This is a genomic window from Nitrospirota bacterium (genome assembly GCA_016219645.1).
Taxonomy (GTDB): domain Bacteria; phylum Nitrospirota; class Nitrospiria; order Nitrospirales; family Nitrospiraceae; genus Palsa-1315.
Genome location: JACRLR010000010.1, coordinates 57,525 through 168,205 on the forward strand (window position 1 = coordinate 57,525; position 110,681 = coordinate 168,205).

General features: G+C 55.3%; 103 protein-coding genes, 3 tRNA genes and 1 pseudogene (1 of these 107 only partly in view). 46 read left to right on the forward strand and 61 right to left on the reverse strand.

The window, feature by feature from the left end; translation table 11 throughout:
* A protein-coding gene (locus tag HZB34_02510; protein MBI5314824.1) for a hypothetical protein crosses the window boundary here: on the reverse strand, positions 1–1,305 show its 5' portion. It extends 39 nt beyond the left edge of the window; the window shows 1,305 of its 1,344 coding nt (coding positions 1–1,305); the start codon lies at positions 1,303–1,305; the stop codon falls past the left edge of the window.
* 256 nt (positions 1,306–1,561) lie between these two features.
* Here HZB34_02510 and HZB34_02515 point away from each other — a divergent pair, with 256 nt between their 5' ends.
* From HZB34_02515 to HZB34_02530, 4 genes are all read left to right on the forward strand, one after another.
* Complete coding sequence (locus tag HZB34_02515) at positions 1,562–1,864, forward strand: hypothetical protein (GenBank protein ID MBI5314825.1); 303 nt, start codon at positions 1,562–1,564, stop codon at positions 1,862–1,864.
* A gap of 94 nt (positions 1,865–1,958) precedes the next feature.
* Positions 1,959–2,288: an HNH nuclease family protein gene (locus HZB34_02520; protein ID MBI5314826.1), complete on the forward strand. Its 330-nt coding sequence runs from the start codon at positions 1,959–1,961 to the stop codon at positions 2,286–2,288.
* Positions 2,289–2,299: 11 nt separating this feature from the next.
* Complete coding sequence (locus tag HZB34_02525) at positions 2,300–2,860, forward strand: YaeQ family protein (GenBank protein MBI5314827.1); 561 nt, start codon at positions 2,300–2,302, stop codon at positions 2,858–2,860.
* A 133-nt stretch (positions 2,861–2,993) separates the two neighbouring features.
* Positions 2,994–3,170 carry a hypothetical protein gene (locus HZB34_02530; GenBank protein MBI5314828.1) on the forward strand — a complete coding sequence of 59 codons (177 nt, stop codon included), beginning with the start codon at positions 2,994–2,996 and terminating at the stop codon, positions 3,168–3,170.
* 98 nt (positions 3,171–3,268) lie between these two features.
* On the opposite strand, the gene HZB34_02535 is transcribed toward HZB34_02530, so the two are convergent.
* A complete protein-coding gene (locus HZB34_02535) occupies positions 3,269–3,430 on the reverse strand; it encodes a hypothetical protein (protein ID MBI5314829.1) in 162 nt (53 codons plus the stop codon).
* A gap of 388 nt (positions 3,431–3,818) precedes the next feature.
* Between HZB34_02535 and HZB34_02540 the strand changes: the two genes are divergently transcribed.
* Positions 3,819–5,846: a hypothetical protein gene (locus HZB34_02540; GenBank protein ID MBI5314830.1), complete on the forward strand. Its 2,028-nt coding sequence runs from the start codon at positions 3,819–3,821 to the stop codon at positions 5,844–5,846.
* Positions 5,847–5,885: 39 nt separating this feature from the next.
* On the opposite strand, the gene HZB34_02545 is transcribed toward HZB34_02540, so the two are convergent.
* Together HZB34_02545 and HZB34_02550 are read right to left on the reverse strand one after the other, a co-directional pair.
* Positions 5,886–7,142 (reverse strand): methyltransferase domain-containing protein, encoded by a 1,257-nt coding sequence (locus HZB34_02545; protein ID MBI5314831.1) that lies wholly within the window; start codon positions 7,140–7,142, stop codon positions 5,886–5,888.
* A 10-nt stretch (positions 7,143–7,152) separates the two neighbouring features.
* Positions 7,153–8,517: a glutamate-5-semialdehyde dehydrogenase gene (locus tag HZB34_02550; GenBank protein MBI5314832.1), complete on the reverse strand. Its 1,365-nt coding sequence runs from the start codon at positions 8,515–8,517 to the stop codon at positions 7,153–7,155.
* Positions 8,518–8,921: 404 nt separating this feature from the next.
* On the opposite strand from HZB34_02550, the gene HZB34_02555 reads away from it, so the two are divergent.
* The 5 genes from HZB34_02555 (at position 8,922) to zwf (ending at position 13,558) form a co-directional block, all read left to right on the forward strand.
* A complete protein-coding gene (locus HZB34_02555) occupies positions 8,922–9,953 on the forward strand; it encodes an aminotransferase class I/II-fold pyridoxal phosphate-dependent enzyme (GenBank protein MBI5314833.1) in 1,032 nt (343 codons plus the stop codon).
* 59 nt (positions 9,954–10,012) lie between these two features.
* Positions 10,013–10,240: a hypothetical protein gene (locus HZB34_02560; protein ID MBI5314834.1), complete on the forward strand. Its 228-nt coding sequence runs from the start codon at positions 10,013–10,015 to the stop codon at positions 10,238–10,240.
* Position 10,241: 1 nt separating this feature from the next.
* On the forward strand, positions 10,242–11,027 hold the full coding sequence (locus HZB34_02565; GenBank protein ID MBI5314835.1) for a hypothetical protein: 786 nt from the start codon (positions 10,242–10,244) through the stop codon (positions 11,025–11,027).
* Between the two features lie 78 nt (positions 11,028–11,105).
* Positions 11,106–11,999 (forward strand): decarboxylating 6-phosphogluconate dehydrogenase, encoded by an 894-nt coding sequence (gnd, locus tag HZB34_02570; GenBank protein MBI5314836.1) that lies wholly within the window; start codon positions 11,106–11,108, stop codon positions 11,997–11,999.
* 14 nt (positions 12,000–12,013) lie between these two features.
* A complete protein-coding gene (zwf, locus tag HZB34_02575) occupies positions 12,014–13,558 on the forward strand; it encodes a glucose-6-phosphate dehydrogenase (protein ID MBI5314837.1) in 1,545 nt (514 codons plus the stop codon).
* Positions 13,559–13,567: 9 nt separating this feature from the next.
* On the opposite strand, the gene HZB34_02580 is transcribed toward zwf, so the two are convergent.
* On the reverse strand, positions 13,568–13,882 hold the full coding sequence (locus tag HZB34_02580; GenBank protein MBI5314838.1) for a thiol reductase thioredoxin: 315 nt from the start codon (positions 13,880–13,882) through the stop codon (positions 13,568–13,570).
* A 2-nt stretch (positions 13,883–13,884) separates the two neighbouring features.
* Positions 13,885–14,514, reverse strand: coding sequence for a hypothetical protein (locus HZB34_02585; protein MBI5314839.1), 630 nt, complete (start codon positions 14,512–14,514; stop codon positions 13,885–13,887).
* 161 nt (positions 14,515–14,675) lie between these two features.
* Here HZB34_02585 and HZB34_02590 point away from each other — a divergent pair, with 161 nt between their 5' ends.
* From HZB34_02590 to HZB34_02600, 3 genes are all read left to right on the forward strand, one after another.
* Positions 14,676–16,517, forward strand: a complete 1,842-nt coding sequence (locus HZB34_02590; GenBank protein MBI5314840.1) for a HEAT repeat domain-containing protein — start codon at positions 14,676–14,678, stop codon at positions 16,515–16,517.
* A 16-nt stretch (positions 16,518–16,533) separates the two neighbouring features.
* Positions 16,534–18,132 (forward strand): HD-GYP domain-containing protein, encoded by a 1,599-nt coding sequence (locus HZB34_02595; protein MBI5314841.1) that lies wholly within the window; start codon positions 16,534–16,536, stop codon positions 18,130–18,132.
* Between the two features lie 104 nt (positions 18,133–18,236).
* Positions 18,237–18,800 carry an OmpH family outer membrane protein gene (locus tag HZB34_02600; GenBank protein MBI5314842.1) on the forward strand — a complete coding sequence of 188 codons (564 nt, stop codon included), beginning with the start codon at positions 18,237–18,239 and terminating at the stop codon, positions 18,798–18,800.
* A 138-nt stretch (positions 18,801–18,938) separates the two neighbouring features.
* Here HZB34_02600 and HZB34_02605 read toward each other — a convergent pair whose 3' ends face one another.
* Positions 18,939–19,307 carry a sulfurtransferase gene (locus HZB34_02605; protein ID MBI5314843.1) on the reverse strand — a complete coding sequence of 123 codons (369 nt, stop codon included), beginning with the start codon at positions 19,305–19,307 and terminating at the stop codon, positions 18,939–18,941.
* 265 nt (positions 19,308–19,572) lie between these two features.
* A complete protein-coding gene (locus HZB34_02610) occupies positions 19,573–20,586 on the reverse strand; it encodes a PA0069 family radical SAM protein (protein MBI5314844.1) in 1,014 nt (337 codons plus the stop codon).
* Between the two features lie 136 nt (positions 20,587–20,722).
* Here HZB34_02610 and serS point away from each other — a divergent pair, with 136 nt between their 5' ends.
* The 6 genes from serS (at position 20,723) to HZB34_02640 (ending at position 26,690) form a co-directional block, all read left to right on the forward strand.
* Positions 20,723–22,009, forward strand: a complete 1,287-nt coding sequence (serS, locus tag HZB34_02615; protein ID MBI5314845.1) for a serine--tRNA ligase — start codon at positions 20,723–20,725, stop codon at positions 22,007–22,009.
* Positions 22,010–22,078: 69 nt separating this feature from the next.
* A tRNA-Ser gene (locus tag HZB34_02620) sits at positions 22,079–22,168 on the forward strand.
* 680 nt (positions 22,169–22,848) lie between these two features.
* On the forward strand, positions 22,849–23,025 hold the full coding sequence (locus HZB34_02625; GenBank protein MBI5314846.1) for a hypothetical protein: 177 nt from the start codon (positions 22,849–22,851) through the stop codon (positions 23,023–23,025).
* A gap of 177 nt (positions 23,026–23,202) precedes the next feature.
* Positions 23,203–23,295, forward strand: a tRNA-Ser gene (locus tag HZB34_02630).
* 180 nt (positions 23,296–23,475) lie between these two features.
* Positions 23,476–23,551, forward strand: a tRNA-Phe gene (locus HZB34_02635).
* A gap of 688 nt (positions 23,552–24,239) precedes the next feature.
* A complete protein-coding gene (locus HZB34_02640; protein ID MBI5314847.1) occupies positions 24,240–26,690 on the forward strand; it encodes a hypothetical protein in 2,451 nt (816 codons plus the stop codon).
* Positions 26,691–26,770: 80 nt separating this feature from the next.
* Here HZB34_02640 and HZB34_02645 read toward each other — a convergent pair whose 3' ends face one another.
* A complete protein-coding gene (locus HZB34_02645; protein ID MBI5314848.1) occupies positions 26,771–27,577 on the reverse strand; it encodes an RNA methyltransferase in 807 nt (268 codons plus the stop codon).
* Between the two features lie 165 nt (positions 27,578–27,742).
* Positions 27,743–28,084 (reverse strand): hypothetical protein, encoded by a 342-nt coding sequence (locus tag HZB34_02650; GenBank protein ID MBI5314849.1) that lies wholly within the window; start codon positions 28,082–28,084, stop codon positions 27,743–27,745.
* A gap of 172 nt (positions 28,085–28,256) precedes the next feature.
* On the opposite strand from HZB34_02650, the gene HZB34_02655 reads away from it, so the two are divergent.
* The gene (locus HZB34_02655; GenBank protein ID MBI5314850.1) at positions 28,257–28,718 is read left to right on the forward strand and encodes a helix-turn-helix domain-containing protein; all 462 of its coding nucleotides are present in this window, start codon (positions 28,257–28,259) and stop codon (positions 28,716–28,718) included.
* 189 nt (positions 28,719–28,907) lie between these two features.
* Here the strand turns inward: HZB34_02655 and HZB34_02660 are convergent, their stop codons facing one another.
* On the reverse strand, positions 28,908–30,101 hold the full coding sequence (locus HZB34_02660; GenBank protein MBI5314851.1) for a class I SAM-dependent rRNA methyltransferase: 1,194 nt from the start codon (positions 30,099–30,101) through the stop codon (positions 28,908–28,910).
* 144 nt (positions 30,102–30,245) lie between these two features.
* Between HZB34_02660 and HZB34_02665 the strand changes: the two genes are divergently transcribed.
* The 5 genes from HZB34_02665 (at position 30,246) to HZB34_02685 (ending at position 36,335) form a co-directional block, all read left to right on the forward strand.
* Positions 30,246–31,901 carry an alpha-keto acid decarboxylase family protein gene (locus HZB34_02665; GenBank protein MBI5314852.1) on the forward strand — a complete coding sequence of 552 codons (1,656 nt, stop codon included), beginning with the start codon at positions 30,246–30,248 and terminating at the stop codon, positions 31,899–31,901.
* Between the two features lie 312 nt (positions 31,902–32,213).
* Positions 32,214–33,458 carry a glycosyl transferase gene (locus tag HZB34_02670; GenBank protein ID MBI5314853.1) on the forward strand — a complete coding sequence of 415 codons (1,245 nt, stop codon included), beginning with the start codon at positions 32,214–32,216 and terminating at the stop codon, positions 33,456–33,458.
* Complete coding sequence (locus HZB34_02675) at positions 33,455–34,789, forward strand: glycosyltransferase (protein ID MBI5314854.1); 1,335 nt, start codon at positions 33,455–33,457, stop codon at positions 34,787–34,789. Before HZB34_02670 ends, HZB34_02675 begins: the two co-directional genes overlap by 4 nt.
* Complete coding sequence (locus HZB34_02680) at positions 34,782–35,489, forward strand: hypothetical protein (protein MBI5314855.1); 708 nt, start codon at positions 34,782–34,784, stop codon at positions 35,487–35,489. The genes HZB34_02675 and HZB34_02680 overlap by 8 nt, the downstream gene beginning before the upstream one ends.
* A gap of 12 nt (positions 35,490–35,501) precedes the next feature.
* Positions 35,502–36,335 (forward strand): HAD-IIB family hydrolase, encoded by an 834-nt coding sequence (locus HZB34_02685; GenBank protein MBI5314856.1) that lies wholly within the window; start codon positions 35,502–35,504, stop codon positions 36,333–36,335.
* A gap of 159 nt (positions 36,336–36,494) precedes the next feature.
* On the opposite strand, the gene HZB34_02690 is transcribed toward HZB34_02685, so the two are convergent.
* The 6 genes from HZB34_02690 to HZB34_02715 are packed head-to-tail and all read right to left on the reverse strand — an operon-like array spanning position 36,495 to position 41,127.
* Positions 36,495–36,938 carry a type II toxin-antitoxin system VapC family toxin gene (locus HZB34_02690; GenBank protein MBI5314857.1) on the reverse strand — a complete coding sequence of 148 codons (444 nt, stop codon included), beginning with the start codon at positions 36,936–36,938 and terminating at the stop codon, positions 36,495–36,497.
* A 4-nt stretch (positions 36,939–36,942) separates the two neighbouring features.
* Entirely contained in the window at positions 36,943–37,221 is a 279-nt protein-coding gene (locus tag HZB34_02695) for a hypothetical protein (protein MBI5314858.1), read from the reverse strand.
* Positions 37,222–37,239: 18 nt separating this feature from the next.
* A complete protein-coding gene (locus HZB34_02700) occupies positions 37,240–38,409 on the reverse strand; it encodes an LPP20 family lipoprotein (GenBank protein ID MBI5314859.1) in 1,170 nt (389 codons plus the stop codon).
* Entirely contained in the window at positions 38,406–39,884 is a 1,479-nt protein-coding gene (locus tag HZB34_02705) for a hypothetical protein (GenBank protein MBI5314860.1), read from the reverse strand. Before HZB34_02705 ends, HZB34_02700 begins: the two co-directional genes overlap by 4 nt.
* Positions 39,885–39,899: 15 nt before the next feature.
* On the reverse strand, positions 39,900–40,502 hold the full coding sequence (locus HZB34_02710) for a penicillin-binding protein activator LpoB (GenBank protein MBI5314861.1): 603 nt from the start codon (positions 40,500–40,502) through the stop codon (positions 39,900–39,902).
* Between the two features lie 58 nt (positions 40,503–40,560).
* On the reverse strand, positions 40,561–41,127 hold the full coding sequence (locus HZB34_02715; protein MBI5314862.1) for an LPP20 family lipoprotein: 567 nt from the start codon (positions 41,125–41,127) through the stop codon (positions 40,561–40,563).
* A 319-nt stretch (positions 41,128–41,446) separates the two neighbouring features.
* On the opposite strand from HZB34_02715, the gene HZB34_02720 reads away from it, so the two are divergent.
* Complete coding sequence (locus tag HZB34_02720) at positions 41,447–41,617, forward strand: hypothetical protein (protein MBI5314863.1); 171 nt, start codon at positions 41,447–41,449, stop codon at positions 41,615–41,617.
* A 132-nt stretch (positions 41,618–41,749) separates the two neighbouring features.
* Here the strand turns inward: HZB34_02720 and HZB34_02725 are convergent, their stop codons facing one another.
* On the reverse strand, positions 41,750–43,144 hold the full coding sequence (locus HZB34_02725) for a tetratricopeptide repeat protein (GenBank protein ID MBI5314864.1): 1,395 nt from the start codon (positions 43,142–43,144) through the stop codon (positions 41,750–41,752).
* 145 nt (positions 43,145–43,289) lie between these two features.
* Between HZB34_02725 and acs the strand changes: the two genes are divergently transcribed.
* The 3 genes from acs to HZB34_02740 all read left to right on the forward strand — a co-directional run bounded on the left by acs (position 43,290) and on the right by HZB34_02740 (position 46,286).
* Positions 43,290–45,176 carry an acetate--CoA ligase gene (acs, locus tag HZB34_02730; protein ID MBI5314865.1) on the forward strand — a complete coding sequence of 629 codons (1,887 nt, stop codon included), beginning with the start codon at positions 43,290–43,292 and terminating at the stop codon, positions 45,174–45,176.
* 71 nt (positions 45,177–45,247) lie between these two features.
* Positions 45,248–45,727, forward strand: a complete 480-nt coding sequence (locus tag HZB34_02735; protein ID MBI5314866.1) for an IPT/TIG domain-containing protein — start codon at positions 45,248–45,250, stop codon at positions 45,725–45,727.
* A 334-nt stretch (positions 45,728–46,061) separates the two neighbouring features.
* Positions 46,062–46,286: a hypothetical protein gene (locus HZB34_02740; protein ID MBI5314867.1), complete on the forward strand. Its 225-nt coding sequence runs from the start codon at positions 46,062–46,064 to the stop codon at positions 46,284–46,286.
* A 19-nt stretch (positions 46,287–46,305) separates the two neighbouring features.
* Here HZB34_02740 and HZB34_02745 read toward each other — a convergent pair whose 3' ends face one another.
* A complete protein-coding gene (locus HZB34_02745) occupies positions 46,306–46,833 on the reverse strand; it encodes a pyridoxamine 5'-phosphate oxidase family protein (protein ID MBI5314868.1) in 528 nt (175 codons plus the stop codon).
* 556 nt (positions 46,834–47,389) lie between these two features.
* A complete protein-coding gene (locus HZB34_02750) occupies positions 47,390–47,647 on the reverse strand; it encodes a hypothetical protein (GenBank protein ID MBI5314869.1) in 258 nt (85 codons plus the stop codon).
* A 287-nt stretch (positions 47,648–47,934) separates the two neighbouring features.
* Between HZB34_02750 and aepX the strand changes: the two genes are divergently transcribed.
* Positions 47,935–49,569, forward strand: a complete 1,635-nt coding sequence (aepX, locus tag HZB34_02755; GenBank protein MBI5314870.1) for a phosphoenolpyruvate mutase — start codon at positions 47,935–47,937, stop codon at positions 49,567–49,569.
* Between the two features lie 118 nt (positions 49,570–49,687).
* On the opposite strand, the gene HZB34_02760 is transcribed toward aepX, so the two are convergent.
* On the reverse strand, positions 49,688–50,869 hold the full coding sequence (locus HZB34_02760) for a hypothetical protein (GenBank protein ID MBI5314871.1): 1,182 nt from the start codon (positions 50,867–50,869) through the stop codon (positions 49,688–49,690).
* Between the two features lie 365 nt (positions 50,870–51,234).
* Here HZB34_02760 and HZB34_02765 point away from each other — a divergent pair, with 365 nt between their 5' ends.
* From HZB34_02765 to HZB34_02775, 3 genes are all read left to right on the forward strand, one after another.
* Complete coding sequence (locus tag HZB34_02765; GenBank protein MBI5314872.1) at positions 51,235–51,927, forward strand: TIM44-like domain-containing protein; 693 nt, start codon at positions 51,235–51,237, stop codon at positions 51,925–51,927.
* A gap of 593 nt (positions 51,928–52,520) precedes the next feature.
* Entirely contained in the window at positions 52,521–53,297 is a 777-nt protein-coding gene (locus HZB34_02770; GenBank protein ID MBI5314873.1) for a hypothetical protein, read from the forward strand.
* Entirely contained in the window at positions 53,298–53,804 is a 507-nt protein-coding gene (locus tag HZB34_02775; GenBank protein ID MBI5314874.1) for a hypothetical protein, read from the forward strand. It begins immediately after the preceding gene.
* A 356-nt stretch (positions 53,805–54,160) separates the two neighbouring features.
* On the opposite strand, the gene HZB34_02780 is transcribed toward HZB34_02775, so the two are convergent.
* The 5 genes from HZB34_02780 to HZB34_02800 form a co-directional block, all read right to left on the reverse strand.
* The gene (locus tag HZB34_02780) at positions 54,161–54,871 is read right to left on the reverse strand and encodes a TPM domain-containing protein (GenBank protein ID MBI5314875.1); all 711 of its coding nucleotides are present in this window, start codon (positions 54,869–54,871) and stop codon (positions 54,161–54,163) included.
* A gap of 23 nt (positions 54,872–54,894) precedes the next feature.
* A complete protein-coding gene (locus HZB34_02785) occupies positions 54,895–55,644 on the reverse strand; it encodes a hypothetical protein (GenBank protein MBI5314876.1) in 750 nt (249 codons plus the stop codon).
* A 12-nt stretch (positions 55,645–55,656) separates the two neighbouring features.
* Positions 55,657–56,931 carry an FAD-dependent monooxygenase gene (locus HZB34_02790; GenBank protein MBI5314877.1) on the reverse strand — a complete coding sequence of 425 codons (1,275 nt, stop codon included), beginning with the start codon at positions 56,929–56,931 and terminating at the stop codon, positions 55,657–55,659.
* Positions 56,932–57,049: 118 nt separating this feature from the next.
* Positions 57,050–57,547, reverse strand: a complete 498-nt coding sequence (locus tag HZB34_02795) for a phospholipase D family protein (GenBank protein MBI5314878.1) — start codon at positions 57,545–57,547, stop codon at positions 57,050–57,052.
* A 64-nt stretch (positions 57,548–57,611) separates the two neighbouring features.
* Positions 57,612–57,989: a hypothetical protein gene (locus tag HZB34_02800; GenBank protein ID MBI5314879.1), complete on the reverse strand. Its 378-nt coding sequence runs from the start codon at positions 57,987–57,989 to the stop codon at positions 57,612–57,614.
* Positions 57,990–58,189: 200 nt separating this feature from the next.
* Here HZB34_02800 and HZB34_02805 point away from each other — a divergent pair, with 200 nt between their 5' ends.
* The 4 genes from HZB34_02805 (at position 58,190) to HZB34_02820 (ending at position 63,862) form a co-directional block, all read left to right on the forward strand.
* Positions 58,190–58,870 (forward strand): DUF3386 family protein, encoded by a 681-nt coding sequence (locus HZB34_02805; protein ID MBI5314880.1) that lies wholly within the window; start codon positions 58,190–58,192, stop codon positions 58,868–58,870.
* 2 nt (positions 58,871–58,872) lie between these two features.
* A complete protein-coding gene (locus HZB34_02810) occupies positions 58,873–59,304 on the forward strand; it encodes a DUF5069 domain-containing protein (protein ID MBI5314881.1) in 432 nt (143 codons plus the stop codon).
* Between the two features lie 432 nt (positions 59,305–59,736).
* Positions 59,737–61,020, forward strand: a complete 1,284-nt coding sequence (locus HZB34_02815) for a DUF2130 domain-containing protein (GenBank protein ID MBI5314882.1) — start codon at positions 59,737–59,739, stop codon at positions 61,018–61,020.
* Positions 61,021–61,405: 385 nt separating this feature from the next.
* The gene (locus tag HZB34_02820) at positions 61,406–63,862 is read left to right on the forward strand and encodes an AAA family ATPase (GenBank protein ID MBI5314883.1); all 2,457 of its coding nucleotides are present in this window, start codon (positions 61,406–61,408) and stop codon (positions 63,860–63,862) included.
* A gap of 173 nt (positions 63,863–64,035) precedes the next feature.
* On the opposite strand, the gene HZB34_02825 is transcribed toward HZB34_02820, so the two are convergent.
* The 25 genes and pseudogenes from HZB34_02825 to HZB34_02945 form a co-directional block, all read right to left on the reverse strand.
* The gene (locus HZB34_02825; GenBank protein ID MBI5314884.1) at positions 64,036–64,542 is read right to left on the reverse strand and encodes an ORF6N domain-containing protein; all 507 of its coding nucleotides are present in this window, start codon (positions 64,540–64,542) and stop codon (positions 64,036–64,038) included.
* Between the two features lie 616 nt (positions 64,543–65,158).
* Entirely contained in the window at positions 65,159–65,479 is a 321-nt protein-coding gene (locus HZB34_02830) for a cupin domain-containing protein (protein MBI5314885.1), read from the reverse strand.
* Between the two features lie 11 nt (positions 65,480–65,490).
* Entirely contained in the window at positions 65,491–66,390 is a 900-nt protein-coding gene (locus HZB34_02835; GenBank protein MBI5314886.1) for a CoB--CoM heterodisulfide reductase iron-sulfur subunit B family protein, read from the reverse strand.
* An 85-nt stretch (positions 66,391–66,475) separates the two neighbouring features.
* The gene (locus HZB34_02840) at positions 66,476–66,820 is read right to left on the reverse strand and encodes a PilZ domain-containing protein (protein ID MBI5314887.1); all 345 of its coding nucleotides are present in this window, start codon (positions 66,818–66,820) and stop codon (positions 66,476–66,478) included.
* A gap of 29 nt (positions 66,821–66,849) precedes the next feature.
* Positions 66,850–67,230: pseudogene (locus tag HZB34_02845) on the reverse strand (RtcB family protein).
* Between the two features lie 164 nt (positions 67,231–67,394).
* Positions 67,395–68,372 carry a succinate dehydrogenase iron-sulfur subunit gene (gene sdhB, locus HZB34_02850; GenBank protein MBI5314888.1) on the reverse strand — a complete coding sequence of 326 codons (978 nt, stop codon included), beginning with the start codon at positions 68,370–68,372 and terminating at the stop codon, positions 67,395–67,397.
* A gap of 80 nt (positions 68,373–68,452) precedes the next feature.
* A complete protein-coding gene (locus HZB34_02855; protein MBI5314889.1) occupies positions 68,453–69,598 on the reverse strand; it encodes an aminopeptidase P family protein in 1,146 nt (381 codons plus the stop codon).
* Positions 69,599–69,638: 40 nt separating this feature from the next.
* The gene (locus HZB34_02860; GenBank protein MBI5314890.1) at positions 69,639–72,995 is read right to left on the reverse strand and encodes an AsmA-like C-terminal domain-containing protein; all 3,357 of its coding nucleotides are present in this window, start codon (positions 72,993–72,995) and stop codon (positions 69,639–69,641) included.
* A gap of 261 nt (positions 72,996–73,256) precedes the next feature.
* Positions 73,257–74,003 carry a hypothetical protein gene (locus HZB34_02865; GenBank protein ID MBI5314891.1) on the reverse strand — a complete coding sequence of 249 codons (747 nt, stop codon included), beginning with the start codon at positions 74,001–74,003 and terminating at the stop codon, positions 73,257–73,259.
* A gap of 22 nt (positions 74,004–74,025) precedes the next feature.
* Positions 74,026–74,535: a peptidylprolyl isomerase gene (locus tag HZB34_02870; protein MBI5314892.1), complete on the reverse strand. Its 510-nt coding sequence runs from the start codon at positions 74,533–74,535 to the stop codon at positions 74,026–74,028.
* Positions 74,536–74,553: 18 nt separating this feature from the next.
* Positions 74,554–75,468, reverse strand: a complete 915-nt coding sequence (locus HZB34_02875; protein ID MBI5314893.1) for a hypothetical protein — start codon at positions 75,466–75,468, stop codon at positions 74,554–74,556.
* A 358-nt stretch (positions 75,469–75,826) separates the two neighbouring features.
* Entirely contained in the window at positions 75,827–76,600 is a 774-nt protein-coding gene (tatC, locus tag HZB34_02880; GenBank protein MBI5314894.1) for a twin-arginine translocase subunit TatC, read from the reverse strand.
* 48 nt (positions 76,601–76,648) lie between these two features.
* On the reverse strand, positions 76,649–76,891 hold the full coding sequence (locus HZB34_02885) for a YdcH family protein (protein ID MBI5314895.1): 243 nt from the start codon (positions 76,889–76,891) through the stop codon (positions 76,649–76,651).
* 22 nt (positions 76,892–76,913) lie between these two features.
* Positions 76,914–77,450, reverse strand: coding sequence for a ribosomal protein S18-alanine N-acetyltransferase (gene rimI, locus HZB34_02890; protein MBI5314896.1), 537 nt, complete (start codon positions 77,448–77,450; stop codon positions 76,914–76,916).
* A 61-nt stretch (positions 77,451–77,511) separates the two neighbouring features.
* Positions 77,512–78,282, reverse strand: a complete 771-nt coding sequence (gene tsaB, locus HZB34_02895) for a tRNA (adenosine(37)-N6)-threonylcarbamoyltransferase complex dimerization subunit type 1 TsaB (protein MBI5314897.1) — start codon at positions 78,280–78,282, stop codon at positions 77,512–77,514.
* Positions 78,283–78,445: 163 nt separating this feature from the next.
* On the reverse strand, positions 78,446–79,315 hold the full coding sequence (locus HZB34_02900; GenBank protein MBI5314898.1) for a hypothetical protein: 870 nt from the start codon (positions 79,313–79,315) through the stop codon (positions 78,446–78,448).
* Positions 79,299–80,660 (reverse strand): DNA repair protein RadA, encoded by a 1,362-nt coding sequence (gene radA, locus HZB34_02905; protein MBI5314899.1) that lies wholly within the window; start codon positions 80,658–80,660, stop codon positions 79,299–79,301. Before radA ends, HZB34_02900 begins: the two co-directional genes overlap by 17 nt.
* A gap of 385 nt (positions 80,661–81,045) precedes the next feature.
* Entirely contained in the window at positions 81,046–81,369 is a 324-nt protein-coding gene (locus tag HZB34_02910) for a hypothetical protein (protein ID MBI5314900.1), read from the reverse strand.
* Between the two features lies 1 nt (position 81,370).
* The gene (locus HZB34_02915) at positions 81,371–81,649 is read right to left on the reverse strand and encodes a toxin (protein ID MBI5314901.1); all 279 of its coding nucleotides are present in this window, start codon (positions 81,647–81,649) and stop codon (positions 81,371–81,373) included.
* A 484-nt stretch (positions 81,650–82,133) separates the two neighbouring features.
* The gene (locus HZB34_02920; GenBank protein ID MBI5314902.1) at positions 82,134–82,997 is read right to left on the reverse strand and encodes a hypothetical protein; all 864 of its coding nucleotides are present in this window, start codon (positions 82,995–82,997) and stop codon (positions 82,134–82,136) included.
* A 328-nt stretch (positions 82,998–83,325) separates the two neighbouring features.
* Positions 83,326–83,793, reverse strand: coding sequence for a thioredoxin-dependent thiol peroxidase (bcp, locus tag HZB34_02925; GenBank protein ID MBI5314903.1), 468 nt, complete (start codon positions 83,791–83,793; stop codon positions 83,326–83,328).
* Positions 83,794–83,825: 32 nt separating this feature from the next.
* Positions 83,826–84,308 (reverse strand): tetratricopeptide repeat protein, encoded by a 483-nt coding sequence (locus HZB34_02930; GenBank protein ID MBI5314904.1) that lies wholly within the window; start codon positions 84,306–84,308, stop codon positions 83,826–83,828.
* Entirely contained in the window at positions 84,295–84,570 is a 276-nt protein-coding gene (locus tag HZB34_02935) for a DUF507 family protein (GenBank protein MBI5314905.1), read from the reverse strand. Before HZB34_02935 ends, HZB34_02930 begins: the two co-directional genes overlap by 14 nt.
* A gap of 91 nt (positions 84,571–84,661) precedes the next feature.
* Positions 84,662–84,943, reverse strand: a complete 282-nt coding sequence (locus HZB34_02940) for a DUF507 family protein (GenBank protein ID MBI5314906.1) — start codon at positions 84,941–84,943, stop codon at positions 84,662–84,664.
* A 207-nt stretch (positions 84,944–85,150) separates the two neighbouring features.
* Entirely contained in the window at positions 85,151–85,534 is a 384-nt protein-coding gene (locus HZB34_02945) for a hypothetical protein (GenBank protein ID MBI5314907.1), read from the reverse strand.
* A 105-nt stretch (positions 85,535–85,639) separates the two neighbouring features.
* On the opposite strand from HZB34_02945, the gene HZB34_02950 reads away from it, so the two are divergent.
* The 8 genes from HZB34_02950 to HZB34_02985 all read left to right on the forward strand — a co-directional run bounded on the left by HZB34_02950 (position 85,640) and on the right by HZB34_02985 (position 97,966).
* Positions 85,640–86,446: a ribonuclease H-like domain-containing protein gene (locus HZB34_02950; protein ID MBI5314908.1), complete on the forward strand. Its 807-nt coding sequence runs from the start codon at positions 85,640–85,642 to the stop codon at positions 86,444–86,446.
* Positions 86,443–87,207 (forward strand): serine/threonine-protein phosphatase, encoded by a 765-nt coding sequence (locus tag HZB34_02955; protein ID MBI5314909.1) that lies wholly within the window; start codon positions 86,443–86,445, stop codon positions 87,205–87,207. The genes HZB34_02950 and HZB34_02955 overlap by 4 nt, the downstream gene beginning before the upstream one ends.
* 125 nt (positions 87,208–87,332) lie before the next feature.
* Positions 87,333–88,202: a nuclear transport factor 2 family protein gene (locus HZB34_02960; GenBank protein ID MBI5314910.1), complete on the forward strand. Its 870-nt coding sequence runs from the start codon at positions 87,333–87,335 to the stop codon at positions 88,200–88,202.
* 74 nt (positions 88,203–88,276) lie between these two features.
* Positions 88,277–89,281 carry a hypothetical protein gene (locus HZB34_02965; protein MBI5314911.1) on the forward strand — a complete coding sequence of 335 codons (1,005 nt, stop codon included), beginning with the start codon at positions 88,277–88,279 and terminating at the stop codon, positions 89,279–89,281.
* Positions 89,282–89,589: 308 nt separating this feature from the next.
* Positions 89,590–93,780, forward strand: coding sequence for a PilZ domain-containing protein (locus HZB34_02970; GenBank protein MBI5314912.1), 4,191 nt, complete (start codon positions 89,590–89,592; stop codon positions 93,778–93,780).
* A 172-nt stretch (positions 93,781–93,952) separates the two neighbouring features.
* Entirely contained in the window at positions 93,953–95,170 is a 1,218-nt protein-coding gene (locus HZB34_02975) for a hypothetical protein (GenBank protein MBI5314913.1), read from the forward strand.
* 25 nt (positions 95,171–95,195) lie between these two features.
* Positions 95,196–96,611, forward strand: coding sequence for a sigma-54-dependent Fis family transcriptional regulator (locus HZB34_02980; GenBank protein ID MBI5314914.1), 1,416 nt, complete (start codon positions 95,196–95,198; stop codon positions 96,609–96,611).
* 203 nt (positions 96,612–96,814) lie between these two features.
* Positions 96,815–97,966, forward strand: coding sequence for a response regulator (locus HZB34_02985; GenBank protein ID MBI5314915.1), 1,152 nt, complete (start codon positions 96,815–96,817; stop codon positions 97,964–97,966).
* Positions 97,967–98,004: 38 nt separating this feature from the next.
* Here HZB34_02985 and recN read toward each other — a convergent pair whose 3' ends face one another.
* From recN to moaC, 9 genes are all read right to left on the reverse strand, one after another.
* Positions 98,005–99,696, reverse strand: coding sequence for a DNA repair protein RecN (gene recN / locus HZB34_02990; GenBank protein ID MBI5314916.1), 1,692 nt, complete (start codon positions 99,694–99,696; stop codon positions 98,005–98,007).
* A 21-nt stretch (positions 99,697–99,717) separates the two neighbouring features.
* Complete coding sequence (trxA, locus tag HZB34_02995) at positions 99,718–100,065, reverse strand: thioredoxin (GenBank protein MBI5314917.1); 348 nt, start codon at positions 100,063–100,065, stop codon at positions 99,718–99,720.
* Positions 100,066–100,293: 228 nt separating this feature from the next.
* Positions 100,294–102,792 carry an LPS-assembly protein LptD gene (locus tag HZB34_03000; GenBank protein MBI5314918.1) on the reverse strand — a complete coding sequence of 833 codons (2,499 nt, stop codon included), beginning with the start codon at positions 102,790–102,792 and terminating at the stop codon, positions 100,294–100,296.
* Positions 102,761–104,056, reverse strand: coding sequence for a bifunctional folylpolyglutamate synthase/dihydrofolate synthase (locus HZB34_03005; GenBank protein ID MBI5314919.1), 1,296 nt, complete (start codon positions 104,054–104,056; stop codon positions 102,761–102,763). Before HZB34_03005 ends, HZB34_03000 begins: the two co-directional genes overlap by 32 nt.
* Before the next feature lie 235 nt (positions 104,057–104,291).
* A complete protein-coding gene (locus HZB34_03010; GenBank protein ID MBI5314920.1) occupies positions 104,292–105,128 on the reverse strand; it encodes an acetyl-CoA carboxylase carboxyltransferase subunit beta in 837 nt (278 codons plus the stop codon).
* 287 nt (positions 105,129–105,415) lie between these two features.
* The gene (locus HZB34_03015) at positions 105,416–106,123 is read right to left on the reverse strand and encodes an urease accessory protein UreH (protein ID MBI5314921.1); all 708 of its coding nucleotides are present in this window, start codon (positions 106,121–106,123) and stop codon (positions 105,416–105,418) included.
* Positions 106,124–106,371: 248 nt separating this feature from the next.
* Positions 106,372–107,424: a GTP 3',8-cyclase MoaA gene (gene moaA / locus HZB34_03020; protein ID MBI5314922.1), complete on the reverse strand. Its 1,053-nt coding sequence runs from the start codon at positions 107,422–107,424 to the stop codon at positions 106,372–106,374.
* Positions 107,425–107,480: 56 nt separating this feature from the next.
* Complete coding sequence (locus tag HZB34_03025) at positions 107,481–108,179, reverse strand: molybdenum cofactor biosynthesis protein MoaE (GenBank protein MBI5314923.1); 699 nt, start codon at positions 108,177–108,179, stop codon at positions 107,481–107,483.
* Between the two features lie 87 nt (positions 108,180–108,266).
* On the reverse strand, positions 108,267–108,758 hold the full coding sequence (gene moaC / locus HZB34_03030; protein ID MBI5314924.1) for a cyclic pyranopterin monophosphate synthase MoaC: 492 nt from the start codon (positions 108,756–108,758) through the stop codon (positions 108,267–108,269).
* A gap of 996 nt (positions 108,759–109,754) precedes the next feature.
* On the opposite strand from moaC, the gene HZB34_03035 reads away from it, so the two are divergent.
* Complete coding sequence (locus HZB34_03035) at positions 109,755–110,291, forward strand: hypothetical protein (GenBank protein ID MBI5314925.1); 537 nt, start codon at positions 109,755–109,757, stop codon at positions 110,289–110,291.
* Positions 110,292–110,558: 267 nt separating this feature from the next.
* Here HZB34_03035 and HZB34_03040 read toward each other — a convergent pair.
* On the reverse strand, positions 110,559–110,681 hold a 123-nt coding region (locus HZB34_03040), incomplete at its 5' end, for an IS30 family transposase (protein MBI5314926.1).

Genomic DNA, 110,681 nt, shown 5'->3' on the forward strand with positions numbered 1-110,681 from the left:
TTCGATCAAGAAGTCCTGCCCTCCGAACGACTGATCATTATGCGAGTAACTGTAGGTCAGGCCTAAAAAGGTCTGGGGCGTGACCCGATAGTTCAGCCCCCCAGTGCCGCCCCACGCCGTATAGGAGAACCCCGTGCTCCCCGCCCCGATCTGGTCGCCCCACCCCACGTTGACGCCGGCCACCCCGAAGAGTTCCGGCAGCGGGGTCTGCTGCACCAGGTTCAGCGACACCACCTGGGTGCGCAGCGTGGCGCTCTGGAATTGATACGACGGCGTCACCCCGATGTTATAGGCGGCCGTCAGCGTGGTCGTCCGGTCATTCCAGAGCAGGGCCACATTCCCCACCGGCGCCACCGTGGTTGCCGACGACGCCCCCGTCGTGAGGCTCGGATCGACCGCCAGGGCTCCGGCCGCCGTCGTCAGGGTGACATTGGGCGTAAAGCGGCGCACCCACCCGAGAGTTCCCCCATTGGTGCGGAAGCTGCCCAGCGACCCATAGGAATAGTCCGCCCCCACGAAGTTCACACTCACCGTATCATGCCGCGACAGGTCCAGCGCGAGCCCGGCCGTGTACGTCTGGTAATCCGTATCCAGCAGCCGCCCCGGTTGCTGCGCTTCGGAATTCCCAAATTTAATAAACCCGTTCGTGTAGGCTCCGGTCAGGTTGAGCACCGCCGTGAGCGGCGCCGTGAGATTGACATTGAACATATTGGTTTGCGTATTGACTCGGCCCAGTTGATACCCCCGTACAAATGGATTGGCCCCTTCCCCCGACAAGTCCCCTGTCAGGAAGGCTGGCGGCTGCGGGGTATAGCTATAGGTATTGGAGGCGCGTACGTGCGCCCCCTCCCACACCCGATTCGCCAACCGGCTCACATCCAGCAGCCCGCCCACCCGGGTGCCGACATAACTGAGATCCGGATTCTTGGCGTAATATTCCCCCACCGCACTGGCCATCGCCTCCACCGTCCCGAGGCTCCCAGCATAGACCCCACGGACCTGCGGGATCGTGGTCGTCACCCAATCCTCCTTGCTCAGGCCCGGCGTACTCCGCCCATTGGGCGTAAAGAGCACATTGCTGTCGTACCGTTGCCCCACTAAAATCGAGGGGATCACGCGAAACCCCTCCGTCACCTGTACCCCCGCCCCCGGCTCGGTCGCGCCGCCAAAGGCGGTCCCGGGAATCTGCCCTACCCCGCCTCCTAGGCCACCCCCGGCGCCTCCAATCATTTGCGCCTGGCTGACGGCCACCACCCCGAGCACACTCACCAGGACTATTCCTGCTAGAAACTTAAGAAATTGCATCCTGTTCCTCACCTATGGCAGCACGATGACATTGTCGGAACCTCGCCGAAGACATCACCAAGCTAACTACTTACTTCGGGGTTGTCACGTTACTTGTGTATTTTTGCGGAGGGGTACGTGTTGGAGGTTAGAGGTTTGAGGCCTGCAGTTTCCGGAACGCCTCCAGCCTCTAACCTCCAACGCTCTGCTCGTTCACGTCTATCAAGATCGAGGTGGACCCTGTTATATTGATGTAACACCCAATTCGAGGTTTCCGATGGATATGCTGATGATCGTGTTTCGGACTTCACTACAAGAACGTGTACACGAGTTATTGAAGGAGTGCGGGGTCAAGGCCTATACCGAACTTCCCAAAGCAGCCGGGATAGGGCTATCAGGAACGACTGAGGGGCAATGGTTCTCCGCAGGGGAGAACAGCGTGATTCTTGTCTCGCTGGAATCAGCTCAACGTGACAAGGTTGGCAACGCGGTCAAGGCCTGGTGTGCAGAGGCTCAGCACTCAGGTTGGGACAAACCAGCCATTAGAATGTTCTTTTGGCCCTGCACACAGCTCATATAGGGGAAGGTTAAGGCTGAGGCTAAGGTTGAGCAAACAAGAACCTGTCGACGCTTAACCTTAACCTCAACCTAAGCCTTCTTGATTCGAGGCTCGCATGGCACGACGCACCCAGGCTCAGCTGCAACAGTCCTACCGTGAACAGGCCCTCAAGATATTCCCTTGGATCTGCGCGCATTGCGGGCGTGAATTTGAAGGTAAGAAGCTGAGCCAACTCACAGTCCATCACAAAGACCATAACCACGACAACAATCCACCAGACGGGAGCAACTGGGAATTGCTCTGTCTCTACTGCCACGACAATGAGCACCAGAGGAATCAGTTGCCTGATCCTTCCGGTGAGGCCCTGATGGGCCGACATCAAGACCGACCTTCAACCTTTTCTCCCTTTGCCCATCTGGCAGACTTCATGAAACGGAAGACCTAGCGATCCCCTTCATGGCTTCAAACGCCACCATTTGCAAAGCGACGGTGCAGATTTCCCACATGGATCGCCAGTATTATGCTGATCATGTTCTGACCCTGGCGCGCCATCCATCTGAAACTGAAGAGCGCCTGATGGTGCGGCTGCTGGCCTTTGTGCTGCATGCTGGTGAAGGCTTGTCGTTCGGTCGCGGACTGAGTACGGAAGAGGAACCAGCTCTTTGGCAGAAGGATTTGATGGGCGCGATCGTATATTGGATTGAAGTAGGGCAACCGGATGAGAAAACCATTCGCCGTGCCTGCGGGCGTGCCGATCAGGTCTCCATCTATACCTATGGAGGGCGTGGCGCCGACCAGTGGTGGGAGAAAAACATGGCCGCTTTGGGGCGATTGAAAAATCTCGCCGTGTTGAACCTGCCCCTGGACGGAAGCCGCGCCTTGGCCGCACTCGCGCAGCCCAGCATGCAGTTGCAATGCACGATTCAAGAGGGACAGATTTGGATGACGGATGGAGCAAACACTGTGCACATTGAATTGACGGTATTGAAACAGGCTTCGGCCCTACTTGGGGAGTAATGCATGCATGTCGCGCCTTTCTCGCTTGTCCCGCGCTCCGCTCATTGACTTCCTCCTCTGCCCGCGGTAGTGGTTGTACCATTATTCGGACAGTGCATACTCACACGTCGTCCATCACTGAGAGGCTAGCATCATGAAGAATGTGGAGATGACCGTCGTAGGGACCCTGTTGACGATCAAGGTAGATTTGTCCAAAGAGTTCGGACCCTCCGCCTCAGGCAAGACCATCATCATTGCCTCCACGGAGGGAAATGTGACTATTCCCGATCGCACGGAAAAAGTAGGGTTGAACGTCTATAGGAAGAAGTGATCGGGGCAGGACAACTTTGTCCGACCACATGACTTCACGAACGTCTAGGGCGTATACTGGAGCGTGTGGGCAATCTAGCTAAGTTCGATGTCGTCCGGCTATACCTGCGTCAGCAGTTCCCTCAGCACCACATCTCCGATATTCAAGACGGAACCCATCGCGCGCAGGTATTCCGTATCGATGGGCCCCAAGGTCATCCACTCCATTATGCCGTCATTGGGCTCGACTTTCTCCTCGATCAAACGGCTGAAAGTCTTCAAGAGGTTCTCCTGTCATCCTGCCTGGGAGACAGGCTGAGGAGTGCCGGCGCTTCACCTGTTATGATCTCAAAGACAGGGCTGAGCTTGAAGGCTACATAGCCCCAACGCTAGCCCATCTTCTTGGCAATCTTATCAGCTCGCTTTTCCTTCGCGGTCTTGGCTGGTTTCTTCTTGTCCGATTTCTTCTGTGCCATACCCTTCGCCATCGCGCGTCTCCTCTGGTTATGCTGATGAGTGATATTGATAGCGCCGCAATCACGGCCCCCACTTCATACCCTAATTACACATGAATTGGAATAGGGCATGTGGTTGCTTTCCCGATTCATTTAGCGTAGGAACACTCTCCTAATCCTGGAGAGTCGGTTTCCGAAACGGAAGGACGATGCCTATGCGACTAGCAGCCACAACGGTCTGTGCACTCACGTTAGCCGGTTGCGCGTCCTCCCTTCCCTACTCCATTGCTATTGGCGATCCAAGTGAGAATACAGGCCGAGCCGGCCGAGAACAATGTGTCCTGCGACTCGACGATGTTGTCGCAACGGTCGTTGAGAAGAACCGGTCCCTCAAGTGGACGATCAAAACTCTCCAGGTAGAATTTGAGACAGCCCTTCACAAGAGCACGCAAGGATTGGATCATTGCACGGACAGCAAAGGTCGCCCTGTCCAAGTCAAAGACGCTCCTCCCATCGAAGCGGTTTCGAAGAAATGGTTGACCACTTATGCCCTGGATGCGACCGATCCAGATCATGGTCTGGACCGTTTCCGGGAATATGTACGATCCGCGCAACTCGTGGAGGATCTGGCAAGCGAGCAACTCCTGCCGGATGAAGATGCGCGCGACACCTACCACTTGGTCGAGACTATCCGGGCGCGGCAATCACAGTGGTGCGGAAGCCTCTCTGACCCAAGCCAAATTCAGCAGACCCGGGCAGGCATGGAGAGCGGCGAAACGGATGCCTCGCCGGGGTCCTCCTGCCTCAAGGCGCGATCCCTCTACCGCATTGTAGTCACCCCCGCGGATTTGTATGAGCAACTTCTCTTTGACATTATGCAAGTGGAGGCGAAAGGCACGCAGCGGAGCCAACGCTATTTTGTCCTCAGCTATGAACTGCCCTGGGACGCGGAGCGGACGCTTGTCCGCTATGGAGTGACGTTTTATTTCAAGCAAACCGCACCAGAGAACGGAGGGCGGGCATCCGACAACCCATCGCCGGTTCAACTGATCGGCTACGACCTGAGCTATGCCAATGAGGCAAGCCCCAAGCCATTCGTAGAACTTACGGCAGATGAGCCTGCCAAACGTTCGGAAGAGAAGCCCTCACCATGGCAAGAAAACCTCTGGCACGTTACCGGATACCCCTTCTCTCTCGTGATCGGTCTGAAAAATGCAGCGTTTGAGGTGGTTAAAGTTCCCTTCAGCTTCATCGCCGGGCTCGCGTTTGGAAGGGACGCGTACAACTATCCCCTACAGAACCTCCAAACAGCCTATAACGCACTCTATGTCGAAGCCACCACCCTTCCCCGCGGGGGAGCCGAATGGGGGCTCTATCGGCTTCTGATCGAGACGCCGCTGGTGGGACAACTCTTCCAATATAATTTCGCATTCGACCGATCAGAGAATGACCTCCCCTCGCCTACGGTCCGCCGAAAGCTGTTCTTATCGCGGGGTATTTATGGCGGGAATAAATGGGGCCAAGACACAGGGCTCTGGGCCCTCTTTGCTAAGCAGAGCTATCCCACGTACGACATTTACAGCCCACCCTATCGGCATGGCACGGTCATCGATGTCGTCTGGTCGATGTTCAATCTGTCGCATGGCCCGGCTTATAGCGAAGCCCGGTATGTTATTGATCAGGCGAGCCGTGAAGACCGCCTGTATCTGGCAGGGCACAGCGGCGGTGTGCAACGCAGCGCTACCGCCTCGCAGATTCTCACACACCATAACTACCGTGTCGTCAAAGTCGTCGGCATTGCGGGACCAAGCATTGGACAGGCTCTTGTCGATCCTCGATACCCGGAAGCCTTCAAGGTCTACCTCAATACCAGATCAGGAGCCAACCAGGATGTCGTCTCAAAAGTTGGGGGGGTAGCCGGTGCCTTCTCGACGCTCCTCGACTACACTGTCATCGTTCCACTGAAGTACACGATCGGAAGCTTCGGAGGCCTGGTAACAGGGGACCGCGAAGCCGCCTACCGGATCGCCGATCGATTTGGCTTCTCAAATGCCACGGTCGTGGAGGTGGATCGAAAGCCTTCGAGCCGGCATCATACGCCGATGCGTTTATCGTTCACCGATCGCCTGGTCTTTGACGCTTATATTCGCAACGAGTTTTCCACCGCATTCAATGAGAATCTCGAACGACCGGATGACCCTCATTCCACGGATCGCCCTCACGCGTTCCCCTGGGAACGGTAAGAATAGGGCCACGCCAACCAGGGCAGGCAGTAGACTGTTTCAGTCTTTCCGTTTATGGATGCTGTTCACAATCTCCTGATAGTAAACCTCTAGCATGCCTCTGCGGGCCGGTTCGACGATCACCAGCTGGCGTTGATCAAAAGTATTGGCGCAATAGAGATAGACCCCTTCCTCTGCCTGCCCGAGTTCGACGTGCAACTGGCGGCCATCTGGCTCCTGCCGAGTGCTCTCGTTGAGCAGATGCCTGTTTTGCAACTGTTCCCATACACGCTGCGCAGAGGGCCAATGGTTTTCATAGAGCGGCACGTCTGGATCGGTCGACTCGGACAGCTGCTTCGTGCGATCGAATAGGGTACCCTCATCCGGCTCGGGCGATTCATTCCATTGCACCTCATGCGATTGCCCTACCCCCAATAGGAAGAAGGGTCCGTCGTCGGCAATTTCTTCGACCAGAGAGTATCGAATCAATTCCGGCTGTTCGCTCAGGCCGAGCCCTCGTGCAGCTAAAGCACGTTGGAACGGGACTCGCCTTGCCAATTGACGGGTCTTCTCGCAGACGATCATGCCTCCCTGTGCGCAGAGCAGGGCGCAGAGACGATCGAGCCTGCCGCCGATCCCGGTTCGCCGCTCAAAGTCTGCTTGCTGCTGTCCCTCGCCGGCGCGTTCGAACGTCTTCCAGCTTCGACTGGGAATGCCGGGATCATGCTCTGCTTGTAGGAGCGCATGTGTGGCAAGAATCAGATCAAAGGAGCGAGTGGGGGCCCGGTGATCGAGATCGAGACATTCGAATTGCACGTTCATCAGATTGAGCGCCTTAGCCTGTTGCTGCGCTCGCGCAATCGAGGCAGGCGAGCGATCGATCCCGACAACAGTCTTGTCTGGGTACCGCCTCGCGTAGAATGTTGTGAGAATGCCCACCCCGCAGCCGACGTCCAGTATGGAGTCAGCATCACCGACGCGATCCGCGACCCGTGGACCGACAGCCAAGTAATACCCGTACTGTTGGCTATATAGGACCGGCAAGATACGGGGATCGGCTGTGGCGTCGTAAAACGCCACTTCGTCGACAACGGCTCCCCTACGCTTTTGCTCGATCAGTCGATGTAATGTGGCCAGTTCCACGGGCGGGAGGATCTGCCGCTGCCACTGAAAGTAGGCCTCGTCCGACGTAAACTGCCGGAGACCCCACCAGGCAAGATGGGCTTCTAGTGCGTGAAGCGTCGTTCGTATCTCGTATCTCGTCTCTCGTATCACGAGACACACGTCCCTCTCGACCACATACGCTTCACGATTCACGCTTCACGAGTTACGGCCTCTTGAGCATGATCGCATCAAAATACGTCTCCGGCACCGGATGCGGGTACCGGAGTTGACCCGATCCAAAGGCGACATACTTTTCGCAGGTCAATTGCTCAAGGCCAATCGGACCCTTGGCATGGAGACGAGAGCCGCTGAGCCCGACATCGGCGCCCATACCGTAACTGTCGCCGGCATTGAGGCGGGACGACGCATTCACGAGCACGGCGCCGGCATCCACTTCGCGTGTGAACCGCATGGCCGCATCATAGTTTGTCGTGGCAATGACGGCGGTAAGACAGGGTCCTTGCGCCACAATGTGTGCCAAAGCATCATCCATATTCGCGACCATTTTCACTGCCAACAGGGGCCCCTGAAATTGCGTATGCCAATCCTCCTCCTTTGCCGGAATGATCGAGGCATGCCCGGTCATAGCCATTTGCCCCATGAGAGCCATAGTTTTGGGACAGGCCCGTACCTCGATTTTAAACTCTGCGAGCATACGGTTGATCAACGGAGGCAAGAACTGCCGCCCGATCACCTGTTGCACGAGCAGCTGGTCGAGGGAATTCGAGGCCCCAACCTCCTGCGCTTTGGAATTGATTGCGATATTTTGAGCCATCGGCATATCGGTGTCGGCATCGACATACATGGTCGTAAGCCCTCCATCCGTGCAGAGCACCGGTATCTTCGTCTGTTCGATGACTGCCTTCCGGAGAGCGGCTCCTCCTCGAGGAATAATGGCATCGAGACTCTTGCCGGCCCGGATGAGCTCGACCGCTACGTCTTTATCCGGACGTTCGATAATCACCCATGCGCCTGCCGGTATCCCATTTTGTTCCGCTGCTTCCTGCAGGCCGGTCGCAATCGTCTGTTGCGTCAAGCCCCATTCAGGCGCGCCACGAAAAACACAGAGGTTACCCGACTTGAAACAGAGTGCGATCGACTCCACGGTAATGAGCGGGCTCAGTTCTGATACGACACCGATCACACCGATCGGGACGCGGACACGGCTGACTTGCAATCCGTCGAGCCGTTCCCATCGTGAAGTGACTTCGCACACCGGATCCGGCAGGCCTGCGATCATACGGAGGCGATCGACCATCTGCTTGATATCATCTGCTGTCATGCGAAGGCGGGCCACGGCGGCTTTCATCCGGTCCTTCATGACGTCGGTTTCGAAGGACTTTCCAACCGCATCCACATCCTTGTCATTTGCCGATAGGATCTTCTCCTCGTCAGCCGCTAATCGGTCCGCCATGGCCCGCAGGGCTTTTTCCTTTACAGGACCAGAGAGAAGTCTCAGATCTCGCGCGGTTTTCCTGCAATCCTTCAAGAGTTTATCAAGGTAGAGCTTAGCTGGAACTTCAGGCATTATATCCTCACGAAGTATGTGCCATGGCGCAAAGTATGTTATCCCTGTTTGACGTCATCAAACATGTGGCGGCGACTATAGCACGCGGTTTTTTCACACGCAAAGCTGGGAGAGACGGAACAATACCCGTGTCGGCCTTTTGCTCCCGGAACGCGCACGATCGGAATGTGCTCGTTCGACGGCCGCAGTCAGACCGAACACGCGTACTGTTCCAGGTAAGGACAAACGAGCTTGGGGGAGTTGTTTACTTTGTTTGAGGGATGGTCCGGATGAGTCCCCCACTGCGCGCGTCCAACGAGGGCTTTCTGAAGCCGCGCGTTGCGCGAGCACGGGGGGCTCACCGGACCGTCCCTCCCCGTGCTAGAATGCGCCGCCACAATCTTGCGGCGTCCCAAAGGACCACTATGATCGACCTGCGAAGCGATACGGTCACGAAACCGACAGACGCGATGCGAGAGGCCATGGCACGCGCAGATGTGGGAGACGATGTCTACGGAGAAGATCCCACTGTCAACCGGCTCCAAGACATGACTGCGGCAATGTTTGGGAAGAAGGCCGCTCTCTTCGTCCCCTCTGGCACGATGGCGAATCAACTTGCGATTCGCCTCCATAGTCAACCGGGCCAAGAGGTGATCGTCGAAAGCAGGGCCCATATCGTGCGGTATGAACAGGGAGCCGCTGGAGCACTGGCAGGAGTCCAACTCCACTGGGTCGCAGGCGATCGAGGGCTCATCTCAGCCGAGCAGATCGAGGCAGCCGTCCGCCCCAAAGATCCACATACTATTCAAACAGCGCTGATCTGCCTTGAGAGCACTCACAATAGCGGCGGGGGGACCATATATCCTCTGGCAACAATCGAGCGGATTCGTGCTGTGGCTGCAACGCATGGCATTCCCATGCATTTGGACGGGGCACGGCTGTTCAATGCGATCGCCGCAACGACCCTGCCACCGGCGTCCTATGCCCAGCATTTTGACACGCTTTCGGTGTGTCTCTCAAAGGGACTGGGGGCGCCGGTGGGCTCGCTGCTGATGATGAATGATCTGACGCTCCTCGACAAAGCCAAACGGCTGCGCCGCATGTATGGCGGCTCGATGCGTCAATCCGGTATCCTCGCCGCTGCCGGCATCTATGCCCTGGAACACCATATCGAGCGATTGAAAGTGGACCATGACCACGCCAAGCGGTTGGCACGAGGGCTGCAAAGTGTTCCGACGGTCAGAATCAACCCCCACGATGTCGATACGAACATCGTGATCTTCGATGTCATCGGTCACCGCCTTGCTCCCCCGGCAATTGTGGCGGCGCTGAAGAAAGAAGGGGTCTTGATCAATGCTCTCGGTGGCAACAGTTTTCGTGCCGTGACGCATCTGGATATCTCTAGTGCCATGACTGATGAAGCCTGCGCGATCCTTTCCCGTGTTCTGGCAAACTGAAATCACGACTCATTGACAGCTCTCCCCCTGAAATCTAGAATGCCAGTCATGGGGTACCTATGCCGTTGACCGTTGTATCGTTCAAACACATCACCCAAATCCTAGGGGTCACTGATTCTCTTGGACTGAACCGGGAATGGGTCGAAATTCCCTTGTCCCCACAAAGCCCGGGCGCCGTCAGACGATTGACTAACGGTAAGCTGGAAATTGTCGTCGATGCGGACCAACCCTTCGAGGATTGGCTGCAATCGCTCCCGCGACACATTCAGCTCGCACAGGGAGCTTAAGATGGACAGCCCTACGGTTCAACCTGTTCCAACATCAGAAGAATTGAAGGCGGAACTCCTGGCGATTCCAGAACCGCCGGAACAACCGGACCCAATAGATGAGCCGGGTTTTGAAGAGCTTGTCGCAATCGCCGTGCGCCATGTCCGTGGTCGTCGTGGAGGGGACCTTGTCAGTGTAATCCTGGTAGGATCCAGCGTTCGCCGCGCGATCACGGCCCACAGCGATATTGATCTCATTGCCCTGGTCAAAGGACAGGCCGACAGCCACGAAATCGTCCGTGTTTCCGACCGCCTGGCTGACATCCGATATCGTGGACATCAAGAGTTTGAGGAGGATCTCCCCTACTCGCCACGTCTCCCGTCTCTCCTGCGCAAAGCTCGGATCCTGTTCGATCACGACAATATCGGCGCGAAGTTGATCGAACGGGCCAATCACCGGTTTCGACAGGGACCGCCCCCCGTCACCATCAACGAACAGATTCGGATGAAGGCAGAGTGTTTCCATTGGCTGGGAAAGGCGCGAGATCTGGCAGACAAGCCGGCAACCGCTCAGTACATACTCTCGATATTTTTTGATGACTTTATCAACTCGTTCTTTCGGCTTCGGGGCTTCTGGCTGACTGCTCCGATTGAGGCGCCGAAGTTTATGGCCTCCCGCGATGCGGAGTTAGGTGACCTTGCTGGACGCTTCCTAACTGCCGCAACCTTGCCGGAACGGCTCAACTTTGGCCGCGACCTCGCCGATATTCTCTTTAAGGACGTCCCGAATCCTGCCCGAATCGACTGACAGGCGAGGCAGAGCAGCGCTTAAACCTTCCGCCTAACCCCGGCGGTTTTTCTAGCATCCTGCTAGCAAGGAGTCACAATGGAAATCGGATTCATCGGGCTTGGGAAAATGGGCATGAATATGGTGACCCGATTGCAACGCGACCGGCACCGGGTGGTGGTCTACGATCGGTCGGCCGATTTGATCAAACAGGCCGAAGCCGTCGGCTGTGTCGGCGCGACCTCGCTCGCAGATCTCGTCGGCCAGCTCAAGGCTCCACGCGCGGTCTGGATCATGGTCCCCTCCGGTGTAGCGACGGAAGAGACCGTTCAAGCCGTTGCGGCGCTGCTCCAGGCTGGCGACACGGTGATCGATGGCGGCAATACCAGATTCCACGACGATGTTCGACGGGCCGCTGACCTCCAGAAACAGCAGATTCACTATGTCGATGCCGGCACCAGCGGCGGCATTTGGGGACTGACAGTCGGCTATTGCCTCATGGTCGGGGGCGACGAGGCGCCCGTGAAGCAGCTTGCGCCGATCTTCACGACGTTGGCGCCGGAACAGGGGTGGGCCCATGTCGGCAAGGTTGGCGCAGGCCACTATGTAAAAATGGTCCATAATGGAATTGAGTACAGCATGATGCAAGGGTATGCAGAAGGCTTCGAGCTCATGGCGAAGAGCGACTATCAGCTGAATCTTGCAAAGATTGCAGATCTTTGGATGCACGGCAGCGTCGTCCGATCCTGGCTCTTGGAGCTGGCAGCCGGCGCCTTGAAAGAGGATCCAAAGCTGGAGCAATTGAGAGGCTATGTACAAGATTCCGGCGAGGGGCGCTGGATGATCGCCGACGCGATCGAGAAGGATGTGCCGGTCCCGACACTTGCGACTGCCCTCTTCACTCGTTTCCGATCTCGGCAGAGCGAATCATTTGCGGAAAAAATGCTGGCCGCGTTGCGGAAGGCATTCGGCGGCCACGCAGTCCGACGGTAAGGGCTCAGCCTTCTATGCCACCGAATAGCCCCCGTATCGACATCAGCCCTTCACAGGAAACGATCCCCCCAGTCGAGCCATGTACGCTCGTCATTTTCGGAGGTTCCGGGGATTTGGCTCGCCGGAGACTGATTCCTGCCCTCTACAACCTACTCCTCGACGGATTGCTCCCTCCACGGTATGCGGTGATCGGCCTGGGTCGCAAGTTGATGACGGACGAAGAGTTTCGCACCACGGTTCGTGATGGTGTCGTCGCACATTCCCGGCAAGCGTTGGCAGAGGACAAGTGGAAAGACTTCGCGCCGCATCTCTTCTACGTGTCAGGGGGAAATGACGATCCGAACACCTACGCCAAGCTGAAGTCCCGGGCAGAAGACATCGAACAGACCTTTCAGCTGCCAGGCAACCGGATTTTCTATCTGAGCATCCCTCCCAGTTCATTCGCATCTGTTTGCGAGGGGCTCGAGCAAGCCGGGATGGCTACGAAGCCGGAAACTCCGGCGCCGTACGCCCGCATCATCGTGGAGAAACCGGTCGGCCGCGATTTGGCTTCCGCCGAAGCGATCAACCATGTGACCGGGCGCGTGTTCGACGAGTCACAAATCTTCCGCATCGATCACTATCTGGGGAAAGAAACTGTCCAGAATTTGATGGTCGTCCGTTTCGCCAACAGCATCTTCGAGCCGATTTGGAACCACAAATATATCGATCATGTGCAAATCACGGTGAGCGAAGCCGAAGGTGTCGGGACCAGGGCAAGTTACTACGAAGAGGCCGGCGCCTTGCGCGACATGGTGCAGAATCATATGCTCCAGCTGCTCTGTCTGGTCGCGATGGAACCTCCCTATTCCCTTGATCCTGACGTGGTGCGCAATGCGAAGATGGAAGTCCTGCGCTGCCTGAGGCCTATCACCGATCAGGATGTCGACCAGGTCACCGTCCGTGCGCAATACAGCGCCGGCACAACCCATGGCAAGCCCATCCCCGGGTATCGTCGCGAGAACGGCATCCATCCCGACTCCACGACAGAAACCTATGTCGCGCTCAAATGCTTCGTAGAAAATTGGCGCTGGGCTGGAGTCCCCTTCTATCTGCGCACGGGAAAAGCGCTCCCTCAACGAGCCAGCGAGGTCGCGGTGCAATTCAAGGATATTCCGCACATCTTATTCAACGCCAATGCGCAGCAACCGCAACCGCCTAATGTATTGGCATTGCGTATCCAGCCGGAAGAAGGGCTCTCGCTCCGCATCGTCTCGCGCGTACCGGGGACTCGCGCGGAGACGCACCCGGTGGAAATGGACTTTCAATATAGCGATGTCTTCGGTCGGCCCTCGCCTGAAGCCTATGAGCGGTTACTCTTGGACGTGATGGCCGGCGATGCGTCACGATTCATGCGGCGCGACGCGGTTGAAGCCTCCTGGGCCTGGATTACGAAGATCCTTGAAGGATGGCACCGGCAGGGGTTGCGCTGGCTTCCTGAATATCCTGCAGGGACCTGTGGACCGGTAGAGGCTGATCGTCTCATCGAAAAGGATGGACGGACATGGCGGACATTATAGCCACACAGGTCATTTCGACCATAGCTGTCTAGAGATTTCCTCTCTCGTTCCAAGACCACCGATGAATCGCGTGAATACTCCTTCTTGATAATAGGCCAGTGCCGGCAATGAGTGGATCTCCAGCTCCGCTGGAATCTGGAAGTTCTCCTCGACGTTCATTTTCAGGATCAAAACCTTACCTGCCACATCGTGCTCCAGCTTTTCGAGCTCACGCATCAGTGCCCGGCAACTCCCGCATCCTGGCTTCCAAAACTCCACCAGCACCGGAACCTCGGCCTGGCTGACAACGTGGTCGAAATCCCGATCAGTCACGTCATGCATCATGATCAGCTCAGCTCCGTTCTCGCAAACACTTCATGGAACAAGCGATCCGCAAATAAGCGATATCCGCTGGTGGTCAAATGCAGCCCATCGTTGGAGTATCCGCCCGCAAGCTGTTGTGACTCTGGGTCTACGGTTGCCGCGAAGAGGTCGAACAGCGCCAGGCGCTGTGATTCGGCATATCGTGCAATTAATCCATTGAGTTGGCGCCGCCGATCAAGGTGCTCGGCGAACCACCGACGCCCCTCCTCACTGCGAAGATCGTCACCCACTCTGATCGACGGAACGGTCACCGGCACCGGCTTGATCCCAGCCGCCGCAGCCAGTTCATACATCGTGAGGAGATTGCGCATGATGTCCGCCGGCGCGGCGTTCCATCCCAGATCGTTCGTTCCGCCAAGAATGACGACATGAGTCGGCTGCGGTGCAAGCACAGCCGATCGAAACCGCATCGCCATTTCTCCGGTCAGCTCGCCACAGATACCGCTCACAGACACACGGACGGCAGGCCCTGTCAATTCTTGCAAAAATGTCCCGTACGGTGTCAGGACACCTTGGGGGTTGTCGGCTGTGGGCGTCTGAAACCCTGCCGTCAGGCTATCGCCGAAACAGACAATGTGCCCTGACTCAATCATTGCTCTAAAGTTCATTCTACCGGCCTGTCATCAGCTTCACAATGCCCTTGTTCCGCTTACTGCCGGAGGAAAATCAATTGGGGATTCCTCCCTATATACGGCTGCCAAAGAGCGGCTATTCTCTTGACGATTCAGAAACTCCACGGTACGACTAACTCATCATGGATGGGCTGAAAACAGACGGCGGTGGGCTACCGATGGCGCCTGCAAAGGAACCGGCCAATCCGGAACTGGCTTCCGTCAAGCGGGTTCTCGCACTGTTGGACAAGACTGCGAAGTCCAGTCGAACTTACGGGGCCGCGAATCCCGTCGCGCAGAAATTCTTCCAGCAATTGTTCGAAGGACTCACGGCACACCTGAACAATTACCACAAACTGGCATTTCTGATTCAACGTTCTGAGTTGTACTTCAACGGGGAAGTTGTCTACCAATCTGAACAGGACTCAAGTAATGAAAGCGTCGCCTTCAAGCTCTATTCGGATGGCATTCGGGAGCTCGCGTTCCTCGAAGGCCTGTCTGCGGAAGACCTCACCTTCCTCCTCGATTCACTGTGGGACAGCGTCGAGTCCGAGGAGGAGGATGACGATATTGTGACTCGCCTATGGTCGAAAAATCTCTCCGCCATTACGCTCGTGACCGCCGAAGAAATCGCCAAATCATCTGCCGGGGGAGAAGCCTTTGTGCTCCATACTGCTGGAATGCTGGAGGCATCGGAATCAAGCTTGAGGGAGATTCTCGATCGGGAGCAGACGCGCGCTAAGAAGGAAGCAGCGACAGAAGCTGGAGAAATTGGCGGCACAGGAGGCAGCGATGGCGTGACCCAGGCCGGCGAGAAATCGGGGGCGAACTCTAGCGGCCAGGCCGGCCGGTTTAAGTCCGGTCTCGCAGGCTACGAAGTCTCCGACGAAGAATTTGCTCAGCTGGTCAAGGAAATCGAGGCTGAAAGCGCCAGGGATCATACGACATACATTTTGGACATGCTCACCGCGATCTTGGCCTCGGAAAAATCTCCTGTCATCCTGACCAAGTTGCTCGATCTCTGGGGACAAGTCCTCGACTCATTGATGGCCCAAGGCAAATGGATCGTATTAGAAAGCGTGTTGGGACTCCTGCAAGTCACCGCCGAAATGAGACCTGATCTCGGCGACGACCACAAGAAACAGTTGACGTCTCTCCTCGATACCCTCTGTCGACCGGATCGGATGAGGATGATTGAAGGGTATTTGAATAGGACGCCTGGCGCAGCCACAGATGGGTTGACAACGGTTCTGTTGTCGATGACGTCTGCTGGCATTCCCGCCTTGTGTGCTCTCTTGGCAAATCTGGAGGATGCAACCCATCAGGCGATCGTAGCTGGAGCCCTCGAGACACTCGCGAAAGATCAACCGGACCACTTGCTTCGTGGTTTGGCGGACCGCCGACCCCGTTACGTCAGAAATCTCCTTGCAATCCTCCTCAAATGGAACGATCCCCGCTTTGCGGATTCCATCGAAAAACTGGTGCGCCACCCCGACGTTCAAGTAAGGAAGGAAGTGGTGCGGGCCATCGGGATATTCCGCCCGAGCGGGAACGGTACGAAACTGATTTCGCTCTTGACCGATACAGAGGAGTCGGTGCGGTTTGCGGCGCTCAAACTGCTCACGACCGGTCAATATACGGCTCCGTACTCTGTGTGGTCACCACTCGTATCGGCAGACACATTTATGGATCGGCCTCTCAGTGAAAAGCGCGCGATATTCCAAGCCATGCGAGCGACGAGTAACGACGAAGTGATTCCGTTCTTTGAACATTTGCTCACGGAATGGTCCTGGATCAACCGCAAGAAAAAGGATGAGCTTGCCGCCCTCGCCGCTGAGGCATTAGGGAAATTGGCTACTCCTGCCGCTCTCGCCGCCCTTGCGCTCGGCCAGAAAAAGGCCAGTGCCGCTGTACGGCAAGCGTGCGCCACGGCGCTCGTCCAGGCCCAACGACGACAACACCACCCCAAGCAGGCTGCATCATAGGTAAGGAGCCGCTGCCGTGAATGACATCAAGATCAACGAGACCCCGGTCGCGGAGGAACAAGCCCAGCCGATCCTGACCCATGAACGGTCTTTGTCGAGAAAAATCGCCCATGGGTCTGAAGCCAGGGACATCCTTGACCAGCAGATGGCCATATTGGGCATTCAACTGGTCACACAGTTAAACGTCTTGATCAAGACCTCCCGCATCTATGAACGCACGAACTCCGCGCTGGACAAACCAGTCGATACGATGCTGACTCTGATCAAAACCATGGCGCAGGATCAACCGCTGATGCTCCGTCTGCAAAACGATTTCTTGTTTCTCGGAGACAGTCACTTAAAAGTGAACGCTCAGCAGATGGCGGTCGCCACCAGCATTATCGATGTCTTGAATGTCTGGAAAATTGGCGGCATCACTTTTTCGTTGGCGGTGGAGTCGAAGGATCTACGTGAGTTTGCCGCCCTCTTCGTCAGTCTTGACCCAGCCAAGAATACCATCGAAGACCTGCAGAAAGAGATCATTTCGCGGAATGTCGCGGGCATTGGGTTAGAAGAACAACGGGAACTGCAAATCCGCCCAGGAACCGGAGCGACAGCGTCATCGCAATCCGGAGATACGAACAGCGCGGGATCCGATGGCGTAAAAAACGTCGATTCAAAGGGGCATCGGAAAATAGCCGCTAAGAACGGCTACGTCAAAGTGGGAGAATCCGTTGGATCTCTGACGAAAGCAGCCCGTGAGGGAGGAACAGTCAGCTTTAAACAAGCCAAACGAGCGATTCAAAACATCATCGATATCATGCAGGATGACGAAGCGACGGTCCTGGGTCTCACGACCCTTCGCTGTCACGATGAGTACACACATAACCATTCGGTCAATGTGTCGTTGTTGTCCATCGCCCTGGCAAATCGCGTCGGCTATCCAAAAGTGGAATTAGCCGACTTGGGCCTAGCCGCGCTGTTCCATGACATGGGCAAATCCACCATTCCCCTTGAAGTCCTGAACAAACCGGGAGAGTTCACCGATGATGACTGGATGCTGATGCGCAATCACCCCACGGAGGGAGTTCTAATTTTGTCGAGAATGAGAGGCATCACGAATTTACCGGGGCGCATGGCGGCAGCGTCGTTTGAACACCATATGAATCAGGACTTTTCGGGATATCCGAAACTGGCCGTGCCCTGGACGCTCTCACTCACCGGACGTATTCTCACCATCGCAGACTGTTATGACGCCATGACCTCCTCCCGTGTGTATCGTCGAGAGCCCATGTCCCCATCGAAAGTATTGAATATGATGTTCTCGAAATCCGGGAAGGCATTTGATCCGGTGCTGCTCAAGTTGTTCGTGAACTGTGTCGGTATCATTCCCATCGGCAGCCTGGTCATGCTGGAGACAAACGAGTTGGCGGTCGTACTCAAGCCTGCGGCAGACAAAGCGAATGCCGAACGACCCATCGTCAGAGTCATCGCCGATCCGCAGGGGGACTCGGTCGAGCACGGGCGCGAAGTAGACCTGACTGAGAAAGATGAGACCGGCGAGTTCCGCCACCATATCATCCGCTTGGTTGACAACACCGAGTACAAGTTTGACACCAGCCGTTATTTTACATGAAGGTCTTTACACCCTGCGACCGGATCTCTTGACAGACCAGGGCCCTCCAGCTATTCTCGCACCCGCTGCACGATGTCCAGGGTTTACAACAAGGAGCGCGTGTTATGTATATGATGGGAATTCTCTTGAGGCGGACAACCCTCACGTTGGCTGCCACGGCCATCCTGGTACTCACGGCGCTTCCTGCGGCACAGGCTGCCGACGCGTTCAAGATGGGAGTCGTCGATCCTCAGGCGGTGTTAGAAAAATCAAAGGCGGGCAAAAAAGCCCTGGATGGTTTCAAAGAATATGTCGCCACGAGGCAGAAATTGTTGGCCGGGGATGAAGAGGACTTGCGCAACCAGGAGAAGACGCTCAAGGACCAAATGGGGAAATTGAGTGACACCGAAAAAAAAGAAAAAGAGACCCAGTTCCGCGCAAAGGTCCAGGACTTCCAGAAACGGGCGCAGGAATTCAACCAGGAATTGCAGGGAAAGCAGAAGGAATTACTCGATGACTATATGAAGCGAATTTCTTCGGCCACCAAGACCGTCGCGGAAAAAGGCGGCTTTGCTCTCGTGGTTGATAAGGGCAGCGAACAAGTCGTCAAAATTGTGATCTACAACAAGGACACCATCGATTTAACCGACCAGGTCATCAAAGAATTTGACCGGGTCAACAGCAAGTAACCCTCGTACGCCTTTCCTATTTCATATCTCTCTGAGGGGTAGCCTGGGTGATCCTCTAGTGCGCGTGTCGAACGAGCACCTTCTGAGTGTGCGCGTTCCGCGAGCACGAGGACGACTAGGCTACCCCTCTTTTCCCGCTCAACGTTCAATGGGATAGCCTGCATCCCGCCAGCCTTTGATTCCCCCATCCATTGACACCACATTGATGTAACCCATACGCTGGAGTGCGTCTGCCGCTAATATGGACCGGTAGCCACCTCCGCAATACAGGAGAATGGCCTCGTCCTTATTAGGGATATATGTTTCCACATCACGCTCAATAATCCCTTTCCCCAGGTGTCGAGCCCCCTTCGCATGGTCCTTTGCATACTCGGTATCCTCCCGCACATCGAGAAAATGCTGTATGTCACCCCGATCGAGCCTGGTCTTTGCCTCTGCGACCGTACACTCCTTGACCCCTGCGCGTGCCTCGTTCACCAACTTCAAAAAGCCTGGATTATGTTTCATCTTGCTCCTTTCCCCCATCCCCCTGCGTTGTAAAGTGAGGATGTTGTAAAAGCCCGCCAGCTTCATGGGAAGGTTAAGGCTGAGGCTAAGGTTGAGCAAACAAGAACCTGTTCGACACTTAACCTTAACCTCGACCTAAGCCTTCTTCACTCGCTGCGGCTGTGCTGGACAGGTTTTTCCATCATCCTCTCAGCCTCTTCCCCAGCCCTGTCGTCCTTGTTGAAACGAATGGTACGCTCCTTGTCTCGAGAGTTTCGCAACAGTCTCAAAATAAGGCGGTTTGTTCAAGGCCAGGCCTCCGAAAGGTTGCGGGAACCGGCATGTCACATAGCGCCGATAATCCCGCTTTTCGCCTGGAGATCTGGAATAATTGTTCGATCATGACCCAATAGGGTCCAGAGCCGCGATGGCGGTCGAAAAAAGCCCCCTCGCTGAGTGCCCCGCCACGCACCTCTCGAATGCGGCTCGTCATCTTAGCCATTCGATCAGGAAATGCTGCGGCCATTCGCTCCATGAACACCGGCTCGACAGAGCCGGATAGACGGAGAAGTGTTGCCATGGCCTCTCCCGCTCCGGCTTGTTTCGCTCTGGCCAGGAGATCAGGCATATCCTCGTCGTTAAGACCAGGAATAATCGGAGACAACGAAATCCCAGTAGGGATCCCGGCATCCGCCAAAGTTGCCATCGCCTCGAAGCGTTTCCGGCTGGACGGCGCGTGGGGTTCGACCTTTCTCGCGACCTCGTCGTCCGAAAACGGTATGCTGAAATAGACATGCACCGACGCCTCCTGATGAAGCCGACGCAGGATGTCCAGATCTCGCTGTACTAACACCCCCTTTGTGATAATCCCCACCGGATTCCGATACTCAGCACAGACATTGAGACAGGCCCGAGTCAACTCCAGCGACGCTTCCAGCGGCTGGTAACAATCCGTGTTACCTGAAAACAATATCAATTCGCCTCCCCATGAGGGCTTCTGGAATACCCTGCGGAGCAGTGTCGGGGCATCCTTCTTCACAATGATTTTGGATTCGAAATCACTTCCGGCGCCGAAGCCCCAGTACTCATGCGTCGGTCTGGCGTAGCAATAGACACAGGCGTGAAAGCAGCCACGATAGGGATTGAGACTCCATCGAAACGGCAAGTCAGGACTGTCGTTTCGGCTGAGAATCTCACGAGCGGCATCTTCATACATGTGTAGTTTTACATGGGAAGCAGGCTCCAAGAGATCTCTGTGTTGCGACTCAAACGGATTAGGTGGATTCATGACCCTGCGCATATTGCCATGCTGCTCAATTCGGCAGCTTCTGTCAACGGGGGCGCCACCTCAGCCAAGATAGAAGACCACCGCGCGATTGATTGACTAACCTCTACCTCGATGTTAAATTTCCTCCGCTTCCCGCGTTCACACACCTATGTACGATTTACGCAGCCTCCGCGACAATTTCGACGCCATCAGAACACAGCTTGGCCCGCGTGGCGCCGACGTCCCGTGGGATCACATCCGCACATTGATCGAACAACGTCGTACGTTGACGAGTCAGGTCGAACAACTTCGCCATGAACTGAAAAAGGGATCGGAAGAGGTTGCCAAGCTCAAGAGAGAAAACCAGCCGGCGGATGCCTCCATGGTGGCCATGAAGGCGGTGGGCGAGCAGATCAAGAAGGTGGAGGACGAACTACGGGTCGTTGAAGAGACCCTCACCGGTCTGAATCTTCATATCCCCAATGTTCCACATGCTTCGGTGCCGGCTGGTAAGGACTCGTCCAGCAACCTGGAGGTGAGACGATGGGGAGCCCCACCCTCCTTCCCTGCACCGGCCAAGAGCCACTGGGAGATCGGTGAAACCCTCGGCATCCTCGACTTCGACCGGGCCGCCAAGATCGCAGGGGCAAGATTCGCAGTTCTGACCGGGGCCGGCGCACTTCTTGAGCGAGCTCTGATCAACTACATGCTCGATCTTCACACGACACAACATGGCTACCGGGAGGTCTTACCTCCACTCCTTGTCAATCGGTCGAGCATGACCGCAACCGGCCAGTTACCCAAGTTCGAGGACGATCTATTTCGCCTGCGTGATGAAGACCTTTTCTTGATTCCAACGGCAGAAGTGCCGGTGACCAATCTTCACCGCGACGAGTCGCTCACCGAACAGGCTCTGCCGCTCCGATATACGTCCTATACCCCCTGTTTTCGCCGTGAAGCCGGCTCCTACGGAAGAGATACCAAGGGGCTCATTCGCTTGCACCAGTTCAATAAAGTCGAGTTGGTCTCCTTTGTAAAACCTGACCAGTCCTATGAGGAATTGGAACGACTCACCGGCAATGCCGAAGCAATCTTGCAAGGTTTGGGACTTCATTACCGGGTTATGACCCTCTGCTCCGGCGATATGGGCTTTTCCGCCGCAAAAACCTATGACATCGAAATCTGGCTTCCCTCCCAGAACCTCTTCCGTGAGATCTCCTCCTGCAGCAACTTTGAAGGGTTTCAGGCCAGACGCGCCGGTATTCGATATAAAGGCGCATCCGGAAAAAAGGACGCAAAAATGGAGTTCGTCCATACCCTCAATGGGTCCGGACTCGCCGTGGGCCGCACCGTTGTGGCCATCCTCGAAAACTACCAGCAACCGGATGGAAGCGTCATGATACCAGAGGCCCTGCGCCATTATATGAGGGGGATGGAACGGATCAAGAAAGAATGAGACACTTGAGGATATTATCCCGTCGCCAAGAATAATGGTACGGGCTCCGGATCGGGGCAAGCATGGTATGGAGGGGTGACGGAGTGGCCGAACGTGCCAGTCTTGAAAACTGGAGACCTCGCAAGGGGTCCGCGAGTTCAAATCTCGCCCCCTCCGCCACCGATGAAATCGATGTATTGTTTTTCAGCCACTCCCCTTTTATGGCCATCTCACATGCTGCTTCCAGAGGAGTAGCCAGGGTTGACTCCATTATGGAGGGGCCTACCTCAGCTCGTATCCTTAAACTTACATATCCCCATGGGCTGACGGCCTAGGCAGTTGCTCTAGGTTCGTTTACTCATATAAATATCCAATCCCTACTCATTCTTCTGGACACATACAATCTCCAGTCATTGCTTATTGTTCCGATATAACTAACTGATAGTTTTAATCAAATTATAGTGGCAATAGACCAACCTAACATTAATATCTTCCCCCTCCTTTAGTTCGGTCCCACCTACCTCTACGGTATTTTCAAAAATTCCCTCTTGTCCCATTATGACACTCATCAGTGTGATGAGATCGTATCGCGTCGTGGGATTAGACACGGTGCATAAAGCGAATAAAGCGCACAAAGAGATCAGGAAAATGGGGCTCAATAGTCGAGAGCTAGCGAACAACGCCTGCCCCTTCTGCGGAGCCCATAAGTATCACCTTGTACTTCGCTGGGACATGCAGCCACAAACCGATGGACTTTTTGCCCGCTGCGCTCAGTGCCAACGTCCACGGTGACTGGGTGAGGCTCCCAGTCTAGCCTGAGAGCATAGGAAGACATTGGCATCGTCTGGAAGGAAGAGAAGATGGACGTCATCACTTCATTGATCCAATACATGAAGTTGCGTAGAGTGCAGAGCAGGCAGAAACGACAAAAACGAACTGTGCTGCACATGTTGGCAGCCAGCGGTGTCGTCAGACCAGGCCATATTGAGCTCCGTTACACGAAACCATTTGCTCGATCGACCGCGCGCCGCGCATAAACCCCGCAATTGGCCATTCGCCACCTGATATCCCTCCAGAGTTTTTCTTGATCGACGACGCGAATCGCTTGTGCCGCTCACATGGCCTGGGGTATGATCGCGATCGCTTGCTGGTCTTCCTGTAGTGCCGACCTCCGTCGCAGTTGATCGGGAACCCTGCAATGAGCTGAGATCAGGGGAGAGGTGGCCGAGTGGCCGAAGGCAACGGTTTGCTAAACCGTCGTAGGGGCAAAACCTCTACCGAGGGTTCAAATCCCTCCCTCTCCGCCACAGCCTAGCTGGTCTATCTAGTCTGTTTGGTCTATTTGGTTCGTCTTGTTTATTTGGTTGAATTAAACCAACGAAATAAACGAAACAAACCAAATAAACCAGTCAACCAGCCAGACCAGGTGGCTTGATTTTTCTCTGACGATCCTGTAACAGTGCGTCGCTCATCTTGCCATGATTCGTGCCGAGGTAGCTCAGTTGGTAGAGCACAGCCCTGAAAAGGCTGGTGTCGACAGTTCAATTCTGTCCCTCGGCACCATTTCTTTCCCACAATTTACATGCGGTTTCCTCCCGCTTTGGCATTATCGGCTCAGCATCGGATGTGCTCACTTCAGGCAGCGAGGCAACCTTCCGTCCTTCTGCGATAGCCGTCATATGGGTGGACACCTCTCTAGTCCAGTTGAGGTGGAGCTTGTCCACATCTCAGGCCTACCCGAATTGCCGTTCGCAATTCGCAGTCGCAAACTCCACGAATAATCCCGATCAGAAGCGGCTCAACGCTCCATTGATATCAACAAAGTGGGGCACCCGCTGCAACATCGTCCATTCGAGAATTCGGACTACGTACATTCTTGAGTGGCGGGCCGTGACCTGCCCTTGCTCTAGGTCGATATTCGTTTTTCTTTCGGAGAACCATTGCCTGCGGGTATATAAATGAAGGGACGCCTTCCCCATCTGACCGGAATAATACCCACCGGTACGAGCACAGGAAGAAACAGAGGCGCACCGCATTAAATTCGATTTATTGGTCCAGCACAATACTCTTCCATATTCGAATGTTGGCGACATGAGGCGTGACGACCTACGAAGGAGAGCAGACGTAGTCGGATAAGCCGCTGGCTCAATATTCCCAACCGCAGCTCCTAACGTAGGGCAAGAGATCGTGGTGTGCGCTTCCAGTTTTCCATGCACCAACGTGGCTATTTGAAGGTGAGACACACGCGCCTATGAAACTGCGAGACCTGTGCCGTCGAGCATGTCTCTTTTTCTATCCCCGGGCCGACCCGAACCAATCACCAGTTGCGTTACACACCGCGGTGCCGGCAGTGATTAATCTCGCCGGTTTTACCAAGGGGATCGACAACGTTCATCTGGACGTGCAACTCAGCCCGCAATTCCAAGGCCACACTGAAACACTGCTTGCCGCATTAGTGGAGCAGGAAACGCAGGACCGACGTGTGGGTGCCACACGAAGAGGTCCGACGTTCCAACAATGGGAAGAATTTCGGAACCTCTACACCAGGATGATGGAGGCAGCGACGCATCAGGCCAAGTCAAAGAATGAGCCATCCCTGGTTCAACTGGCGCAGGTTGCGACAATTAAGTTCTTACTGGAAGAAGTTGACAGGAATCTCGATCACATGAGGCAGAAGTTACGACGGGCTCTCGCGTCGGATGGTCTGAGGTCGGACACTGTGCGCATCGAAGCGAACGAATGGTTAAGTTGGCTCATTCAGAATAAAGCCAAACTGAAATACAAGATTCTCAGGCAGTTGCTGACGCCGATTCTCCAATCCGAAGAAGGAACCTTGGGCGAGCTGCGGCAGTCCCTTTGGGGGGAGCGGTGGTCACTGCCGAGAGAGTTCATCTCGAACCCCTTGTTATTGGCCGATAGCCCATTCGATGAAGAACTCCTTATGACTCATTACGTACTACTGGAGGAAGGAGGGATCCAGGATGGCGACCGAACCTACAGTTATGCCGCTATGGATCGGCTCATTCCCAATCTGTTCCCTACACCCATGTCGCATCATGGCACTAGGACCGCGCTGGCTCAGCCCGAGCAAGTTCTTGCCAGAACCAAAGCGGAGTTTCCCAAGGCGGCTAAGAAGCTGGAGCTGGGACAAGGATCCGTTGGAAATGAACCGACCAAGAGTAACTTCAGAGAGGTTCCTCGTCGAGAGGACTCTCCCAAGACCCAATTTGCCTGGGCCGAGGTACCAGCCAATGTCGATCTCCTATTTGACGACAGTTTGGCGACTAACCAAATCCAAGCGGCAAAGAGGTCCGGGGATGAATCAGCGAGAGCCTTGTGGAAGGCACAGCGCCGGTTTCAGCGGCGCATGCTGGCGACCGTCGAGCGACACTTTCGGCGCAATGGCCTCCTGATGCAAGTCGTAGCAGCGTTTGAAATAGTTCCCATTTACAAGGAATTGTCCGGCCTGCTCGCGCCTGGGGAACTTCACCGGTTTGTCGTGAACCAGGCGGCGCGTAAGGGGCTCCTGGAAAAAATTGATAACAAACAAGGGCCGCGGCGTCCTGGTGAAATGGCTCCACTGATTCAGTTGAGTCAGCACATCGCCAAATTGTCACACCGCAAGGAACGCGACCTCCTGATCAAATTCGTGAAAGCATTCCTGACATTCCGACGCGATCTCACCCATTTGCAGATTCTCCGGCAGGCGGTCGCCGTCATTGAGTTGCGGACCAATCCTAACGACCTGCGTTTATCGCGGGCCAATCTGTCACTCCATAGGTTCTTGGGAACCGCAGAAATACAAACGTCTGTGCAGACAGTTCGCAATCACGTCATTCTCAAGGCCGACATTAGGGGATCGACGAAGGTGGTTGCCGAATTGTGCAACCGGTCACTGAACCCGGCCTCTCACTTCAGTCTCAACTTTTTCGATCCGCTCAATTCGGTGCTGCAGACCTATGGGGCCAACAAAGTGTTCATTGAGGGAGATGCCGTCATTTTAAGCATGACCGAACATAAGGAAACTCCCGAGCATCAGTTCAGCGCGGCACGCATGTGCGGAATCGGTAAACGGCTGCTGGACCTCGTACAGAAACAAAATACGTCCTGCCGCAAGAACGGTCTGCCAGAGCTGGAGATCGGGATTGGAGTTGTCTACTGTGAGGGGCCGCCCACATTTCTGTTCGACGGCAACCAGCCCATTATGATCTCGCCCGCAATCGGCATGGCCGACCGGCTATCGTCCTGCTCATGGATGCTACGGAATGAACAGACCAACCAGAAGCGAGTCGCTACAAACGTACAGATCTACGATATCCCCCAAGGCCATTCTCGGACAGAAGACAAGTTCGAAGGGCGCTTACGCTACAACGTGAACGGCATCGAACTGAACAAGGAGGGATTTGTGAAGCTCCAATCGGAGTTGACGTTGCAGGAGGTTACGCTCGTGCTGCCCAGAGACGACACACCAACTACGTTTTTCTTTGGCAAGTATCCAGACCTCAATGGGGCCCTACATCGGCTCATCATCCGGCTTGGTCACATACGTTCATTTGATCAAAGGCATCCACAGCTTGGCATTCCTATGTCCGAAGCCTTTTATGAAGTCATCGTCGACGACACTCTGCGGTCCCAGGTTGAGGCGGCCGTCAATGCCCACAAACCTCCGCTCAGATACCACCAGGCGCGCATAGCCCTGTAGCCCGGCACCACTACCCCTTTCACATCACTCAATCGACAGCTTAGCGGGAACATTCCCTCGGATAGATGAATGGGCCCGGGTCATTTCCGTTTGGGAAGCCGCGAGAAGTGGAATGCGGCAATCGCAACAGTCGCCGCAACGTTAAGTGACTCCACGTCACGGCTCAGGGGAATCGTGAATCGAGTGGTCGCCTGGCTGCTCAGTTGAGCTGACAAACCCCGACCTTCATTCCCGACAGCAAGGATGAGTCTCCGAGGCACCTGACGAATCTCGTCGATCGGAACAGTTCCGTTCCCTGTCGCTTCTGCCGCAAAAATCCCGCAGTCTTGACGAATCAACACGGAGACGTCTCTGGCAATAAAGATCGGTAGGCTGAGCAACGAGCCGCTGGTCGCACGAACAACCTTGGGATGATAGACATCAGCAGATTCAGGCGTGAGCCACAGCCCACTGAGGTTGAGAGCTGCCGCCGTTCGAATAATAGCTCCAACATTCGTGGGATCTTGGAGCTCTTCCCCAAAAATTCCCAGGACAGTCGGCTGTCTCAGCACACTTCCTTCATCCCATGTCGGTTGCCGCACGACAGCGAGGATGCCTTGAGGCGCATCCAAATCAGATATCCTTGAGAATTGGAGGTCTGAACAGGAGTATTGTTTCGTCGAGGAGGCCACACGGATCACCCGTTCGTCCCGCCCCCCCCTTGGGAGATAGCCCTGGGTTGACACAATTGCCAGAATCTGGTCGGGATACCGGGTTAGAAGATCCTCTACTGCATGGCTGCCTTCGACCACGAACGAACCACTCTGCGCTCGGACAGATTTTTCACGAAGAAGCCCCCGAATGTCGGCTCCTTGAGACCTTGTTAGAAGGGGGACTGCGGCAGCCATCTTAGGCGGGATTCTTCACGAATGCGGTGGCACGGCGTTCGAGGCTGAACCGGTCTGGATTCTCACAAGTAAGACAGAAACGAATCGCAGCTCACCACATTGACCGGACCACTGAGCGGATACTCACCAGTATCCTTAGCGAGTACGCACCTGGATAGCACTGCTTCAGCGGCGTTTCCGTCCGGATGCCGCTTCGGCAGCTCGAATTCGTTGAGCCCGTGCCTTCGCCCGTTTGAGGGCGGTCAATTTTCCTTTGGTTCGATCCTGCTCATCCTGAAGCTTTTCGAACTGAGACTTGAGATAGAGTTTTTCCCGCCTGTGCAGCGAAGCGCATTCTTCTTTCGAAAGCTGAATCCAATCTCCACCAGTACGAGCCCGTTTGATCCGCTGTTCCAGCGACTCACGCAACTGCCTGGAACGCATGGTTAAGAGAGACTTCAAGGCATCCTTACGACGCTGAACTTCTTCTTCTTCTGCGATAATTCCTCGAATATCCGTCCCTAACATGATCCTCCTCCTCACTGAATCGATAATACCCCCACGACGCACTATACCCGATTTCATCAGGCATCTTCCACTGGGAGGGAAACATTCTTAAGTCATTGTGTTTCAAGGAAAATTATGCAGGATCCGCCCTAGGGAGGTTGCAGCATCGCCTCTGCTTGAGTATCATCAGGCCATGGAGCTCGGACAACTGATTCAGGCCTGGCGTGTCTCGCAAGGTCATTCCATCGATGATTTGGCGGCCGAATTACATCTTCAACCTCACCTCTTGGAGAAAATTGAGACGGGTGAGATTGACCCCTCCGCCTCCCTGCTGGAAGCGCTCGCCGGCGCATTGAAGATCCCTCCGGCCTGGCTCTTTAGCCACCCAACCTTATTTCGAACTCTCTTTGAAGATCCCGAGGACAAGACAGACTCCATCCCTCCGGGCCCCGATCCTGTTACAGAACGGATTCTCGCCGGATCACATATGGATCGGTCGCTGTATGTCCTGCTCACAGCAATTATGCAAAGCGGCGAACCGAAATTGTTGCGCGCAGCGGAAGTGAATTTGCGGAGCCTTGTCAAACAGGCCAAACAGGCAACGGTACCCTGGCAAAACCGCCCGTCGGGCCACTTCGAACCACCAAGCGACTAGCACGACGCTGAAAAAGTCCGCCAGCGTGATTGCAAGGTTAAGGCTGAGGCTAAGGTTGAGCAAACACGAACCTCTTCGACGCTTAACCTTAACCTCGACCTACACCTACTTCATACGTTGCGGCCTTGCTGAACGGCCTTTTTGAGCGTCCTGCATACAAACGACGATGTCATGCTACCGGCCTCATGCTCACAATACCTGTAGGATGAAGCACTTGAGGTAGCGCGTCTCGGGCATTGTGGCGAGGACGGGATGGTCACTGGCCTGTCCACGCTGTTCCAGCAAGCGAACCTGTCGTTGTGCATCGCGCGCGGCCAGACAGATCGCTGTCCACAAATCCTGCTCCGTCACATGGTGCGAACAGGAACTCGTGATCAAAAATCCCTCCGGCCTGGTCAGTCGTATCCCATGCAAGTTCACATCTTTGTAGCCAGCCAGGGCCCGACTCACGGCCTGTTTACTGCGGGCAAAGGCTGGAGGATCGAGTAGCACCAGACCATAACGGCGCCCGGCCTGTTTCAGTTTTCGCATTTCCTCAAACGCATCCCCTGTTCGATAGACACAGCGATCATCCACCTTGTTTAACAGCGCATGTCGCTGCGCGAGCGCCAGGGCGTCTTCACTCACATCCAGTCCTTCAACCGACTGTGCCCCTCCCAGCGCCGCATGAATCCCAAACGCTCCGGTATGCGCGAACACCTCCAACACATCTGCGCCGGCTGCATACTTCGCCGCCACTAGTCGATTCTCCCGTTGATCGCAAAACCATCCGGTTTTCTGGCCTCGTTCAACATCGACAAAAAATTGTGCCGGCCCCTCCTGGATGTTGATCGTCGTCGCACCGGCCCCCCGAAGAAATCCTTTCTCCATCGATAATCCTTCCAATATGCGACTCTTGGCATCGTTCCGCAGATACACTCTCGGGGCTCCGGATTCCTGACATAGAAGACCGGCCAGCAAGTCTTTCCGACGGTCCATGCCGGACGACAGGGTCTGCATGACCAAGACCTCGTCATATCGATCTACAATCAAGCCCGGTAATCGATCCGCTTCCCCATAGATGAGTCGATACGCGGTCGTTCCGGTGACGATTCGCTGACGCAATCTGAGGGCCTGCGCTAGTCGCCCTCTCCAAAACTGTTCTGTGATGGGTTCATCATCGAAGGTCAGAATCCGCACGCGAATCTTAGACGCAGGATTGTAGAGACCCCGTGCGTAGAATCTCCCGTCCGATGCCATGACATCGACCACATCACCCGCTCGCGGCTCACCCCTGACCTCCTCGACAAAGCCGGCATAGATCCAGAGATGTCCTTGTGCCACTGCGGCATGGGAGCGAGAAAGACGGACAGAGCCTCGAGAATTGTCATCCTGAAGAGTCATTGCATACTTATCCAATGGCGCGAACCGAACGTCAACCCCCTCCGGGCATATCTGGTTACTTGACGGCTGCCTTGCGCTGTGGTTTGCTGCCCGTAGGCGCAAGATCGTGCATGATTTCCACTCGATGAACCAGGAAACTTGAGAATGAGTCAAATACCGACCATCGGTTCCGCTGTTATCGACCGGCTCCACCAATTGGGGGTCCGCCATATCTTTGGAATCCCCGGCGACTATGTGCTCAGCCTCTATAAATTGATCGAGGCCTCACCGATTCAGCAAATCGGGACCACCAGGGAAGATTGTGCGGGGTTCGCGGCGGATGCCTACGCGCGAATCAACGGCATCGGCGCGGTCTGCGTGACCTACTGCGTCGGTGGACTCAATACCGTAAACGCCATCGCCTGCGCCTATGCCGAGCGGTCTCCGGTAGTGCTGCTCACCGGATCACCGGGGCTCTCAGAGCGTATTCGTACGCCGTATCTGCATCACATGGTGCGGGATTTTTCCACGCAACGGGAGGTCTTCGAGAAGATTACGGTAGCAGCCATCTCGTTGGATGATCCTTCGACCGCTGAACGAGAAATGGATCGGGCCTTTTCGTCAATGTTGCGCTATCGCCGCCCGATCTACATTGAAATCCCTCGGGATCTCGTTCATACGTCCTTGGCAAACCCCTTACGCCCCTTGTGCCTCGACGACGAACCAAGTGAGAGCGCCGCACTGGAGGAAGCGATAGCGGAGGTCCGAACCATGCTGGCTTTAGCCAGCCGGCCGGCTATTTTAGCCGGTGCAGAAATCGGACGATTCGGGCTCCAAGATGATCTGACCCGGCTTGTTGAACGGCTCAATGTCCCTATCGCCTCGACCCTGCTTGGCAAGTCGGTCATCCGTGAAGATCACCCGCTCTACGTCGGAGTATATGGCGGCCTCATCGCACGTGACGAGGTCCAACAGTTCATCAATGAATCCGACTGTCTGCTCATCCTGGGGTCGATCCTATCCGATGTCGAAGATCTCAATGCTGATTCACCTCTGCTGTCGGAAGGGCGCACGATCCACGCGACAGCTGATCGTGTGGCCATCAAACACCATCGCTACGACGCAATCAGGTTTCAAGACTTTGTCAAGGCACTGGTGAGCAATCCCCTGCCTGCATTTCCTTCTCGCCCGCTTCCAACACCTCCCTCCCCCGCACAAATCTCAATTGCACCGGATGCCCCGGTGACGTTGAATGGGCTCTTTCACCATCTCGATGGCCTGTTGAACGAGCAGACCCTTGTCATTGCCGACGTCGGGGAATCGCTCTTTGCAGCAGCTGATCTCCATGTCCACCGGCGCTTCGAGTTCCTCTCCCCGGCCTATTACACCTCAATGGGGTTTGCCGTTCCGGCCGCCATAGGCGCCTCGTTCGCCGACCCCACGCTTCGACCGATTGTGTTGGTTGGCGATGGCGCGTTTCAAATGACGGGAACAGAACTTTCGACCGCCGTACGATATGGACAAACACCGATTGTCATCGTGCTGAATAATCGAGGCTACTCTACTGAACGGGAGATTCTGGAAGGCCCTTTCAACGACGTCCACGAGTGGCACTATGAACGGATTTGCGACATGGTCGGAGGAGGAGTCGGCACGAGGATCACGACCCAAGGAGGGTTTGAACGAGGCCTCGCCATCGCCTTGGCCGATACGAGCCGCTTGCATGTGATGAATGTGCTGCTCGATCCGGCAGACCGCTCGGCCGGCATGGTGCGACTTGCCCATCGTCTTGCCAAACGCCTCTCCACGGATCGCCCCTAACGACTGGTTTATTGGGTTAATTTAGTTCATCTAGTTCGTTTCGTTGAACCAAACAAACAAGACAAACCAACCAGAGTAACCCTGTTAGAGGTGAAGGGTTTTTCCACCACCCTCTTCACCTTCCACTCCTGTTGCTCTCCGAATACCTAACAGTTTGGCCATTCACCGGTGGCATATCACCTGCACAGTTAGTGTAATATACTGATGCACCGGCGCTACGGTGCATGCAGCATACGTTTTTGATGCCTATTCGTGATTGTGCTGCATCTCAGAGCCAGATTAGGCAGCCAAGACGTTCATAAGGAGGCTCCCATGTCAGATTTCTACCAAAATGGTGTCGTGACAGTGCTTCACCGCCTCGGACAGTCGAATCTCGATCAGCTTGAGCGCGAATTGGCCCGGTATGGGCGTGCGAATCCCATTGCCCTGGTCCTTCCCTCACTCTATTCAGAATTGGGACGCCCGGCATTGAAGGCTATCGTGGAAACTCTCGACAGCGTGTCTTACCTGAACGAGATCGTCATTTCATTGGATCGTGCCTCGGCCTTGGAGTTTCGCATGGCGAAAGAGTTCTTTTCCGTACTCCCCCAACGGGTGCGTCTGATCTGGAATGACGGTGCGCGCATCCAAGCCATCCTCAAGCTCTTGGTCGACCACAACCTCGATGTCGGATTGCCGGGCAAGGGACGGGGCTGTTGGACCGCCTTCGGCTATGTGTTGGCCAGAAACAACAGCCAGGTCATCGCACTCCATGACTGCGACATCACCAGCTACAATCGGGAATATCTGGCACGCCTCTGTTATCCCATCGCGAATCCAAATCTCGGTTATGAATTCTGCAAAGGCTATTACAGCCGCGTGACAGACCGTCTCCATGGGCGAGTGACCCGCCTGTTCATCACCCCCCTGATCCGAAGCCTCCAACAGCTTGTGGGACCTCATTCGCTTCTGACGTTCCTCGACAGTTTTCGGTACCCGCTGGCAGGGGAATTCGCCATGGTGCGGGACTTGGCCTGGACCAACCGTTTTCCAGGTGACTGGGGTCTTGAAATCGGCGTCCTCGCGGAGGTCTACCGGAACTGTGCCTTGCGCCGCATCTGCCAAGCGGATATCGCGGATGCCTATGACCACAAACATCAAGAGCTCTCAGACCATGACCCCGATGTCGGCCTTCTCAAGATGTGCGCGGATATTACGAAATCCCTTTTCAGGAATCTGGCGAGCGAAGGCGTCATCTTGTCCGACGGAGTCCTCAAGACGCTGCGGGCAACATATTTGCAGGCAGCGCAAGAGGCGATCAGCCGCTACGAAAACGACGCGGCGATCAACAGCCTCACCTTCGACCGACACCAAGAGCGAACGGCGGTCGAAGTCTTCTTGAAAGGAATGAAACTTGCCACAGAAGGCTTTCTCGAAGATCCACTGGGCGTCCCCATGATTTCCAACTGGAGTCGTGTGACACATGCGGTCCCGGATATTTTCGAGCGCCTCGTCGAGGCCGTTGAAACAGACCACGCATGGGACCCCAAAACTGAAGCAGCAACCAAATCGCCATGAACACGAGCCGCATATCCCTCACTGCACCGACTGAAGCACGCATCCAAGAAATTGGCTCCGCTGATATCCTTGTCGGGATACCGAGCTACAACAACGCAGACACGGTCGGGCACGTCGTTCAGGCCGTCAGCGTCGGTCTCGCAAAACATTTCCCTGGATATCGGGCTGTCCTGGTCAATTCCGATGGCGGCTCTTCTGATGAGACCACCGCCATTGTTGCGCGCACGACTATCGACTCCCAACACTTCTTCATCTCCGACCATCAAAGCATCCTGCATCGGATCGTGACGCCATACCATGGGATTCCCGGAAAAGGGAGTGCTTTTCGAACCATCTTCGAGATTGCACGACGATTGAAGGCTAGAGCCTGCGCGGTTGTCGACGCAGATCTCCGCAGTATCTCCCCGGAATGGATCGAACTCTTACTTCGCCCGATCATGGCAGAGGGATACGACTACGTCGCTCCCTACTATCTGCGCCACAAATACGACGGGACAATCACGAACAGTCTCGCCTACCCACTGACCAGGGCTCTGTACGGACGACGGATCCGCCAGCCTATTGGCGGAGAATTTGGTTTCTCCGGTGAACTCGCAGGCCACTACCTCGACCAGCATGTCTGGGACTCGGAGGTGGCCCGATTCGGTATCGATATCTGGATGACGACGGAAGCCATCGCCAGCGGCGCAAGGGTCTGCCAAAGCTTCCTCGGCGCCAAGATTCATAATCCCAAAGATCCTTCGGCCGATTTATCAGCCATGCTGGTGCAAGTGATGGGGGCACTCTTTGCCTTGATGGAGCAACATGAAGGTCTCTGGTCTCGACAGGGAGAATCACAACCGGTTCCACTCTTTGGATTTCCCTACGAAGTCGGGATCGAACCGGTGCATGTCAACGTGGAGCGGATGGTGACACACTATCGACAGGGCCTTGCCGACCTTGAACCCCTCTGGCAACAGATTTTGGCAGGCGACACCATCACTCGATTGCGAAACCTCCAGGGCACAGCCGGCACTGACTGCCGTATCCCCGACGAGTTGTGGGTCCAGGTGGTCTACGATGCGGCCACCGCCTACCACAAACGCATCATGCCGCGCGATCACCTCTTGAAAGCCCTGACTCCACTGTACCTAGGGCGTACTGCCTCATTCGTCCAAGCCACCCAAGGCCTGACCTCCAAGGAAGCAGAACACAAGATTGAAGGCTTGTGCCGCACGTTCGAACACATGAAATCCTATCTGATTGAGCGTTGGCGACCGCTGACACTGCAACCTGTCTCGTCGGCTCTATTACGCCACACAACCGTAGCCGCAGGAGGTGATCATGGATGAGTTTATTGATCAGGCACTTCTCAAACCGCTGCAACTCCTCGGACACCAGTTGCTGACCGTGCTCCCCAATGTGCTGGCCATGGGTATTATTCTGCTCGGTGGCCTCCTCACCGCATGGGCGTCCGGTTTCTTCGTTGAACGACTGCTTCGCGTCATCGGATTCGACCATCTCTGCGATCGACTGGGAATGAATGCGGCGCTCTTGCGTGGCGGGGTCAAGACGGATCCTTCCCGCCTGGTTGGCCGCGGCATCTATTGGACCGTGATCGTGCTGGCTTCGATCGCGGCGTTAGGAGCCCTGAACCTCGCTCCAATCAACCAATTCGCCCAGTCACTGCTAGCCTATGTCCCCCACTTCGTTACGGCAACGGTCATTCTCCTGGCTGGATATTTTCTCTCGAACTTCACATCCAGAGCTGTCCTCATAGCAGCCGTCAACGCCGGATTGACTCCGGCCCGACTCATTGCAGCCGGTTCCCGCTGGGGAATCCAGATTCTTGCAGGAGCCATGGCGCTGGAGCAACTCGGCATTGCGCAACACATCGTGGTCGTGGGATTCGGCCTTACCTGGGGAGGGATTGTGCTGGCCGGAGCGATTGCATTTGGACTCGGCGCAACCGATCTTGCCAAAGGATTTCTCGAGCGACGACTCGGGGGACGGCCAAAGTCCAGCGTCGTCGATGATCTCCATCACTGGTAAGAGCACAAATCCATGCCCAATTTGATCGTCTATACGGACTTGGATGGCTCACTTCTGGATAGCACGACGTACTCTTATGAAGCGGCCTCACCAGCTTTGGCTGCACTCCGTGAGCTAGGAATTCCACTCGTCTTGGTGTCGAGTAAGACACGCGCGGAAATGGAACCACTCCGCCGACGTCTGGCCCACTGCGATCCCTTCATTGTCGAGAACGGTGGAGCGGTGTTTATTCCTCACGGCCTGTTCGACTTCCCCTTGGAGCGGATGCGAACCAGGTCTCCCTACCAGGTCATCGAATTAGGCCTCCCATACCACATGCTGCGCGAGGTTCTGAAACAGATCGAAGATGCTGTCGAAACGCCATTACAAGGCTTCGGCGATCTGTCGGTAGAATCTATCATGCAGGTGACCGGACTCCCCTATGCTGACGCTCTCCTGGCCAAGCAACGGGAATATGACGAGCCGTACCTCCTGCAAGGCCCTCAGGCACTCGTCGAAGAAGTCTGCCGCCAAATCGTTACACGCGGCCTGCGATGGACAAAAGGAGGGCGATTATTTCATCTGACCGGGGAAAATGACAAGGGGGAGGCCGCTTCCGTGCTCCTGCGCTGCTACCTCCGCCAACAGCGCATGAACGGACAGACGGACCGGATCGAAACCGTCGGCATCGGGGACAGCATCAATGATGCCCCTCTGCTGGCCATGGTGAATTACCCGATTCTTGTCCAGAAACCGGACGGATCATATGACCCCGACATCCACCTGCCGGGAATCGTCTATGCCAAGGGAATCGGGCCGGTGGGATGGAATGAAGCAGTGCTGGAACTCCTGGATCAGGTTGCGTAACCCGTATTATTTATGAGGCTGAGGGACAGGCTCCGCCGCTGCGGCAGAGCCTGTTCCTGTTCAGACCGTGCGCTCCGTCGCCCTAGACGGTGCCTGTCCCTATTTGGACGGGGACAGACACCACGCGCAGACGCGGAGAAGGGTGTCAGTCCCCTCCCATCAATCCTCTTCCGGATTAATAGTATGGAGCCCTGCAGAACGACAGGCTGTGAGCAATTGCGTGTCGGCACTGACGACAGTCAGCCGCAGAGGCTTGAGCTCCATAGCCAACGCCAGATGCAAAACCTGTGGTGTTCGGAGTGCAGGATACTCCAACGCAATCTCTTTCGTCGCTAAGTACGTTTGCATCGTCGGGGCGATGAACTGATATAGCCCTTCCTGCGATTCCCTCTCGAACTTATGGATCACCGAGTAGCAATCATCCCGAGTAATCTCTTCATGGTGCGCTCGATTGGCGAACGCCGTATAAAAATCCGTCACCGACCACGTCGGCAGAATCACCACTTTACTTCGCTTCACCATGAGCCTGTTAATGATACGTGTGCCGCGCTCCATACTGTATCGTTTTACCAGCGCTGTCGAGTCGAGATAATAGTACGGCATGCGATCACACCCTCCCCTTCAGAATAATGGCAGCCAAGGGGCCCGACATTTTCGATAGACGATCTTGGAGCTCATCGAGCGGGAGTTCGTCATATCCTTCCTTACGGAACTTGTCAGCCAGATTCCCTTGATTGAACGACACCGTGTCGTTCTTCAGTCGCTCTCCCAGCCGACGCTTCGCCAAGCGGCTGGGAACCCGTTGTTTTGTAACTGTCAACCCGCGGCCACGGCTGCGTGGTGCGCGAGTTGTTGTTCGTCCTGCTTCCGAGCTCGACTTGGCCATACATTCCCTTTCTCCAAGTTAGTGGGGTGCTGACGCCGGCGAAGATATCAGCCCGTCCCGCGGGCATCCCGCAGGCTGGCTTGCTCGAGCCGGCAATTCCGTCTCTCCAAACACATGCCCTGCAACGGCCTTTGCCACATCGGCAGAAAACTCTTGCTGCATGACACGCACAACCCTGGCTGTCGCCTCACGCTCCGACAAATGGCCTTCCTTCCCACCCTTTGACAAGGCGCCGACCACCCGCTGGCTGGTCAAATCCACAACTTCGAGATCACTACACCATCGAACGAACTTGAACAGAGGATCGCGGACGTCGATCGGCCATACCCTTACCATGCCTCGCACGAGCAACTCCGGTGATGGTCCGCTGGAAACGCCGCCGCTCGAAGAGCGATCCTCCCCCCACGGCCGGCTCGAGACCTGCAGTCCTTCCCTCAGCAATCCTTCCGTCAAGGCGCGCTGTACCGGCTCAGCCTGGTTGCCGGTCACAGCAACTGCCAGGATCAGATTCGTGGCAAGGAACTGTTCGAGTTCGTGTGTGAGTTCGCTTACTCGGTAGGCTGCGGGGGTACCCTGCCCGCTCGATCGAATCACGCGGAGGTCGGCATTGTAGGTCTCCCGGAGCACCAAATTTCTCGCAGCCCGTCTGAGTGCTCTGACTTTGGCTATCTTATCGTCCGGGGGCCGTCGAGCCTCCTGGACATCGTCGCTGATTGATCGATCCAGCTCCGTAATGCGCTCCATGAATGCAGTCTCTGCCTGGGACCGGTGCATCCCCGCGAGTGCATAGTGGAGTCCTGTGTGTACATCGACCCACCGGTCGACAATCCGGACATTCTCCAATACTTTATCGGTCGAGACGCTCGTCAGATTGTCCAGCGTCAACCGCCGCTCCTCGCTGCTATGTCCGCGCTGCTCGATCACCAGATATGACTCCCAGTCCTTTGCCTGCGCATTGACCTCAGCTTTGAAAATACGGGCCACCGCTGCATAAGCCCGATCCTCGGCTGCCGCTCGATTCTCCGCCTGTCCCACACCAACAAGATATTGCCCAGAGGGATAGGTGGTACTCACTCCATCGACCCAATCTGGTTTCGCTTGTCCTCCAAACCATGCACAGGCGGTTAACGCAATTGATGCCATGACCACCACTCCGATTCGGCTCGCGACACATATTCCGTTCATCATGGCATCACCCGCTGAATGAGCACGGCAGTCTCGCCTGGCCCAAGGAACAGGGTGCGCATGGTCTCCGGCAGCAGAGCATCATGGGATTCGCTGGGCTGCACCCGGTAATGCCCCGGCGGAATCCAAACCCGTGCGAGATGGATTTCATCAGGCAAGGTCTGCCAACTCCGCTTGTCCGCTTCCTCCGATGCCACTGCCCATCCTTTCGTCAGCAACCCAACGAGAAGACCGACCCACGGGCCCGCATCTTTTCCCGCTGCCTGCTGAGCCCCTCGCGTCGTTGCCTCGGCCATCGCGTGCTTTGTGGCGGCACGGGCGAGAGCCTTGCTGGTTATTACAGCCATCCGTTCTGAGAGGGCCTTATCTGCCAAGGCCGTCACGTTATGCACCAGTTCAGTGTTCACCGTCACGGGTGTGCCATTGTCAGGAATGAGACTGACTCGATCAAGCGGCACATGCGTTTTCTGCGGAACGAGCCGTGGCAAGGCCACGCGAACAACCTGCCCGTTTAGCCCGTACATGACTGTGTCTACACCCCGATTCCGTTCCGATTGTGAAAACCCACGGTTCAGGAGCACCAATTGGAGTGCATCGAGACTGATCGGTATGTCAAGAAACCTATCCTCCTTGCGTGGGGCGCGGCCATTATAGCTGATCACAACAACTTGAGCGAGTTCTTGCAACGCTTGACGAGCCTCCCATCTCGCATCGGGGAAGAGAGATTGGTACCCAGACAATTCTTGAGTAAAGTGCAGCGCCTCAGCTGTTCGCAGTAGGTCAATGGGCAGCTGGGATGGAACGGGGGTGTGTGACCAGGTACGGGTCGCCTCAAAGGCCTCATAGGCCTTTCGATAGGCAATAAATGCATCATTCACCTCACCGGTACTCTCATAGAGTATGCCGCTCAAATAGCGCGCAAAACCGTCATCCCTATAGGCATTCTTCTCAGTGGTTCGATCCGACAGGACGTTGAGCCTGTGGTCGATACGTCGTGCCTCGACCAGCGCATCTTGCCACTGACCCAATACCGCATAATTGAGTGCCTTTAGCACATTGATCAGCACCTGTTCGTAGGGATCACCCTCATAGGGTAACGCCGTATCATTCGTCATGAATGCAAGGGTTTCCGTTCGAATCTTTCGTGTGTAGAGACGATCCAATTCCTCCTCAGCCTGCTCCAATACTGCGTTGCTCTGCTGATAGTCGCCGGCGAGGTGGAGAGTCATGCCCCGATCCATGCCGTAAAGCAGGCGGCTCTTGTCGCCATACTCTTTTTCAGCCGATTGGACGATGGCATCGGCACCCTTGGGATTATGGGCTCGCAGACTTGTTTCAATGAGGGCATAGCGGTTGACTGAAGGGCCGCACCCTGCCAGCAGGACGAATGCCAGCAGGGCGAAGAAAGACTGAGTGGAAATGAAAATGCCCCACCGGGCCGGAACAGAGACGGTGGGGCTTGAGGCAAGAAGGCTCACCGAAGGTGTAGGAGCCTAAAAAATGGAACGTTTCTTTTCGACGACTTTCTTGATCTTCTTCTGACCGAACCAGACCTTGGCATTGCTCTCCAAATCCACCATCTGCAGATCGACCTGGTAGAACACCGCCTTCGTCCCCTCGGCCTCATCGAGGATCGTCGCAATGGAGCCTTTCATCATATAATCAGCACCGATCTCTTTGCCCGGAGCCTTCTGTGTCTCCTCGAGCGCATACATCGCTTGCTCTTTGCGCTCGGTCCGAAGCTCCTCACGATCTCCCTTTCCTGCCACAAACGTCACTTTTTGTGAGTTCGTGAGCTCACGTTCAAGGTCGGCCACAAACGTGTTCACATTGATATGCTCATGGCTGCTGTTCAGGATAGTCCCGACGACGACGACCGGCTGGCGATGCTTCGAACTAGAGAAGTTGTTGAGCCACTGATACCCCAGCGCTTCTTTGACCATTGACTCCGCGACCATCCTCGAATCGGTATCGTTCCAGCGGCCGCTCAGATCCGTGACGACTTCGGAGTCGACCCTAGTCACTTTCGTCTCTTGCGCACAGCCGCCCAGTAATACCACTGTCAGCACAAGGAGACCGACTCGCCCCCGATCCATCATGATCACGCGTACCTCCTCGCAGATGTGCCAATTGGCGGTCGATCAGTAGGCATGTTTACCGTGGGGCCCGTTTCTCTTCTTCCTTCTCAAGGCGCTCAAAAAGCCGATCCGCATTTTTCCTCACGTAATCGCGCACCTGTGCATTCAGTTCCTTCGCCTGTTCAAGATTATTCTTCATCTCCTCGAGATTCAGCTTGGCCAACACGTAGTATGTGCCCGTTTTGTCATCCTTGTAGCGCTCGATAGGCCTCACGCCGCTGAGGGTCGTGGTCGTCACAGTCTTAATAGCCCGCTCGACATTTTGTTCCTCCGAATTTTTCGTAAAGTCTCCGGCCGTCGTCGAGGCGGCATAATCACGCATCAAATAGCCTGTGTAGGTTTCAAAGGTCTTGGCGATTTCAGCTCTGGCACGATTTTCAGCAGTATCCCAGGCTAGCGGTTCATTCCGAACACCGGCCACAGCGCCGACGCCATAAAAGCCTTTGCTATCTTTCTCGTTAAACGCCCCCGACCCCTGTTTCACCCATTTCGGAGGGCCACCGCATGCAACAAGTCCAATCATCAGGGCCATCGCCACGCCTACCCCGACCAGCCTTGACTTGAACCCTAGTGTGCTATTCATGTGACGCCTCCATTGGTAATGATCAGGGTAGTGAATCAGTTACGCCCCAGCGGCTGACTCCATCAACTCACGTTCGAGATTTCAAACAAAATCATGCTAACATGCACCCCCACTTCAGTCAACGAAACAGACGGCCGATATCCCGTCTCGCTGTTCCGCATGTGTAACTTAACAGGAAAATATTTCCGCAGGATGCTCAAAAAGACTGATCAGCAAGGCCGCAGCGAATGAAGCAGGTTGAGGTCGAGGTTCAGGTTGAGCGAAGATCTGACTCTCCTCTCTCAACCTCAGCCTTAACCTTCCCTGAAGGAGGATACCCGTGGCAGATGTGCAGATCGATGACGGCATCATTAAAATTCTCAGCCTGGAGGTTCAAGACCCCAAGGCGGCACAAGTCCTTGCCGCATATCCTCAAGTTCGTTGGGCAGAAATAACACGGAAAGCCGTCAAGATTGGGCTGGGGTATCTCAAAGGAGGCGAAAGAGCCTAACGGCAGACTGCTGAAAAAGCCCGCCAGCAGAAAAGGACTGTTATTTGGCTTAGTTAGTTTGTCTCGTTTGTTTGGTTAAACCAGACAGACCAGACGAACCAGATAAACAAAACAACCAGTTTGAGCATCCTGCTACGGTTTCGACTGTGCCACCGCGGCTCTGGCACGGGCGTGATTCCCGCCAAGCTCTAGATACCGCGTAAAGGCCTCGACCGATTTTGCGTGATCCTTCATTTCGTCGGCGTAGAGGATGCCAAGGGAAAAGTAGACATCCGTGTAGTCGGGATTGACCACCAGTGCCTCCCGCATCGCACGCTCAGCCTCGGCATACTGTCCGCGTTTTTCATAGATCAACCCGAGCGTATAGGGAGAATCCGGATTCTTCGGCGCATACTGCATTGCCAACATCGCCGCCGCCAACGCAGCGTCAAGGTTCGGCAACACTTCCAGCAGCACATAGCTCTTGAGCACATAGGCGTCGCCGAACGTGGGGTCGTATTCTAGTGCTGTGTTCAGCAGTCTCAGGGCTTCTTCCGAGGATTTTCCTGATTGGAGGAGCGCGTATGCCTGTTCATATCGCATCTTTGCAGCCTGGCGCCGATCGGCCGGAGACTGGGGAACCGACCCACTAAGAAAGGCAGCCTTTCGGCCCTCGATCAACACTGTATCCCCTTCCCCTTCGAGCTGTACAAAAATGGGATGCTGGACGTCCTTTGTCCGTTCCTGAACTCGTTGCTTTACATACTCCCCGACCTCTGAGGCCATGAGCCAACCGTTTTTGTTACGATCTGCCAGGCCGCTCAACCCATCGAGCAACACCTGCACAAAGAGACTCCTCCCATTTTGCTGACTCAACAACTCACCCTTATCGCCCGCTGTTAATACTTGTACTGCTCGGCGCTCCGTATCATCTTCTGGTGCCAATCGTCCTTCGAGCGAGAGTGGTTGAGCAGTACTCACCTCCCACCCACGAACCGCAGTATTCAAGAAAAAGAGGGTGTGTTTAGATGCGCTGCGCCGGCTGAATTCTTTGAGCTGTTCAAACGTTACCGATTTGGACAGGTTCCCGATCTGCGAATCCCAAGGGACGAGGTATCCCAACTCCAGACCGTCAAGATCCTGCGTCACACCTGCATGCCCCCCAAAATAGAGCACAAGCCGATCGTATCGACCGACCTTGCGGGGCAGGAAATCCGAAAGCGTCTGTTGCAGACGTCGAGCACTTGCGTCCTTGTCGTAGAGCTCAATAACCTCGTCGAAGCCCAACTGACGGAACGACTCCGCTACGGCTTTCGCATCCTCGATCGCGCCGGGAATTTTGGGGGCCAGAAGATAGTTCTCGACCGCAACGATAATGGCCCACGACTTGTAATACAGCCCTTCCGGCTTCCCCAGTTGGGCTGATGCCGAGAGCGGACAGACCATGACTGCAATCACGCACACAAGGCAGGCAAAAAGAACGGGACGAGCTCCTCTGGGCACAGCGGTCAACAGTAATTGGGTCGGCCTCAACATGAGGTAGCGCATAACAAATCACCGTACTCTTGCGTCTGCGAGACTGTCAAGAAACAGGGGGGCGGATACCCTTCTTATGCATGGTTGAGTTCCCCTTCTCTCTCCATCATAATATGCCGATTCTGCATTGTTCGCGACCTGAAGGAGTCATTCCGCCATGGCAGAGAACATCGAAACACTCCTCAAGGAAAGCCGCCTGTATCACCCCACTGCTCAGACCAAAGCCGCGGCCTATATTCAAGACTACGAGAGCGCCTACAACAAATCGATTGCGGACCCTGAAGGCTTCTGGAGCGATGTCGCCAAGGAGCTCGAGTGGTTCTCTCCCTGGACCAAAGTCCTGGAATGGAACTATCCCTGGGCCAAATGGTTTATCGGAGCTACCTGCAACATTACCTATAACTGTCTGGACCGGCACGTCAAAACCTGGCGTAAAAACAAGGTCGCCGTGATCTGGGTCGGTGAGAACGATCAAGAACGAGTCATTACGTACGGCGAACTGTACCGACAGGTCAATCGCTGCGCGAACGCACTGAAAAGGCTCGGGCTCACCAAGGGAGATCGGGTCACAATCTACCTCCCGAAAGTTCCTGAACAAATCGTCGCGATGCTCGCCTGCGCACGTATCGGTGTCATCCATAGCGTAGTCTATTCCGGATTCAGCGCCCCAGCCCTGGCAAGCCGCATTCAGGACGCAGAAGCCAAACTGGTCATCACGGCGGATGTCGGATTCGACCGGGGAAAGGTCCTCGATCTCAAGGCGGTGGTCGATCAAGCCGTGGCCAATTCTCCCACCGTCGACCGTGTCGTGGTCCTGCGCCGACAGGCCCCAGGCGTCGCATTGTCCGCGCCGAAGGAAATCGATTGGCACGACTGGCTGAAAGACGAGAAGGCGGTGTGCGAAGCCGAGCATCTGGACGCGGAACATCCTCTGTATATCCTCTATACATCCGGCACCACGGGCAAACCCAAAGGCGTGGTCCATGTCCACGGCGGCTACATGGTCGGAACCTACATCACCACGAAATACGTTTTCGACCTTAAGGACAATGATGTCTACTTCTGCGTCGCCGACCCCGGCTGGGTTACCGGCCACAGTTATATTGTGTATGGCCCTCTCCTGAACGGCGCCACAATCCTCACAGCGGAAGGCAAGCCTGACTATCCGAATCCCGGACGCTGGTGGGATCTCATTGAACATTACGGCGTCTCGATTTTCTATACGACTCCCACCGCCATCCGTCTGCTGATGCGTTACGGAGAAGACTGGCCCAAGAAATACGATCTCTCCAGCCTTCGAATCCTGGGCAGCGTCGGCGAGCCGATCAACCCGGAAGCCTGGGAATGGTTTCATCGTGCAGCCGGTGGAGACAAACCGATCATGGACACCTGGTGGCAGACCGAAACCGGGGCCATCCTCATTACCCCCCTGCCGACAGTCCCCTTGAAGCCGGGCTCCGCAACCAGACCTTTTCTCGGCATCGAGGCAGATGTCGTCGACAATGCGGGCAACAGCCTCCCTGCAAACGCCGGCGGCCTGGCCGTTATCAAAAAGCCCTGGCCATCAATGATGCGAACGATCTACAAAGACCCCGAACGTTATAAGGTCTATTGGAACACGATCCCGAACTGCTATACCGCGGGCGACATCTGTCACAAAGATCAAGACGGCTACATGTGGTTCATGGGCCGCGCCGACGATGTGATCAAGGTAGCCGGTAACCGCCTCGGCACAGCGGAAGTGGAAAGCGCACTGGTCAGTCACCACGCCGTGGCCGAAGCTGCCGTGATCGGTAAGCCGCACAAACTCGTCGGTGAATCCATCAAAGCCTTCGTCATCTTGAAACAGGGGGAAGTGGAAAGCCAGGAGCTTATCGAGTCGATCAAGGAACAAGTGAAGCATGAATTGGGCAAAATCGCCGTGCCGTCTGAAATTGACATTGTGCCTTCGCTCCCCAAAACCAGATCAGGAAAAATTATGCGGCGGGTGCTCAAAGCCAAAGAACTCGGACAGGACCTTGGCGATATCTCGACGATTGAATAATGATTCACGCCTGTGCGAGGGCAGCTATGACAGCACCATCGACATGAGCCACAACAGAACGGAGACTAGTTATGGTTATGAACAGGGCAGCAGGCTTTAGGATCACCGTGACAGTGGGGCTGCTAGCTATTTGCCTAGGCGCCGTCAGTCCCCTCGGCACTTGGGCCGCCGAACCAGCCAAGAAGGAGATGAAAGGGAAAAAGCAGCCGCAAGTACGCAAGAATTTGTCCGCCCCAGAAACCGCTGGTCTAAAATTCTCCACGGCAGAAACTGCGGGAAAAGCTCCATCCTGTTTTGGTGAGGCACCAACGCTTGAGAAAGTCACGCCGGACGAAGGGAAAGCCGGAGATAAAGTCGTCATTACGGGGAGCAACTTCGGCCAGGCTGCATGTATGCGGGGCATCTCTTTCGGTCCAGGCCACCCGGCTCAGTTTCAACAGACCAATAACAGCATCACGACCACTGTGCCAAGCGGCGTCAAGAAAGGCCTGGTGCTTCTCACCGTCACCACGGCTTCGGGAGAAAACTCAAAGACGTTCCTCATGAAATAGAGGAGAGAGGGCAGACTAGATGCCTCCCGTGCTCGTGCAACGCGCGGTCTGGGAAGACCCTCGTTGGACACGCGCAATAGGAGACCATCTAGTCCGCCCTCAAGGAAGAAGGTGAAGAGCGGTGGTCGCTCGATGCGCGCAGTGAAGAGCAACCTTGGCCGCTCCTTTGGAGAGCGGTAGAGGATTGGAATGTGCTCGTTCGACGCGCGCAATCGAGGATCGACCAGGTTACCCTTGAGGGGGGGGGGGAATAGGAGGTATGGAGAGCGTGCGGAGTAGAGGGCTCTCTCGGCCACTCCCCTAAAGAAAGAACTGTATAGCTTGGAGGGTGCTTGTGCAACGCGCGGGGCGTAAACCAGGCGAACCGATTTATCTCACGCGTCACATCCTAGGCCTCTTTCTCGCCGTGGCCCTTCCCATCGTACTGCCCCTCCTGTACCACCGCTACATAGGGCCGCTAAGCTTTGCCACTCAATTCGTCGCAGGGCTCATCATCGCTCTGGTCGGAAGCCTCGTGCTCTATTTCGCCTACCGGTCCTCGGCTCGCAACGAGCCGTAAAACGGGCCACGTTCACCCTTCACACCTCACGTCTATCGTCCTTCCTACTCGGCTTCTGATGGACCCAGGTATGGGGATCCGTCGCGTCCGCAAGATAGGCTTGCCCGAATCCCAGGACCAGGTGCGCGCCCTCTAGCCGAAGTTCCCAGAGAGAAAAATCCCCGAAGCCAAACAACATGGCCGATTGGGGAAAGCGAGCCAAGTACCGCTCCTTCACTTCTTCGTAGATCGGCGCACCAGCATCCAACAACACAGCCTCGCCTTGAAGATTCATCCGCCGCAGGGCCAGCGGATTCTTTCCTGGCCTGTCAGGCTCCGAGACAAACAGTCCGACACGGGGGTCGCGCGACAGATGTTCGCTGTGCAACGCCAGGCGGCTTACATGAATATAGGCACGTGCCCAGTGTTCGCCAATAACATAGGGTACATGCGAACCAAACGGCCTCCCGTCTCGAAGCGTCAGCAGAACCCCCGTACGGACCTCCCCGGTCAGCTTCTCCCACGCAGTCTGAACCTCTTCATTCGACAAAGCTTCAGACATTGCCATCGAGATACCTCCATACTATTTTCCCACTTTAGCCCGGAGGGGAACAGCCAGACGGTCCTTCACAGCTTGCCTTTCCCCATTCCATATCTCTCTCAGGGGGTGGCCTGGACGATCCTCGATTGCACGCAACTTTCTCACCCGCCCACCCGAGCGCGCCAAGACGCGCTCTTTACCCAAGCGAGCACCTTCTGATTCCCAAACTTTCCAAGAGAGAGTAGGCAGATTGTTCTTTACTGCGCGCATCGAGCGACAGAACTGTTCCCTCCAAGCTTGCTCGCTTGCCCTTGTCTGGAACGGTACCCGTGTCAGGCCTGACTGCGGCCGTCGAACGAGCACATTCCAATCGTGCGCGTTCCGGGAGCAAACGGTCGACACGGGTACCGTTCCGCCCGTTTATCGTGGGGGCTCTGCGAGCAAGAAGAACGGTCTGCCTACTCCCTCGCATCGTTCTGAGGCCACGCGCTTTGCGCGAGCACAGGGGACTCACCGGGTCACCCCCCCCTGCTGGAGGACTTTATCAACAGTCTGCTTGCAAGCGTTCACGTACTGCACTCACCTACGCCTCCTGCATGCGCACGAACTGACGCGCCGCGACCAGATCCTGTCTGGTGCAGAGCTGCTTCTCACGTAACAGATGCTCCAGCGCCGCAATCCTGGCGGTCATCTCTGGCAACATGATATCAACCTGCTCACACAGGTCTTGCAGCCGTTTGTTGAGCGCAGAATCTCCTCGCTTCGCAGCAGATTTCTTCCTCGCCCGTCCAACTGCCCGACCTTGCACTCGATTCCGTGAAACGATTTTCTTGGTTGCCATAGTTCCTCCATATTGAGCCTTCGTCGTAAAAAGCCATGATACACCGTGAGGACCCTATCAGCACGTACCATTTCCCAGCAGTCAGACCAGGCTTCTCACCCACCTCACCCTGGTTCCGCAAGACCCCACAGCAGCGGTCGACCCTCGATTCATCTCTTACGTTGACACCACAGGTCCCCTCACAGGCAGGGTGATTTCTTCGGAGGAAAACGGTATTCTTGGTAGTGAACGCCTACGCTACAGCGCATCCTGCTGACATTGTTTCGGCGAGAACCAGGAAGGAATCCATGAGTTCGACCACAGGCACCACAACATCGCGCCAATTTAAAAAACTCCTCTTGTCGGATCAACTGGAATTCATCTGTGAAGCCCACAATGGCATCAGCGCAAAAATCGTTCAAGAAGCCGGGTTCCGCGGTATATGGGCCAGCGGCCTTTCCATTTCAGCTCAGTTCGGCGTCCGTGACAACAACGAAGCCAGCTGGACCCAGATACTTGAGGTGCTGGAATTCATGTCCGATGCGGTCACCATTCCAATTCTCCTCGACGGCGACACGGGATATGGCAATTTCAATAACATGCAACGACTCGTCCGCAAGCTGGAACAGCGCCACATCGCCGCAGTCTGCATCGAAGACAAGCTTTTCCCCAAAACTAACAGTTTTATTAAAGGGGATGCTCAACCGATGGCGGACATGCAGGAATTCTGTGGCAAGATCAAGGCGGGCAAAGACGCCCAGACCGATCCGGACTTTTGCATCATTGCCAGAGTGGAATCCTTCATTTGTGGCTGGGGATTGGCCGAGGCCCTGCGTCGCGCCGCAGCCTACCATCAGGCAGGTGCAGACGGCATCCTCATTCACAGTGCTCTGTCGGTGCCGGATGAGATCATTTCGTTCAAACAGGAATGGGGAAACCGATGCCCCGTCGTGATCGTGCCCACCAAATACTACGCCACCCCCACAGATGTGTTTCGGCAGCATGGATTTTCCATGGTGATTTGGGCGAATCATATGTTACGGGCCGCCGTAGCTGCCATGCAGAAAACCGCGCGGACCCTCAAGGAACAGGAACACCTGCTCTCCATTGAAGACAAAGTTGCACCGGTTTCCGAAATCTTCCGCCTACAAAACGCCGCTGAACTACAGGAAGCTGAAGACCGGTATCTTCCCAAAGGAGTCGAGGACACCTCTGCTATTGTACTGGCTGCATCCCGCGGCCAGGAATTGGGAGAACTCACCGAACATCAGCCCAAGACGATGGTCGCCATTCAGGGGAGACCGATCCTCTCCCATATCGTGGACGCCTACAATGCAGTGGGAATCAAGGATATCGTGGTGGTCAGGGGCTATAAGAAAGAAACCGTCAATCTGCCCAACCTGACCTATGTCGACAACGACGACTTTGCTGATACCGGCGAACTGGATTCCCTGCTCAAAGCCCTCCAATCCTTAAAGGGTCCTGCACGCAGTACGATCGTTTCCTATGGCGACGTGCTCTTCAACAAATATATTCCCCAGTCGCTCTGTCAGGAGAACGATGATTATGTCATTTTTGTCGACAGTAACTGGCAAGAGCAGACCAGTTATGCTCGCCTTGGCGGATTCACCGAGTGCACCATTCCCAATTCGAGAAGGGCCTTCAATGCCAAGATCTATCTCAAGCAGATAGGGGACAACATCCCCCAAGCATGCATCCACGGGGTCTGTATGGGATTCCTCAAAGTCTCAGCAGGCGCAACCAAACTCATCACCGACATCATCGTGGAACTCCTGCGCAACCCTGCCAACCGTAAGGCCAACATCTCCCAGCTACTCCAGGAACTCTTGAGACGGCGGTATCCTGTGCGAGTGCTCTATACCGCCGGTCACTGGCTCGACATCAACAGCCTCGACGATGTCGTCCAGGCAGGGAGTTTTTAGTCTATTTCATACGCCGGGGTGTGTTCAGACCGCGCGAAACATGTAATCATTCCCGCGCCGAGGTGCGAGTTCCTACGTGCTTTTCTCGCTTGTCGTGCTAGTCCCGCTCAATACGTGATCACGGACCTACCTTGATCTCAATCGGTGTAATTGTTGAGGCGGCGACCCGTGTCGTAAAATACCCACCGTTGGTATTCGCTCCCCAGCATTTCACGACTCTCTGCTCTTCAAGCGAACAGTTATGCAAAAGCCCGACAGCGACATCACGGGCGGATCGTAAAGTAATGACCTCATCGGGTGTGGAAATACCCTGTTGATGGGCCGGGCTAGCTGGATCATCCTGGGCCGTGTATCCTAGTTGCCCTGTTTGGTTCAATCCCCAGCAATTGACTGTACCCTGTCGCAACAACGCGCAGGCATGAAGAGACCCTCCATCAACTTTTATCGCGGAAGTGATACCTTTGGTTTCCACCGGAACTAACGCCTCCTTACTGGTTCCATTCCCTAGCTGGCCTTTCCTATTGTCGCCCCAACACTTTACCTTCCCATTGACGACCACCGCACAACTAAAATTGTTCCCCATACCGATTGCCACAACCGACTGGGTCTCTGCCACCTCTACCGGTGTTGATGAATCTGTCTTTGTGCCGTTTCCCAATTCCCCCCATTGGTTACTTCCCCAACAGCGAACGGTTCCAGCCTTGAGAACCGCGCAGGTATGGCTAAGCCCGGCACTCAGAGCGATGGCCGTCGTTACTCCTTTCACCGGAACTGGGACTGAGGAGTCGATCTGAGTTCCGTCCCCTAACTGGCCCCGGTCATTGCGGCCCCAACAGCCAATCGAACCGGCCTTGTTAAGCGCACAAGCGTGAAAGAATCCCGCAGTTACCTCTGTAGCGGAATGAAAATCCTTAACCAGGACAGGGGTTAACGCCGCTGTGGCGCTGCCATCACCAAGCTGGCCATATTGATTGCCTCCCCAACAACGGACTGTTCCATCAGCCAGACTCGCGCAGGAAAAATTCAGCCCCACGGCGACATGGCGAGCCGCATCAATCCCGGCTACCGCTACCGTTCTTCCATAGTCTTCCGTACTCTTACCATTTCCTAGACGACCATCGCGATTGTTCCCCCAACAACGGATTGTGCCATTGCTGAGTACAGCACAAGTGTGCCCTCCCCCTGCCGCGATAGACAATACTGACGGAGATTCATGGCCCTGGGCGAAGGAGGGAGAAATCCAAATGACAAGTCCTACGAAGACCAACACGAGAGCGAGTGCTTGAACCCTTCTGAGCATTCTGTCCTTTCTCAGCCTCAAGCAGATAGGCCTAGGACCTGGGCATCTGACTCAACAATCGACAATAAGGAGAATGCCGGCGCAGAACCATCGCCGATCAAGATGTTACGCTAGGCTAGACTCTGGGGAGGAGAGAGTCAATCACTGGCGGCAATCCCATACTTTATGCTTTCAGATCTCATTACTGCTAGGATGTGAAAGAATGTGTTAGCCCCTGACAGTGACAAGAAGGAACTGGTTTGAACAGAACAACGCTCGTTGCCACATTCATTGCGGTAACTCTGATTGGACCCCCTACCTCATTCTTCGCAGAAGCGAGCGGGAGATTTACCTTAGGCTATCCCGGTGGATCATGGATTGGCCACATGTTCTTCGGAACGACAAGCTGCTACGCTCAGACTACGGATGCCGATACGGCTGTTCCCGAAACCACCACCGCCCCCACCGCTCCCACTACCCCCGAGAGTTCCAGCTCTGCCGGAATCCTTCTGATCCTCCTGCTTCTGGGAGTTGCGGCACTGGTTTATTTCCTCAAAATACAACGACCTTCCCTCCCAGACTTTTCCGGGATTACAGGTCGCGACCCATCCATCGACAATCTGCCGGCAAGGCGGTCCGGTACCACCAGGCAGAAACTGTCAGCCGATAGCATCACTTCCATTGATAAAGCAGCCTTCCAACAACTCCTGACCGACGTTCAACGGGCCTGGAGCACACAGGACCTGACCGAATTGCGGCAGTTCGTCACGCCGGAGATGCTGAACTATTTCAGCGCCGCCCTGGCCGATAATACCAGTCAAGACATCCGGAACCATGTGGAGGATGTCGTGCTCCTCCGTGCGGAGATCCTGGAAGCCTGGACTGAACAGGCAACGCAGTACGTGACAGCGGGACTTCGCTGGAGTGCCCGCGACTATAACGTATCCCTGACGAAGCAGCGCGGTGAACCAGGCTATATTGTCGAAGGCAGCGAGGAGAAGCCGACCGAATCCGGCGAAGCCTGGACCTTCATGCGATCCCCAGATGGGAAATGGCTGCTCTCAGCGATTCAGCAGTAGGAAGGGATGGGGCCTGATCATCTTCTGTGCTCGCGCAACGCGCGGCCTCAGAATGATGCGAAGGAGTAGGCAGACCGTTCTTCTTGCTCGCAGAGCCCCCACGATAAACGGGCGGAACGGTACCCGTGTCGACCGTTTGCTCCCGGAACGCGCACGATCGGAATGTGCTCGTTCGACGGCCGCAGTCAGGCCTGACACGGGTACCGTTCCAGACAAGGGCAAGCGAGCAAGCTTGGAGGGAACAGTTCTGTCGCTCGATGCGCGCAGTGAAGAACAATCTGCCTACTCCTTCTGGGAGAGTCGAAGAATCAGAAGGCCCTCGTTGGACGCGCGCAGTGGAAACCACACCAGCCGCCTCGCTGGATGCAGGTGAAAACTCAAGTTCCGCCTCGTTCAACGGCCGCACGTAGACCAACATGGGTGCCCTTCCAAGAAGACAAACGAGCAAGCTTGGAGGGAGCATTATAGAAAATTCTCGTCCGATGCGCGCAACTGCGCCCCCACCCGATAGTTGCTTTCCAAATAAATTAAGAATACTGTTCCCGAAATTCGCCTTCAATGCTCGGGAATAGATCATGGCAGTTCACACACTCATGTCCATGCCTATCTTGGCGTTATGTAGGACACAAAAAGCTATAGCAGCGGTTGTTTTTGCAGGATTTGTAACAGGCACCTTCGTTCCCTACCTCGTGTTCGGTTCTGGGCCGGATGATCCTAGCTGTGGACGATTTGACTACAGCCGGCAGTGTGATCTCTCGCCGACTCTTTTCCTGATTGTGGATGTAGTTATAGCCGTTCTCCTGGCGATACTCTTTCACTATTTGTCAAATCGAAATCAGAAACGACTAGACCAGATCATCGCATCTCAGGAAGCCCTGAGGAATAGACGGATGGATTATGCGGCCCAGCATCTGAAGCAGCTCTTTCAGCTCACCCTTTTCACGATGAGCGTCACGAAACGATCCCTCGCTCACTATAACCTAACAGTAGGGTTACCAGATGATGAGAAACCACTGTGGATGCGGTCTGTGACACTCTCTGAGCTCAGGAGAGATGAAGCCAAGTTGGGGCGTGTGTTGCAATCAGTGCGGAGTCTCCTCACTGCCGCAAATGACGTGCTCGACCCTGACATGGTGAATAGAGTGGATGGGGTGTGTAACTATCTTGGCGAAATATCTGTTGAGCAAAATGCGGACGGTACGATGGAGTTCCCGAAATATGATGTGTGCAGAATGAAGGTCAATTATTTGATCGAGTTGCTTCAAACCTATTCCCGTGAGACTCGTTCGTTCAAAGACATTGTTGAAGAACCATATGGAAATTCTCCCGTTGAGTCTGAACCTGATCTGGCAGAGGAGGTGAAACACTAAATGGCACCACGTGATGACAACGAGCGAAATCTAAGCGGTCGTGATTATCGAAAGGCATTCGGTCAATTTTCATCCAATAAAACTCAAAGAATTTCGACATTGAAACCTGTCGAGGTTCAACTGGATGCGCAAGCAGATGCTGGCGGAGGAGTCCACACGATAGATTTCAACAAAGGCGATATCATCATTAAACAGTCAGGCATGTACCTTATCATCGCAGGTCCGCAGGTCGGTAAGGTGAGGGGTGCCACTCCCCGGTGGATCGATCTTTGGCTGAGGGTGAATAACATCGATGTACCGAATTCGAACATACGGGCTGTCCTAATCGATCCCGAGGAAAAGACTGTTGCCATCATGAATTCTGTGTTGCCTCTCAATAGAGGCGACACACTGAATATCGTGATGGCAGCGGAGACAATCGAGGAAGGCATGGGGCTCGAGGCGATCGCACCGGATGGTGAACCTACAATCCCGAGTATTATTGTCACAGTCGTACAACTGGATTGAAGGTAACAGTGCTGGCGGTTGTTTACTTGCGCCGGTTGGCGCTGAGAAAGGTTCCAGGAACCGTTCTCCTACACGCTCGCTTGTGATCTTTCAGGAATGGGGGCTGATTGATCTTCCACTGCGCGCGTCCAACGAATGCCGGTTCATCTGGTCTATCTTGTCTATCTGGTTTGTCTGGTTGATCGGGCCGGAAACTCATACGGAAGAACCAGGCGGACCAGAAAGACTCGCCAGTCAGACAGACGAACCCGGGGGAGTGGTCAGATTGCCCTTTACTGCGCGCATCGGACGAGCACAGTTTCACCGTGCGCGTTCTGCGAGCAAGAAGGGCACCTGGCCGCTTCTCCCTTATCCCCCTACCTCCACCCGTCCCCGTTCGTCCCGCCTCCGAAGCCTCCGAAGTTCCCACCGAAGCCGCCCTGGCCAGTCCCCCAATACTCACCCTTTTGAATTCGTTTGTAGGGATGCCGGAGGTCCGGTCTGCTAATCCACCAGAAAAATGAGAATCCCCCGACAGCGGTAAACAGGGCAAGCCAGAACCCCAAACCTTTCGAATGGCCCTTCGAGATGTCGCCGACACGCACATCCTGCGCGGGAGAGGCGAGAGCCACCACGGTGCGATAGAGCCCTTCGCCGAAATGTCCCAACTCAATCGACGGCTGTAAGGACTCGCGCCCGACTTGATTCATCACCGTGGGAGTAATCACCGGCAACATCTGCCTTCCCAGCGTGATCGCAGCCTGTCGTTCCTGCACCGCAACCAGCACCAGCATGCCATGTTCTTGTTGTGTCGATCCGATCCCCCACTTTTCATATATTGCCGTCGCATACTCATTGGCCGACCGGAATGGCTTGATACTCGGCACCGTGACCACCACCATCTCGACGCCGGTCTTTCGTTCAAGATCCTGACAGACGGAACGAATGCGCTCTTTCCAATCCCCATCGATGGCCCCTGCGTGATCGCTCACATACCCCCGTGGTTCAGGCAACGGAATCGCGGGCCGTTCGTAGGACACCGCATGGGCTACGCCCTGGAACAGAATAAGGAAAAGTACCACAGCCATAGCATTGAACTTTGTCATCGCTGTCACAGCTGCGATAGTTGCGCGACTGCGCGAGTCAGCAACGTCGTGGTCTGTAGATACCGGTCAAAGAGCCGAGGCATTTCATGGTGGCCCGGAGATATCTGGCCGCGTTTGAGCAATAGGATATCCTGCAATCCCTGCAGATCCAGCTTCAACTGCTCAGCGACGTCCTTGATAACTGCCTCTGAGAGAAAGAGGGCCGGTCGATCGAGAAGACGCTGCACGCCGCGCAGCAGTGGAAGAAGTGACGTGATCGAGAGGGGCAGTAAAATTGCCGTCGCCTCGTCAGTCCCGTTCCCTTCGACATACCGCTGGCGTAGACGCAAGAGATGGCTCATGAAACCCTGGACCACGGCCTCTTTCAGCCGATCGGTCTTCACGTGGAATCCAATGAAGGGATCACGCCCGGCTAAGACGCGATGCTGTTCCTGAATTTCTATAAACTCAAGGGGAAATACCTCTGCAGATATGCGCAGCTCCTCTTCCGTCAGAAAAAGGGGAGCCACAATCTGTTCCTTGCTCCACTGACGATGCAACGTGCTGTACTGTTTAAGGACTGCGCTGTCATATGACGATACCAGAAGGAGGATATTCAAATTGGATCGCCCTGGGAGAAATTCACCCCGGATAGCACTGCCATAGAGTAATACACCTTCCAACAACTCCCCGAACTGGCCTTTGACCCCCTTCACGTAGGTCTGCAGCAGCTTCTGTGTGTCGTCGGGCAACCCCTCGATCAGACGTTCAGCCATTCCAATGGTTCTTCACAACGACATCGGATGTGGAGATCGCTCATTCGAACGCACATCGGGAAGAAACCCCGCAGCGATCACGCGATCGATCATATTAAAAGGCGGTACGGTTCGTAGCCCTGCCGTGGTCGACAGAACCTGATAGCGCAGCCGCGCATTTCGATCCAGAGTTTGAAATACGCGATCACGCAAAAAGGCCACAACGGGATTTGCCGTATTCCAATAAAATACCTGTTGATCAGCCAATCGCTGCAGCATCGTCACTTGGGGCCGCCTCGCTCGTTCAAACTGGCTCAGCCTGGCTGCTGAATAGTCTCTGTCAACGAGACAGCCCGGCAACAAATCGGATAGTGCCATGGCATCCACCATCGCCTGCATACGCCCCTGTGACGCATGGGGATTCATCGCATGGGCGGCATCACCAATCAGCACGGCGCCATCTGCGACCCATGTTGGCGTACGCACCCGCCCTGTCGGCATATAGGCGGTCTGCGTCCAATCGTTCAGGTGGCGAAATAGCCCTGCAAACTGCGGCGCGATCTGGCTCCATGCCTGCTGTAATGCAGGGATCCCCCGTTGCTTCACCGCCTCCATCGAATCCTTGGGAATCATGTAGAAAATATAGACCTTGTTTCCTGTCGCCGGGAAGAGTCCTAAGATCGTTCTCTCCCCGATGTAGTAGAATGCTTCCGAGACCGGGTCCTCCGACTCGAGAATGGCAATGAGATAGCCATCCGGGTACAGATACAGATCCGCCGGGATTTTCAGTGCCTCGCGAACCTTTGAAAATGCTCCATCGGCGCCGACGACGATCTTCGCACGGATCGTGCGTATACTGTCGGGCCCTGTCGTAGACAGCCCGACTACGCGAGGGCCCTCCCGCACGAGCCCTGTAAATGATGTTCCATAACGGAGCGTGACGCTCTTTTGCTGCTGCACCGCCGCAACAATGGCATGGTGAGCCACATTCGGAAGCGTCACGATGGCACGGTTGTACGGCGCCGGGAGATCACCATAGTCGATACTGCAGAGGCGTGTCCCCCCTGCTCGACAAAAATGGAAGTGCCGTACGGATCTCGTGGCATCGGTCGGCAATGATGGCAAGACGCCTAAACGGTCGAGTATCTGCTGCCCGTTAGGTTGGAGAATCTCTCCCCGCAGGCCCTTCGGCGGTCCGACAGCCTGGTCCAACACCATGGTGCTGACCCCTTGTTTAGCCAGCGCCAGGGCCAAGACGGCGCCGCCTCCTCCCGCCCCTACGACTGCAACATCAGTCTCCTCAGTCATCGCTCCTCATACAGAAAGGTTTAGGTTGAGGTCGAGGTTGAGCCTGAAGGTACAAGAGAGTTAGCAGAACTCTCCTCTTTCTCGACCTTAACCTTAACCTTAGCCTCAACCTTCTTACTCATTTCCATTCTTTAAATCTCGTGTGATCGTTCCACATTGCCAGGAACTTCTCCCGGGCCCTGACCGTAATAGCAGGGTCGGTAATGACATCGAGCCGTTCATCGTTATAACTATTGCCGCTCGTCGTGTGGTTCATCGACCCCGTCGTGTTCACTTCGTCATCGATCACAACCTGCTTCAGATGCATGAGCCCATCGTGCTCGTTTACGAGAATAGGAATTCCCGCCAGATGCAGCGTGGTGAGTGCTGTGCGCTGTTTGACATCTTCTGTGCGCTGGCGATCGGTGATCATTCGCACATCGACTCCCCGTTTCTTTGCTGCAACCATTGCCGCCACTGCACGGGGAGAGGTCAACCCATACACCGCCACATAGAGATAGCGTGTCGCCCGCCGGTAGAGTGCCGTCAGACGATCCAACGGCGCGTCGTCCGGCCCATAATAGACTTCCACCGTCGCGCTCCAGCCGGCCCCGACTGGACACGCAGCTATCAGCATGACAAGACACAAAGCCCGTACGAAAAGGTTGGACGTGACAATTCTCATCGAGGGCAGACCGGAGTCATTCGCATTCGAACAGCATCTTGAAATGGTCATCCGTGCCTTCCCAAGCCTGGGGCGCACTTGTGGCGAGCCACTGCTGGAGAAACTGTTTTTGGCCCGGCGTGAGCAGCTGTTTAATTTGGTGTGAGCGGCCTTGCAGGGGCTGGAGAAATCCAACCCGTTTCTGGAAATCCAACATCGCCGTGCGGACATACATACTCGTGAAAGCCGTAGGCATGTCCCCCTCGCCCTCGCCCTGAATCCAGACCGATAAAAACCGCTCTAATTGGAGTCCGGAACTATCCATGGCAGGATCTGTCTCGTGAAACAACTCGTTTTCTGATTCTTTGAGCGGAGTGGCCTCAGTGGACCTGAACATGAAGTTGCGGTTCCACATGTATTGATCCCTTCCAAAAATGCATACTGGCGGCGGATCACGGACAAAGTCAAGCCGCCTACCTAACCCCCGCAACGCAGCCCCTGCAATACTCAGCGGGACCTGAACGAGCGTGAGTCTCGCCACGGAGTGCGCTTGTGCCACATTCCACTCCTTGCGTATAATGCAAGCCCTATCCGATTCACCAAGGAGATATCAATATGGAACAGCATCAACGGAAAGAGGGAGCGCCCGCGGTTACCGACGATCCAACGGCACGAGACATTCTCCGGCAAGCCTTCGAAAAGACTGCGCGGTGGCAGAAGGACTTTAAGGGGTTCACCGCCGATCTGACAGTGAATGTAAACGGAAAAGAAACCAGCGGACCAGTCATGGTGAAGGGCCCTCGTGAGGTATCAGTTCAACTGGGCGATGCAGAGGTGCAGAAGTGGGCGCAGGAACAGCTCGGAATGATCGCGGTGCATCGCGGCCCAAGGACCTTCGAGGAATCGGACGGCAAATACTCCCTCACCATGGAAGAGGACGGGCACCCCTTCGGCACAAAACTCATCATTCACGGGTCGAATTCGTTTTATCGCGTCAAAGACCAACGCATCACCCAGATCAATCGCACGATGGCGCACCCGGGCATGACGCCTTTTGCCTTTACGATCAATGTGGAAGAGAGCGCGGTGACCCAGGACCAGAAACATCTGACGACGAAGTACAGCGTGTACTACTATTCGCCGACCGACAAGAAACTGAACAATGTGGAAAGCTTTACCGACAGCCATGTGCGCATCGGATCATCGGATTTGCCCGCCACCCGCAGGATCATTACTTACGAAAACGGCGAAGTGGTTGTGAAGAATCTGACGTTCACGAACCACAAGCTAATCTAGCGATGGACTTGCGTACCGGCTTTCCTCGCAGCATGCGCGCGAAGATGGAAGGTTACGTCCATCTCGCGCGCATGATCGACAAATGCCGCGCCGTCCTGGCCGGCACCGAGGGCGAATACATCTACCCCTGCCCAATGGACGAACGACTCATGGAATTCGCAGGCATAACAGCCGATCAGTTCACCGCAGCCGTCAAAGCCAATCCAACAGACGAAGCAGTAGCAAAATGGTTCAGTCAGGCGGCGAAGGCACATCCTCCGGCCGAAATGGAAGTATGGAACCAGATGATGCTGAGTCGTGGGCCAAGCTCTCCTGAGAGCATGGCTCGATTCAAGAAGTATCTCGACGCCGTCGATCCATCTCGCACCGACCTCACCGCCTGGTCAGACCTCCAAGATTTAGAAGAGAGCCGAATGGTCCCGCTCCGATCATAATCCACGCTGAAGCCTTCAACTATCGATGAAGACATCAGCGACGACGGGACAAGTCAAGCAAACCCTCGTAATTCAATCAAAGCAAGAGCATGAGGGGAGCGGTCACACAGTCCTTTTTGCTCGCAGAGCCCCACGGTGAAGCAGTGGTCGCTCGATGCGCGCAGTAGAGGACAATCTGACCACTCCCCTCTAATATGTTTGAGGGGAGAATGAAAAATGATGAGTGGCCTGACAATTCTTAGTACTCGCACAACGCGCCCGGGTTCGTCTGTCTGACTGGCGAGTCTTTCTGGTCCGCCTGGTTCTTCCGTACGTTTCGAGTGAACATTTAGCCTTCCTGACATCACTATCCCCTTCTGCACGGTTGATTTCTCCGGCTGTTGAGCGTAGGAATTGACCCGATAGATGCACTAGCCTTACCGGGAACTTTCTATGTCAGAGCCCACCATTATCTGCCCGACCTGCAAGACTGAGATCAAGCTGACAGAATCCCTTGCCGCTCCATTGATCGAGTCAACCCGGCGCGACTACGAGAGACGGCTAGCGCAGAAAGACACGGACATTGCCAAGAAAGAAGAGTCGCTGCGTGAGCGAGAAGCAGCTGTCTCAAAAGCCACACAAGCGATCGACGCTCAGGTGGCCGAGAAGCTGCTGCTTGAACGCGCAAGGATCGTCTCAGAGGAATCCAAGAAGGCCAAACTCGCCCTGCAAACGGATATTGACCAGAAAACGAGAGAGCTCACCGAACTGCAGGACGTCCTCAATCAACGCGAAGTCAAACTCGCCGAGGCTCAAAAGGCACAGGCCGATCTTATCAGGCAAAAGCGTGAACTGGACGATGCCAAACGGGAGCTAGAACTCACGGTCGAAAAGCGAGTGCAGGATGGGCTTTCCGCCACTCGCGAGCAGGCCAAGAAAGAAGCGGAGGACGGTCTGAAGCTCAAGGTGATGGAGAAGGAGCAAACCATCGCTTCCATGCAGACCCAAATCGAAGAACTCAAGCGCAGGGCTGAACAGGGATCGCAGCAACTCCAAGGTGAAGTCCAGGAACTAGAACTGGAAGCCATGCTCAGAGCAAAGTTCCCAAAAGACACCATCGAGCCTGTCCCCAAAGGCGAATTCGGCGGAGATGCCCTACAGAGGGTCATAGGCCTGCTCGGTCAGCCCTGTGGAACCATCTTATGGGAATCCAAGCGCACCAAGAATTGGAGCGACGGCTGGCTGGCCAAACTTCGCGACGACCAGCGGACCGCCAAGGCAGACATCTCTGTAATCGTCAGCCAGACCCTTCCGAAGGGCATCGAGTCCTTTGATCTGGTCGAAGGAGTCTGGGTCACACATTCACGATCCATGCTCTCCGTCGCAGTCGCATTGCGCCACTCCTTAATCGAAATTGCCTCAGCTCGGCAAGCATTGGAAGGACAACAGACCAAGACGGAAATGGTCTATCAGTACCTCACCGGCCCACGGTTCCGCCATCGGGTCGAAGCCATCGTCGAGGCGTTCTCTTCCATGCAGGAAGATCTCGACAGGGAGAAAAAGGCCATCACGAAGCAATGGGCAAAGCGAGAGGAACAGATCGAGCGGGTCATGCAGGCAACGGCTGGAATGTATGGAGATCTACAAGGCATTGCGGGAAAAACGATTCAGGAAATTGAGGGCCTGGGCCTCCCATTGCTCGACATTCCCAAGACTGACTCGGAGACGGAGGTTTAATGACTGAGCGAAGGTAGATAGGACTACTCGCGCAGGCCGGACATATCGAACTGGTAGCACAAAGGGCAACACTCGAATGTTTCAAATACCGAAAAAGAGTCCATGTGGATTGACCCATTTACAGCTGTGGGCATACATTCATGGCACGGCGGAACCTTGCTTGTGTGAGAGTATCCGCATTACTTGTGACTCCGATGATTAAATCACCCGCAGAAGAAAAATCCTCAGATGTTCCCACGCAGGTTTTCGAGGAATTTCTATATGCCCTTGAGAAAGCCAACGTTTCGACCGAATTGGTCACACGGCTTCGCAAAACTCTAATGGAAGATCGCGTCCTTACCGAACATGCACTGAAGGTAGCCGTCCTTGGACAGGAGACATTGCCTTGATACTGGTGGATTCCATAACAATCAAAGAGTTTCGCGGTATCCGCGAACTAACCCTGGAATTTAAGCAGAAAAATTTTGCCATCTGTGGCCCCAACGGTACGGGCAAGAGTGGCGTGGTTGATGCTCTTGAATTCGCCCTGACTGGAAACGTATCGCGTCTTTCCGGGGAGGGGAAAGGCGAAGTCTCCCTCAAGCAACACGCACCCCACGTAGACATGCGGGACAACCCAGACAAGGCACGTGTTACGGTCAAGGTTACAATCCCCAAGCTGAATAAGACAGTCACTGTCGAGCGAAGTCTGAAGAATCCAGCTGTTGCACAAGTGACGCCAAACGATGCCGATGTAATCGAAATACTCGATCAAGTGAAGTCTCATCCCGAGATCGCGCTTTCCCGCCGTGAGATAATTCGATATGTGTTAGCGACTCCCGGCAAACGCGCTGAGGAGGTCCAGGCGCTCCTCCATCTCGATCAAGTTGAGCGAGTCCGAGTAGTTTTACAAAAGGTCGCAAATAGTTGCGAGAAGCAGTTAGCTCCTCTCGCCACGGCAGTCACTCAAGCCCGAGAAAACCTATTGCGTGCAACAGGTATATCCGACGTGAAAACGGAGCGATTGCTTGCCGAGGCGAACACACAACGCACTATTATTGGGCTCCCCGCGCTTGTAGACCTGACTGACTCAACATCTCTCAAGGACGGAATGGCAACGCCAAGCTTGGCACAACCCCAACATATTCCCAAGGCTCAAGCCCTCGCTGATATTGGAGCCGCCCGCCAGACTCTCACTGAGATTACAAGCGCTTCAACTACTGCAAGTGCCGCTCAAGCACTGGATGCGCTTAACGCTCTTGCCAGCGATCCAGCCATCTCAGCGAGTGTGGAAAGAGAGAGTTTCTATGTAATCGGGATGGAGATGATTGAAGCTGCAGCGTGTCCGTTCTGCGATATCGCATGGGATCTCGTCGATCTCAAGAAGCACATTCAAGCCAAGCTAGATCATTTGAGAGCGATATCTGACAAACGCAAGAAAATCGAGAAGATGATCGCCCCTCTGATCACATCCCTTCGGAAAGCTCATTCTGCCATGAACAACTTGACTGGACACGCCGCCACTGCGACACCGCCAGTGGTCATTGAAGAAGTCATCTCCTATGGAACAAGTTGCAGAACTGCCATCGATAAGTTGACATCCTTCCTGCCAGTGAATGAAACGATTACGGCTCTGAATAGTATGTTGATGGTGCCCACGGGGGCTTTCGAAGCCATCGATAGACTCGACCAAGTAGTCGCTGCCCTACCTGAGCCGACTAAGCAAGACGCCGCTAGAGACTGGCTTTCGGTCGCGCAAGAGCGGCTTGAATTCTGGCGTGATGCAACGCGAAAGAATAAGGCCGCGACAGAACAAGCTCAGAGGGCACGGCAGGTGTCTGACATATACGCTACCACGAGTGACAAGGTACTTGCGGGAATCTATGAGGCTGTCGAGAAAGATTTTGCCTCACTTTATCGTTATGTCAACCGCGAAGATGAAAACACGTTCAACGCTCAACTCGTCCCATCTATGGGAAAGCTTGGTTTCGGTGTGGACTTCTACGGCCGTGGTTTCTTCCCGCCAGGCGCTTATCATAGTGAGGGTCACCAAGACAGTATGGGCTTGTGCTTATATCTCGCGTTGATGAGACACCTCCAAGGTACCGGGTTCACTCTTGCCGTGCTCGACGACATTCTAATGTCCGTGGATGCAGGTCACCGACGTGAAGTCTGTGCCCTCCTGAAGAAGGAGTTCCCGAACACACAGTTCATCATGACAACGCATGACCCAATCTGGTTGCGCCACATGAAGACGGAGGGAATCATTGATGGACGGTCAGCACTACAATTCAGAAATTGGAGCGTAGATCAGGGACCAACTAGATGGGACGCGCGAGACGTATGGAAAGAGATCGAGGACTACCTCAATAATAATGACGTACGAGGTGCGGCATCTCTCCTGAGGCACTATCTTGAATACGAATCAGCTGAATTGTGTCACAGACTGCGCGCGCCCGTTGAGTTCCGTGGCGATGCTCAGTATCAGCTCGGCGAGCTTCTACCCGCAGCGATCAAACGCATGCGTACACTCTTTGCGCGTATGAAGGAGTCGGCAAACTCATGGAACCAACAGGAGCTTGTAGACCAACTTGCCGCACGCGATACCAAATTTATCAAACTCGCCACAAGCTCGAACGCTGAGCAATGGCAGGTAAACGTGGCAGTGCATTACAATTCTTGGGACAATCTGTGCAAGAAAGACTTCGAGCCCGTAGTAGAAGCGGTCCGCCAGCTACTCAGTGCATTCACTTGTTCAGATTGTGACGAGTACCTCCGCGTGTCACCTGACCGCGAAACTCCTGAATCGATTCGATGCGAATGCGGTAAAACAACCTTCAATCTTCAGAAAAAAGTCCCGTAGAAATGGAACGGTTATCAGGCCCCATTTCGTGGTGCGCGGGAGGAGAAAACAGGGAGATTCTGAATTTTCAGATGAAAGCTACTGAGCTCGTTTCTTAATACCCTGCACGCTCGCACGAGAGCGGACAGACTCTCCCTCACCGCGCCCACCCTAGCCTGCTCTTCCCTGTTCCCTCAAGTCTTGAATCCGATGCGGCGGGATTTTGGTGTCGGCTCCGCCATCAATTCACGAATGGCTTCGAAGACGACACGAAACTGGCCGTCATACTTCTTCTCCAGATCTGTGAGGCGTCGGGCAAGAACTTTGTTCGAACTAATCATCTCACGCAGACGAACAAAGGTGCGCATGATGGCGATGTTCACTTCGATGGCGCGCTTGCTATGCAACACGCTGGACAACATTGCGACACCCTGCTCGGTAAAGGCATAGGGCGCATGCCTTCTGCCACCCCACTTCGAACTTGATATCGCAATTTGCGATTTCAAGTTTTCAAACTCCGCTTTTGTTAACTGGAACATGAAATCACCGGGAAAACGATCCTCGTTTCTTTTGACGGCTTCGTTCAATCTTCCCACTGTGACGCCGTAGAGCTGAGCCAAATCGCTATCCAGCATCACGTTATGGCCACGGATCAGAAGGATTGTCTGTTCAATTCGTTCGCGAGGTACCAGAGCGCTCATATTTCCTCTCCGCTACGCTCAATCCACCGCGAGGATGAAAGTAGACACTCTGTCCTTTCTATAACATCAACATACAGAAAACAAAATGGAAGCATTATGCGTGAGAGGTGCCTGTCAAATGCTGCAATAATGAGCAGATGACTGAGGTCTCATATGAGAGCGGCAGGGACTATGACGTATAACTGGAGGGGTTGATCTGGTCTTCTTTGCTGTCCGAACGGGCTACCCATATGAACAGAGTGAGGGGCAGAACTGAATGGATAGTGCCAGATAGTTTCCCATCGCCTCAGAAGAGGGCTCCCTAGATGGTCTCTCACTGCGCGTGTCCAACGAATGCTGGTTCATCTGGTCTATCTCGTCAATCTGGTTGGTCGAACCTGAAATTCATCCGAAAAACCAGACAGACCAGAAGACCAGCCCACCAGATAGACAAACCCAGGCGCGTTCCGCGAGCAAGAAGGGCACCTGGCCGCTCCTCCCCATCCTTCGAAACTCGCTCGCTATCTTCAGGGGTGGGGCTGATTGATCTTCCACTGCGCGCGTCCAACGAGGGGAGTCCACGACCGCGCGTTGCGCGAGCACAGAAGATCGATCAGCCCCCACCCCACTCCCATCTTTAAGATGGATTCGGCGCGACGAACACGAGGACTTTCAGGCGCTGGTCTGTGTGGTTCTTCACACCATGTTCTTCTCCGGCTGGCGCCATGGTCCCTTGCCCTGGACCAAGAACCTGTTTCTCTGAACCGACCTGAAACGTACCCCGCCCCTCAAGCACGAGATAGACCTTATCCTGCTCGCCGTGGGTATGGCCTTTCTGTTCCTGCCCCGGCTCGAAGCAATAGACGTCACAAAAGAATCGTGGCGTCTGAAAGATGTTGTTCTTCTTCATCTTCTCAGAGCTAAACCGCTGATAATCAGATAGATGTACGACGTTCATCCTCAACTCCATTAGAGTGGTTGCGAAGGCGTTTGACGATGCTTATGGGCCGCCAGAATGGAATCGACTGAGATGACATGATGCGACAACCCCAAATCCTTGGCCGGAAGCCCCATCGCCAGACCAAGTAACTGCGGCAGATGCAGGATTGGTAAGTCGAGTTCCCGGCTGACCGCGCGGCCTGCCCGTTCCTGATAAATATCCAGACTCATGTGACAGAGAGGACAGGGCGTGACCATAAAATCGGCCCCCTGCTCCTTCGCTTCCTTCATATGTGCCCCTGCCATCGCGACAGCGATGGCTTCCTTTTCAAGGATGATGGGGAACCCGCAGCATTTGGTTCGCCCGGCATAGGCCACCGGTTCGCCGCCGACGGCCTTGATGACTCGATCGAGAGATTGAGGGTTTTCAGGATCGTCAAAGCCTAGCTCCCACGAAGGGCGCAGGATATAGCAACCATAAAAGGGGGCGATCCGAAAGTCGCTCATCGGCTCAGAAGCCAGGGCGCCCAGGCGAGCCAGCCCGATGTCACGAACGACTATCCACAAGAGATGTTTCACTTGGACGTGACCGTGATAGGTCAGCCCTTCCGGCGCAAGAAGGGCATTCATACGGTCTCGGGTCTCTGCTTCAGTCTTCAATCGACGATTGGCTGCGCTCATCACCCCCTGGCAGGTGCCACAGATCGTCATAATATCCAGCCCGAGCGCCTCTGCTTGCGCGAACGTTCTGGTGTTGAGCGCCAGAGCCGTATCTGGGTTGGCTTCGGTCACGACACCGGCGCCGCAGCAGGCTGCGGAGGCAAGCTCGACGACTTCGATTCCCAGTCGGCCAATAATCGCCCTCGTCGATTGATAGAGCTCAGGCGTCGCCCCTTGCGCCGCACAGCCGGGATAGAGAGCAAATTTCATGGGTCTACCGTGGGGGGAAACGGGACAGTGTCCTGGTGAGAGAGTCTCGAAGATCCTCCAATGCAACCACTGTTTTCGTCTTTACCTATTTAGCTGCTTGATTGTCCCGTTCATAGGGCTCCATCTCGATCTGTTCCACTGTGCGCTGCAGACGAGTCCACTCGCCCGGATTCATCGTCACGAACTCCAGGCCGAATTCCCGTCCTCGTTTCCACCGGACGATGGCTTGCTGAATCTGAATGGGGGATTCCTGACCTGTCGTCACGATTCGAACCTCCAGGGAGACCCCTGGCTGAACGTCAACGGCGCTTTCAATGCGGCAACCGCCGATGGAGAGATCAACGATATCGCCTTCCCCACCAACCATGCCGACGGAAGAAAACGAACTCCGAAAGTGGACATGAAACCGGAGGTTTTTCCGAAGGTCCATCACCGCACCTCGAAGGAGGGAGGATCTATTTATCCCTTTATATTCCCTATTGGGCGTAATTCCAATACTTTTTTTGTGATCCCGGCGCGCTCTACCGATTCGACGACGTCAGAGATGTTCTTGTAGGCCAGTCCCGCCTCCTCGGCGAGACCCGACATCGAAACGGCCTTGACCAGGATGCCACGCTGTGGCATCTGTTGCTGCAACTCCCTTCCACGGATGGTTCGCTTGGCTTGCGCCCGGGACATCGTTCTCCCGGAGCCGTGCATCGTCGAGCCACCACAGATGACCGGCTGCCCTGTCTGTCGAAACACTTCCGGCAGCTCCGGACTCCCGGGCCCAAATGCCCTGGTCGCCCCTTTCCGGTGCACCACCACAAGGCCTTCTGCATACCGTTCCACCTTGGCGATTGGCAAAAGCCGTATTCGCGGCACAGTGGCAGGATTTGCCATACTCTCAACGAGAGCCTGGGTTGCACCGCGAAAGACATCCTCAAGCGACTCTCCTATCGCTTCGAAGGCGAGATCGGCCAGGGCGACATCCTCGAGAAATCGAACGGTCCAGGCCATGGGAGTCAGACTCGCGGTATACCGCATCGCGCTCGGCGGATCAGGGACTGAACATGACTCAACCCGGGAACTGCGTGACCGAAGGGATAAGGGATTTTGCCTTTGAACAACATCTTGATGCCCAACGGCAGTAGGTGCAAGAGGGCACGGGGTGAGAACCCGACCACTTTCAGTGGCATGATTGCTTCATTCAAACGCCCTTGCTGTTCGATCAGATCGGTAAAGCCAAGGACATGACGCGCGCCGCCCGTCATCGACAAGCCTCGTTGGAGCGAGGCCCGCCGCAGCCGGATAATCGCCTCCATCGGTTTGACGTCTTTCGGGCAGACCTCCACGCAGAAGTTGCAGCGCGTGCAATCCCAGATTCCATGCTCGCCTTGAAGCGCCGACAGCCTGGCGCGGGTTGCCGATGGAGCCTCACGCGGGTCGGAGAGAAATCGATCTGCCTTCGCCAAGGCTGCGGGGCCTGCAAACCCCTTTGACACTTCATGCACGGTACAGGCGGCCACGCATGCGCCACACATGATACAGGCATCCACATTGTGAAACTGCGGGTTGCCCAGATCGGCCCGTCCCTGCCTCCGGGCCGCCATGCCTTCACGCGATGGTCGAGCTGCCGATACCAGCCAAGGATGGACACCGTGAATCTTTTCCCAGAACGAGGCCATATTCACGACCAGGTCCTTGATCACCGGCAAGTTGCGGAGCGGCTCGACTCTAATGTGCCCATGCCGCTCCACTTCATTGCGGAGGGAAGTCCGGCAAGCCAATTTCTCGCTCCCGTTGATTGTCATCGCACAAGACCCGCAAATCGCGGAGCGGCAGGAGTAGCGGAGGGCCAAGCCCCCGTCGCATTCGTTCTTGATCCGAATGAGGGCATCCAGGACGGTCATCCCGCGCCCGACATCGAGCCGGAACTCCTCAGGGTGGCCGGTCGAATCGACTTCGGGATTGAACCGTTGGATGGTGAAGGTCAGGCGCATAGAGGACGTGAGGCGTAAAACGTGAAACGTCAGGCGTAAAACGTGTGAAAGCTTTTTACGCCTTACGCCTTACGTCTTGATCAGCCCAGCTCGAACGTCTTCGGAGAGTTCGTCAGATTGCGACATCCGTCTTTGGTGACGAGCACCATGTCTTCGATACGGACTGCGCCGAGTCCGGGATAATACAGGCCCGGCTCGACGGTCACAACGTGGCCTTCTTGGAGCAGCGATCCGGTGCGGCTAATGCGCGGCATTTCATGGATGTCGAGTCCGACCCCGTGGCCGGTCCCGTGAAAGTAGCCCTGCATGCGCCCATTGACAAGCCCTGTCTTATATCCCGCCTTTTCAAACCGGCTGCAGATGCCCTGATGAATTCTTTTTCCATCTGCCCCATCTTTGATTTTTGTGATGGCCTCTTCCTGTGCATCCAGGACGGTCTTATACAGCCGCTTCAATTCCGGACTCGGGGTCCCGCGGACGACGGTCCTGGACATGTCGGCAAAATACCGGTTGGTAGCGGACCGGGGAAACACGTCGAAGATAATGCTGCGATGAGCCGGTAACGGCCCACTACCTTCGTTATGTGGATCACAGGCCTGCTCCCCTCCCGCGACGATGGTATGTTGCGCGACACAGTCGCACTCCATTAAGTTGACATTGATTAGCTTCTTGACTCGCTCCGACGTCAGCGGTATGCCCTCGAACCATAGTTGTCCCTCGTTGATCGAGGCCCGACGAAGCATGTCATGGGCGGCTGTGACGGCCTGTTCGGTCGCACGCTGAGCTGCCTCGATGCAGCGGACTTCTTCGGCGGTCTTGACTACACGTTGTTCGTAGAAGGGCTCCTTCTTCGGGTGCAACTGATATCCCAGGGACTGGAACTTGATGGCATGGCCGAAAGGAAAATTGGCAGGGACTCGGATCTGTGTGATGCCGGCTTCCCGCAACAAAATGTGGACGACCTCGACCGTGCCTGGCTCGGCAATGCCCTGCGTCTTTGCCCTCCCTTCGACCTCCGAATACGAGAGTACCCGATCGACGGACGATTGGCTCTTTGCCCGGTCCATCTCGAGGTCGCTCATCACCAGAATCCGCTCCCCTTTAATCTCCAAATAGATAAAGGGGTCAGGCGCAATAAACCGCGTCGCATAATATAGATTCGCGTCGGTCTCGCTGGCTGCGATGAAGACCGTGGCATATTGAGATCGAGCGGTAGATGACGCCATAGGGAACCCGTTGGGAATCTAGCATGGGGTGGGGGGTCGGTCAAGGCGTGGAGGGAACCGGTTCGGGCGCGGGAGTCAATTCCTTCCTCTCATCCTTGACTTCGTCTGGTGTCATCAGGTCGATCGGTAACATCAGCGTGTTCTTCAAGATGTCGAATGCAAGTTGTGCCAGGCCCGTCACACCGGTGGCAAATGACTTCATCGGCAGATACGTCACGTCCGGATCCTCTATCGAGCCCTTCACAGCAAACAGCGCCGTGGCAATGCCTTTGCGATCACCGGCAAAGAGCCGTCCAAAGAGCGGAATCGTCTTCAGGAATTGAGAATAGGATCCAAACGGGCTCACGGCCCAGACCATGTCGACTTGATCCGTCGGCAAATCGTAACTGCCGGCAGCCGTAATCTTGACGATCGGGCTATCGATGATCAGGTTTTCAGTCTCGAAGAGCCCGTTTTGCACAAGAATCGTCGCGGTAATCTTGTCATAGGGCAGTCCCTCTTTTTCCAGATCCACCTTCCCCTGTAACACAGCCGGCAAATTCAGAATGCTGATGATTTTCCAGATCGCCCGTTCTTGCGATTTCAATATACGCCCGTCTTCAATGAGGAGATCAACCTTGCCGTTCAACGTAGGATATAGCCCGTGGGGATTCCTCCCATGGCCCCGGATCGTCCCTGTTATCCGGGCTTCCCCTGTCGCGATTCCCGCTTTCGGGCCGAACAATTTCAGCACATCTTCGACCGGCAAACCTGTCGCCCGAAGCGAGATTTCAGCGTCGGCCGGTTGCTTGCGCGGCAGCTGCACCACGACACGACCGGCCACTTCTCCATTGGGGGATCGGCCGGATACACGATCCAGATCGAGCACACCGTCTTGAATCATGACGCGGGCGGACAGGCTCCCGAATTTAATATGCTTGTAATGACCCCGCGCCATCGACACAGTTGCCTGGACCTTGCTCGTGGCTGCAAGGGTTTCCAGAAACTCGCGAATGGGCGACCGTTCGCCTTTTGGGATTAGGAGGTCGAGATCCATTTGATTGGACTCTATCTTTGTTGTAATCACGGGTTTCACTGCCCAGTTGCGAATTGTGCCTTCCAGGGTGACATCGCTGTCGCGGAGGCGAAACGACAATCGTTTGATCTCAGCTACGTTCTTCACTAAGTGGGCCCTCAGATAGAGATCCTGGATGGGTCCCTCGACCCCACTGACGTTCATCAGGCCATTGGTTAATGCAAGCCACCCGGTAGTCCGCCAGGTTTTCCAATCAAAACCCTTTCCCTTCATGTCGAGCGACAATTCGATATTCCCAGCTTCAAACCCTCCCTTTGCAATCCATTCCGGCACGCGGGACAACGACAGCGTGCCGGTCGAAAGCGCCGCATCGATGGAGAATCGTTCGCCCAGCTGTATTTTGCCTTTGACTGGCAGTCGGATTGGTGGCACGATCAGCTCAAGTCGATCGAACAAGACCCCGGGGCCCTGGGGAGGAAATATCCCATCGAATTCCAACGTCGCCTGCGCACCGATCGGTTTTTCGACCAGACCGGGAAGCGTCACTTTTGATTCGGTCAGGACGACCTCGCCCCGCATATGCGGGGACAGTGTCGGCCCGGTCAACACGACAGCGCCGTTGACCAAACCCTCGACGACCCCTGTTGAAACGCCTTGCGAGGGCAGCATCTTAACCATATGGTCCGCATCGCCATTGACCCGAACGAGGAAGTCCTGAAAGGCGCTGTTCTTGCCCCCCGTGATGCCACCACTGATCTGCAAGGCTAGATCGCCCAGCTGTCCCGTCACCTGATCAAACTGAGTCCCGCCATCCGACAGCACGAACCGGCCCTGCAGCGCTGTCAACCGCTTGGGCAACAACGGATTGGTTAGACTAAGCTGCTGCACTGTGATCTCTCCGCCAGCAAAAGTGACGCCCCCAGGCTGATTAAGCGGGCCGACCATACGAAACGTGAGAGTGGCATTGCCTTCGACCTCACGCGAGTCGGCCAACAGACGCGACAGCTGTTCCGACGTGATAGTCTTCGAAAGAAACTGGAATAGGTCTGCTGCGGTCATTGTCCCAGTAATATCCATCTCAAGCCAGGGACCCGCCTCTAAAAATGAAACGAGTGCCTTACTCTCTTTCATCTGGATGGTGCCATAGAGTCCGCTCAGATTCGACACCTTGAGGCGTCCTGCTTCGACCGACACCAGCGCGGCCAGACCCGTAGCAGGGACACGACTCTCTCCGATCAAGGCTTGCCCTTCCTTCACACGGAACTCCCCCGTCATCGACAATTGCGGCCCTGCCACCACAGACCCCATGACAGTCGCCGAGATCATCTCCACCATCCCGTCAATCTCACGATCCTTGATCACGGCCGCGAGCTGCGGATGCACCCATTCAGCCGGTAGTACTGTGAACAATCGGCTTAATAAAACCGGGGATGCCGAGAGAGTAACGGCAAAAGTCGGCTGAGGCGTCAATAGCCCGGCGAGGCTCGCTTGACCCGCAAGCTCCATCTCCTCAAGATTCGTGGATAATTCGGACAGGACCACATCGTAGCCCGCGACACCGGGAACAGCTCGAACGTGACTACGCATATGCACAGCACCCTGCAATGGCTGAGGAGTCGGGTGGGATCCGAAGAATTCCGCCAATTCTCGAAGATTCAGATTTGCTACGTCTAGCAGGCCCTCGAATTGTAGGGTGGTCTCAGAGGCGGAAGAGTCGTTGCTTGACAACGTCTGCCGCTGGGCAGCACTGATCGTTCCAGCCAGAGAGATAGTAGACAAACCCTTGTCGCCCGCCTGACCGGCAGAGATTTTCAGGTCGGCCTGTCCCCGTTCGGCTCTGATCAGCAGTGATACATCCACCGACTCCAGTGTCATCGACCTTGTTCTGTCCGGACGTGCATCGTCGATGATTATCAATTTCCCATTTACCAATGTCGCTTCGCGAATGCGAAAAATACGGCTGATGGCTTCCACCGCATCCTGATCGGCCGAACCTCCATGAGCGACTTGATCGAGAAGATTCCAATGCCCCCCACGGTCTCGCCGAAGCGTCAAAGTCGGTTCTTCGATAAACAGCCGCTTCCCCACCACCTGTTTGCGCAGTAGCGGGAGCAACCGCAAGACCACATCGAGCTTTTGGACCGATAACAGGACGTCATCGGAATTTCGATCGTGAATCGCGACTTGCGTCAGTTCCAATCGGATGCGGGGGAACAGGACAAGCTTGATTCGATGGACATCAATCTTACGCCCGATACTCTGTTCCAGCTGCTGGAGGAAAAAATTCTTCAGATACTCGTCGCCAGGCAAGAACACCAGCAACGCGCCGCCGCCGACCAGTAAGATGGCAATCAAGGCGACGACAACACGCGTTCGAACCACTCCTACTCCCTGGATCGATCATGCTGGGTGGGTAAAGTGCATCCTAGTCTGTACTTGATCGGTCATCTTACCGAATCAACGGCGTGAAAGCTACTAAGTCTGTGTCTTGACAGGGAATTCTGCCCATCTCCTATCCCCTGTTTATCAGCATGAGAGTTCAGCAGCACCCTCATTCACGCCCTGCGGCCTTGCATGCGATGAAAGACTGACCCCTTATGGTAGAGGTTACGGCTTCGACAAGAGGCGAGGGAGATAATGGTGTTATTGATTGCTGTGATACGAAATAGGGACGGACAGAGTTTTTGTCAGATCAATGATGAGTTCGTCATTCTTGTTGGCCAACATGGTGTCCCAGAGGCTGTTTTGTTGCGAGATGGTTGCATCGGCAGGATCAAAGTACAGGTAGAAGCCCTTGGCGGCCGTCGGTCGCATGGGATAGCGCCGATCGTAAATCATCCCATACGTCGGGATACCATAGGTAACCTGCCAATTCCCCAGAATGAAATGCATGTCGGTACCATGGATATAGACCCCTCCCGTCGTGATGAGGCGCTTGACGGACGTTCGCGGCTGACTCAGGTAGAATGTCACACGTTCGGTCGGTCGAGCCAGGGCGAACGCTTCTGAGATCTGCTTTGATAGGAGGGCCAGTTCTTCTGGAAGAAATACCGGCACCATCGGCGCCTCGCCTTGCAGCCATATCTGTAACCAGACCCGATGTTCTTTGACCGAGATGCTGCGAAGGATTCGAGCCATGTCTTCGACCCCTATCGCTCGTGGATGGGCATGTGCGCTAGGGGGCCATTCCCGCAGCACTGAATCATCCAACTCCAGCCGAACATAATTTACGGGATCTTCATAGACCGCCCGGTATGGCACCACGGGAATGGCGCATCCTGTGAACATGAAAACCAGTAAGGCGTAAGGCGTGAGGCGTGAGGCGATGGCCCTGAACGCAATCCCCACGTGAGCCGGCAGTCCATTGTCGCTTCGGTCTAACCCCCCCACGCCTTACCCCTACCCCCTCACGCTATTCTGTAACTGTGACTGTCAACTCGACTCGTTCGAGGGGGTTATCCCGGCCATCCCTCTTCATATTGACAACCTTGTCCGCTACGTCCATTCCACTGACCACTTCACCGAATGCCGTGTACTGCCAATCGAGAAAATTCGCATCTGCGACGCAGATAAAAAACTGCGAGCCGGCACTGTCCGGGTCGTTAGAACGCGCCATGGACAGAACACCGCGTTTGTGAGGCTTACTGTTGAACTCAGCCTTGATTTTGTAGCCGGGCCCCCCCATACCGTGCGACGCCCGGTCAGAATTTTTGCTGTTGGGATCGCCACCCTGAATCATGAAACCGGGAATAACCCGATGAAAAGTCGTGCCGTTATAGAAGCCCTCTTGGGCCAGCTTTGTAAAATTCTTCACATGCCCTGGTGCCACATCGTGAAACAGTCGCAATACAATATCGCCCAGCTGCGCCCCCTTGCTGCTGACGGAAATAGTTGCTCTGGTGTTCTCTGTCGGCTCTGACATCGTTCTATCCTTTCTTGGTTAGCGAAAACGGAAGGGAGATGGCGTATTCATACTTTCAAGGCCTTGATTGATGGGGTTCCAGGTCCGTCCGTCGTCGTCGCTTCGGAATGCCCCGTCGCTCGTACCGGCATAGAGCACTCCCGCGCCTGACTCTATCAAGACTTGAACAGCCATACTGGTCAACCCTTTATTGAGCGGAACCCACTGGCGTCCCCGGTCGGTTGTTTTGAAAATCCCGTGCCCGGTCGCAACGAACAGCCCTCTGCTGTTAAACAAAATCCCGCGAATTGAGTCGTTCGGGAGTGCCCGGCTAATGGGCTGCCAGGTGACACCCCCATCGACACTCAGAAACACGCCGCCACCGAACGTGCCCGCATAGATACCGCCTGCGGGATCGATCGTCAAGACTCGAATAAAGTTTTCCGTCATCCCTTCATGATCTTTGAGCGCATTCTGCTGTCGAACCCAGCCAGTCGATTGCGCCTTAAATCGTACAATCCCTTTCCCAGACGTCCCGGCAAACAGAGTCCCGTCTGATGAGAGAGCCAATGTATGCACGAGGATATCGTCCAAACCTGTGGTCACAACAGACCAACGGTCGGTGGCAGCAAGTCGATAGACCCCATCACTGGTACCGGCGTATATCCCATCGCCAGCAGCAAGAAGAGCCTTGATTTCCAAACGCTTGAGTCCGCTATTGACCGCTTGCCAACTTTTCCCTCGATCTCGCGAACGAAATACCCCCCCGCGGAAAGTCCCGGCGAAAATCGCGCCATCTTTCCCTGTCGCAAGGGCAAGAATAAACGGATCCCCCACACCCTCTCCCGATTTCGTCCAGGTGGCGCCACGATCCTCACTGCGAAATAGGCCGAGGCCGAACGAGCCGGCATAGACGAGGTCGTTCCCGACAGCCGTGAGTGCCTGAATACTCACGGCCTGCTGACCGATAAACTTAGGCGGAGGGTGGCTTTCCCCATGATCCGGAACTTGCTGTGAAGAGGGCGGGACCGGCGTAGGAGCTTGCGTAGCAGCTCCCGATATCCCGCTTACGCTCCAGATACTCAGCGCAAGAACAGTCGCTATAATTCGAGCCCGCATCATCATCGATCCAATCACCCCTGCTTACCCCCGCAGAATGCTCAAAAAGACCGTCCAGCAAGGCTGCGGCGTCTGAGGAAGGCTGAGGTTAAGGTTGAGGTTGAGCAAAGATCTGACTTTCCTCCCCTTCTCAACCTTAGCCTCAGCCTCAACCTTAACCTTCCCTTCAGTGGCGGACTTTTTCAGCATTCTGCTATCGGATCCTCTGCCCGGCCGGTCCTATCGGCAGGTCAGGGTCGAGGGGCAATTTAACCTCGGTCGGGCTGGCTCGCCCAAAGATACGTGCGCCGATAATTCCGATCTCGTACAACACCATCAAGGGTATCGCCATCAAAAGCATCGTCACAAGCGTCGCATCCGGCGTGACGACGGCCGATAGAATCAACGAGGCCAGAATCGCATACTTCCGATACTTGGCAAGCACCCGGCCCGACACGACACCGACCCGTGCCAGAATGGTGAGCACCAGCGGCAATTCAAACGCACAGCCGAAAATCAGCAGAAATTTGACGTTGAAATCGATATAGGTTCCGACGCTCAATTCCGGCGTCACATCGTGATCCATGCCGAAGCTGACGAAGAAGTTGATGACCAGCGGGAGAATGACAAGATTACAGAAGATTAATCCGAAGGCAAAGAGTGCCCCGGCCAGGACAAACAGCGGAATGCCCCAGCGTTGCTCCTTTGGGAGCAGCGCTGGTTCAATGAACTTCCAACACTGATAGAAGATGACTGGCAGGCTCGCGATAATAGCCGCCAGCAGCGAGACCTTGATCGAGGCGAACAGAGCCTCTGTCGGTCCGTAGAATACCAGCTGATTGGGAAACGGGCGATTCAACCACGCAACCATTTCGCCGGAAAAGGTGAAGGCCACCAACAGGGCCACGACCATCGTGGCCCCGATGATGATCAGTCGCTTCTTGACGGTCTGGATATGTGCGCCAAGGGGATTGAGAATCTGTGCCATAGCTCCGGTCCCAGTTGTCGACTGATAGCACCCTCACGTTACCGCTCCTCACTGTGGAGCTGCCTGCAGATCGTGGTCTCGACTGACACGGATCAGTTCGGCCATTTGGTCTTTCTTTGCCAACTTCTCTTTGTGCAGCTGCTTCATGGACAGCTCTTCGGCGGGAGTCAGCACGTGACGCTTCTGTAATTGGATCAGTTCCAGGTCCAGACGGTGGTGAGCCTCTTCCAGTGCGCGAAATTCGTGACTGGATTCACGCAACCGTTCCGCAATCATACTGTCTGTCAGCATGTCGCACCTCCTGGTTATGAAATTACTGCAATGGCCTGATACCTTCTCCTTCACAATCCACTTCGCCGGTCAATCGACCTGACTCCAATACAATCGGATTCAGTTCCATGAGCAGCGCATCTTCTACGGGATTCGTATAGTACGCCGGCCTGATTGTCCCGCCGCGAAACCCAAGACTGCGGTAGAGACTATGCGCAGCCTGGTTCGATGCCCGCACTTCGAGGACCGCCCGCACCGCCCCTTGTGCCAGCCCAACGTCCAGAGCCTGCAGAACCAAGGCCTTGGCGATCCCCTTATGCCGCATGAACTCAATGACTGCCAAATTCATCAGTCGTACTTCCTCGAAGACAACCCAGAAACACAGATAGCCGACAGTTGCAACAACATCCGCCTCGCCCTGTTGCACCCGCTTTGCCAACAGAAAATGCGCAAATGGATTCCCGCTCAGTTCTGCCTCCAACATTTTGCCCGTCCAGGGGGCCGAGAAGCAAGCTTCTTCGATCTGTAGAATATCAGGGAGAGACTCGACAGTCCCCGGCTCAATGATCCAGTCGCCCACGCGCCATCTCCCTTCGGCTGGAGCCACACACATCTCTCTCAACAACGGGAAAAGATCCGATTCATGATTCGCGTTTTACGGGCCTGCGGCCAACCTTTCTTGCGACCCGCTCCTGGCGTAGAACCACCGGCGACAGGCCGCCGGACTCTTCGTACTTCAGCTCTGCAGCCGTGCGTTGTATATAGAGCGGACTGATACCGGTTTCTGCATACTCACGCCGTCGGAGCCGCTCAATCCCTGCCAACCCGATTGAAACGGCCGATGGTCTCAGGGCTGAGTCCGGCGCCTCGGCAATTGTGGTTGAGGAAGGTATCGACGCGCGGATAGCCTCCTCTTCGGTCGTCCATCCTTCTCCGAAAACGAGAGCCGAGCCGCGAAGACTACCACCCAGCATGGTCGCCGTTCCCACCTGTTCTGAGATCACTCGCTCCAACTGCCCATCATCGGTCCAGCGAAACAACGCCCAATACAGCTCGCCGCGCCGACTGTTGAGGACGGGGCAGAGCGGCTTCGATGTCCCTCTGAGATTCCAGGCCATACCCTCCAATGTCGGCACTACTGCCAAGGGAAGCTGGCTGATCGTCCTGAACCCTAGGACCGTGGCTAAACCGACACGAAGTCCCGTGAAAGACCCGGGGCCGATTGACGCAACGAGACCATTCAACTGGGCAAGGGCCAAACCAGTTTCACGAAACAATCGATTGATCGTCGGCAACAACGATTTGGCATGCGATCCAGCCGCATCCTGTTCGTGGCAGGCAAGGGTCCGCGACCCATCAAGGATCGCGACACTCTGCCACGAAGTGGCCGTCTCGACTGCCAATACCTTCATTGCGCTTACTCGTCTACAAAAAACTATGTTGGCACCGCCCCGCAGGATGCTCAAACTGGTTTGTTTTGTTTATCTGGTTCATCTGGTCTGTCTGGTTTAACTAAACAAACGAGACAAACCAAATAACAGTCTTTTTCTGCTGGAGGACTCTTTCAGCATCCTGTTAAAGCTGCGCAAGATCGGTGGCGCTCACCGGTTGATTCGGAATCATCTCGTGAAAAGTGACCTGTACGCTCCCCTGCCCCTTCCCATCTTCCAACAAAATTCTAAAAGGTCGCAGCAGCTGTCTCTCGCCAGCACTTAATGCTCCCTCTCCCTGACCGATCGGGCGAAAGTCCTCATATTGAATGGTCGCTTCCACGGCACCCGACTCCATCAACCGGTCTTCACGAACGACCAAGAATGTCTGACGCTCAAACCACAGCCGCCGCCGCATGAACTGCGTCCCATTGAGAGAGGGGCCGGACACCTCAAAACGGTAATGGTCCCCCTCTTCCACAAGAACGGCTGTCTCGTCCTTCGCGATCGTGCCGGTGCCCAATACGCCACCCATCGCCCATACGCTCAATTGAAATGGCCGAGCGAGCTTTCCCATTTCGCTCATGTCGGACGGATCGCCGGACAGGACACGGCCTATGGTCGGTAGTCGTAACCTAAAATAATTATTCGTTTGGACAAACTCGAAGAGCTCACTGCCGACCGCCGTAAACCCGCGCAGTCGCATGGCGCTTGGACGGCGATAGTACAACGCACCCTCCACCCGTGACGCGATGGGAATGATCCCTCCGCGCACCTTTGCGCTAAAAAGACCTTTCATCGTCTGAATCGCTGCCTCCCGCTGAGTCAGCAGTGCCGTCAGCTCCTTCACCGTCGCCTGCTTGAGCTGCACCTCCTCGCGCGGCGTAAACAGCGTACAGCCGGATAAGAAGGTAAGAGCTACCAAAGCCATGGCAAGAGAAATACTGACGGAAGAACCTTTGGCGTTCTTTCTCTTCCCACCGCCACCTGTCGCTTCTCTACGCCAGAACCACATCCAATGCCTCCCCCACCTCGCGTATCCCGATCAATTCAATCCCTTCAATTGGCTCCAGCTTGGCCAGATTTCGTTCCGGCATGAGACAGCGCTTGAAGCCCATCTTAGCCGCTTCGCGAATCCGCATCTCAGCCTGACTGATTGCGCGCACCTCACCGCCGAGCCCGACCTCACCCAACACCAACAGCCCCGGTTCAATCGGCACTTCGCGCAGACTCGATGTGACCGAAGCCACGATACCCAAATCGATGGCCGGCTCGTCGATATGCAACCCACCCACAACGTTCACGTAGACATCTTGTCCAGCCAAATGCATACCCAGCCTCTTCTCCATGACTGCGAGCAACAGCGAAACCCGATTCTGCTCGACCCCATTCGCCATCCGTTTAGGCATCGCGAAGCTCGTAGAGGTCACCAACGCTTGGAGTTCGACCAGAATCGGTCTCGATCCTTCTAAGCTGGATACTACCACCGATCCCGTCGTACGCTGAGACCGTTCCGCCAGGAACAACTCGGAGGGGTTGCTCACTTCTTCCAGCCCGGAGTCTTTCATTTCAAACACACCAATCTCATTGGTCGAGCCAAAACGATTCTTCACCGCGCGAAGAATACGGAAGCTGTGTCCCTTATCCCCTTCAAAATAAAGCACCGTATCGACGATATGTTCCAACAGTCGAGGTCCGGCGATCGCTCCATCTTTGGTGACATGTCCGATGATGAAGACCGGCACACTGCTGCGCTTCGCGTACCACATCAATTGGCCCGCCACTTCCTGCACCTGGCTGATGCTGCCGGGGGCAGACGTGATCTGTTCCGTATAGACGGTTTGAATCGAGTCAACGACCACGGCGGCAGGCTGGATCTGTTGAGTGGCTTTGAGAATCTGTTCGAGCGAGGTTTCCGCCAGGATCAAGAGATTGGGATGCTCGATGCCGAGCCGTTGCCCCCGCATCTTGATCTGTCTTGGCGATTCCTCTCCAGACACATAGAGGACCGGTTCCTCTTTGGAGGATAGTCGCGGAAGCGCCTGGAGCAAGAGGGTCGTTTTCCCAATGCCGGGATCGCCGCCGATCAGGATGACCGAGCCGGGAATGACTCCCCCTCCTAATACCCGGTCAAATTCGCCGATCTGCGTCAGCCGCCTGTCCTCCCCGACCACTTCGATGTCGGCAATCGGTGTGGCCTTCGCCGCCCCCATCTTCATCGCAGCAGGCCGTCCCTTGCCCGTCGGCGCCTGCCGTTCTTCTTTCATCGTATTCCAGCCGCTGCAGTCCGGGCAGCGCCCAAGCCACCGAGGCGACTGGTGGCCGCAAGCTTGGCAGGAAAAACTCGTCTTCGCCTTCATTCGGAGGAGCCTCAATAAAAAGGAAATCCAACGCTCATCTTAATGGAAAGAGCTCGCTAAAGGAAAGGCGCGGGCAAGGACAATCGGCCTACCCTTCATGCTCGCGCACGCGTGGCCTCAGAAGGAAGGGAAGGGTAGCCTGGCCGTCCTCCTGCTCGCGGAACGCGCACGATAAGAATGTGCTCGTTCGACGCGCGCAATAGAGGATCGACCAGGCCACCCTTAAAATAAAATGAGGAATTGGGAAGCCGCGCGCAATGGAAGATCAATCCGCCCCCATCCCAGAAGAGGTCACGAGTAAGCTTATATGGAGCACGAGATGGATTATGGTCGACGCGGATGATGTTTCGGGGAGCGGTCATGCTGGAAAGCGTTAACGCCCGCGCTAAGCAGCGGCGCGCTTGCGCGCGGTCCGGCTTGAGCGCGTAACGATACGTGATTGCGTCTCGACGAGACGACCCGACACAAACTTGTGGAGCACGCTCGTCATAAGTGTCTGGTAAGGAACCCCCTCTTCCGCGGCCTTGGCTTGCAGCCCCTCAAGGTCTCTCGACGAGATTCTAATATTGACTCGCTTGTCCTTGAGCAAGGTGGCTTCCGCAGCGGCCCGGAACCGAGCAATTTCGCCCTTCTGGTTCCGAACCGGCTTCCATTCTCCGCGCTCGAACGAAGCAAGAATTTCTTCCTCCAACAACCGTTCGGTGCTCATGTCATTTGCCTCCCGATACAAAATCCCGAGTTGCCTTACGGCTCGGCATGATGCTCTTTAAGAAAATCTCCTCTTCGTTTTCAACATAAGGAACGAGATAGGCGTAATCGCGTATCCGCACAACGAGCATCTTCTGGTGTCCATACTTCGCCCGGTTCGGGTGGTCCATGACCCTGAGAAGTCCACCTTGTGAGATCGCGGACAGAACCTCCTCGAAAGACACGCCGCGTTCCGCTTTTAGCGAAAGACTCTTGTCGGCGCTCCATCTGACGGGCTTCACGCCTGAGATCATACACCTGTGTGCCTTATGTACTCAAGATGTATGACGGCTGCCCTTGTGGTGACCCCCCGCCATGAAGGGAATACCTTCGCCGCTCGACATCATTCCAGGCAACTGCACCAGGTGGCACAGAGTGAGATAACACGCCTTGGAATTTCCTGCCGAAGGCCTGTTACCCCCTTTACATTCAAAGGCCTCTTTCCTCTTTTATTCACTCCTTCACCCAGAGCGAAAGGTGTCCCGACAAGCGGGCGGCCAGGTGGCTCCTCCACTGCGCGTGTCGAACGAGCACAGCTTTACCGTGCGCGTTCCACGAGCAAGGGGAGCTACCTGGCTGCCCGACCTCTTGTTTTTTGCCTCCCCCACTCATGCGCAAATTGTTCCGCAACAAGCGGGTGACTGGACCGTCCTTCACTGCGCGCATCGAACGAGCACATTCCCATCGTGCGCGTTCTGCGAGCAAGAAGGATGGTTCAGTTACCCGCTACATTTTCTTCCGCACATCCTTCCAATCTTTCGCAACCTTCGCCTTCCTCGGTGCCTCGCCTTTGGCCGGTTCCGGCACCATCACGGCTTCGAGGCGCCGCTGCAGAAACGCTTCAGCAAAAACCTTCGTACGCCCAATCCCTGTCTTGAGCTGCTTCCATCCTGCCAGATGCATTTCATCGAGTTTTGCACCTAATGCCTCCTGATCAGACGGCAGCACGAGAATGTGCCCGATTGGAAATTTCTGATCTGTAAGCCACTGTCTGGCATGGGCATTTGCCTGGTCTCTACTAGTAGCCCCCTTCTCCATGGTCACCACATAGAGCACGTTGTAATAGAACTGCGTCAGCTTGCTGAGCTCTTCCGCAGCGTCGGGCATCGGGCGTCTAACCTCCGATTCTTTTCCAGGCTTGATTACGGTCGTTCCTTCTCCGACGGCGCTGTCCATCAGCGCCGCCATTTCAACTGCCACGATCGGACTGCGCCGTTCCCACACGGCCAGATTCCCACCAGCTTCAGTCAGGGCGACTCCGGAAGTGGTCCCCGCACGCACAGTGAAGGGGACAGCTCCTTTGGCCTTTGGGGTATAGGGCAAGGAGGCCCGGCCATCGGTTCCCGTCATCGCAGTCGCAACGACATTACCAGCGATGAACAGCTCAAGAGGTTCGCCTCCTGAACCGGCCTGTGCCAAAGGACCAGTTTTTGTGACTGTGGCAATGATGGTGGCAGGCTGATTGGGAGCGGTGAGGCTATCAAGAACTGTCAAGGTTCCGGGAACCTTCTCCGCCGCAGAGAGGGTTGTCGTGGCAATACAGAAGAAAAGGATAGTAAAGAAACCGGCTCTGCGGAAGAAGACACTCATAGGCCGCACAGCCACATAATGAGTCTGTGAAAACACTATTATGGCGCGATAGAAACTGAATCACCCACTGCGGGCTCTCACTCTACTAAGGGGTGGCTGGGATGATCCCAACTGCGCGCATCCATCGCACTCGCACACCCACTGGCGCACCGAGACGCGCCCTTAGCCTGAGCGAGGGCCTTCCGATTCACCATGTCTCTATGAGGGAGTGGCCAAGGCTGCCCTCAACTGCGCGCATCGAACGAGCACAGTTTCATCGTGCGCGTTCTGCGAGCACGGAGGGCACCTGGCCACCCCCTCTCTCTTTTTTCAGCATCCTGCCATGAGGTTAGGCCTTCAGGGCCGCTAGCACCTCATCCACATGGCTGTTGACCTTGACCTTGCGGAAAATCGCCTTCAACTTGCCGGCTTGGTCGATCACAAAGGTGCTACGCTCGATGCCCCAATATTTCTTGCCGTACATGTTCTTTTCTTTGTAAACCCCATAGGCTTTCGCAGCAACCTTATCTTCGTCACTGAGCAGCGTAAACGGCAAGGTAAACTTCTTGATGAATTTCCTGTGAGATTCCTGGCCATCAAAACTGACACCGAGAATCACGCCACCTGCCTTCTTAATTAACGCTTCGGCATCGCGAAAGTCACACGATTCTTTCGTGCAGCCAGGCGTATCGTCTTTCGGATAAAAATAGAGGACCACCTGCTTGCCCGCAAAATCCTTGAGACTGACAGGGTTGCCCGACTGGTCTGGAAGAGACAAGGCGGGAGCCTTACCACCGACTTCAAGCTCTTTTACCATATTCGCACACCCCTTCTTAAATCTGCCTGCAACTATCGCGGTCCTGTGCCGGGGCCCATGCCTGGCCTGGTGGCTCCTGGTGGAAGTAGTTGCTTTTTCTTTGGCGCCTCCACGTTGCCGTAAGGCCGGAGCGCGGGCGAGTCCCAGATCACTTTGTCACCAGGGGCGTAGTTGGCCGCTTCCATGAACTGTTGGCGTGCCTGCGCCGTATCACCCAAGGCATTCAACGCCAAGGCGTAGTTATAGTGTGCCGGTCCCGATTGAGGAGCAGTTTCAACCGCTTGGGAAAAATAATTCTTGGCCTCATCGAACTGCCCCGCTTGGTAGGCCTGCATCCCCTGTTCAGTCAGGACCACCGCTTGCGGCTTCACTCCCGACTCAAGGGCCAGCGGAACCCACGGCTTCTCTTTAGTTTTGAAACAAGCGGCCACTGCAACGAGCATGAAGGCTGCTCCCAGTATGGACAGAGCTTTCAGCGCGACTCCGCGTTCCAACGACATCTCACATTTTTGCATGTTTCCGCGTCTCTTCCTCAAATGTTTTCCGATAAAGCACCTCCCACTCCGCGCTGCCCTCGACAATCCTGCGCGAATAGGAGGCCAGCTTCGCCTTAACTGTTCGATCGATCTGCTCTTCCTGTGCCAGCTCAGATGCGAGCACCCGCTTGATCTCCTTCAACACCCGCCCCTCATCGGCTTGTACCGTCACCAAAGGGCTCCTCTTCACGACCTGAAGAATGACGTGAGAGAGATGACTGATCTTCTCTTCGCTCAACATACAAGACTGGTTAGGGGTGAGGAGTTAGGCGTAAGGGGTAAAAAACTAACCCCTTTTTTACCTTACCCTTTACCCCTCACTCCTTACCGCATCATAAGACGATGCCTCGCTCCTTTGCGAGCTTGCCCTTCACCATCGTGAACATCCTTTGAAAGTCCACGTGCCCTCGCTCGATGTCTTGCTCATAGGCTTTCAAGAGCTGCCGTACTTCGGCATTCAGGCGATCTTCAATCGACAACTCCTCAAGAATTGCATGATCGATCTGCTCGACGAAGGCCTTGAGATCTCCAACGATCGCCAGATGCCCCTCCTGCTTCAACCTGGCGGCGATCGACTCCGACATGTGGCGAATTCGTTCTTTCGACAAGCGCATAACTAGCAATCCGTGGAAAAACTATATCGGCACGAGAACTTTTGTTGTCCGCACATGTACCACAACACGAGCATGTTCCCGTAGGATGCTCAAACAGTTCGTCCAGCAAGGCCGCAGCCGATGAAAGCACCGGAGGCGTAGCCTCTTGGCTACGTTGAGGATGCTTTCGAGGAGAGAACGACGCTGGCGGACTGTTTCAGCATCATACTAGATCCGTTCGATGCGAATAGTCGATACATCCATCACACGCCGCAATACAGAGGAATCCCCGAGAATTCGTCCGATGACATTGACACGGTCGGCCGGGACAGGATCCTGCCCCATACTCATCGGTGTGCGTCCAAAGAAAATTGCCAGAACTTGCCCGCCCCCCCAGAACGCAACATCGCCGACTTTGACATGGTTGGTCGCCGTCTCTCGATGATCCTTCACGCCGTCCACCTTGCAATAGAACTCCTCGCCCCACGTGTTAACCGGACCTTCAACCGGCAATGCGGCATAGACTTCCCGTGCTGTTTTCGTGGGCTTGAGTTCCGCGTCGAGCTGTACAGAACCGACCGTGATGCGAATCTTGTTGGGTGGATCAGCCATTGAATTCCCACCGGTGCACCCGGTGGCCATAAGATGAAAACCCGCTCAGGTCGCGGACTTTAGCTTGTTTATTGAGTGAAATCAAGGCTACAATGTCCCGCTGATATGCTCACATCATCCTTCGTGCTCCTCAAAGGCATCGGCCAAAGCTCCGAACGCCGGCTCTGGCAGGAATGCATTCTTGATTGGGCTTCATTCATCCAATCTTCGATTGTGCCTGGCATCTCCCCCACCCGAAAAGCCTGGTATGACCGTGAGCTCGCCACAGCCCAATCTCGCCTCGAAGAAGGGGACGCGCACTTCTTCGGCACCTGTTTGAAAAGCCGCGAGCACTGGCGCCTCTTCGAGACGTTTCGCCATCGCACACTCTATCTGGACATCGAGACGACAGGCATGTCTGCACGAGAGGGGCATGTGACTGTAGTCGGATTATATCGCAACGGCCACATGACGAGCCTGGTCCACGGGGAATCACTAACAGAGGACCGATTACAGACGGAATTGGAACAGACGGATCTCCTGATCACCTTTTTCGGCAGCGGATTCGACATTCCCTATCTCCAGGCGAAGTTCCCCCGGCTAAATTTCAAAAAACCCCACTTCGATCTGTGCTTCGCGGCACGCAGGCTCGGTCTGCAGGGCGGGTTGAAATGCATCGAGCGTGAAGTCCAGATTACGCGCGAGACCGACGTGGTTGGACTTGATGGATGGGAAGCCGTTCGTCTATGGCACCAGTGGCGCGCAGGAGACGAAGCCGCACGCGATCTGTTGCTGAAATACAACGCGGCCGATACGCAAAATCTGGAACCGCTGGCACTATTCCTCTATGACCAGATGGTCGCGAGATTCGGCCCGTTGTCTGTGGGATTTCCTCCGACTCGCCATCGAGAGCCAATGGGAGTCGCTCCGTGACACAACCCCTGCAATGGGCCGGTGTCGGCCGGACAGAGAAGGGACATGTTCGCGCATCGAATCAGGATGCTCTGGCCCTCTTGAATGACTGCGGCGTGTGGATTGTGGCAGATGGGATGGGGGGGCACCCAGCCGGAGGGCTTGCTGCTGAAACCGCCGTAGCCGAGGCTTCGCGACGGGCTCAACAGCGGGCAGCCTGGCTCCTCGACCATTCCACTAAAACTGCCGAATTCGTTGCAGACCTCGTGACAAGCGCCAACCGGCGAATTCACGATCTCATTCTGGAGAAACCGTCCTTGGAAGGGATGGGCACGACCTTCATCGCCTTGACGATAACGCCGGCATCACCGCAAGTTGCTCACATCGCACACTTGGGCGATAGTCGCGCCTACCTCTATCGAGCGGGCGAACTCAAGCAATTGACCCGCGATCATACCTTGGTCCAGAAATTTGTGCAGCGAGGCTTGATCGACGCGCTTACGGCACTCACACATCCTGAGCGTCACATCCTGACCAAAGGCCTGGGGATGGGCGTTGACATGAAACCAGAGCTGACCTCGACGCCGGTCACTCCGGAGGACATCATCATACTCTGCAGTGATGGACTCACGAAAATGTTGGATGACGTATCCATCGCATCGATACTTTCCCGTGCAGGGGGCGATCCCGATCAGGCCTGTCACAGCCTGACTGAGCAGGCTCTCGACAGAGGAGGAGAAGATAATGTAACCGTGATCGTTGTCGCATGCCTTCGTCGCTAAACGAGCCCCCAGCTTCTTTGTTGACATGAACGCGCGACCCGTGTAGTTTGACAAATGAGTTGCCTCAGAGTCGGATTCACCACTGGTTGCGAACCACAGAAGAAAATCAGTTCATCGTTGGAATTATGAAACTCGTTCTCACGAGCGCCTTCATCGTGCTCCTGGGCCTGGCACACACGTTTGAAAGCCGCGCAGCTGACTCGACCGATCCGGAAACAACGATCCGTACACTCGTTCGCGCAAATGCTGAAAAGGATCTCGCCACGCTTTCTCGCCTCATGGCCCACGATGCCGACATAACCAGCTACACCATCGCTGGGCGCAAGTACGTGGGATGGCCGGAGTTCGAGCGTGAGATGCGGGAGGAATTTGACTCCGTCCAGAAGCTTGAGATCCCAATCCACGAACTGAAGGTCTGGACCAAGGGCGATCTCGCCTGGTTTACAATGGAACTGGACTACATCCGTTTTGTCCGGGAAGGAGCGAATCTAAAGAGAACCGTTCTGCCCCTCAGAGAAACTGGTGTGCTCGAACGTCGTCAGGGGCAATGGATGCTCCTGTCGTGGCACGAGTCGTTCAGAACGATCCAGCTTGGGAATTCTCTGGCTCAACAACCAGCGCCCGCGGCGTCGCAACATTTGGTTAGCAATGGGACGTCCTCCGTTCCTGATCTGAGCGGAGGGTGGGATATCCTCGAGGTAGAAGATGATAAACGCTATACGGCCACATTAGACAAAAACGGAAATGGCACCTATACCCAGCATGGTGGGCGATTTGTCACCACGAAGTATGCCGACCGTCTCTGGCAAGGCACCTGGCAGCAGCCAGGCAATGATCGCGAAGGGGGCTTTGAGCTATTGCTTTCAGAAGATGGCACTCAGGCCAAGGGCGTGTGGTGGTATTCGCGATTCGGTGCCCAGAAGAATATACCTCCCCGCGAGCACGGCGGGACCTATGTCTGGAAACGGATGACCCAGCCCCCCACTGCCCAATGACAGCGTACCCCACACACGCGTACGAAGTTCACAACAGATATTCGTGGAACTACTTTTTACTCTTGGGAGGCTGTATGCGTTCTGTCATCTTTACTATACTCGTGGGCCTCTGCCTGGTTTCCCCTGTCCTCGCAGACAGCGGGCATCACCACCATGCCGTGCCCACGCTCACAAATAAAACCACGACGACCATGGCCATTCGGGACAATACGGTCACTCTCACCTTTGGCCCGATCGATCTGCCAGCCAGTCACGGTGGAGACCTCGCGGCATCGATGCCCAAGCATGCCTTTCAGTTACCAAAAGATATGTATATGGTGGGGTATAAAACTGCCGTCTTCACGAAGGACGGGACACCGCTGCCCAAGAATTATCTCCACCACATCCTGATGCTCAACAACAGCAAACCAAGCGTGTCCTGTGAAGGTGAACCATTGTTCTTTGCCGGGGCCGGGCTAGAGATGACCGAGACCCGATTCCCTGCTGGTTATGGAGTGAAGCTTGCCAAAGAGGATCACCTCACGTCGATCGTGGCCTTTTATCATAAGGCGCCGGTCACCAAGGATGTGATGGCGACCTTCACCATGTATATGGCGCCCGAAGGAATTCCGGTCAAGGAGATGGATGTCTATCAGGTAGGCGTCAATATCGTGTGCTTCAGCAAGTTCGCTCAGCGAGGCCCAGAGCAGACTGATGAAGGCATCGAAATTAACACCGGCGTGAGGGTCCACACAGCCCCACTCAAATTCTCAATGGATGGTTGCGTGAAATTTGCCTACCCGCACGGCCATGACGAACTCCTCATGATTGGGCTGGACAATACGACTAAAAAGCAGACCCTCCTACGAACGGTTCCCGATGTCGGTCCGGACGGAACGTTTCTCGAATTCAAACCCCATCAAGTCTACAGTGACAGTCACGGGTTTCCGGTGACCAAAGCCGACGAGTACGAAATGGTCATGGTCCATCACCATCCCTTGCAGAAAAGCGAGCCTCAACATGGCATGGGGAATTATCTGCTGTACATGACTCCGGGGGCTTGTCCGGCAACAGCTGCTGCGCCACTCGCCAAGAATTAACGACCATACCCGGAAACCCGCCATACCTGCCCCCAACATGCGGTGAATTCCGCACTACTACTTCCCAGCACAAACGCTTCGTCTTGATTTGACTTCGTTCAATTTTGTTCGTTACCCAAGGCCCCCTACCAAAGAAGGAGGCCTCTCGACTCACGTAGACTGGGTTTCTTACCTCCGCCTATGCTATTCACATTTCTATCATTAGATGCGTGCGGAATAGATTGCCTTCGGAGCGTGACGGGGGAACCTCGTGATACCACGCTGGGACCGGGCTTGCTCGGATGCCCCGAGAACACAGGGATAGTTCGATGCTGCAGAGTGAGCCGATCACCATCCTGATTATCAGCGAACAGGCTGAGTCCATCAAACTTATTACCATCGGGCTACGCGGTTTTTTCCCCGGCTGCTTCGTGGAGGTTGCGTATTCTGCGGAAGAAGCCAGCATGTGGACTCGGCCGAACAAATGGGCCCTCATCCTCATCGATGAAGAATGCGTCGCCGGAAGCCAATCGTCTCTCTACGGCGAACTGAAATCTCGTGCGCCACACGCGGCAACTCTGCTACTGAGTGATCGTTCCGAATCATCCTCGGCGCTTCAGGCGCTTCAAGCCGACGTCGATTTTTTTCTCTCCAAGAAATCTCCGGCCTTTCTCACCGAACTCCTATTCTGTGCGAGAGAAGCCATCGAGAAACATCACCTGAAAGCAGCCCTGGATCACGCGCAACAACGCTACCGTCGACTCATCGAATCCCTCCGTGATACCACCGCCTATGAGCTGGATGACACAGGCTGTTTCTTGATGGTTGGACCTGGCATCATCACGCTATTGGGCTACTCCCCCGATGAACTGATCGGATTGCCCTATACCACCATCATCCCTCCAGACCAAGAAGCGGTGGCTCGATATCGCTTTAACGAACGACGCTCTGACGCGCGGAGCGCCAGCCGCGTTGAATTAACCCTCCGGAGAAAACTCTCACAGGACAATAGATCTCTGACTGTTATAGCGGAGGTCAGCGCCAGAGGGCTCTATGACTCCCTTCGCCGATTTGTCGGCACGGTGGGGCTGATCCGAGATCTTGCACAATCCACACAACAAGACGCCACGATCCATCAACTCCGGCGAGAGATCCAACATACAGATGCATTGCTCGCCCAGGCCAAGCGGGTCACGTTATTATCCCAACAGTTGCACGATCCATTGACCTCAATGCTGGCACAGTCTCAACAACTCCTCACCACGATTCGCGATACACACCTGGATGACCGAGTCGAAACACTCATCAGCCACGCCACAGAAGCGGCGAAATTCGGCACAGACTTGGCCCAGGCCATCCAGGAGACACCGGATGGCACCGTAGGAGACACCATCAACGACATACTTGACGATGTACTTCTGCCTACAACTCCGACCGTCGTGGATAATGCTGGCATCATAAAGCAATTCTCCTCGCCCCTTCCCTCTTTACTCGGGGAGCGCGAACAGGTCATGAAACTTGTGCGGTCTCTCTTGAGCTATGCACAGAGCTACTTACGAACGGTCGGCCGTGCACACCAACTCATCGTGAGCACACGCGCCGTGGGACCCTCCTCTATTTCAACGGACGAGCCCTCACTCTTCCCCCTCGCGCCACCAACAGAAGTCGAGGTCGAGTTGTTTGAATCTGACAAAATCTGGCCTGTATCCCCGACTACACTACCCCTTTCCACTGATCTCCTTGAGTCGTACCAGATCGTTCGCCAACTCGACGGCGTCTTAGATGTGTCAGCACCCATGCAGGGTCCCCTTCGCATAGTTCTCCGTCTGCCACTTGTATCGCACCTTCCCCTCGCAATGATTCCGCCGCCAATCTCTCTCTCTACCGCCTCGCCTGCACCGGTTCCCCAAACTGATCACGTCATAACTACAGCTGTCCCTCTAGTCGATTCCGTCGAGCCGGAAAAGGAACGGCGTCATTCACCTCGGACTCCAACCACCCTGCCTGCCACCATCACCATCGGATCATCGACATGGAGCGGCACCGTTTCTAATATCAGTCTCGGTGGCACCTGCATCACCCTTCCCGGCGATTTCCCCACCTTTCCACCACAGGACGCGTATCTTGTACTCAAGACTGCCGTGGGAATACTCGAACTGCACGGTGAGACGCAGGAACGGGCCATCTGGCCTCTTTCCGGAACACCGATCTCCAAACTCGTCGTCGTATTTGATTTACCAAAACGAGAAGAAGCTGCTGTCCTCGCCTCGCTGATCCAGGCGGCGAAGGAACGGACGTCACCCTTCTCCCTTGAAGTAGTACTTGAAGCAGGGCCGCAACTCGAATGGGCTGCGGTGAATCCCCCCGTACAAACCGAACAAGAATATTTTGACCGGCGCGAGTCGGTTCGAGTAGGGGTTTCAATCCCGGTCAGACTGGATGTCATCGACCGCACCGGTCACTCTCATCGCCTAGCAGCACTGATGGTCAACTTCAGCAGAGGCGGTGCCTGTCTTCACCTGAATGCTCGCCCTGAGCTTCTGAGTGGCCTTGCCACGCTCCACTTCAACGCCACACAAACCCCGAGCCACCCTGGAAGCCATGAACCCAGCGTACCGGAGTCCCCGCTTCCCACCGAGATCATCTGGTCGGCGCAGCCCCCCGTAGCACCCAACGAATTTCGCCAACCAGGGTCCGACCCTGCCATTCTGGTTGGCCTCCGCTTCCAGGGTCTTACACCATATGCTGAACGTGAGGTGACCCGTGTCATCCGACAACATCTGACATCTCCAGGCGAATCGGGAATCGCCTCGCAGCAATCGTTAGTCGTCAGTATTCCGCGCGAGTGTCGGAGCCCCCGAGGCCAGACGATTGTGATGACCGACGACCACCTTCGCCAGTCGCTTACTCCGAACACCCCTGTCGTGATCATCGCTCCTGGTTATGGCCAAACCGCCTTGGATGCCATAACCTTGTCATACTTTCTGGCATACCACCAGCTACGCATTTTACGTTATGACCATACCAACCACGTAGGACTCAGCGACGGTGAACTGCAACAGACGACGTTACGAAGCATGCAGGCCGACCTCCTTAAAGTCGTAGAATTCGTCCAACATACGTGGCCGACCGCTCCCTTGATTGTCATGGCAAGCGATGTGACCGCACGAGTCGCCCTCAAAATGGCGGTGCAATCCCGTCCCCTTGACCTGCTTCTCCTGATCAATCCGGTTGTCGATATCCAGGCCATGCTCATGACCGTTCATGGTCATGACCTCGTGGCTGACTACCGGTACGGACTCCGACGGGGCATCGCAAACCTACTCGGGCTCAACATCGATGTCGATCGATTTGTCGGCGATCTCATTGCCGGCCATTTCACAGATTTGGCCTCCACAGTTGCAGATCTGCGCCTACTTCGCTCTCGATCCGTCATCGTTACGGCCCCCAATAGCCTCCTCGGACCGTTGCCTCCGGCGGACCTCCCGCAGGCTTTTCTCACTGCTTTAGGAACCCACACCAGGCTGACGACAGTCCCCGCCCAGCTGATCAACCAGGACCTGCCGCTCAATGAGTCATGCCTCCAAGCCTTTCAGCAGGTCCTGGAACAAATCGCGTCAATCGTCTCACTACCGACCGTTTCGGCCGACTTCCGTGCACAGACCCATTACATGCCAGCTCGTCAACAGCGCATCGAGATGGAGCGTACCCGTCTTCGGCACAATCTCTCACAGATCACACGCGAGGCCTTGCGGATCGCGTATCTCCAGCAACTTCCCCAACTTGGAAACCTCCGCGAGCACTGGCATCTTTTGGATAATCTCTATCGGCTTCTTAGCCCGCTCGAACCGGGCTCCATGCTCGTCGATGTAGGAGTCGGCCAAGGAGATCTAATCCGGGCCACGATGATCAACCAGACCTACCGCGCGAGGCAGCGCGGATGGAGCCAGGAGCAGCCAGCTCATATGATCGGGCTGGAATACTCCCATGACTCGCTGACACAGGCTCGGCAGAATTTTCGTGACTTGCACCGAGAGCTCAACCGTGACTTTGCGGGAACCCTTACCACCAACCCGCCTCTCACCACTGACTGGATCAACACAGATTGGATGCACGGTTTGCCCATGAAGGACCGCTCCCTCCATCGCGTCGTCTGCAATCTGTCACTCTCCTTCGTCCCCTCTCCAGTGGCCACGATTCGCGAGTGGTATCGTGTGCTCCGCCCACAAGGACGCCTGCTACTCACGGTCTTTCACCCGAATAGCGACCTTTCAGTTCTCTACCGCCAGCATCTACACAGAGCACATCAGGATGAATTTGGCCCACAAGCCCAAATTGTCATTCAATATCTTGGGCGACTCCGGGAAGCTATCCGGCATGGCTTGCTGCATACCTTCGACCAGTCCTCACTCGCCTGGTTTCTCAGGCAAGCAGGTATCCCCCTCATACCCCGTATCCTTCCCGTGCTCGATGGGCATGCTTTCCTGGCCATCATAGAAAAAGATAAATCCACTAGCTGAACGTCCCCTGCCCGTGTATACTTTCGACTGTACATCTTTGAACACATAACATTTCATCCCCAATTTGGATGTCTACAGGCTCCTCACAGAGTAGCCGCGCTCCCTGTTTGTTATGACCTTACACTCTCAGCACACCGACAGTATGGCGCCGTCCTCCAGCGAGCTACTGGACATGGTTGCCATTTTTGCGGCGGACCTGGGATCCATGACCGACCTGACGACCCTTGCGAATCGGATTATTCAAGAAATCTGTCGTGCGGGTTCCACGACCCATGGGGCGTTATTCCTCCTCGATCGCGAACGTGAATGTTATCGCCGAGCCAGCATGGTCGGTCCGATCGCTTCCGCACTGATCCCTTCGACCCTGGCCGTGACCCATCCGTTGCCTCGACATCTATCGGCAACCAACCGGATCATGACACAGAGCGACTCGGTTGGAGCCCTTCACGATACTCTCCCTGAAGCTGGGGCACGTGCCGCCATGACAGCCATGGAGGCCGCACGCATCGTGCCACATCACAATAAAGGCCGCCTGATTGCCTTCTCAATTCTCGGCAAGGGACTCCCTTTGGGAGACAATACTGTACTGGGTGAATCTGTGCTCGCCGCCCTGGCACAAACTGCTACAAATGCGATCGACACCATTTTGCTACACGATGACCTCCACCGTTCGCACACGCTCATGAAGCGGACGGATCGGCTCAAATCACTTGAAACGATCGCCGGCGGTTTTGCCCATGAAATTAGGAATCCCCTCACCTCGATCAAAACTTTTATCCAACTGGCCCCTGAAAGAAAAGATGACCCCCATTTTATCCAGAGTTTCAGCAAAGTCGTCCTCGACGATGTGCATCGCATCGAACGGCTGATCCAGGAAATTCTCGACTATGCTCGCTACATGGAACCCCAACTGACAGACGAAGACTTCAATGACATCGTCGCCTCTTGCCTGTACTTCATCGATGTCAAGGCAGACAGCCATGGGATCAAGATTGAAAAAGAGTTGGCCTCAGACCTTCCTCGTGTCATGCTGGACCGACAGCAGATCAAGCAAGTCCTGCTCAATCTTTTTCTCAATGCCATGGCAGCGATGGAAAAGTCCGGGGGGACGCTACGCGTTCAAACACGCAGGCTGGTGAAGGCGGAAGGGAATGTGTGGGCCCACATCGAGATCGAGGATACCGGTGAAGGAATCCAGGAGGCGAATCTCGAACACATCTTCGATCCATTTTTCACGACAAAACATGAAAGCGGTGAACACGAGGGGACAGGACTTGGCTTAACGATCGTCCATCAGATCATTCAAGAACATCACGGCGAGATCCTAGTAAAAAGCTCGGTTGGTGCCGGCACGACGTTTTTTGTGAGCCTGCCCGCGCTACCTGCATAGCCCTCAATACCCTATGGACACCAGTATGAAAAAAAGAGTGCTGATGATCGACGATGAAGCCCGCGTGAGAGCCTCATTGAAAGCGGTGCTGGAGCCGACGTACGAAACGATCCAAGCCGCGGATGCCCAGGAGGGCCTTGACCTGTTTCGCAAAGAGGCCCCTCATCTGGTTCTTCTGGACGTGATCCTCCCTGGCACCGACGGGCTGTCTATTCTGCAAACCATCCGTGCCGAAAGCCGGCCGGCACCGGTTATCATGCTGACAGGAACAAAATCGGTCAAGACCGCTGTCGATGCGATGAAGTTCGGCGCGGCTGATTATGTCTCAAAGCCCTTCGATGTGGAGGAACTTCGTATTATCGTCGAGCGTGCGCTGAATGACCAGGAACTCCAACAGGAGGTCAAACAGCTACGCGCGCAAGTCGTGCGGCGCTACGCCTTTCACAACCTGATCGGCAAGAGCCCGTCGATGCAGGATATCTATACCAAGATCGAACAGGTCGCCGATAGCCGCACGACTGTCCTGATTGCCGGCGAGAGCGGCACAGGAAAGGAGCTGGTTGCCAAGGCACTCCATTATAATAGCAGTCGGCGCGAGCGGCCCTTCATCGCGTTGAACTGTGCGGCCATTCCAGAAACGCTCATTGAGAGTGAGCTGTTCGGACATGAGAAAGGCTCGTTTACGGATGCCACGGCCCGCCGAGTCGGGCAATTTGAACTCGCCAATACCGGCACACTCTTTCTCGACGAAATCGGCGACCTCAGCGCCATGACGCAAGCCAAGCTCCTGCGCATTTTACAGGAACGAGAATTCACCAGAGTCGGCGGAGTGCAAGCCATCAAGGTGGATGTCCGCATCGTGGCTGCTACGAACAAGAACCTAGAGGAACTCGTTCGCAAAGGACAATTCCGCGAAGATCTCTACTACCGCATCAACGTTATCGCACTCTATTTGCCCCCCCTGAGGGAGCGTGGTGAAGACATTTCACTACTGGCAAAACATTTTCTAGCCAAACGGACCGAGGAAGACAATCGGCCCCCGCAAGAGTTCTCCAAAGATGCCGTTGATCTTCTGTCCCGCTATCCCTGGCCAGGCAATGTGAGAGAGATGGAGAACATCGTCGAGCAAGCCTTCATTTGGTCCAAGGGGTCAGACACCATTACGCCCGAACATCTCCCGACCATTCTCAAAAACGACTCTCGATCCTCTTCACTCCGGGACGACACCCTTGCCGGTCGACTGTCGCTCGAAAAAGCCGTCATGGAATTCGAGAGGGAAATTATTCTCGATGCCCTCAAGCGAACAGACTATGTTCAAACCCATGCCGCCAACCTGCTGGGAATCAGCCGCCGGATGCTCAAGTACCGCATGGATACGCTGGGAATCGGCCGACCCGACCAGGAAGTCAGCACCCGACCTCAGGCTGTCGTGCAGGAATAGCACAATAATCACCATCCCCTGTGTCGTAATCGCACAACAATAGGAAGAGACTTCAGCGTCCTATACGTAGTGCTCCGTTCAGGAAATCTACATATAGGTATCACCGACCCATGAGCCACACTATGCTGAGGGCGGGACGCGAACTCCTTGATGCGGAACAAGAAATGCTTTACAAGGTAAGTAGTTAGTGGTAGAAAATTCCAATGAGCACACCCCTGACTCCTGAACAAGAAAAGATGAAACCAGCCCTGCTCGTTATTGATGACGAGGCAGGACCACGTGATGCCCTCCAAGTCATTCTTCGCCCGTTTTTCAATGTTCAGACTGCTGAATCAGCCAGGGCAGCGATTGACCTGTTGAGCTCTCAGCGGATCGACATCATCACCCTTGATCAGAAGCTTCCAGACCGCCAGGGGATAGATCTCCTCCAGGATATCAAGCAACGCCACGCCGGCATCGAGGTCATTATCATCACGGGTTACGGGAGCTTGAAGGCCGCCATGGAAGGGATACGCTATGGCGCCGCCGGCTACCTGCTCAAACCTTTCAACGTCACGGAATTGCTTTCACTTGTTAACCAGACACTCGAAAAGAAACAACGGCTGGATTTCCTCAGAAACTTCATTGGAACATCGACCGGTCTCTGGGGATCGGAAACAGAATGCGCGCAAGCATGGAAGGAATTGCTCGCAGGGTATCATTCGATCGGAAAATCCGCATCAGACGATGCAGCCCACACTGAAGAGAACCCTGACCTTCTCCCCCTGTTCTCCGACTTACTTGAAGCAAAGGATCGCCAGTTGCTCAACCATTGCAGCCGAGTCAGTTTCTATGCCACACTCCTGGCCAACCGCATGGACCTGACCGTCGCTGAGCAGAAATCGTTGGCGCTCGGAGCGTTCCTGCACGACATCGGCAAGGTTGGGCCTGAACCCTATCAATTCGCCGACGATGAAATCACCACCACCGGCAAATCATCCGGCCAGCGCCGCCACCCGGAGCAGGGTGCGAGACTCGTATCACCTCTGAGGCTTCCGGCCGAGGTGGGCCAGATTATTGCCTATCACCATGAACGGTGGGATGGCACAGGCTACCCTCTTGGGCTTCACGAAAACGGAATTCCACGGTTGGCTCGGATCGTCTGCCTAGCCCAGACATTCGACCATCTGACCGCAGAGCTTCCAGGCCGAACACCTCTCTCGATCGATAATGCCTGCCAACGAATGTTCTCCTACTCCGGCACCCACTTTGAACCGAAGTTAACTGAACTCTTCGCGCAAGTGATCCAGGAATGCAAAGCATCCCTTCCTGCTATGGCAATGGTCACCACTCTTGCCGACCGATCGGACTCTTAGCCCGCAGCTCGTTTACCAGATAAACCAAACAGACCGGGTTATTCAGGCTGCTTGCCCTTTGCCCCTGCGATAAGTTCCGCTGCTGTTTCTCGTACTTTCTTTGTCACGGTCAGACCGCCCAGCATGCGGGCGATCTCCTCTTCCCGCCCGATGCCTTTCAACAACCTGACGGACGTGGACGCCCGTTGGCCCTCCACGCCTTTCTCCACAAGCAGATGGTGCTCCGCTTGAGACGCAACCTGAGGAAGATGGGTGATGCAAAACACTTGATGGTACGTTCCAAGTTTGCGCAGTCTCGTCCCCATCGCCGCCGCGACCGCCCCACCGACTCCCGTATCGATTTCGTCAAATACCAAGACTGGAACCTGGTCCATCTCGGCTAACACAGTCTTGAGCGCCAACATAATACGCGAAAGTTCTCCGCCTGACGCCACCCGGCTTAACGCTCTCGGTGACTCACCTGGATTGCTTGAGAGAAGGAACTCCACCCGATTCCACCCTGCCGGTCCAAGCTCCTCGGTTAACTCACCGCTGGAGACCGAGACCTGGAAAATCGCCTGCTCCATTTTCAAGGTGGCCAACTCCGCTTCCACAAGCGTCGTCATTCGCTTGGCCGCGACAATTCGCTCTCGGGACAGTTGCTCTGCCAGCGTACTAATGCGGCGGCCCTCTTCAACAAACCGGGCAGTCAATTCGGCAGCTCTCGCTTCACGATTATCGAAGACTAGAAGTTCCTCTTGCAGGGCTCTGCCCATTGCCATTATGGCTTCTACCGACCCTCCATATTTTTTCTTCAACCGTTGGATCAGGTCGAGTCGATCCTCCACGACAGCCTGCCGATCTGGGTCTGCTTCTAACTGTTGAGCGTAGTCACGCAGCCTCCCTGCAAGTTCTTTTAGTTGGATCGTCGACTCCGAGGCAACCTGCGCACAATCACTCATTGCCGGATCGGTTTGGGACAACTCTGAAAGGGTTCGTCCAATCCGCCCCAACCTTGTGAGGATAGCCTGTTCGTCCGCTTGCAACTCGAGATGTGCCTCGTGGGCGAGCTCCCTCAGCCGATACACATGGACCAGTCGCTGCTGCTCCTGTCGGAGCCGCTCTTCTTCATCAGGCAACAGGCCAGCCTGTTGAATTTCCTGAACCTGGAATCGTAAAAGCTCCTCACGCCTTGCACGGTCAGCGAGGTTGCTCTCCAACTCAGCCAGCTGCATGCGGAGATCCTTCCATCCCTGATAGACCTCCTCATATCTTCCTCGTAGTTCGAACAGGCAGCCGAATGCATCGAGAGCGTCTAATTGTTTGGGAGCAGCCAGGAGTGATTGTTGTTCGTGCTGGCCATGAATGTCGACCAGCGTGCCCCCCAGTTCTTCAAGGACGCGCAGGGGGCATAGGCTGCCGTTGACGTACACCCGGTGGCGACCCGATCGGGACAACACACGTCGAAGTATCAGCTGAGATTCATCTTGACCAATGAGTTCATGTTGCCGGAGGTGATGAAGGAGCGGATGGGTTTCTGGGAGGTGGAAGGCTGCTTCCAGATAGGCCTCATCTTCCCCAGAACGGATTTGATCGGTCGAGGCCCGTCCACCGACCAACAGGGCAATCGCATCGATGAGCAGGGATTTTCCGGCTCCTGTCTCCCCGGTCAGGACCGTGAACCCAGACTCAAATTGTAGGCTAAGCTGCTCAATCAGGGCGAAATTGACGATGCGCAGCTCGGCGAGCATTGCGGAGTGTGGCTCTAATCCCTAGGCTGACCCGGCTGGTTGCGCCAGCAGTGAATCAATCATTTCCTTGAACTGCCGCTTGGGCCTGGCCCCAACGAGTTTCTCAACGACTTGCCCGTTCTTGAAAAACAAAATCGTCGGGATACTCATGACTTGATAGCGGCCAGCGACTTCCGGGTTTTCATCGGTGTTCAGTTTCCGTACTTTCATCTTTCCTGCATATTCTTTACCTAGTTCTTCAATGATTGGAGCGACCATCTGGCAAGGGCCGCACCAAACAGCCCAAAAGTCTACCATCACAAGTTCGGACGCCTTCATGACCTCTGCATCCCACGTTGCATCTTCAACCTTCAGTGCATCACCAGCCACGTCACAGCCCTCCTTCGCTCAGCACATAATAAATAACCGTGTTGGCATCGTATACCAGCCCTCTTCGAGGAGTCAAATCCAATGGATCGGCGAGAAGTGCACGCCTCGCGAGACAGGAAGTTCACAATTCCTGGTTCGAAGTTCCGGAAACTTCGGACCTCGAACCGTTATCCTTCCAACCCGTCGCGCGTATCCCGCCAGTCTCGCGCATCACGCGCAAAGATTTGTTCATCGACCAGTCCCATCCATTCCGGGTTGGGGCATCCCTGTCTGTGGGCTCCCATACGGCCCTCCAGGCGACGCCCACGGTAGACCCTTCTCACCGATCAGCAGTGGACTGAGGATACTTCGAACCACGGCTGTGCCGTAGCTGTCCGTCCAGCCGATCCCGGTCAGGCTCAACATGAAGAAGTACTGAGTGCGATCGGGAAACTGCACATAAAAGAGCCCCAGCGACCAGCACTTGCATGGGTTTTGATAGAGGCCGACGATGTCGTACTCCGGGCTTCTGCCGTTTTTCACATCGTAATAGCCCTTCGCGCCGACCGTCCAGCCCCAGGGAGTGCGAAACGCTCCTGTCGCTGTGACAAATTCAATCTCGTCGCTTGGGGCGTAGACCTGACTAAATGAAATGGGATTCCACAGGTCTCCACGCTGTGCACGATTACCTTCCTGCGTGAAACGCTGCCCCACTTGGAGATACCAGTAGTTGGACTGCTGAACCCGAAAATCGGTATTGAATTGGCTCACTGACGACCGGTAAGGATCGAAAAACGCATCGATGGTCAGATACTGGTTAATGGCAGGCGGCTGACCGAGACCACCCCCAACACCTTGGCCAGGCGCGGCACTCTCCGACTGAGACTGAGTGAACTGAGGAGCCGTGTTGCCGATCACCGCCCGCAGCCAAAGATCAGAAAATTTCTTCCCCTCGACCGCCGTAGTCGCCGGCTGTAACGGCTGTTCCGCGTTTCCGAAGGTGGGATTCACTCCAGGTGTGAAATTGCGTGCCTGCGTCTGCACGCCCCCGACCTGCCAGCTCTGAGCCAGCGTGAGATCGAGCCAATTAAAGCTGCGGTTTCCTTCTTGCTCCAACAGCCGATTGCGGAGCATATAGGTCACCAGATTTTTCTTCGGTAGATTGTCGACCTGATCGATCTGAGTAATTTTCTCCTGAGTGGTCGGCGGGACATATTCATAGATGACGCTAGGCTCCATGGTGTGCAGCAAGGTATTGCCCTCGCTCATTCCGAAGCGGCGGCTCAGCTTCGATGTCGCATCTAGCCCCGCCCAAAAAGTCTCTCGGTGCTGGCTTTCAGAATTCTGTACCCCGTGCGTGTAGTAGACCTCGCGCAGCTTGACCTGAGGAGTCAGACCCACGATGTGGCCGAAATTCAGGACACCTGTCGACAATCCCGGTAGAATGTCGATTCGATTCTGGGTAAATCCCTGTTCACGATAGAAGTTCACAAAATTTGTTTCCGCACCCAGCAAAATCGGCGAATTGAACAAGGAGCTGTTCGGGAGACTGTAGCCGACTTCCGGCAGACGCTGAAACGTATCCGCTCCTCCTGATTGCAACGGTAGCAGGTATTGACCGAGCAGATATGTGTTTCCGTAGGCCAGCCGCTGGTTCGCCAAGAGATTCGATTCGACGCTGGGAGCTGCCCGCGCGACTCCCGAGTTGCTCAATTGCTGGAGAAAGCTTGCGTCCGTTACATAGAACGCTTTCGCTCGCAGCGACAAGTCCGGCGTAAATTGCTGTGTATGGGTCCCGGTGATCAGAGCCCGAGTCTGCTTCGCATCCTGTCCCGTCGGATCCACGCCGGCCACATCCGGAAGCTCTGTCTGCTGTAAAGCAGTGACGAGCCACTGCCCGCGAGATTGCCGGTCCAACACATACCGATACTTGAAATCGCTGCCATACCCGAGTTTCGAGTAGTAGAACGGGGAGGCCGTCAGGTCCTGACTAGGATTAATGGCCCAAAAAAAGCTTTCTTGGGCGTGCATCCCGAAACGATTGTTGTACCCGACAGTAGGAATGAGAAACCCTGTTTGTCGCTTCGAGAGCGGATATGTCAACGTGGGAATAGGGATCACCGGGACATCATTCACACAAAACCATGCACCGGTAAACGCCACACTGTCGCCGACCTTGAGGTCAAGATCCTTGAATGTAAACCGCCATGCCGGGGTCTCACCCTTCTGCGCATCGCAGTTCGTAAAGCGGCCCGCCTTTACCCGATAGTGCTCTTCGGAAAACCGCTGCAGGAGCCCCCCCTCCACCGAAGTATTTGTGGGCTTGAGATACACTCGTCCGTGTGTGACCACCCCGGCCTCGGTATTTACGTTGAGTTCCAACCGTTCGGTCACGAGATCAGCTTTGGGATCAGTAAGTCGAACGTGGCCCGTGGCAATCAAAATGCCCGGCAAAGCCTGGATCGTTATGTGATCGGCCGTCAGCCGCAAGGTGCCCTGGGTGACCATGACTGAGCCATCGGCTTCATAGATTTCTTGTTCCTGGAGATAATCAATTCTTTCTGCCGTGATATCGAGCGGTGGCGCACCAGCGGAGGTCGTCGTCGCTGAGGAACTTCCCCCATTCCCTTCGGCACCCCCTGCAAGTGGAAAGAGGATCCCCAGCATCAGCCAACCGACCAGACACATCCCCAGCCGCATCGCGATGCCTGCCATATCAGCCACGAAGCGGCGAGAGCCCACAGCCACGAAACCATGCCTTACACTCTCCGACAAGCATGAGCGAGCCCGTGACACAGACCAAACCGTCAGGCGTGGCTAGCTGATTGGCAAGCGCCATCGCATCAGTCACCGACGGCACTACATACGGGTGAGGCAGCAGCCCCCCAGTTGAGGTTCGAAGTTCCTGAGCAGTTGCAGCGCGTGGGAGATCCGACTGCGTCAATACTACCTCATCGACAAGATCCCTGAGCGGTTCGACAAAGCCTCGATGGTTCTTGTCCCGCATCATTCCCAACACAAGCACTACAGGGCGGAACAGACGGAACCGGTCAGAGCGCAGGAGGTAGTCGGCCAAAGCCTTAGCCGCGGCAGGATTGTGCGCGCCATCCAGCAGGATCGTCGGCCGCCGATCGACAACTTCCAATCGCCCTGCCCAATCGACCAGACCCAAGCCCGATCGTACCGCCTCTTCTGTGACAAGAATCCCTTGGGGTGCTGCCGCTTCCAACAGCGCCAGCGCACAGGCGGCATTATCAAGCTGATGGCGGCCCTCCAGGGCACAATTTAATCCATCATATTGCATGCCAAGACCACGATAGGAAAATCGCCTGGGGGTCTCTCCTTCTGTGCGAAACTCTTCATCCAGACGAACCAGCGGGGCCTCTCTCTCCCTCGCCACCTTTTCGATAGTCCGCCATGCCTCATCTTCGAGCCGGCCCACCACCACCGGTACCCCGGACTTGATGACACCGGCCTTCTCGAAGGCGATCGATGCGAGCGTACTGCCCAAATATTCCTGATGGTCGAAGGCAATCGTCGTGACTGCAGAGGCCATGGGCATGACGATGTTGGTCGCATCAAATCGTCCCCCCAAACCGACCTCTATCACTGCCACGTCGACCCCTGAATCGGCAAAATGCTGAAACGCCATCGCCGTTGTGTATTCGAAAAATGTCGGCGACAGCTCCTCACCACAGAGGGTCTTCAGTTGTTCGGTCAAGAGAGCCACCTGAGATTCATCAATCATGTCGCCATTCACACGGATTCGTTCTCGGAACTCCACCAGATGAGGCGAGGTATAGAGCCCCACTCGATACCCAGCGGCCTGCAACACAGCAGCAACTATGGCCGCAGTAGACCCTTTCCCATTTGTCCCGGCGATGTGCAGCGCACGGTATCGGGTCTGTGGCATCCCGAGTCGCACCATTAACTCCTTCATCGTCGCAAGACCCAGTTTGATGCCATGCTTTTGTAGACTGTACAGATAGGTCACGGCAGAGGAATAGGTCATGGTGTAACCAGGCAGGATGGAGACTAACCAGAATTCTTCATGGAGGGCCCAGTCTTAACCCGCATTATTCACGAAGGCTTCTACTACAACCGCCGATACGCTGTTCCGACGGGCGTGCTCGCCACTCAGTCGGTCAACATACTGTTCAAGTATGCTTCCCTCCTTCCCGCCTGCGCTTGCCCGTCTCACGACGCGTCTCAGCGGTTTCGTCACGAACCCTCGTGAATAATGCGGGTTAAAAGTGGGCGACGAGAGTGCTGAGGGTGTCTTTCAGCTGTTTGCGCTCCACGATCATATCGATCATGCCGTGCTCTAACAGGAACTCCGCTCGCTGAAACTGATCCGGCAACTGCTGCTTTATAGTCTGCTCAATCACGCGGGGGCCGGCAAAGCCGATCAGCGCTTTCGGTTCGGCCAGAATCACATCGCCCAGCATGGCAACGCTGGCAGTGACTCCCCCAAAGGTCGGATCGGCTAACAGGCACACAAAGGGAAGTTTGGCTTCGCCCAGCTTGGCGACAGCGGCAGAGGTTTTTGCCATCTGCATGAGAGAGAGAATCCCCTCTTGCATCCTGGCTCCTCCCGAAGTCGTGACCAAAATGACCGGCAATCTGCTCTCCAGGGCGCGATCGATCGCCCTACAGATTTTTTCCCCGACGACCGATCCCATACTACCACCCATAAAGCTGAAGTCGAACACACAGAGCACCACACGACGGCCGTTCATCATCCCTTCACCGATCATCATGGCATCTTTTCGCCCGGTCTTCTCCTGGTGTTCCTTCACACGGTCCTTGTACGATTTCGAATCCTGAAAATTCAGTGGGTCTTGCGGGCTAAGCTCCGCATCCCACTCTTTGTACGTCCCGAGGTCGACCAAGAGTGCTATACGCTCCATAACAGAAATCGGAAAATGATAATCACACTTCGGGCATACTTTATTATTGCGCTCAACTTCTTTCCGATAGACGATTTCTCGGCAATGGTTACACTTGAGCCACATACCTTCCGATATCTTGGATCGTTTTGGAGCTTCAACCTCAGCCGTCTTCTGTTTTTTAAACCAGGCCATGTTGCATTCCTCCTAGCTCGCCGGCGTGACTCCCGCCATCCGGGAAACGTGAATCGTGAAGCGTATCTCGTAGGAAGGCGGAGCTGATAGCTAATGGCATATGCCACGAACAAAGACAATTCTGTCCTTGCTCTACGATCTTGCTATCGGCCATAAGCCATACGCTCTTTTCTTCTGACGAGAGACGAACGACGCTTCACGAACGACGGGTGACGACGCCGGTAGAATACCATAGCGACCCTTGTGACGCACGTAGATTTCCTGTCGAGGAAGGTACGAGTTGCGCGTCAGAAGTGCCGACTGCCCATGGCGATGTGAAACATCATCATGAGTCCGACGCCAACGCTTCCGAGACTCGCCAGCCCCTGGACTGCCAGAAAGACGGGGCGCCCGAGGCTCAGTGACCACAATACCGGAAGGCTCACGGCTATCCCAACCAGCATCATCCCCATAATTGAGCCAAGTCCGAACACTGCAATATAGGTCAGCCCCTCCGATACAGACTGCACGGACGACAGCACGATCAACAGCAGGGCCGCCGACCCAGCCAAGCCATGGGCCATACCGATACAGAACGGTCGAACGGAATCACGCCACCAATGTCCGTGCCGGTGATTCTCAGCCAACGCATGACTATGCAGATGTACATGCTGTTCACCGTCATGGTCATGTGTATGGAGATGCCAGCGTTCCCGGACCAACCGCATTCCGAGCATGCCACCCAGAAGCACGAGCATGGCACCGACACCAAACTCCGCCGCCAGGGCGAAGGGTTCGGGAATTTGCACCTGGAGCACCAGTACCATCGCTCCGACCAGCAACAACACCACTGTATGTCCGAGTCCCCAGCTCAATCCAATCAGGCCGGAAGCACGAAGCGAGGGCCGTTGTGCGAGCACCGTAGAGACGGCAGCCAGGTGGTCCGTGTCCAGCGCGTGACGGAGCCCCAGCACCAACCCAAGGCCTAACAGGGTAAGGAATTCAGTTTCCAACATGGGAGCATCGACAGGAATTCGCCCCAGCCCGCATTATTCATGAACACTTCTGCTGCAATCGCCGATCCGCTGCTGCGACAAGCCTTCGGTCGGCGGGCTCGCCCCTCGGACCCTCAACGTACTGCGCGAGTACGCCTCGGGTTCTCGGAGCTCCGTGCGCCGCTCTCGCGACGCGGCTCAGTGATTTCGCGACGAACCGTCATGAATAATGCGGGCTAGGCCATTGGTATCGCCGACCAGATGGATCGTCAGCCGCCTCGAGCATGCATTTCGAGATGTGGATTTTCACGAAGTTTCTCAATACCGATGAGCCCCCCAACACGTAACCCGTCACGTTCAAGGGCTCTGCGCTCTTCTGCGCCTCGGTCGCTGCGGCCTTCCCAGCCGGCACGGAGCAAGACCCGCATCTCGTCCGCCGCTGCACCGGCACGGAGGGGCGTTCGGAGGTCTGTACCTGTGGTCGCATACAGACAGCGATACCACATGCCGTCGGCGGTCACCCGGCTACGATCGCAGGTGGCGCAGAACGGTGTGGTCGTCGAAGGAATAATCCCGAAGGTCGTTCCATCCGACAATAGATATCGCTGAGCCGGCGCAGCTCCCCGCTCAGGTATCGGCTCGATTACCCCATAGTACCTGCTCAGCAGAGTGAGCATCTCAGCTCGAGAAAATACTTGCTGTTGAGACCAATCGTTCGCACCCCCGACGTCCATATACTCGATGAATCGAACCTCCGCCTGCACCTGTTTGGCAAACTCGATCAGTGCGACCAGCTCATCGTCATTGAACCCCCGAATCGCCACCGTATCGAGTTTCAGGCCGGTGAACCCCGCACGGCCGACCGACTCAATCCCCTCCATCACGCGGGCATACTCATCCCGGCGGGTGAGTTGACGAAATCGTTCCGGCCTCAACGTATCGAGGCTGATCGTGACACGGTGAAGCCCTGCTTCATACAGAGCCTCAGCCTGTTCTGCCAGAAGAATCCCATTCGTCGTCAATGCGATTTCTGTCACCAGCCGGTTTTGGAGCAGCAGGCGAATCAGTCGAGGCAAGTCTCGTCGAAGCAATGGCTCTCCACCGGTCAGCCGCACCCGATCGACACCCAGATCGGTAAAACAGCCCGTCAGCGTTGCCATTTCTTCATACGTCAGCACATCCTCCCGCGGTAACCAGACATAGTCCTGTTCCGGCATACAGTACTTGCAGCGGAGATTGCATCGATCCGTCACGGACAACCGCAAACTCCGCAACGGCCGGCCAAACACATCGGCAACGCTATCTTTTGATAATTCGCTCATGCCCTGCGATTTGCCTTTTACCCCTTTATATCCCCTACCCCTCACGCCTCACGTCTTTAGGGGTGTTCCTCCACCCAAACTTCGCCTTCCGGCGTGTGTTCGCGTTTCCAGATCGGCGTTATGCGTTTCAACTCAGCGATCGCCCATTCACAGGCACGGAACGCCTCGGCCCGATGCTCCGCCCCCACGACTATCAGCACGATGTTGTCGCCGATGCCGATTTCTCCATACCGGTGCAGGATCGCGACCTCGATGATGTCGAAATCCTTTAACGCCTGCTCGCGGATCTCGCGCAGCTTGGTTTGGGCCATTCCTTCGTAATGCTCGAAGGTAATGCGATCGATATCACGCCCTTTCGAGCGATCACGGGCAATACCCAGAAATGTCGCAATGCCGCCGATGCGCTTCGACTTGCCTCGCACCAGATTGATCACAGCGTCGACAGAAAAATCCTCCCGTTGCACACGGACAAGCTGGATATCATTGCTGACCGGATCCATTGGTGCTCCACCGGCAAATGGAGGCAACAGCGCTACCTCATCACCCTCTCGAATATCCGTCTCCTCATGGGCGATTTCCTGGTTTACCGACACCAGGATTTTCTTCTTATGGATGAGCTCCCCAATCATCGGATACCCTACCTCAAGAAGCTCAACCAAATCTTTCACTTTCTGCCCATTTGACATTGTCGTGGTGAGAGAATCCTGATTCCCAGCCAATGACTTGGTCATGCCGAATAGTTTGACCGTGACCATGAATTCAATAATGTGGAGTGAGGAATGTGAAATGTGGAATTTGGACTAACCCCCTGGCGATATTTCTCATTCCACATTCCTCATTCATCATTTCCTTATATAGGTGCCAGACTTCCCACCAGACTTCGCTAAAAGGCTGATGTCGCTGAAACTCATCCCGCGATCAACCGCTTTACACATGTCGTAGATCGTGAGAGCGGCCACTGAGGCAGCCGTCATCGCTTCCATTTCCACCCCGGTCGGTCCAGTCGTCTTGATGGTCGCAATGATGGTGATCGAACAACGACCTTCGCGATCTGGCTGAGGTTCTTCTTTGAAGGAGATATCAACAGCGGTGAGAAGAATCGGATGGCACATGGGAATGAGGTCCGGAGTCCTCTTAGCCCCCATCACGCCTGCGACCTGTGCCACAGCCAACACGTCACCCTTGGCAATCTTACCCCGCTGAATCTTTTCAAGGGTTTCTGGCTGGAGAAAAACTATAGCCTGAGCGGTCGCGACTCTCTCGGTCGAATTTTTGGCGCTGACATCGACCATCCGCGCGCGCCCTGACTCGTTAAAATGGGTGAGCTCTGCCATTTTCGCCGCTGAATCAGATGGTTGTAGCGAATTTCCAGGTGATTATAGGAGCCGGGGGAAAGGGCAGTCAAGGGCGAGGGGGGTGGCCTGGTGAGCCCCCTGTGCTCGCAGAACGCGCACGATGAAACAGTGCTCGTCCGATGCGCGCAGTGTGGGGGGCTCAGCCAGGCCACCCCCTGCGGAGGGGAAAAGAGCGATTAAGAAAATTAGTGTGGCCCACTGCTCCCGGAGCATGAGAGGTGAAGGGCGGTTCCAGTAATCCTCTGTGCTCGCGGAACCCCCACGATAAAACGGTGGTCGTTCGACGCGCGCAGTGGAGGACCACTGGAAGTCGCCCTTCCAAGAGCGGGGTAACGAGCGAGCTTGGACAGACCATTCTGATGGTGAGCAGTAGATACGTATTGGACTACGCAGTAGACTTGCCCACAACAGATTGATGAGACTGCCTTGCTATGCGTACGGGTAGGCTCTAGCGGACTTAATAGTTGAGCCTCAGGGAAAAGTGCGTGAGCCTCGCTAACTCAATGCGTCAGAAAATATCGGCAGTGCGGTGGCGTCGGTTTGGGTATCTCTTGCTCGTGGCATTTCTAGCAGCCATTGCAAGTGCCGTCTTGTTTAAACCTGCCAAGACAAACGGCAGCTATTTACGAGAGATCATTGAGAACCATACGTTTGAGAAAACCGCTGCAGGGCTTGTAACCCAACTTCGCTCGTTGCCGGAGACGAAAGACTACACAGACAGTGACTGGAGGCGTATAGAGGAAGGGCTTACCGCGTGTCTAGTGAAGCAGGCGGGGGAATACGCAACATCCAACGACCCATATTTGAGTCTGCGCGCAAATATGGAGACGCCCACCGTCTTGGCTAACCGCTTTCTTGAGGTTTGTGGTGCTCTTGAGTAAGCTACCCAAAGCGTTTCAGCCGACGGGGAAAGAGATGGGTCATTGACCCCATACCCGTTAAAGAAGCGAAGCAACGGTCAGACGTAAAGCCGAAATGATGCGGAGATCTTGGCAAGTTTATACTCTCGCGGCTGGTGTGCTGATTCTTTCGTTCGTCGCTGCGTGGACATTGCCGACTACGGATATTCTTCGAGGAATCATTAGCCTTCCTGGTGTTGGTGCGTTAATTGCTGTCCTTTATCAGATCGTTCGCGACCAGGCAGCCCACGAGAGAGCGCTGGAACTTCTAGAGAAGCAGCAACTATTCAATCTCGGCACTACTTCTCACATGGCAAATGTGGCCTTCGACAAGCACGTTCAGTTCTCCGAGCAGTACATTACGAGAATGCAACAGGGTCTCACTGAACTATTCCAAAACGGACCCACCAAAGAGAGCTTGAAGTTCTCTGGCGATCTTGCAGATATCCGTCGATCGTTCTTGGCCTGGATAACAAAGGATTTGAAAGACAAGATTACCCCATTCGAAGATGCTCTTTATAAGATTTGGTGCGAGCAACATTATCCTCAACACCTTGCCTGTTGGCGAGGCGCGATCCCGCGAAGTCAAACAGATGTATCAGATCTTCTCTGACGTGCTTGGCCTTCCGAAAGAGGAAGCAAGTCTGAATGAAAGAGTCGCTCCTGATCGTATATTGAGTCACCTCCAACATCTACTCGGTGTAGAGCATTTAAGCCGTTTGCGGGCGGCAGTAATTAAACAAGCGATCGATACTTTGGAAAATAAGAATGCCTAAATGCAAACAAAGTGGTCGGGAGCACTCTTTCCCAAAATAAGTTCTAGGGGTCAGTACCGGGTCAGGAATGCACCGGGAAATGGTTCCAGTGTGCATTCAAGATCCTAGCGCAACAGGTGGTGAAAGACGTAGGCCGGACTCTGCCAGTTCAGAATTTTCCGTGGCCGATCGTTGAGCATCGTCTGCACCCGCTTGATCTCCCGCCGCGAGATGCGAGTGAACTGGGT

Bases quoted from the DNA above. Each gene is read 5' to 3' on its own strand.
- HZB34_02515 (MBI5314825.1), top strand. From the start codon at position 1,562: ATGGATATGCTGATGATCGTGTTTCGGACTTCACTACAAGAACGTGTA.
- HZB34_02520 (MBI5314826.1), top strand. From the start codon at position 1,959: ATGGCACGACGCACCCAGGCTCAGCTGCAACAGTCCTACCGTGAACAG.
- HZB34_02525 (MBI5314827.1), top strand. From the start codon at position 2,300: ATGGCTTCAAACGCCACCATTTGCAAAGCGACGGTGCAGATTTCCCAC.
- HZB34_02530 (MBI5314828.1), top strand. From the start codon at position 2,994: ATGAAGAATGTGGAGATGACCGTCGTAGGGACCCTGTTGACGATCAAG.
- HZB34_02540 (MBI5314830.1), top strand. From the start codon at position 3,819: ATGCGACTAGCAGCCACAACGGTCTGTGCACTCACGTTAGCCGGTTGC.
- HZB34_02550 (MBI5314832.1), bottom strand. From the start codon at position 8,517: ATGCCTGAAGTTCCAGCTAAGCTCTACCTTGATAAACTCTTGAAGGAT.
- HZB34_02555 (MBI5314833.1), top strand. From the start codon at position 8,922: ATGATCGACCTGCGAAGCGATACGGTCACGAAACCGACAGACGCGATG.
- HZB34_02560 (MBI5314834.1), top strand. From the start codon at position 10,013: ATGCCGTTGACCGTTGTATCGTTCAAACACATCACCCAAATCCTAGGG.
- HZB34_02565 (MBI5314835.1), top strand. From the start codon at position 10,242: ATGGACAGCCCTACGGTTCAACCTGTTCCAACATCAGAAGAATTGAAG.
- gnd (MBI5314836.1), top strand. From the start codon at position 11,106: ATGGAAATCGGATTCATCGGGCTTGGGAAAATGGGCATGAATATGGTG.
- zwf (MBI5314837.1), top strand. From the start codon at position 12,014: ATGCCACCGAATAGCCCCCGTATCGACATCAGCCCTTCACAGGAAACG.
- HZB34_02580 (MBI5314838.1), bottom strand. From the start codon at position 13,882: ATGATGCATGACGTGACTGATCGGGATTTCGACCACGTTGTCAGCCAG.
- HZB34_02585 (MBI5314839.1), bottom strand. From the start codon at position 14,514: ATGATTGAGTCAGGGCACATTGTCTGTTTCGGCGATAGCCTGACGGCA.
- HZB34_02590 (MBI5314840.1), top strand. From the start codon at position 14,676: ATGGATGGGCTGAAAACAGACGGCGGTGGGCTACCGATGGCGCCTGCA.
- HZB34_02600 (MBI5314842.1), top strand. From the start codon at position 18,237: ATGTATATGATGGGAATTCTCTTGAGGCGGACAACCCTCACGTTGGCT.
- HZB34_02605 (MBI5314843.1), bottom strand. From the start codon at position 19,307: ATGAAACATAATCCAGGCTTTTTGAAGTTGGTGAACGAGGCACGCGCA.
- HZB34_02610 (MBI5314844.1), bottom strand. From the start codon at position 20,586: ATGCGCAGGGTCATGAATCCACCTAATCCGTTTGAGTCGCAACACAGA.
- serS (MBI5314845.1), top strand. From the start codon at position 20,723: ATGTACGATTTACGCAGCCTCCGCGACAATTTCGACGCCATCAGAACA.
- HZB34_02625 (MBI5314846.1), top strand. From the start codon at position 22,849: ATGGACGTCATCACTTCATTGATCCAATACATGAAGTTGCGTAGAGTG.
- HZB34_02640 (MBI5314847.1), top strand. From the start codon at position 24,240: ATGAAACTGCGAGACCTGTGCCGTCGAGCATGTCTCTTTTTCTATCCC.
- HZB34_02645 (MBI5314848.1), bottom strand. From the start codon at position 27,577: ATGGCTGCCGCAGTCCCCCTTCTAACAAGGTCTCAAGGAGCCGACATT.
- HZB34_02650 (MBI5314849.1), bottom strand. From the start codon at position 28,084: ATGTTAGGGACGGATATTCGAGGAATTATCGCAGAAGAAGAAGAAGTT.
- HZB34_02655 (MBI5314850.1), top strand. From the start codon at position 28,257: ATGGAGCTCGGACAACTGATTCAGGCCTGGCGTGTCTCGCAAGGTCAT.
- HZB34_02660 (MBI5314851.1), bottom strand. From the start codon at position 30,101: ATGACTCTTCAGGATGACAATTCTCGAGGCTCTGTCCGTCTTTCTCGC.
- HZB34_02665 (MBI5314852.1), top strand. From the start codon at position 30,246: ATGAGTCAAATACCGACCATCGGTTCCGCTGTTATCGACCGGCTCCAC.
- HZB34_02670 (MBI5314853.1), top strand. From the start codon at position 32,214: ATGTCAGATTTCTACCAAAATGGTGTCGTGACAGTGCTTCACCGCCTC.
- HZB34_02675 (MBI5314854.1), top strand. From the start codon at position 33,455: ATGAACACGAGCCGCATATCCCTCACTGCACCGACTGAAGCACGCATC.
- HZB34_02680 (MBI5314855.1), top strand. From the start codon at position 34,782: ATGGATGAGTTTATTGATCAGGCACTTCTCAAACCGCTGCAACTCCTC.
- HZB34_02685 (MBI5314856.1), top strand. From the start codon at position 35,502: ATGCCCAATTTGATCGTCTATACGGACTTGGATGGCTCACTTCTGGAT.
- HZB34_02690 (MBI5314857.1), bottom strand. From the start codon at position 36,938: ATGCCGTACTATTATCTCGACTCGACAGCGCTGGTAAAACGATACAGT.
- HZB34_02695 (MBI5314858.1), bottom strand. From the start codon at position 37,221: ATGGCCAAGTCGAGCTCGGAAGCAGGACGAACAACAACTCGCGCACCA.
- HZB34_02700 (MBI5314859.1), bottom strand. From the start codon at position 38,409: ATGATGAACGGAATATGTGTCGCGAGCCGAATCGGAGTGGTGGTCATG.
- HZB34_02710 (MBI5314861.1), bottom strand. From the start codon at position 40,502: ATGGATCGGGGGCGAGTCGGTCTCCTTGTGCTGACAGTGGTATTACTG.
- HZB34_02715 (MBI5314862.1), bottom strand. From the start codon at position 41,127: ATGAATAGCACACTAGGGTTCAAGTCAAGGCTGGTCGGGGTAGGCGTG.
- HZB34_02725 (MBI5314864.1), bottom strand. From the start codon at position 43,144: ATGCGCTACCTCATGTTGAGGCCGACCCAATTACTGTTGACCGCTGTG.
- acs (MBI5314865.1), top strand. From the start codon at position 43,290: ATGGCAGAGAACATCGAAACACTCCTCAAGGAAAGCCGCCTGTATCAC.
- HZB34_02735 (MBI5314866.1), top strand. From the start codon at position 45,248: ATGGTTATGAACAGGGCAGCAGGCTTTAGGATCACCGTGACAGTGGGG.
- HZB34_02745 (MBI5314868.1), bottom strand. From the start codon at position 46,833: ATGGCAATGTCTGAAGCTTTGTCGAATGAAGAGGTTCAGACTGCGTGG.
- HZB34_02750 (MBI5314869.1), bottom strand. From the start codon at position 47,647: ATGGCAACCAAGAAAATCGTTTCACGGAATCGAGTGCAAGGTCGGGCA.
- aepX (MBI5314870.1), top strand. From the start codon at position 47,935: ATGAGTTCGACCACAGGCACCACAACATCGCGCCAATTTAAAAAACTC.
- HZB34_02760 (MBI5314871.1), bottom strand. From the start codon at position 50,869: ATGCTCAGAAGGGTTCAAGCACTCGCTCTCGTGTTGGTCTTCGTAGGA.
- HZB34_02765 (MBI5314872.1), top strand. From the start codon at position 51,235: ATGTTCTTCGGAACGACAAGCTGCTACGCTCAGACTACGGATGCCGAT.
- HZB34_02770 (MBI5314873.1), top strand. From the start codon at position 52,521: ATGTCCATGCCTATCTTGGCGTTATGTAGGACACAAAAAGCTATAGCA.
- HZB34_02775 (MBI5314874.1), top strand. From the start codon at position 53,298: ATGGCACCACGTGATGACAACGAGCGAAATCTAAGCGGTCGTGATTAT.
- HZB34_02780 (MBI5314875.1), bottom strand. From the start codon at position 54,871: ATGGCTGTGGTACTTTTCCTTATTCTGTTCCAGGGCGTAGCCCATGCG.
- HZB34_02785 (MBI5314876.1), bottom strand. From the start codon at position 55,644: ATGGCTGAACGTCTGATCGAGGGGTTGCCCGACGACACACAGAAGCTG.
- HZB34_02790 (MBI5314877.1), bottom strand. From the start codon at position 56,931: ATGACTGAGGAGACTGATGTTGCAGTCGTAGGGGCGGGAGGAGGCGGC.
- HZB34_02795 (MBI5314878.1), bottom strand. From the start codon at position 57,547: ATGCTGATAGCTGCGTGTCCAGTCGGGGCCGGCTGGAGCGCGACGGTG.
- HZB34_02800 (MBI5314879.1), bottom strand. From the start codon at position 57,989: ATGTGGAACCGCAACTTCATGTTCAGGTCCACTGAGGCCACTCCGCTC.
- HZB34_02805 (MBI5314880.1), top strand. From the start codon at position 58,190: ATGGAACAGCATCAACGGAAAGAGGGAGCGCCCGCGGTTACCGACGAT.
- HZB34_02810 (MBI5314881.1), top strand. From the start codon at position 58,873: ATGGACTTGCGTACCGGCTTTCCTCGCAGCATGCGCGCGAAGATGGAA.
- HZB34_02815 (MBI5314882.1), top strand. From the start codon at position 59,737: ATGTCAGAGCCCACCATTATCTGCCCGACCTGCAAGACTGAGATCAAG.
- HZB34_02825 (MBI5314884.1), bottom strand. From the start codon at position 64,542: ATGAGCGCTCTGGTACCTCGCGAACGAATTGAACAGACAATCCTTCTG.
- HZB34_02830 (MBI5314885.1), bottom strand. From the start codon at position 65,479: ATGAACGTCGTACATCTATCTGATTATCAGCGGTTTAGCTCTGAGAAG.
- HZB34_02835 (MBI5314886.1), bottom strand. From the start codon at position 66,390: ATGAAATTTGCTCTCTATCCCGGCTGTGCGGCGCAAGGGGCGACGCCT.
- HZB34_02840 (MBI5314887.1), bottom strand. From the start codon at position 66,820: ATGGACCTTCGGAAAAACCTCCGGTTTCATGTCCACTTTCGGAGTTCG.
- sdhB (MBI5314888.1), bottom strand. From the start codon at position 68,372: ATGCGCCTGACCTTCACCATCCAACGGTTCAATCCCGAAGTCGATTCG.
- HZB34_02855 (MBI5314889.1), bottom strand. From the start codon at position 69,598: ATGGCGTCATCTACCGCTCGATCTCAATATGCCACGGTCTTCATCGCA.
- HZB34_02870 (MBI5314892.1), bottom strand. From the start codon at position 74,535: ATGTCAGAGCCGACAGAGAACACCAGAGCAACTATTTCCGTCAGCAGC.
- tatC (MBI5314894.1), bottom strand. From the start codon at position 76,600: ATGGCACAGATTCTCAATCCCCTTGGCGCACATATCCAGACCGTCAAG.
- HZB34_02885 (MBI5314895.1), bottom strand. From the start codon at position 76,891: ATGCTGACAGACAGTATGATTGCGGAACGGTTGCGTGAATCCAGTCAC.
- tsaB (MBI5314897.1), bottom strand. From the start codon at position 78,282: ATGAAGGTATTGGCAGTCGAGACGGCCACTTCGTGGCAGAGTGTCGCG.
- HZB34_02900 (MBI5314898.1), bottom strand. From the start codon at position 79,315: ATGTGGTTCTGGCGTAGAGAAGCGACAGGTGGCGGTGGGAAGAGAAAG.
- radA (MBI5314899.1), bottom strand. From the start codon at position 80,660: ATGAAGGCGAAGACGAGTTTTTCCTGCCAAGCTTGCGGCCACCAGTCG.
- HZB34_02910 (MBI5314900.1), bottom strand. From the start codon at position 81,369: ATGAGCACCGAACGGTTGTTGGAGGAAGAAATTCTTGCTTCGTTCGAG.
- HZB34_02920 (MBI5314902.1), bottom strand. From the start codon at position 82,997: ATGAGTGTCTTCTTCCGCAGAGCCGGTTTCTTTACTATCCTTTTCTTC.
- bcp (MBI5314903.1), bottom strand. From the start codon at position 83,793: ATGGTAAAAGAGCTTGAAGTCGGTGGTAAGGCTCCCGCCTTGTCTCTT.
- HZB34_02930 (MBI5314904.1), bottom strand. From the start codon at position 84,308: ATGCAAAAATGTGAGATGTCGTTGGAACGCGGAGTCGCGCTGAAAGCT.
- HZB34_02935 (MBI5314905.1), bottom strand. From the start codon at position 84,570: ATGTTGAGCGAAGAGAAGATCAGTCATCTCTCTCACGTCATTCTTCAG.
- HZB34_02940 (MBI5314906.1), bottom strand. From the start codon at position 84,943: ATGCGCTTGTCGAAAGAACGAATTCGCCACATGTCGGAGTCGATCGCC.
- HZB34_02945 (MBI5314907.1), bottom strand. From the start codon at position 85,534: ATGGCTGATCCACCCAACAAGATTCGCATCACGGTCGGTTCTGTACAG.
- HZB34_02950 (MBI5314908.1), top strand. From the start codon at position 85,640: ATGCTCACATCATCCTTCGTGCTCCTCAAAGGCATCGGCCAAAGCTCC.
- HZB34_02960 (MBI5314910.1), top strand. From the start codon at position 87,333: ATGAAACTCGTTCTCACGAGCGCCTTCATCGTGCTCCTGGGCCTGGCA.
- HZB34_02965 (MBI5314911.1), top strand. From the start codon at position 88,277: ATGCGTTCTGTCATCTTTACTATACTCGTGGGCCTCTGCCTGGTTTCC.
- HZB34_02970 (MBI5314912.1), top strand. From the start codon at position 89,590: ATGCTGCAGAGTGAGCCGATCACCATCCTGATTATCAGCGAACAGGCT.
- HZB34_02975 (MBI5314913.1), top strand. From the start codon at position 93,953: ATGGTTGCCATTTTTGCGGCGGACCTGGGATCCATGACCGACCTGACG.
- HZB34_02980 (MBI5314914.1), top strand. From the start codon at position 95,196: ATGAAAAAAAGAGTGCTGATGATCGACGATGAAGCCCGCGTGAGAGCC.
- HZB34_02985 (MBI5314915.1), top strand. From the start codon at position 96,815: ATGAGCACACCCCTGACTCCTGAACAAGAAAAGATGAAACCAGCCCTG.
- recN (MBI5314916.1), bottom strand. From the start codon at position 99,696: ATGCTCGCCGAGCTGCGCATCGTCAATTTCGCCCTGATTGAGCAGCTT.
- HZB34_03005 (MBI5314919.1), bottom strand. From the start codon at position 104,056: ATGACCTATTCCTCTGCCGTGACCTATCTGTACAGTCTACAAAAGCAT.
- HZB34_03010 (MBI5314920.1), bottom strand. From the start codon at position 105,128: ATGGCCTGGTTTAAAAAACAGAAGACGGCTGAGGTTGAAGCTCCAAAA.
- HZB34_03015 (MBI5314921.1), bottom strand. From the start codon at position 106,123: ATGTTGGAAACTGAATTCCTTACCCTGTTAGGCCTTGGGTTGGTGCTG.
- moaA (MBI5314922.1), bottom strand. From the start codon at position 107,424: ATGAGCGAATTATCAAAAGATAGCGTTGCCGATGTGTTTGGCCGGCCG.
- HZB34_03025 (MBI5314923.1), bottom strand. From the start codon at position 108,179: ATGGTCACGGTCAAACTATTCGGCATGACCAAGTCATTGGCTGGGAAT.
- moaC (MBI5314924.1), bottom strand. From the start codon at position 108,758: ATGGCAGAGCTCACCCATTTTAACGAGTCAGGGCGCGCGCGGATGGTC.
- HZB34_03035 (MBI5314925.1), top strand. From the start codon at position 109,755: ATGATGCGGAGATCTTGGCAAGTTTATACTCTCGCGGCTGGTGTGCTG.